Raw genomic sequence first — 91700 nt, 5'->3', positions numbered from 1 at the left:
GGCCGGCGGCGGGTTCGTGTCGCGCCACATCGCAACCTGGGCAGCAGCCGGCTTGATCTGCGCTGCAGGCACGGTCGGCTGAGCAGCAAACAACATCGGAATGAGTGCAGCGAAGAACATGGCGTATTTCCAGTATTTACGTTACGAATAACGAAGAATTAGTCTGGCGCTTAGTCCGACCTGAAGTCAGTGGCGCCGTGTTGAAAGGAACATACGGCCTTCAGCTCTATTAAGTCAAGTTTTTGTAGTATTCGCCGAATTTGTTATTTTGTATTTATTGTCAATAGCTTAAAATTGACGATCTTATTATGTTCTCGGCGGGCCCAAAAAAAAATTCGCGGGCCGTCGTCATGCAGGGAAAGCGTCTCAACGAAACGCCTGCTCGCCAGCGCCGTTGATCAAGGTCACTTGACGCCGCGTTCGCGGTTGTCCGGCGCCAACACGACGCATCTCGGCCCACTGGCGGCCGTCACAGGGAGTTCGCATGCGCGCAATCGAGATGATGCATCTCCGCACACGGTTTACACAGTTCGCAATCGGCTTGATGGCGGCCGGCGCATTGCTGTCGAGCAGTCCAGGCGCCCATGCGCAGCAGGTCGCCCCGAACAGCCATGAGGCCCTCGAGGCCAAGGCCGCCGCCGGAGCCGGTGGAAATGGCGCGGCGCTGCCGTTCGGCTGGCATGCTTCGGCACCGATGGTCTCATCCCAGCTGGATGCGCTGCGTCACGAACTCTCGACCCTGTACGGGACGCTGAGCCAGCCGGACACGATCCTCAGCGCAGATGCGGCGGCACGCCTGTCCCGGCGCGCGGCAACGGACGAGACGACCGCCCAGAACCTCGTGGCGCAGCTCCAGTCCTACCAGAACGTCTACGAAGGATTTGCATCCGTCCTCGGGAAGACTGCCACGCCCGGCGAAGACGCCAGCATCACGAAACAGCGCGCCACCATCACGCAGGGCCTCAACGACATCAATTCGGACCTGACGCAGGCGAAGCTCGCACAGCTTCAGGCGCACCAGCTCGGCCTCGGCATCTCGCGCCAGACGGCAACGCAGCATCAGGCATTGATCTCGCAGCGGGCGCCATCCCCGCTGTCCCCCCTGTTCTGGCGACAGCTCGAAGGTGAACTGCCGCAGGACCGCGCGGTTCTGGCCACGTTCCCGGCGCTGACCCGTAACGCGGATGTCGCGGCCGCACGCTGGATCACACCGACCCTGATTGCCGTTCTGCTTGCAGCCCTTCTGGTCGGCACACAGGCAACCGTCGTGCCGATCGAACGCGTGCTGACGCGCTTCGCCCGCAGCCCCAAGGTCGGCGCAACACCGACCAACGCCATTCGCCTGCCTCTGGCCCTGTTGAATGGCGTGGCCGGCTGCGTCATGGGCTGGCTCATGGCGCTCGCCGCGACCGGCATATTCGGGATCGATCAGGACTCGCCGTTCTGGCCCGCAGTGCAGGCCCTGACGCCCCTTATCCCGACCTGTGGGCTTGCAGCCGGCATCGGCGCCGCACTCTCGCGTCGTATCCGGGGGCATGATGCGCCCGGGCCATGGCCACGCGGTCTTGCCATATGGTTCTGCCTTGCGGTGCTGTCACAGGGAGTCCTTCGCTTCCTCGATCAGCAGAGTCCGGTCGGTCTTCTGACGCTCGAGCTTCTGGAAGGCGTGTTCTCTCTCGTCGTGGTCTGGACCGGCCAGCAGGCGGCGATGCGCCTGCGTGTTCAGGCTCCGCCTCGTGAGGAGGAAGCCGGCACACATCCTACCCCTGATGCGGATGTGCCCGGCGGTGCGGCTGAAAGTCACGCCGTGACCGAAGCCCGGTTCCTGCCACCCCTTCGCGCCGTGTGCTCGCTGTGGGCGATCGTGGTCACCGGCAGCGTGATCCTGGGCTATTTCTCGTTCGCCTACGTGCTGGCGACCTGGGTGCTCTCCGTTTCGACCGGACTTGCGATCGCATTGTTGCTGGCGACCTGCCTGCGTATGGCCTGCGACGTGATTCTGGCGCCGCAGGGCGGCATCGCATCGCACATGCGGCGTCTGGGCATTCAGCCGCGCCATCTCCAGCAGGCAAGCGTCCTGATCTCGGGGGCCGGCAATGTCTTCCTGCTTGCGCTACTTGTCTCGATCGGGCTGACACAGGGTGAGCTCGACCCGAGCCTCGTGATGAACAACCTGCACGGCCTGTTCATCGGACGCATGGTCGGCGGCGTACCGGTCTCGCTCGATACCGTCATCAAGTGCGCGCTCGTCCTGATCTTCGGACGCACCGCGATCGGGCTGCTGGCCAACTGGTTCAAGGAGCGGCTGTTTCCGACGACCCGTCTGGACATGGGCGCACAGACGTCGGCCCTGAGCATCTTCACCTATGCCGCCTGGATCATGCTTCTGCTGACGGTGCTGTCGCTTGCCGGGCTGACGGTCCAGAACCTGGCCTGGATCATGAGCGCGCTTTCGGTCGGTATCGGCTTCGGCCTGCAGTCCATCGTCCAGAACTTCGTCTCCGGCATTATCCTGCTCGCCGAACGCCCGGTCCGGATCGGCGATCAGGTGTCGATTGCCGGCAGCACGGGCGACATCAAGCGCATCAGCGTGCGCTCGACCGAGCTGCGGCTGTCGGACGGTTCCATCCTGATCGTGCCGAACTCGCAGTTCATCACGTCCGCCGTCCGCAATGCGACGCTGGGCAATGCCCAGGCGCAGATCACCATCCTGTTCTCCGTGCCGCCGGATGCGGACATCGAACGCGTGCGTGGCCTGTTAATGCAGGTTCTGTCCAAGCGATCGGATGTCCTGCAGACGGCGGCCCCCTCCATTACGGTCACGGCTCTCAGCGCAAGCACCCTGACGCTTTCGCTGTCCGTGCAGATCGCATCGTCCCGCCTCGCAGGTGGTGCGCGAAGCGGCATAGTCCTGGACGCCCACAATGCATTCGCAGCGGCAGGCATCGCACTGTCCACTGCGGACGGATGACCCGATATGCGTTGACGACGCGGCTTTGTCTCGACGCGAAAGGTCCGCTGTGGTAGACATTTCGCCGCAATTCGGGGATTTCCGGGCGGTCGTCCGCCCCACAGGGAGGTCCGATGCAACGCCCCCATGATCCGATCGATGGTCTGTCCGAGGATGGCCTGCCCAGGGCAGGTGCGACGCTGATCCATCTGCCTGTTCGGGCGCGCACGCTGAAAGCGCCCGATGCGGCTCGCTATCTATCCATTTCTTACGGCCGCCTGCGCCTTCTGCGCCTGTTCGGCACCGGGCCGGCACGCGCCGACGCCGATACCTATCGGGTCGAAGATCTCGATACCTATATGGCCGGGCTTTACGAGCGCGCTGGCATCAGTTCGCTGGAACAGGCACGGCACCGGGCCGAAGCCCGCAAGCCGGCCGACGGCAGCGGCCCGCCTCTGACCGGGGCCGGCATGCGGGCCTTGCGGCACCATGCAGAACGGTCACCGATCCCGAGCGCCGCCGCCTTCATGCAACTGGCCACGAGCCGCGAACTGTTCGGCCATGGGATCTTCTTCCTTCTGAAGGCCATGGCGCTGTTCGGCTTCATCATGCTGTGCCTGTCGTCGACACCGCTGCTGAAGACCCATTTCGGCTAGGTGATCTGCCTGTCGTGCGTGGCCGGCATTCTTACCGGCCGCGACGAAGATAGGGGCGCGTCTTGTCCCACATGTCGATCCCGCGCAGCGCCAGATCGGCCACGGCGGGAAGCAGTGTCGGCTGCATCAGGTCGGGATCGAAAGCGCTCATCCGGCGCGCGTTCTCGCGATAGCAGTCCTCGACGAAGCCACGGAACGAGAAGCCCTCGAGAAACAGGTTGGTCTGCGTGACCGCAAAATCCCGGCCATCGTTCGAATCCTGCCCCCGTCGCACCATGCCGAGCAGACGCCCTGCCGCGCGGCTGTAGAACCGGGCCGTCTTCATCAGGCGGCGTGCGCGACCAAGTCCGCGCTGGCGCTCGCGCCAGGCCATGTAGTTGATGAAGAAAACGATATGCCGCGTTTCCTCGAACATCAGCACGTCGAAGATCTCGAACATGGATTCAGGCAGAAACTGCGACTGACGCGCGCTTTTGAACGCACCAAAACCCAGGAACGCGTCCAGGCATTCGCCAAAGCCGAAATCGATGAAGGCGACTTCAAGATTGGGGGGAAACTGCTCGATCGGCTGGGGATGCGCATCCAGGCCATAACGCTCGATCATGACGCGGATCAGGTCGGCATGGCGGGCTTCCTCGAAACCCTGAAGCCGGACCGCCTCGCGTACCAGGGGATCGGCAACGTGAGGCGTGAAGGCATCGACGATCGCGCCCGCGCGTCGCTCCGTATGGTAGACTTCCTGCCAGAACGGCACCGCACGCAGCTTGGCGAGATCGTCTTCGGAAAGCTCGGGCCACGGCAGGGTGTCCGGGTCAAAGACCTGATGGGTTTCGATGAACTGGCGACAGAAAAAGTCCCGATGTGAATCGGAGCCGGCGACGATCTGGTTCATGCAGGAACCTGTCTTCCCTTGAGGCGGCGCACGGCGCGTATGACTTTCAGGCCAGTCCGCACGAGATTGGGCATGGTCGTGGGACGCAGCAGGCGCAGATCGTACCCCGCGAAACGGCGGTCGTTTTCCTCGAGGCAGAGCTCCATCAGCTCGACCGGATCGACATCCGTATTGGCGACATCCTTGGCGCCCGAGACGGTGAAATTATTGTCCTGGGTGTGTTCCTTCCCGTCCGCGTCGATCGATCGGGCCAGTCCCATGCGCTCGTAGGCCAGAAAGACCCACACGGCGAAGACACGCGCCTCGAACCAGGGGCGACGCCAGAGCGGCATCGTCGCGCGGTGCCAGGCGAGCCAGTTGGCGAACAGCAGGATGTGCCGGCATTCCTCCTGCATCACAGGCTCGAACGTCTCGATCAGTTCAGGCGGAAACAGCCCGGCACGGTCGGCCAGTGCGAACAGACCGAATGCGAAGAAGCTGTCGACGCACTCCGAGAACCCGGTGACCAGATAGGCCCATTCCGTGTCCTTCGGCTCGATATAGGGCGGCTCGGGCGCCATCGGGATGCCATAGGCCTCGACCAGCTTGGAGAGCACTTCCTTGTGCCGGTTTTCTTCCCATGCGTTGCGGGACAGCGCGTCCTTCATGTCCGGATCGTCGATGATCGCAGCATAGGCGGCCATGCGCAGGCGGGCCTTGCCTTCGGTCTGTACCGCAATGTCCCAGATCGGCAGCGACGTGATCCGGTGCAGCGTCTCGGGGTCCAGCTTCGGCCAGTCGATCACCGATGGCTTGTAGGGATTGAACGTATCGCGGAACATCTGCGCCACCGCGCGCTTGTGCTCCTCCGTGCCGGGCTTGAGCGGTCCCGGGACGTCGGCGCTCCAGTGCCGTGCGACGTAGTCCGCACGCTCCAGCGTGGTCTCGGACGGCTGATCGGGAAGATGGCTGTAGATATCGGCCAGGGATTTGGAAGACATCGCTCGGCGCTCGCTCAATATGACCGCACGGTTCGGTCAGACCATGCGGGCAGAGGTATGCAATAAACTGTTACGCAGGGAAAGGCGTGCCATGGCAGCCCTCCCCTGCGCCTGACGCACTCGTCAGTGAATGTCGGACGCGGCCGTCACGACGCGGGAGACGAGCCCGTAGGCGATCGCTTCCTCGGCGGACATCCAGTAGTTACGGTCCGTGTCCTTGGCGACCTTCTCGTAAGGCTGGCCGGTCTCGCGCGAGAACAGGCGGTTCAGACGCTCGCGCATCTTGATGATCTCGCGCGCCTCGATGTCGATATCGGTCGCGGGACCGCGCACGCCGCCCATCGGCTGATGCAGCAGGAAGCGGGTGTTCGGCAGGCACACGCGCCGCTCGGGACGACCGGCGGCGAAGATCAGGGCGCCGGCCGATGCGACCCAGCCCGTGCCGATCATGTTGACGGGCGCCACGGCATCTACGAACCGGATCATGTCGTGGATGGTGTCGCCGCTTTCGACATGGCCGCCGGGCGAATTGACGTAGATGTCGATCGGCTTGCTCGATTCGCCTGCCAGCGCGAGCAGACGACCCGTGACTTCACGCGCAACCTTGTCGTTGATCCCGCCGAAGATCAGCACCTTGCGCTGGTCGAACAGACGGTTTTCCACCTCGTTGGGCGCCGGACCCGCGGGCTTCTCCTCGTCGGGGGCCTTGGGCTCCGTCTCGGGCGCGTCGGGATCCTCGTCGTCGAGCCGGGAAGGCCAGAACGGGGTGGCGGGCCGGGTCAGGCTCATGGTCGTCTCCAAAATCTCGGGCACTTGGCCCGTCTCGTCGGCTGGACTCCCTGTCGGGAGTATCCCGGACGCGACATGGGGTGTCGTCGCCCATATTCAAAGTTCATATCACGCGGACCATCCTGCGCCGAGGCGGGAGCGAAGCCAAGCCCGCCCTCGCCAATTCGCCCTATCCACGATATTGAGGCGATGACAGACGACAAGGTCGCGCACACCGTGCGACCGGACCGGAACCGGCGACCGAAGGTCAACAGATAGGGCGCGGATGACGACGAAGACCATGCGCGCGGCCGCATTCGGCTCTCTTTTCGCACTTGGCGCGTGTGCGCATCGCGATGCCGTGGGCACGGTGGACAACTGGTATCATCAGTTCCAGGGTGGCGTGATCGCGCAGCAGCGTCCCCCGCCGCCGGGCGTTCATGCAACCTATCCGCATGTCGGCCTGACCCCGACGGCACCTGCAAACGTGCCGTCCGCGCCGGTGCGTGACAGCATCACGGAATCGCTGATCGAGCAGCGCAACCTCGCGCAGCGCCTCGTCGCCGCCAACGGAGCCTTGCCGACGGCGCCGCCTACCGGACAAAAGACGTCCGGTCGGAGCGCTGCATCCGGGACGCCGGGCAGTCCGGCGGCACCCGCGGCCGGGTCCCCGACGCACGTTTCGCCTGCCCAGGGGGCCACTCAGGGGACGACAGCCCCGCGATCCTCGTCGCCGCAGGACACGACGCCCAGCGCCATCATGCCGACCGGGCCGGACCCCTCGGAAACCGGCTCGAACATGACCTTCGATGCCCCCGCCCAATCCGCCCCCGCGCGGCCGACGCCTGTTCCGAAACCGGCGGCCCACACGGCAACGTCGACAAGGCCACAGCCCGGCGACGCGCCTGATCTCGCGATGCCGGCCGTCACGGTGCGGCCGGATACGGCAGACGCGGCCACGCCGTTGCCCACCATGCCGGCAGTTCCTCCCGTTCCGCCGCAGTTCCCGGGCTTTCCCGTACCGACGGACTTCCACCTGCCCGACGCGCCGCGCCCGGCGTTCAGGCTGGCCGATCCGACGGGCACGCTGATCCGCTTCTCTCCGGGGTCGGACGCCATGGCCGGAGCGCAGACGTCCGAACTCGGCGAGATCGTCGGGCATCGCAAAGGCGGCCTTCTCTACGTGCACGGCTTCGGCGAGGCGCAATCCCTGTCCGGCGAGGATCAGGCCCGCGCGATCGGCCTTGGACTTGCACGCGCGCTGGTGGTCGCACAGGCACTTGAGACCCGAGGTGTACCGGCATCGGCGATCATTCTGGTTGCCGATGCGGTCGGCGACGGCGTGCGGGCGGGGCCGCAGCCCTGAGCTGAGATGCGGGGGCCATGCGTGGGCGGGCCTGTCATACTGCCTTGCGGTCTAGGCTTCACCGATCCGCAGGGTCGCCGCCAGAACGGCATCGATGTCGACGCTGATCAGGCAGCGATCCAGAACGAGCATGGCCAGACCGTGCACCAGCCCCCATAGCCCGATCGCGGTCGCCTGAACCTGATCCGGGGCCACGACCGTGGCCACGCGGGCGCGCAGCACGCCGAATGCGTTGTCGTCCGTCGTGTTCGCAATCCACGCATCGTCATCCATGGGGGCAGGTTCGCGCGAGGGATCGGGCTGATAGGCCGAGAACATGAGCCGAAACAGCCCTGGGCGAGCCGTCGCGAAGTCGATGTAGGCCCGTCCCTGCGCCTGCAGCGCCGCAGCGCCGGCCAGCCCATGGTCCGCCTCGGAAAGACACGCACGAAGCTCCGCGAAACCGCGCTCGGAGATGGCAGCCAGCAACGCCGTCTTGTCCGCATAATGCCGGTACGGGGCCATCGCCGACACACCGACGCGACGCGCCACGGCGCGCAGGGACAGCGTCTCGACCCCGTGTTCGTTGATCTCGTCATATCCCGCAGACAGGAGCGCCTCGCGCAGGTCTCCATGATGATACGCGGACGCAGGTGGTTTCGGCGAAGATGATGTTGGCACTGTAATCCTGAAGGACAAATGTGTATGGTGTAAACGGCAGCAAACCGCAGGCCGGAGGTGCTTTCGTCATGGATACTCTCGTCGCCTATCCCATTCCAACGGTCTCCGCGTCCCGGCGACCAGGCCGCCGAGCCGCATGGGTTGTCCTTGCGCTCGGGTCCGCTCTGGTCGGCGCGGTGTCACTTCGATACGCGCTGCCGCATGTTCCGTTCGCACCGCCCCTGCCAAACCTGACGCAGCGCCGGATCGCGCTCAGCCTGCACGCGATCAGTGCCGCGACAGCGTTGATCGTCGGTCCGTGGCAGTTCCTCGACGGTGTGCGCATGCGCAGGCCGAACCTGCATCGGATACTGGGCTGGATCTACCTGACAGGCGTGGCCGTTGGCGGCCTCTCCGCGCTGCGTCTGGCACCGAACGCGGCGGGCGGCCTCGTCTCCGCCTGGGGGTTCGGCATGCTGTCGGTCCTGTGGATCGGATCGGCCGCCATGGCGCTGAGGCGGATCATCCAGCGGCGCATCGCTGATCATCGGCTCTGGATGATCCGATGTTTTGCCCTGACGGCGGGCGCCATCACATTGCGGATCCAGCTGCCGCTCAGCCAGATGATGGGCATCCCCTTCTCTATCGCCTATCCGGCCATCTCATGGCTCGCCTGGGTTCCCAATCTGCTGGCCATCGAAATCTGGCGGGTCCGACGCGCGAGGCGGTGATCGTACCCATGGTTCCGCAATGCGACAAAGCGGGTTATCGTCGGCAAACGACCGGTGCCGCTTCGCGCACCGGCGCAACGATTTGCCAGAAGGGCGCCCCGCGCGCACGATATGACCGACGAGTTCCACCGCATCCGCCGCCTGCCGCCCTACGTGTTCGCCGAAGTGAACAAGGCCAAGGCCGCGGCCCGAGCGCGGGGCGAGGACATCATCGATCTCGGCATGGGCAATCCCGATAGCCCGACGCCGCCGCATATCGTGCGCAAGCTGGTCGAGACCGTCGCCGATCCGCGCAGCCATCGCTATTCCGTCAGCCGGGGCATTCCCGGTCTACGGCGCGCGCTCGCCGGCTACTACGAGCGGCGTTTCAATGTCGGCCTCGATCCCGAGACCGAAGTGATCGCAACGCTCGGCTCGAAAGAGGGGCTGGCCAATCTGTCGGCGGCCATCACCAGCCCGGGCGACACGATCCTGGTGCCGAACCCGTCCTATCCGATCCATCAGTTCGGCTTCATCATCGCAGGCGCGTCCGTGCGCTCGATCCCCGCGACGCCGGACGAGGACATGCTGCGCGCGCTCGATCGGGCCGTGCGCCATTCGGTGCCGAAGCCGACGGCGCTGATCGTCAACTTCCCGTCGAACCCGACCGCGTTCGTCGCCAATCTCGATTTCTATCGTGAGCTGGTGGCTTTTGCCCGGCGCGAGCAGATCTGGATCATGTCCGATCTGGCTTATGCCGAGATCTATTTCGGCGACGAACCGCCGCCGTCTATCCTCGCGGTCGAAGGCGCCAAGGATATCGCGGTCGAGTTCACCTCGATGTCCAAGACCTATTCCATGGCGGGATGGCGCATGGGCTTTGCCGCGGGCAATCCGCGGCTGATCCAGGCACTGACGCGTATCAAGTCCTATCTCGACTATGGCGCGTTCACGCCGATCCAGGTGGCGTCGGTCGCAGCACTGAACGGTCCGCAGGATTGCGTGGCCGAGGTGCGCGCGTTGTATCGCGACCGTCGCGACGTGCTCATCAAGGGCCTTCACGCCGCAGGCTGGGACGTACCCGCGCCGCAGGGGTCCATGTTCGCATGGGCGCCGATTCCGGAACCGTTCCAGCATCTGGGCAGTGTCGGTTTCTCCAAGCTGCTGCTGGAGCAGGCAGGCGTGGCCGTGGCGCCGGGTCTGGGCTTCGGCGAATACGGCGAAGGGTTCGTGCGGATCGGCCTCGTCGAGAATACCCAGCGGCTTCGTCAGGCGATCCGCGCGATCAAGGGCTTCCTGTCCTCCCATGGAATCTCGGGCACGAGCGATGCGGAACAGCGTCCGATGGCCGCGGAAGTCGCGCATTCATGAGGGACGTTCTGCCGCCGCTTCGGATCGGGATTGCAGGTCTTGGCACCGTGGGTGCGGGCGTCATTCGTCTGCTGCGCGAGAACCGCGAGGGAATTTCGGCACGCGCGGGACGCACGATCGAGGTCGTGGCTGTCTGCGCCCGCGATCGCACGCGTGATCGCGGTATCGACCTGTCCGGCATACGCTGGCACGACGATGCCGCCTCGCTTGCAGCCGATCCCGATCTCGATGTCGTGGTCGAACTGATCGGCGGGGCGGAAGGGGCCGCACGGGAAGCTGTCGAGGGTGCCCTCTCCCGTGGCACGCCTGTCGTCAGCGCGAACAAGGCGCTGCTGGCACTCCATGGCGCGTCTCTTTCCGCGCTCTCGGCCCGGCATGAAGCACCGCTTCTGTTCGAGGCGGCCGTGGCGGGTGGCGTTCCCGCCATCAAGCTGGTGCGCGAGGGGCTTGCGGGCGATCGGCTGCTGCGGGTCGGCGGCATCCTGAACGGCACCTGCAACTACATCCTCACGACCATGCGCGAGACGGGACGCGCCTTTGGCGACGTGCTCGCCGATGCGCAGGCGCTCGGTTATGCGGAAGCCGATCCTTCGACCGACGTCGATGGCTGGGACGCCGCGCACAAGCTTGCGATCCTCGCGGCCCTTTCGTTCGGCCGCCCTGTGGCGTTCGAGACGTTGCATGTGGAAGGTATTCGCGACATTCAGCCCGCCGATCTGCATTTCGCGGATGAGCTCGGTTTCCGGATCAAGCTGCTCGGGCTCGCGCGCGAGGGCGAGGCCGGTCTCGAGGCATGGATGCGGCCGTGTCTCGTGCCGAAGGCCGCGCCGATCGCGGGCGTCGAAGGGGTGTTCAACGCCCTGCTGGTCGAAGGCGAGTTTGCCGGCTCGCAGATGATCGAGGGGCGCGGCGCGGGCGCGGGACCGACGGCCGTGGCCGTCGTGGCTGATCTGATCGATCTCGCACGTGGTGCGCGTCTGCCGGTATGGGGTGTCGCGCAGACGTGTACGCCCGCGCGATGCGTCGAGCGCGGACAGCTCTCGGGCGCGTATTACCTGCGCCTGGACGTGCAGGACCGCCCGGGCGTCATCGCTGAAATTGCGACAATCCTGAGTGGCTACGGCGTTTCTTTGCGAGGCATGGTCCAGCATGGAGAGGCGGATGATGCCCGGGATACGGACAGTGTCGCGATTGCGCTTCTGACGCATCGCACGAGCGAGCAGGCCATGCTCGACACCATTTCGCGCATCGAAGTGTTGCCATCCATTCTGGGGCGGCCCTTGATGCTGCGGATCGAGGCCGGCTGACGCTGGCCCGTCATGACAATGCCGCACGGAAGAATGCGGCTGTCGGCCAAAAATGGCCACGAGGAGGAAGACGAAAGATGCCGGACATGGAGCATGAACCCAAAAGCGCCGCCTATCGGGTGACGGATCGCAATCTCGCCCTGGAGCTGGTGCGCGTCACCGAGGCCGCGGCGATCGCATCCGCCCACTGGACCGGGCGCGGCAAGAAGAACGAGGCCGATGGCGCCGCCGTGCAGGCGATGCGTCATGCCTTCGATACGGTTGCAATCGACGGCACGGTCGTGATCGGCGAAGGCGAGATGGACGAGGCGCCGATGCTCTACATCGGCGAGCATGTCGGCGCCGGTGGCCCCGCGATGGATATTGCCGTCGATCCGCTGGAGGGCACGAACCTGTGCGCCAAGGCGCTGCCCAATGCGATGACCGTGGTGGCCCTGGCCGAGCGTGGCAATTTCCTGCACGCACCGGACATCTACATGGAAAAGCTCGTGGTCGGGCCGGGCCTTCCGAAGGATCTGATCGACATCGACGCGCCGATCGCGACGAACCTGCGCGAGCTCGCCCGCGCCAAGGGCAAGGCGGTCTCCGATCTCATCCTGATGGCGCTCGACCGTGACCGTCATGAAGAGCTGATTGCCAAGACGCGTGAAGCCGGGGCGCGCGTGACGCTGTTGTCCGACGGCGACGTCGCAGCGGCGATCGCAGCCTGCATCGAGGACAGCTCGGTTGATATCTACGCAGGCTCCGGCGGGGCGCCCGAGGGCGTGCTGGCAGCGGCTGCCGTCCGCTGCGTCGGCGGTCAGATGCAGGGTCGTCTGCTGTTCGAGGATGAAACGCAGATTGCCCGCGCCCGCGAAATGGCGCCGGGTCTGGATCCGAGCCGCAAGCTCTCGCTCGACGACATGGCGCGTGGTGATGTCCTGTTCTCGGCGACGGGCGTGACCGCGGGCCCGCTGCTTCGCGGTGTCGAGCGGATTTCGGCGACGCGCGCGCGCACCCATTCGATCGTGATGCGTTCGAAGTCGGGCACGGTGCGGTTCGTCGAAGGTCGCCACGACTTTTCGACCAAGACCTGGGCACCGCTCTGACCTGATGAGAGGCCCTGTTTGAGCGAAGCGCTCCAGCTTACCGACGCCGCGGACCATCTGGTCCTCGGCGTCGACCGTAGCGCCAGTCTCAGACGCTGGGTCTGGCGTGACGGCCACGCCGGCGACGGCCCTGCACGCGATGCGCTGGCCATGTCCCAGCGCGCCGGGATCTCCGACATGCTGGCGCGCATCCTGTGCGCGCGCGGCGTCGATCTCGGCACATTGGGGTTGTTCCTCGATCCGCGCCTGCGGGCCGCCTTGCCCGATCCGTCCTGTCTGAAAGGCCTCGATCAGGCAGCGGAACGGCTGGCACGTGCCGTCCGGGCTGGAGAGACCGTCGGTATCTTCGGTGACTACGACGTCGATGGCGCCTGCAGCACGGCGCTTCTGACCGAGACGTTGCGGGCACTCAACCTGCGGGTCCTGACACACATTCCCGATCGCCTCGCGGAAGGCTATGGCCCCAATGCGCCGGCGCTGACTCGCATGGTCGAGGCTGGTGCCTCTCTGCTGATCTGCGCCGACTGCGGAACGGCGGCGAGGGACGTGCTCGACCCGCTGCGGGCGCAGGCGGACATCGTGGTGCTCGACCATCACAAGCCCGACGGCGGGCTTCTGCCGAATGCGATCGTCGTCAATCCGAACCGGCTCGACTGCGATTCGGGCCTGTCGGCGATCTGTGCGACGGCGGTCGCTTTCCTCACCATGGTCGGCATGGTGCGCGATCTGCGCCGGGAGGGCTGGTTTGCCGAGGGAACGGCGCCCGATCTGATGGCGTCTCTCGATCTCGTGGCGCTGGCAACGATCTGCGACGTCATGCCGCTGACGGGCCTGAACCGGGCGCTCGTCTCGCAAGGGCTGCGCGTCATGGCCCGTGGCGCGCGGCTGGGGCTTTCGACGCTCGCATCGGTCGTCGGCGTGCAGGATGCGCCGACCGCCATGACCTGCGGATTTGCATTCGGCCCGCGAATCAATGCCGGGGGGCGGATCGCCCAGGCGGATCTCGGACTGCGTCTGCTGCTAAGCGAGGACGCTGTTGAAGCCCGCGCGCTGGCGGAGCGTCTGGACGAGGTCAACCGAACCCGTCAGGGCGTCGAATCGGACATCCTGCGTGCTGCACTCGATGCGGCGGAGGCGCAATGTGCCGAAGGGCGTGCAGCGCTGTTTCTTCACGGTCCGTCATGGCATCCCGGCGTGGTCGGGATTGTGGCCGGACGCGTGCGCGAGCGGTGCAATCGCCCGGCATTCGTGGGCGCCTTGCAGGACGGGATCATCAAGGGGTCCGCCCGATCCGTGCCGGGCCTCGATCTCGGGGCGGCCGTCATTGCGGCGCGCCAGTCCGGCCTCCTGCTGACGGGCGGCGGCCATGCCATGGCAGCCGGTTTCTCGCTCCGTGTGGAAGATGCCGAAGCCTTCCATACGTTCATGGATACGCGCCTCGCCGCAGCCAATACGCTGCCGCCGCAGGCCGATCTCGTGCTGGACGGTATCGTCAGCCTGCGCGGGGCCGACCTCGGACTGGCGCAGGAACTGGGGCGGATGGCACCGTTCGGTGCGGGTAACGAGGAGCCGCTGCTCGCGCTCGCGCATGTCCGCAGCGTCCACGCGCAGCGAATCGGTCGTGACAGCAATACGCTGAGGGTGTCGCTTCAGGACGAGAACGGCGGGATGCGGCTACGCGGGCTTGCTTTTCGCGCTGCCGACAAGCGGTTCGCAGCCCTCCTCGAGGATCCGAGCCGCCCGCTTCTTCATGTGGCCGGCTGGCTGCGTGCCGAGCAATGGCAGGGACGCGACACCCTGAGTCTCATTATTGTGGACGTTGCCATCGCGTAGCGCCGATTGCGGGGTTGACCCCATTCGCCCGGTGCGATACGCCCTGCCCCACGCCTTTAGTCCCGTTCGTCTAGAGGCCTAGGACACCGCCCTTTCACGGCGGCGACACGGGTTCGACTCCCGTACGGGACGCCATTGATAACGCTAGGTTTCCTAGGTTATCCACAAGGCAGATTGTGGTCCCAATGGACCACCGCAGCTCAAAAATCCTCAGCGCCAGTTTGCAAGTGAGACAGGTCGAACTTGCGACGGTTCTAGCGAAGACAAGAAAGTTGGCTGCCTTCGTCAATCAGCACCAACGGTCGATGCTAAGCCACGATGTAAGTGAGGCGATGCGGTATCGAACGCCACGTCACTGTTTCGACTGCAGGCGAGGTCTGCAAGCGTTTCATTTGGACAGCCAACTGCATCAGGGGCCGTCCCTCCGCCGCGACTTGCCGGTACGGCTTAAAATGGAAATCCGATGCACAACGCCCGATTATCGCGTGTTTTGCTGCGGTGCGGGCTGGACTGGCTGTGTCGTCTGCGTCGTTGTCGTCGTTTGATTGCCGCCGAACAGTTGCAGGGCCTGCATCGGGTTGACGTGGAATACGAGTGCCAGAATCACGACGATAACGATTCCGACGATCCCCAGCCTGGCCTTTGCGTTCCGCAAGGTCTGCATTCCGCCGCCCGATTGCGGATAACCGCTCTGGGTATTGTTTGACCGGGACACATTGTTGGGCTCGTCGACCATGAGGCTTCTCCTTTGTTGTGACTCTGCTGCATCCGCAGGCGTTGCGCGACGCAGGGCATGCGACAACGGCACAACGTCGCACCCCTGAACGGACCATCGAACGGTTCGGTTGCGTTCCGCATCCTTGCGGACGTGCCCCGTGCGTTCCCTGCCGGCCTGTACGGGCAGCAGCCAGCTCATCCGCATGATCGGTCGGGACGCGTGAGATGCCCGTGATCTCTGCCGTCCACATTTTCCTCCAAGTGCTCCCTGGAACATCCGGATATGCGCTCGCAGACACCTGAACGCAGAGAGCCTGAGCCGGCCGATCAGGATCGGATTGCCCCGCTGCACAAAGGCTGCCGTATCAACGTGGAGGCTGGATTTCGGACGGCGGAAAATTTCGTGGTCGGGCCGCTACGCGCATGGCACGTTTTTCCACCCGTAAAGAATCCTGCATGACGGCAGACGAAAGTTGGGGCAATTATTCCCCTTGCCTGTTCGCTAACCCGTCAGCGGTTACAGCGCGTCCTGTTCGTGCGCATCCATGCCCAGTTTCCATGGAGCACCACCGCCGGAACGCGGACACGGTTCACCTTTTCGAAACGGCCGCAAAACGCAGGGCCCCCGGCGCCCACATTCGTGGTCCAGGGTCGATCGTGGACGATCCGGAACAAATCGCCTTATAAACATCCGCTCCTTCAATAGCCTGGATCCGGTTTCAGGCCACATCCAGCGGATTGCGATCGATGTCGTCTTTTTCCGGAGCAGCGCCCGCGTCCGGCAGCCTGTCCTTGTCCCAGTTCCGCACTTTCGCCTTGGCCTCGCTCGGCGGGGCGCTGGAATTCTATGATTTCGTCATCTTCGCATTCCTTGCGAAGCTGATCGCGGCCCATTTCTTTCCGGCCAGTCAGGCGGAGTGGCTGCGTCAGGCCGAGGCGTTCGGCCTGTTCGGCGCGGGCTATCTGGCGCGCCCGCTCGGCGGTCTGGTCATGGCGCATTTCGGCGACGTCTCGGGGCGCAAGAAAGTCTTCACGTTCAGCGTGCTGCTCATGGCCGTGCCGACCCTGCTGATGGGCCTGCTTCCCGGCTACGAGATGCTCGGCGTGGGTGCGCCGCTGATCCTGCTGGCGCTGCGGATCATGCAGGGGGCGGCCATCGGCGGCGAGGCGCCGGGCGGCTGGGTGTTCGTCTCCGAACACGTGCCGCCGGGCCGCGCGGGTCTGGCAACGGGCCTGCTGACGGGGGGCCTGACGGGCGGCATCCTGCTCGGCTCGGTCGTAATTCTGGCCTTGCATGCGGCCTTGCCCCCGGATGTCGTGGCTGCCTGGGGCTGGCGCGTTCCGTTCATCCTCGGCGGCGTATTCGGGCTGGGCGCCATGGTGCTGCGGCGCTGGCTCGACGAGACGCCCGTCTTCCGGGAGATGCACGTCCGCGCCGAGACGGCGTCGTCCCTGCCCGCGAAAATCCTGCTGCGCGACCATCGCCGCGCCGTCCTGTGCTCTATGATGACGACTTGGACGCTGACGGCCGCCATCGTCGTCCTCGTCCTGATGATGCCGCCGCTGATGCAGACGCTGCATCATGTGTCTCCCTCGGAGACCATGCTTGCGAGCTTGGCGGCGACACTGTGCCTGACGCTTTCGGTCGTGGTCATCGGCGGGCTGACCGACCATCTGCCGCTGCGTCTGCTCGGTGTCCTCTGCGGGTTGGCTCTCGCCGTCGGCGCCTTCGGGCTTTATGGCCTGTCGCCGCTGTTTCCTCATACGCTGGTCTGGTGGGCCGCTCTCAGCGGGGTGTGCTGCGGGTTCGTGGCCCTGGTCCCGGCCGGAATGCTCCGCGCGTTTCCGGCGATGGTGCGGTTCTCGGGATTGTCACTGTCCTACAATGTCTCGTACGCGATTTTCGGCGGCCTGACGCCTGCGATCATTTCCGCGCTCACGCCGCAGACGCCGCTGGCGCCCGCCATCTATGTCACGGCGACCGCCCTGATCGGCGGCATCGCGCTCTGGTTCTCGCCCGCGCGGGATTGAGGACAGAACGACCGCGCCACGGAAAGCCGGGAGACACGGACGCGAAACACGAGCGCCAAAACACGGACACGACGACACCGACTGCCGACGCATAGAGGGCAGACCATTCGGCGCGGCCGTCCTCCGATGGCCGTCCCGGATCGCATCGTGATGGCACCCGTCGGAAAAGCCGTCCGGAACCGACACCGCATCGGCGAGACATGCACATCACACGACAGGCTCGTCCTGACGACCTGTCCTGAACGTTGCGGCATGGTCTGGGCAGTGGTGACGGCAAACGGGTTCGGGCGAAATGCTAGCGCGCGCTGTCGGATACGCGGTCAGCACACTAATCGGGGATCGAAAACGGAATTCCTGAAACCGGCTCTCAGGGTGCCTGATCCAGACCGATCGCATAGTGGTCGAGTGGCGGCAGGTCGTGCACGACCCCGGCATCCTGCAGGAATTTTTCAAAATTCCTGTAGCGGGCTTCGTCCAGGCGGGCTGGATGGCGCGCGAGGGCTGGCAGCGTCAGCGCATAGGCGCGACGGTTCAGGGTGTCGTCCAGATCGGGGTGATGCCGCAGCAGAAGCTGCCAGCTTTCGTCGGGATGGGCGGAGACATAGGCGGCCCCTTCCGACAGGGCCGCGACGAAGCGGCGGGTCAGATCCGTGCGCTCGCGGCCGCGACGGGTGACCACGATCAGATTGTCAAAGGGTGGCACACCGTAATCCTCGATGTTGAACCCGCGGGGTTGGACATGCTGCGCCTCGAGCGAAGGCGTCTCGAAATTGCGCAGCATGAGCTGCGCGTCGTCCTCGTTCGTGAGCAGAGCGGTTTCCAGCATCGCGCCGACATCCGTCAGCCGGACGTCGGTCAGAGACAGCCCGGCTGTCGAGAGCATGCGCTGCAGGATCGCCTTCATCTCGTCGGACGAGCGGACCTGCAGGCCGATGCGTCGGCCGCGCAGGTCGGCGATGGATGCGATGTCATGGCCGTGTCCGGTCAGGGTTTCCAGTGTCATGACCGGACCATCGATCAGGCTTGCGACACGAACTATGGGCAGACCGCGCTCGACCTGATGATAGAGCGAGATCTGATAGCCGATCGCGAAATCCGCGTCCCCCGCGGCCACGATCCGCACAGGCGTGTCGGGATCGGCGGGAGCGATCAGGTCGAGGTCGATGCCGCGTTTCCTGAACGCACCGATCTCGTCGGCCACGATCAGCGCGGCGTGGTCCGGATTGACGAACCAGTCCAGCACCACCGTGACATGATCCTGCGCACGGGCCGGCAGGGCCAGACATGCGATCAGAAGGCCTGCCAGCAGGCCCGTCGACCGAACTGGAAGGCGTCCCTTCACGAAAAGGCCGCCGCGCGCGCGTCCGCGTCTTCGGGCACGTGACCGGCATCGAGGACATGAGCCTGCATCGCCCGATAGGCGAGATCCGCCTGGCGGCGTTCGATCGCCCGCAGGATCGTCGCATGTTCCTGAAAAGACACCGCCATCGGCTGCGGCGATGCCATGCGCTGCGCCTGTGTATAGGGCAGCATGCGCCGACGCATCTGGCTGATCGTCTCGGCGAGGATCGTGTTGGCCGAGCCCGCGTGGATCAGGTTGTGGAATGTGGAATTGATGATGTCGAAGCCCGCGCGATTGCGGCGTGCGATGACATGCGCCATTTCCTCGTGCGTCTCGCGCAGCGTCCTGTGCGCATCGGCTGACATCCTCACTGCCGCGAGACGGGCGCTGGATGCCTCGAGATCGGCCAGGACCTCGAGCGTCTGCTCCATCGTTTCAGGCGCGAGCGACGCAACCAGCACGCCCTGACGCGCGCGGATCTCGACAGTGCCTGTGTGACTGAGCTGGCGCAGCGCCTCGCGGACCGGCGTTCTGGATACGCTGTAGCGGCCGGCGAGATCTTCCTCCTCGAGCCGCGCGCCCGGCGGGAAGACACCTTTGGCGATGTCGGCGAGCAGCCGGTCGCGGACCTGGGTGGCAAGTGTCGGGCGGGGGCTGCGTCGGCGCGGGGTCGCGGCTTCGGTGGTGTCAGTCATAGTTTCGCGACGATACCCTTCATCTCCGTATAATGCTCGAGGGCTGCGTGGCCCGCGGCCCTTCCCCAGCCGGACTGCTTGTAGCCGCCCATCGGAAAGGCCGGGTCGAAGAAATTGTGCGTGTTGATGCACACATTGCCCGCCTTGATCCGGCGCGCCATCAGATGCGCCGTCGACAGGTCGCGTGTCCAGACGCTGGCGTGCAGCCCGTAGGGCGTGTCGTTCGCAAGCCGCACCGCCATGTCCGCGTCCGAAAAACGCTGCACGCACAGGACCGGCCCGAAGATCTCCTCGCGCAGGAGGCGCGCGTGGGGTGCGACATCCGTCGCAATGGTCGGCGCGACGAAACAGCCGCCGGTACCAAGACGATGCCCCCCGGTGACATAGGCCGCGCCCTCCCGCGCGCCATCGTCGAGATGGGACAGGACGCGTCCGAGCTGGACGTCACTGACCAATGGGCCGAGCCTTGTTTCGGGATCGAGACCATGGCCGACCTTCAGTCCTTCCGCGATGCGGCGGATGCCATCCACCATGCGATCGTGAATTGCGTCATGGACGATCAGGCGCGAGCCCGCCGTGCAGATCTGGCCGCTGCTGAAGAAGATTGCACCGGCGACGCCCGCGATCGCCTGATCGAGATCGGCATCCGGCATGACGACCATCGGCGACTTGCCGCCGAGCTCGAGAAACACGCGTTTGAGATTGCCCGTCGCCGCCTGCACGATCGCCCGCCCGGTGACGGTCGAGCCCGTGAAGGACACCGCATCCACGCCATCGTGACCCGCCAGCGCCGCGCCGGCCGTTGCGCCGTATCCGGTCACGATGTTGACGACGCCGGGCGGGAAGCCCGCGCGCTCGATCAACGCGCCGAGACGCAGGGCCGTCAGCGACGTCTGCTCGGCAGGCTTGAGAACCACGGTGCATCCCGCGGCTAGTGCCGGCGCGATGCGCCAGATCGCGAGTTCCAGCGGGTAGTTCCATGGCACGATGACGCCGACCACGCCGACGGGCTCGCGCTCGGTATAGGCATGGAACGTGCCCGGCGGCAGAGAGACGGGGATCGTCTCGCCCTCGATCTTCGAGGCCCATCCGCTCATGTAATCGAGCATCGCAATCGAGCCCGGCAGGTCCACGATCTGGCATTCGAAAACGGGCCGCCCGGTGTCGAGCGCTTCGAGCTGCGCGAGCGGTCCGGCCTCGGCCTCGATCAGCTCCGCAAGACGCCGCAGAAGCCTGCCGCGCGCATGGCCGGGCATGGCGGGCCATGCGCCGGTCTCGAGTGCTGTGCGTGCCGCCGCGACCGCGTGGTCGATGTCGGGCGCGCCGGATGCCGGGATGGACGCGATGACCTGCCCGGTCGCGGGATCGACGACGGGAATGCGTTCGTCCGTCTCCGGCGCGCGCCAGACGCCGCCGATCAGGTTGGCATGCGTGCGCGCCAGATGTTCGCGCGCGGTCTCGTGCAGAACGGAGGACAGATCGATGGAGACTTGGTCAAACGTCACGATGGGGCTCCGGTCGGTCAGGCGGCGAGCGTGATGGCGAAATCGGCGAGCGGCCGGGACTGGCTGATGATGCCGTGCTTCAGGCAGAAATCCTGGAACGCGAGATAGCGCGCGCCATCCAGGGCTGCGGGATCGGCGGCGAGGCTTGCCAACGTGGTGTCCCAGGAGCGGGGCAAGGCTGGATTGTCCTGATCCGGATGAGCGGCACGCCATGTTGTCAGCACGCCCTGCGGGTCGGCGTGCAGGGCCGCCGTTGCCTCGCGCAGCGCCGCCAGAAAGGCCGGCAGGCGGGGATCGGCGGCGTTTCGCTTCGCCGCGATCAGGATCAGTTCGTCATAGGCCGGGACGCCGTGATCCTCGGGTGCGAACAGCAGCGGCGGCTTTCCCATGGTGTCGAGCTGCAGTGCCTCGACATTGCGGAATATCCCGATCGCCGCATCGACGCGTCCGCTGAGCAGTGCCTGCTGGGCCTGATAGTTGAGCTTGATGGCCTGGCAATCCGACAGCTGCACGCCTGCGGACGCCAGCATCGCGCGCATCAGATCTTCCTCGATCCCGGCTGACGGGAAGCCCACGATGCGACCCTTGAGATCGGCGAGGGTATGGATCGCGTCGCGATTGGTGACGTCGATCGTATTCATCGGCCGATCGATCAGCGATCCGATGCGCACCACCGGCAGTCCCTTTTCCACCAGCAGATTGATGTGCGTGCCGAGCGTCACGCCGAGATCGGCCTGCCCCGCGGCCACGAGGGCCGGCGGCGTCGACGGGTCGGCCGGCGCGATCAGCGTCACGTCCAGTCCGTGACGCGCAAATGCCCCGCTCTCCCGTGCGGCGAACAGGGCCGCGTGATTCACATTCTCGAGCCAGTCCAGCACCACGGTCAGCTTTTGCGCACGCGTTGCGGCCCGCACGGCCAGCGCCCCCAGCGCCGACGCACCGATCAACGCACAAGCGCCGGTCAGGACGGCCCGCCTGCCGATCACCGGCCATTCTCCGCCGCTGTCAGGGGGCGACCGTGCTCGACGCGCTCGGAGCGCGGCAGTCCGAGATGATCGCGCAATGTCTTTCCTTCATAACGTGTGCGGAACAGGCCACGCCGTTGCAGCTCGGGGATCACGAGATCCACGAAATCGCGCAGTCCGTCGGGATAGGTCGCCGGCATGAGATTGAAGCCATCCGCGGCACCGGCCTCGAAACGTCCCTGCAACTGATCGGCAATGGAACAGGCGTCGCCGCGGATGGCCCAATGGCCGTAACCGCCGGTCGCGACTTCGGTCGCAAGCTGCCGCAAGGTGAGATTCCGCGCCTTGGCGATCCCGATCATGGTGCGCAGATGGGTCGTGCCGCCTTCGGTCGTCAGATCGTCCGGCACGGGACCGTCAGGGTCGTATGATGAAAGATCGTGTCCGCCCATGCAGAATGTCAGCATCGACAGCGCCACGACCGGATCGGTCGCCTCGCTCAGCGCGCCGTGCTTGTCCTCGGCTTCCTGCATCGTGCGCCCGACGATCGTATAGACGCCGGGCATGATCTTGAGATGATCGGGGTTGCGGCCGAAAGCCGCCATCCTGCCCTTCACGTCGCGGTAAAAGGCCTGACCGCCCGCAAGATCGGGCTGTACGGCGTAGATCATCTCGGCGGTTTCGGCGGCCAGGGCGCGGCCGGGCTCCGATCCACCCGCCTGGATGAGCACGGGCCGCCCCTGCGGCGAGCGCGGAACGCATAATGGCCCACGCACATCGAAATGCGCGCCGTGATGATCGAGCACGCGCACCGTGTGAGGATCGAGAAACTGACCTGACGCGCGGTCCATGACGAAGCTGTCGTCGCTCCAGCCGTCCCAGAGAGCCTGCACCACATGGGCGAATTCGCGCGCACGTTCATAGCGTTGCGCATGAGGAACGACGGCATTGCCGAAATTCATGGCTTCGAGCGGATTGACGCCCGTCACCATGTTCCACCCGGCCCGCCCCCCGCTGAGCTGATCCAGCGAGAGAAAACGCCGGGCGACATAATAGGGCTGGTCGTATGTGGTGTTGCCCGTCGCCACCAGGCCGATCCGGTCGGTCGCCATGGCAATTGCCGGCATCAGCACCATCGGATCGAGGAACGTCGCACGATCGATGCGCGCCATGGCATCGGGCTTCATGTTCGGCAGGGCGGCGCCATCATAAAGAAACACCGCATCCATCAGGCCGCGTTCGGCAATGCGCGCGCAATCGATCCAGTAGGATACGTCGGTACCGTCATGCAGTGGCGCGCCGGGCAGCCGCCAGCTTGCGACATGATGACCGGTGCCGAACAGGAAGGCGCAGAGATGCATCTGCCGCGTGCGGGAAGACATGAACGCATCACCTCATGATCCGGACGTCGTGTATACGACCCCAATCGCAACCCGGGGAACCCGGTTCTGCATGGTGGCGTAAATGAGCGGAGTTTTCCAAGATAAAAATGTAAGCATCCGAAACGTTCTGACCTCAGAAAATGCTTGCGTGTCCGCATCGAGCGCGTAACGTGTATACATGGATCAAGCACTGGCTCCGGACCTGTCACGCATGGACGTCGCCTCTCCGGGGCTGGCGATCGACGGCCTCGGCCTGCGCCACGGCGCACGGGTCATTTTCCGGGACCTGTCGATGAGCATCGATGGCGGGACGTTCGTCGTGCTCCTCGGCGCGAGCGGCGTCGGCAAGAGCAGCCTGCTCAAGATCGTCGCCGGCCTGAGCCGCCCGAGCCAGGGCACCGTGCGGGCAACCGACGGAAAGCCGCTGGCCGGACGGATCGCCTACATGGGCCAGCAGGACCTGCTGTATCCATGGCTGAACGTGATCGAGAATGTCATGCTGGGTGCACGGTTGCGCGGCCAGCGCCGCGACCGCGATCGCGCATCGTACCTTCTGGGCCGCGTGGGGCTGGCGGAACGCGCACAGGCCCTGCCCTCGGAACTGTCGGGCGGCATGCGCCAACGCGCTGCGATCGCGCGCACGCTTTATGAAGACCGCCCGTTCGTCCTGATGGACGAGCCGTTTTCGGCACTCGACACGTTCACGCGCGCACAGGTCCAGGATCTGGCGGCGGAACTGCTGGTCGGGAAAACAGCCCTGCTCATCACGCATGATCCGCTCGAAGCCTGCCGGCTCGGCCATCACCTCGTCCTGCTGTCGGGCGCACCGGCAACACTCAGTGCACCGATCACGGTGCGCGGGACCACGCCGCGACCGGCGGACGATCCCGACCTGCTGCACACACAGGGGCATCTGATGCGCCTGCTGACCGAGGCGCATGAATCATGAGGGGCGCATCCGCCATCCTGCGTCCGCTGATCACGATCGCTGTGCTTGTCGGCATATGGGCGGCTGTTGCGCGCTATGCCGCGATCCCGGCCTATCTCCTGCCCTCGCCGGAGTCGGTCGCCACGGCCCTGTGGCACAACCGCCTGGTGCTGTTGCAGAACGCCGGCACGACGCTGGCGGAAACGCTGTCGGGGCTTGGGATCGGCACCGTGCTCGGCGCGCTCATCGCGCTCCTGATCGTGTTCTCTCCTGTTGCGGAACGCTGGCTGATGCCGCTCATCCTGTTAAGCCAGGCGGTTCCGGTCTTCGCGCTCGCCCCGCTGCTTGTGCTGTGGTTCGGCTTCGGCATGGCCTCGAAAGTCGTCATGTCGGTGCTCATCATCTTCTTCCCGATCACGGCGGCCTTTTCCGGCGGGTTGCGCCGGGTCGATCGCGGCTGGCTCGATCTTGCGCGCACGATGGGTGCGAGCCCGCTGTCGATGCTGCGGCATGTGCGGCTGATGGGTGCGTTGCCGGCTTTCGGCTCCGGGCTTCTGGTCGCTACCGCAATCGCGCCGATCGGGGCCGTGGTGGGCGAATGGGTCGGCGCATCGGCGGGACTGGGCTATGTCATGCTCAACGCCAACGCGCGGATCGAGACCGATCTCATGTTCGCGGCCCTGATCGTGCTCGCCGCCATGACGATGCTGCTATGGGCCCTTGTCGACTGGGTCCTGCATCGCATCCTGTTCTGGGCTCCCGACACGACGCGGTCGGCATGAGCACGTTCGAGACATTGTCGCTTGAGATCAACGGTCTTCAGGCCATAAGCCATGTCCGGCCCGGATCCGGCACGCCTCTCGTGCTGGTGCATGGCATCGGCCCCGGAACGGACGGGTTCGCCAATTTCGGCCCGATCCTCGACCGTCTGGCACCCGGACATCCCCTCTTCGTGCTCGATCTGATCGGGTTCGGCGCCTCATGGAACAATGCCGTTCCGGCACGGTTCGATGCCGACCTTTGGACGCGCCAGATCGAAGCGGTGCTCGACCGGATCAGACAGCCGGCGATCCTCCTCGGCAATTCCGTCGGCGGCGCATTGTCGATGCGGGTTGCGTGCCGCGCACGCACCCTGCATGGCGTCGTGGCGCTCGGCGCCCCGCTGGCAGGCGACGCACCGACAGCCGAGCTTGCCGCGTTCTGGCGCGCGCCGGCTGACAAAGCAGCCATGGCCGCGTGCATGGCGCCGATGGCGGCCACTATCTCGACGCCGGACCCGGCTATCGTGGCCCAGCGCTGGGCGGCTTTCGATCGCCCGGGCTATCCGGCCTGGTTCGCGGAAGCTCTGGCCGATCCCTCACGTGCCCTGCGCAGCGTGCGCCTGTCGCCGGCCGATGCGGCAAGCCTGTCACATCCGGCGCATGTCCTGCATGGCCGCGAGGACCGCGCCTGCCCGGCCAAACCGATCGCCCGACTTGCGGTCGATCATATGCCGAACGCGACACTCTGCGTGTTCGCCGGGTGCGGACACCACGTCATCATGACGCATGCCAACGAGACGCTGATGGCGGTGGACCGCCTCCTGAAAGGAATATCGGCATGAAGACCTTCATACGGTGCGGTCGCCTTTACGACAGCGCCACGGATGCCGTCCTGACCGACCAGACCTTGGTGCTCGAGGGCGAGCGGATCGTCCATGCCGGTCCCGCATCCGAAGGACCACAGCCCGAGCCCGGCGAGACGGTCGTGGATTATGGCCGTTATCTCGTGATGCCCGGCCTGAGCGACATGCATACGCACCTGTCCTACGGGCAGGCCCGCTCGGAAGAGGAAGTAGACCTTTACGGCTCGCTCGAATACCGGGCGATCCGCGCGGTCTCGGCAGGCCATCGGATGCTGCGGGCCGGCTACACTGCCCTGATGGACCCGGCCTGCGCGGGCCTGACGATCCCCGCCCTGCGCGATGCCGTGTTCACCGGCCTGATGGAAGGCCCCCGCATCACGGCAGCAGGACGCGCGATCACTTCGCGGCAGGGGCTCTACGACTATTTCCCGAGCTGGGTCGGCTGCCCACCGGTCTCCACCGGCGAACTCGTGACCTCCCTGCCGGAGGCGATCGAAACCATTCGCCGGCAGACGAAAGACGGCGTCGACGTCATCAAGCTTGCGATGGATGGCATCCAGGGCGGCAATTCCGGCGGTCTGTATGCCGCCTTCACCCAGGACGAGACGACCGCCATGGTGCGCGAGGCCAAGCGCATTGGCCGCCGCGTCGTCGTGCATGCGCGCGGGGCGGAAGGCGCGCTCTATGCCGCCCGGGCCGGCGTGGACATCATCTATCACGCGTCGCGGATCAGCGACGAGGCGATCCGGGCCGCCGCCGGCGAAGGATGCTCGATCTGCCCGTCGCTGCTGCTGCTGACGAACAACATCCAGTATGCCCGCCCCGATGATCCGTCCTACGACTGGTGGCCGAACGTCCAGCGCCGGGAGCTGACGGACGCGTCCGATGCCCTGCGAAGGGCCTATGATGCGAAGGTGCCGTTTCTCGTCGGCTCCGAGACCGGATTTGCCATAACACCCTATGGCGAGTGGTCCACGCGCGAACTCGTCCTGATGGCGCGTTTCCTCGACATCCCGGCGGAGAAGGTCATGCGCATGACGCTGCACGACAATCGCCGCCTCCTGCGCGGCGGGCGGGAGTTCGACGCCCTGTCCGCAGGCAAGTTCGCCGATTTCGTGGTGTTCGACGGCGATCCCTTCGCGCGGATCGAGGACATCGAGGACAAGCATCGCTTCATCGATGTCTGGAAAGGCGGCCGCAAGGTCACGCTGCCGCATCTCCCACCGGAAATGCCGCGCCATCCGAATGAGGATTCGCAAGGATACTGGAACCGCCTCTACAGCCGCGAGACCGTGGCCGGCGCGCCGTCCCTCAGCGCCGAGACCCTGCTCGAAGGCCTTCCGAAACGTAACCCCACCACGCGAGGTGCCGCATGAGCGCTACATTGAACGCCGAAGCGATCGACCGCTATCGTTTCCCAGCCGCCGACTGCAGCCGCATTCCCTACGGCATGTATCGCGACCCCGATATCTATGCCCTGGAGCAGGAACGGATCTTTCGCGGCCCCATCTGGAATTTCCTCGCGCTGGAAGACGAGATTCCGAACCCCGGAGACTTCCGACTGGTCGAGGTCGGCGATACGCCCGTCATCGTGGATCGTGCGCGCGACGGCAGCCTGCATGCCATGGTCAACCGGTGCAGCCATCGCGGCTCGATCGTGCAGCGCGCCACCCACGGCAATGCGAAGACGCATGTCTGCTGCTACCATCAATGGTCGTTCGACCTGACCGGCAATCTGGTCGGCGTGCCGTTCCAGAAGGGCGTCAAGGGTGTAGGCGGCCTGCCCGCAGATTTCGACAAATCGTGCCATGCCTTGCGCAAGCTCAGGGTCGAATCCCTCAACGGCGCGATTTTCGGCACGTTTTCCGACGACACCCCACCGTTGCGGGAGTATCTCGGCCCGGTCTTCACCCATCAGGTCGAGCGCCTGTTCAATCGGAAGCTGCGCATCCTCGGCTACCAGCGCCAGCGTATCTTCGGGAACTGGAAGCTCTATACGGACAATCTGCGCGACCCCAATCATGGCGGCCTGCTGCATATGTTCCAGATCACATTCGGCATCGCCCGGCTGAACGCAACCGGGGGCGCGAAACTCGATGCGGACGGGAAGCACAATCTGTCCTGGGCCGCGCAGGGCGGTCGCGCCGGAAATGCCGAAGATCCGGGCAAAGACTACGGCGATACCGGGCGCGGCGACATGAACATCAAGCTGCGCGATCCTTCCCTGCTGCGATACCACAAGGAATTTCCGGACGATCTGACACTCGCCGTGACCTCCCTGTTTGCCAACGCAGCCCTGCAGCAGATCGGCAACACGCTCGCCGTGCGTCAGATCCGCACGCGTTCCGCGGACGAATTCGAGATCGTCTCGACGTTTTTCGGTTACGAGGACGACGACGAGGCGATGCAGCGCCACCGTCTGCGCAAGGCCAATCTCGCAGGTCCCGCAGGCCTCGTCTCCATGGAGGACGGTGAGGCCGTCGAACTGGTGCACCGCGCGATCGTCCGGGATGGCCAGGATCATTCCGTCGTGGAATTCGGCGGTCGCGGCCCGGTGCGCGATCAGGAGAACCTTATCAGCGACGTGCCGATGCGGGGGTTCTGGATGTATTATTGCAAGCTGATGGGTATTCCCACGGGGGAGACAGCGTCGTGAGCACCATCACTCCGGAACTCTACGTCCGCGTTCAGTCTTTTTTCGAGGAATATGGACGCCTGCTCGACGAGGACAGGCTCGAGACATGGGTCGAGCTGTTCACCGAGGATGCTCGATATGAGATCGTCAGCCGCGAGAACCACGAGCAGGGCCTGCCGCTGTCCCTGATGCTGTGCGACAGCCGCGACATGTTGCATGATCGCATCTATTCCCTGCGCGAAGCCAATATCTACAACATCCATACTGACTGCCACGTCATCGGCACCGCGCGCATCCTGCACGAGAACGGCGTATTGTCGGCTGTCGCGCCCTATTCGCTGTTCCAGTCGACGCAGGAAGGCGAGACGCGGTTATTCAGCGTTGGACGATACCACCTCACATTCGCCGAAACGGGCGGCAGGCTTTCGATTTCGCGCCTGCGCGTCGTTACCGATACGGGCGCGATCCTCACATTGCTGGCGACACCGATCTGATGCCGGGTCCGTCCATGCTGATGGTGCCGGGTCTGGCGCCACCTGTTTCGCATTATGCCCATGCCGTGACAGGCGCGGGCCAGATCTTCGTCTCAGGACTTCTGGCGCTGGACGAACAGGGTGCGCTGGTCGGACGCGATGACGCGGGTGCACAGGCCGCCTTCATCTTCGCGACGTTGGCGAAAATCCTCGAACAGGCCGGCGCGCGTCTCGAAGACGTCGTGAAGCTGTCCCTGTTCGTGACCGACCTTGCGGATCGCGGGGCGATCGATGCCGCGCGCCGACAGGCGTTCGGCACATGGAAACCGGCAAGCACGCTGGTTGCGGTCGCAGGACTGATCGGCGACGGAACGCTCGTCGAGATTGACGCCATCGCCTGCCTGCCCGCGCAGACCGATACGAGACAGGAGCCCAAATCATGACCAGCATTCAATATCCTCTGGCCGTGGGCCCGTTTCAGACACGCGTGATCGAGGCCGGCAGCGGGCCGGTCGTCGTGTTCCTCCATGGTCTGGGCGCGCGCGCCGATCGCTGGCGCGCGACTGTCGAGCGGATCGCGAGCCAGGGACGGCGCGCGATCGCATTCGACCTTCCGGGTCATGGCCTGGCAAGCCGGAACGCGGACAATCCGGCAACCGTGCCGGAGATCGCGCAGTTCGTCCTCCAGACGCTGGACACGCTCGGCGTGACGCGCGCGGTTCTGGTCGGAACGTCTCTGGGTGCGCACATCGCCGCGTTCGCCGCGACACTGGCGCCCGAGCGCGTGCCCGGTCTGTGCCTCGTCGGTGCCTTGGGCATCGTGCCGATCGAACAGATTGTCGCCGAGACGATTGCACGCAATGTGTGCGCCCAGGACCGCGCCCTGTTCGCCGGCAAGCTCCGCTTCGTACTGCACGATCCGGACAGTGTCACGGAGGCCATGATCGAGGAGGAGTGGCGCTGCAACACCCTGCCCGGCACGGTCGAGGGATTTGCCCGGATCGGGGATTATCTGGTCAACGGGATTGCCGCCGATTACGTCGCCGAGCGGATCCGCGCACAGTTCAGCCCGGCCGACCTTCTCGTCATCTGGGGAGCGGAAGACAAGGCTGTTCCGCTGTCCGTCGGGCACGCCTGTGAGGCGGCACTGGGCAATCCCGAATTCGTTGTCATCGAAAATTCCAACCACGTGCCGTATGGCGAGCAGCCGGGCGCATTTGATGCCGCTCTCCTGCCATTCCTGGCGCGGCTCGAATGAACCGCGCCGCCGATTGCGCCTTACGGCAGCAGGGCAACGCGGCCATGCACATGTCCGCGCTCCGTCAGCGCAAGCCCCTCTTCGAAGGCATCGAGCGGCAGGCGCTGTGCGATCGGCGAGCGCAGCAGGCCGCGCGCATACAGCGCCACTGCGTCGTGAAGATCCTGCAGGGTCGAACCGACGGAGCCCATGACGGCGATTTCCCGCACGATCAGCGCAACCGGATGCACGACATAGTCGTCGCCGGTATAGCCGATCAGGACCAGACGCCCGCGTCGCCGCAACACCTCGGTTGCGATCCGCATCGTCGCCTCCCGCCCGACCAGCTCGAAGGCCGCATCGACACCCTCCCCCGTGATTTCCGTCACACGGGCAAGGACATTTTCAGACGCGGCGTCGATGACCGCCTCGGCACCCAGTTCGGTTGCAAGTGCCAGGCTCTGCGCCCCGAGGCCGACGGCAATGACGCGGGCGCCCGCCGCGCGCGCCACCTGAACGATCGCAAGTCCGACCCCGCCGGCGCCATTGACCAGAACCCAGTCACCGGTCCTGATCCGGGCCAGACCGCAGGCATGAACCGCCGTCGATCCGGCACATCCCAGAGGGGCCGCCTCGGCCAGATCGGCGGCAGCGGGAAGCGTCACCGCATTGGCGGCCGGCACAACGATGTATTCGGCATAACCGCCATCTGCCGAAAAACCCGGCTGTGCTACGGGCGTCGGGCAGAGCTGCGTCTCCCCGCTCCGGCAATATCGGCAATGACCGCATCCCTGATAATAATAAACGACGGCTTTTTCCCCGAGCCGATCCTGCGAAACGCCCTCTCCTGCCTGGTCCACGATGCCCGCGATTTCGTGTCCGACGGTGAAATCGCGCGCGCCCAGATCGAGGCCGCCGTCACGCAGGTGCAGTTCGGTTCGACAGATGCCACACGCGCCGATCCGGATCCGCACTTCGCCAGGTCCGGCCTGCGGAATGGAGACGGCCTTCAGGACGAACGGCGCTCGCGGCTCCAGAAGGCGGACGGCGCGCATGGTGCCGGCGTTGGTCATCATGGTTTTCTCCAACAGCGAACCAGCGACATGCCGGCGCATACCGCGCAATCATGTCAGGATCGAACCGTTCTGGGAATTCGTCTTATCCAGTCAGGAGGTTGAACGTGAACAGGAAAATGCATCTTGGTCTCTTCGTGCTCAACACGGGGCATCATGTCTCCGCCTGGCGCGATCCCGATACCGCCGTCGAACCAGCTACGACGCTCCGGTCACTGACGCACACCGCACGCGTTGCGGAGCGTGGTCTTTTCGACACGGTGTTTTTTGCGGAGTCTGCCGGTCTTCCGGATCTCGACTTCGAGACGATGTCGAAAAGCGGGCGCGGCGTCTTCATTGAGGAGCCTCTGACATCGGCTGCAGCGGTCGCGGCCGTGACGAGCCGGATCGGCATCGTGGTCACACAGAACACGACCTACGATCATCCCTATCACGTCGCACGACGCGTGCTCTCCCTCGACCATCTTTCCGGCGGACGCGTCGGCTGTAATCTCGTGACGGGCGTCTCCGACGTGGAAGCACGCAATTTCGGTTTTGATGGCATCCCCGATCACGCCTGGCGCTATCGCAAGGCGGAGGAATTCTGCGACGTGGTCATGCGTCTGTGGCGCAGCTGGCCAGAAGGATCGGTGCGACCCGACAAGGCAACGGGACGCCTCTTCGATCCCGATAAGGCATGCGCGCTCGATCATCGGGGCGAATTCTTCAAGGTCATGGGGCCAATGAACCTGCCGCCGTCGCCACAGGGTGCACCGGTTCTGGTGCAGGCCGGCGGATCGCCCGCAGGCCGCGCTCTCGCGGCGCGCTATGCGGAAATGATCTATACGGTTCAGAACGACCTCGATGCGGCCTGTGCATTTTACCGAGACGTAAAGGCGCGGGTCACGGGCTTCGGACGTGACCCGGCATCTCTCAAGGTCATGCCGGGTCTGTCCCCGGTCATCGGACGCACGCGCGCCGAGGCGCAGGAGCGCGACGTGCAACTGAAAGCGCTGACCGACCCGGCCCTGGGGCTCGGCTTCCTGCAGAACTGGATCGGCAACGACGTCGATCTTGCCTCCTTCGATCTCGATCAGCCCCTGCCGCAGACGCTGCAGACCCGCTTCGGGACCGCATCGCTCCAGGTGCTTCTGGAAGCGAGCCGCACCATGACCTTGCGTGAACTGGCGCAATATGCGGCAGGCGGAAGAGGCCATCTGAGAGTCGTCGGAACCGCGGTCGACGTGGCCGACGAAATGGAAGCCCGGTTCCGCGCAGGAGCCGCAGACGGGTTCAACATCATGCCCGCCACGATCCCCGGCGGGATCGAGGATTTCGTGGATCAGGTCGTGCCGCTTCTGCAGGCGCGCGGGCTGTTTCGCACGGCTTATGAAGGATCGACCCTGCGCGGCCATCTTGTCGACTGACGGGAGCATGTTCAAGGGAGCGATGTGTCTGCCGGTTGCCCAGGCCTGCGGGTTCCGCCAGCTTTATATGGGAAGCCGTGCTGACGCAGCACGGGGGCAGATGGCTGCATTCCCGCAAGCCTCAAATTATTTCCGTTGATTATCAGACACAGGCGATGGGCACTGCGTTTGAAATGAAGCAGTGCCTGCCCGATCTTCGTGTGTGGAAGCTGCAGCTTCCATACAGGCATGTTGCACTCGTCGTCACGAAAGTATGAAACGCGCCGCAAGCCCTTCTCCGGATACCGATCGAATTCCCGTATGGACACTACGGATCTGGAGGAATGCCAATATAACTTTGCCACACGACCCTGACTGCCTTTGTGACATGTCAGGCTTTCTGACTATTCCTTCTCAGTACTTTATGATCTGCCTTTAGGCGATCTTTCCGGGTCCTCTTATGGCAAGGTCGAATACAATCTTCCGACCAGAAGCCCGATTCCTCCTGCAACAGCGACATCACTCGGTGGCTGAGGTCGCTGGGCAGTCCAGAACTGCCCAGTCTGGCGTCTCGTTACGCTGCCATGTGCCACTGCATCATGGACGGCAGGTTCGGCACGATCAGCTCGGCCTGGGGCGAGACATGCTGCGTATGGTCTTCCGCGGGCGTCGTCGATGACTGACGGCCGGAGAACAGGTACGCAATAAGCAGCATCGCGACCGCAAGGATCGTAACCCCTGCGATCATATGTCCTCTACGCATGGTGAACTCCCACCGCTCAGTCGGCTACGGGCCCTTCGTCATCATCGTCCGGCTCCGGCGGCTCAACCGGCTCGTCGACATCCGGATAATCCAGCGGATCGACCTCCTCGCCATCCGGCTCCATCACTGGCGGCGGCACTTCAATCGGCGCTGGAGGCGGTGGCGGCTCGGTCGGCGGATCGGGGGGGGCAGGCGGATGTCCGGGCAGGTCAGGCTCATGATCATCTGCCGAAGCGCGATGCTGTGTGAAGCGGGCGTCTTCCATGGTTCGCCTCCATTTCCTGACCCGAGATAATGCGCGGTGACGAACCAGGTTCCTCATCCGCGGCACCTCGTTTGGACAAATCAAAACGTGTCAGCGGGTGAGAATTTGATCGTCCTGTCCGACATCAGCAGGCACACCGTGACCGCCGAGCAGAACATGGTCGGACACGCGTTCGTGTGCGGCTTTCCGTAACCCGGCCCGGGAGATTACAGGAGGGCCATTTCCGCATTGTGCCGATCAAACGCGCTCCTGAACGGATCGTGAGCCCGATGGCCCGTCCCGATGGTCGGCATCTGGAATTCGGCGCGCCCTGTCTGGACGGCTGAAAGCAGGGATCCGGCCCGGAGCGGACATCGTCCCTCTCGATCGCATGACGATCCGCATCCGCCACAAGACGACAGAAGCCGCCAAACACAAGGCGGAGGACGCCGTCAGAACCGCGAAATGTCTGACCGGACGCTAGTACACATGCGCGTTATTCGTGTCCTTGTCCTAGCGAGTGGTGTCAGCGGCCGTTAGGGTCGAACGATGTCGGACAGCATTCCATCAACACGCCATTCCGGGCCGGCTTTTGGCCGGCGACGCCTCATGCAGGGCTCCGCCCTCGCCGCGGCCGTCGCGCAGACAGGCCTCGTGCAGGCGGCACCCCCTGATCCTGACGCCGCGCGGGACGCCCTGACGGGCAGTTTTTCCATCGTTATCAACAGTGCCCCACACCAGATGACGGTTGATACGCGTGTGACGCTGCTGGACCTGCTCCGGGAGCGCCTGATGCTCACAGGCACCAAGAAGGGGTGTGACCATGGCCAATGCGGAGCCTGCACCGTGCTGGTCAACGGGCGTCGCGTGCTGTCCTGTCTCAGCCTTGCGGTCATGCACGACGGCGATCACGTCACGACAGTCGAAGGGCTGGCCGAGGGCCACGGGCCGGACGCCAAGTTGCATCCGATGCAGGCAGCCTTTCTGGAACACGATGGCTTCCAATGCGGATACTGCACGCCGGGACAGATCTGCTCGGCGGTCGGGATGCTGGACGAGTGGCGAAACGGCGCACCGAGCCTCGTGACAGACGATCTGTCGGCCCATCCGGAACTGTCCCCGGCCGAGCTTCATGAACGGATGTCAGGCAACATCTGCAGGTGCAGTGCCTATCCGAACATTGCCGAAGCGATCCTGGCCGTATCGCGGGAGGGGGCATGAAGTCCTTTTCCTACATGCGGGCGCGGGACGTCACCGAGGCGACGCGTGCGGCGCAGCGCCCGGGCTCCAAGGTGATCGCCGGGGGCACGAACCTGCTCGACCTTGCGAAACTTTCGATCGAAAGGCCCTCCGCCCTGATCGACGTCAATCGCATTCCGGGCCTGAAAGAGATCCGCAGGCTGCCTGATGGCGGTGTCCGGATCGGGGCGCTCGTCACCAATGCCGACCTCGCGGCGCATCCGCTGATCCGGGAGCATTATCCGTTGCTGTCCCGCGCGATTCTGGCTGGGGCATCCGGCCAGATCCGCAACATGGCGACGACGGGCGGAAATCTCCTGCAGCGGACACGATGCGTCCAGTTCTACGATACGTCCGATCGCTGCAACAAGCGCGCGCCCGGGAGCGGGTGTGGTGCGCTTGATGGTGCGAACCGGATGAACGCCATCGTCGGCGGCAGCGCGTCCTGCATTGCCGTGCATCCGTCGGACATGGCGGTCGCAATGCGGATCCTCGATGCGGTCGTCGAGACCACAGACGCACACGGTGCGCATCGCCGCATACCGATCGACGATTTCTACGTGCTGCCCGATGCGGCGCCGCAACATGAAACCGTACTGACGCCGGGGGAGATGATCACCGGCGTTTCGCTGCCCGCGCCGCCACAGGGCATGCAGAGCTATCGCAAGGTGCGCGATCGGGCGAGCTATGCGTTCGCGCTCGTATCGGTCGGCGCGATCGCGGCTGTCGAGGAAGGACATTTCACACGCGTGCGCTTTGCGTTCGGGGGGATTGCGCCCAAGCCGTGGCGCATCGAGGCCGCCGAGGCAGCGCTGCGTGGAAAGCCGCGCAATGCGCAAGCAATCTCGACCGCGTGCGATATCGCTCTCGCCGGCGCCGCGGGGCATGGCGACAACGATTTCAAGATCGCGCTCGCCCATCGCACCCTGATCGCCGTTCTGGGAGCCTGACCGCCATGCCGCAAGCACCAGACGCGCTCCTGCCCGCACCGGAACTCAGCGCGCCGATCGGGCCCGGCAACGTCCGTCGTGAAGGCCATTCGAAGGTCACGGGGAATGCCCTCTATTCCGTCGAATATCAGCCTGACCAGATCGGTGCGACCGAACCGATCCTGTATGGGGCTGCCGTTCTGTCGACCATCGCGCGCGGCCGCATCGCCGCCATCGATACGAAGAACGCGCAGGCCATGCCCGGCGTCCGGCTCGTCCTGACGGCTGACAACGTTCCAAGACAGTCGCCTTGGGGGCCATTGAACGCGCCTGTCCGTTTCGCGCGCAGCCAGCCGGTCTTTTTTGACCGCACCGTGCGTTACTTCGGCGAACCCGTGGCATTTGTCGTGGCGGATACATTCGAAAACGCCACGGCGGCAGCGGATCTTGTCTCGGTACGCTATGAGCCTCTCGATGCCAGTATCGTCCTGAAAGAGAGCGGCGGCATCAATCCCGCTCCATTGCATGGCGGCAAATCGGCTGACAGCCGGACCGGCAATTTCGATGAGGCCTTCGCGCAGTCGCCGCATCAGATCGACGTCCGTTACGATACGCCGTATCAGAATCACGCGGCGATGGAGCTTCAGGGCAGCCTTGCGCATTGGAAGGACGGCAAGCTCACCGTCTATGCACCGGCCCAGATCCCTGATGCGATGCAGGAGGGTCTCGCGGCGACTTTCGGCCTGCCGAAAGACCGGGTCCGCGTGGTCGCCCGCCTGATCGGCGGCGGATTTGGCGGGAAGCTGCCTTACTTTTCGGATTCGGTCGCGTGTGCGATCGCCAGCCGGATCCTGAAGCAGCCGGTCAAGTTCTCGTTCACGCGGCAGCAGATGTTCACCGCGACCACCCATCGTCCCGCCGTTCTGCATCATGTGCGCATCGGGGTCGGCGCAGATGGGCATATCCATGCCCTGGCGCATGACGTCGTGTCGCAGACGGCATCGTTCGACAATTATCTCGATGGGGACACGATGGGTGCGAAGGGCCTTTATCGTGCGGATGCCATCCAAACCACGCAGCGCATTGCACGCCTCGACCTGCCGCGGTCTGATTCCATGCGTTCGCCGGGGGACGCGTCGGGCACGCTTGCCCTGGAAAGTGGGATCGATGAAGCCGCGCGGCTCTGCGGGCTTGATCCAGTCGAGTTTCGTCTGAGGAACGATACTCAGATCAATCCGAGCACGGGTCAGCCCTTCAGCAGCCGCCATCTTGCGGAATGTCTGCGGCAGGGCGCAGAGAAGTTCGGCTGGTCGACCCGCAGGAAGCGGCGTGAAGGCGAGTGGCTGATCGGATACGGGGTTGCCGCTGCGATGCGCGACAACATGCTGCGGCCATCGAGCGCGGAGGTCACACTGGCTCCTGACGGCGTCCTCGTGGCGCGGCTGGCGATGACCGATCCCGGCACCGGCAGCATTACGGTCCTGTCGCAGATCGCATCCGAGGCGATGGGGATTCCACTCGATCGCGTCACGGTCTTGATCGGTGATACCGATTTTCCACCGACTGCCGGTTCGGGTGGGTCATTCGGTGCGGAAAGCGCCGGTTCAGCCCTTTATGAAGCGTGCGTAGCACTTCGGGGGGCGTTGCAGTCCAAAGCCGAGGTTGCGGCCGGAACGCATTTGCACTTTGCCGATGGCGCGCTGATCGCAGGTGATCGCCGTTATCCGCTTGGCCGCCTCGTGGGCGCAGCGGGGCTGACGGTACAGGGCCATACGGCGCCCGGCATGGAAGCCAAGCGCTATGCCGAAGCGACGTTCGGCGCCCATTTCGTCGAAGTCGCGGTCAATGCCGTAACGGGAGAGATGCGTTGTCGCAGGATGCTGGGCGCGTTTGCCGCCGGGCGCATCCTGAACGCGCGCACGGCACGATCACAGGCGTTGGGTGGCATGATCTGGGGCCTGTCTTCGGCCCTGATCGAGGGCAATGTCGTCGATCCACGCGGTCAGTTCGTCATGCGTGATCTTGCAAATTATCATGTACCGATCATGGCCGATGTCGGCGCAATCGACGTCATGCTGCTGCCGGAAATCGAACCTGTCGCCAATCCGATCGGCATCAAGGGGATCGGGGAAGTCGGGATCAACGGCGCCGGCGCAGCCATCGCGAATGCGATTTTCGACGCTTGCGGCGTGCGGGTGCGCAGCTTTCCGATAACACTGGACAAGTTGTTGCCAGGATTGCCAACTCTCACATGAGAGCTGCCGGGAGATTCCCATGACGAAGATAACCCGTATCGCATCTGCCATCGCGCTCCTGATGCTCGCCGCGTGCAGCGCCCCCGCCGACAGGACGATCGCCGATCATGGCACGCGCGAGCCCAATCCGAACGGCCCGACGCCACCCCCTGCCGTGCGGGTGCCGTAAGGCCGGTCAGTCTCCAAAATTCAACGCTCCCGACCGCAGCATGGCATTGCAGAGATCGTTGGCCGCGAATACTTCCGGCCTGACAAAAGCGCTCCCGGGACGATCCTGCGCCGGACTAACGGGTTACTTTTGTCACCGGTGGAAGATTGAATTGGCACAGGCCTAGACAAGACAGGCGACCCTCAGGACAAGGGGCACCAGCCTTGCGGATATGAAGGGCATGGAGGCCTCCGGCCACATGAGAAGCCACGCGGGTGCAAACGCGTAAGGGCGCCTTCGATTTCAGCTCGAACAGGCAGGTACTGCAGGACGGTTCATATCGAGATGAAGCGCCGGCCTGAGCTGTCAGCGCGGGACTTCGCTCAGACTTTCATAACGTGTCGGCAAGAGTCTCGAACAGGCTTTCCGCCAGAGCCGCACCATTGCAACATGCCGACTCGTGTCGTTCGGCCGATATGACATGCATGGCCTCCAACGACGCGATGACTTCCGACATATTATCAGGAATAAAAGGAAAAGACAGCGTCATCCTTTTGTCTGCTGTCATCTGAGAGGATTTCGGAAAAGGTGTCTGCTCGGGTTCCGGCGAGCGCCTCGACGGCATGCGGTGTCAGCTGTCGCTATCATTGCCCCCGATACGAAGACGCAATCGGGAAAAGGCCTTTTGTCAGACCCATATGGCCGTGAACGCGACGATGCTCTCCGGCATGACACATCAAAGTTTCTCTTCCCGGAACGATCTGCTTGCAAGGCCGGAATAATGCAATGATATTGAGCAGATGTTGCGCCGCTCACGTTCCAGCATGATCACTCCGGTCATAGACCGGCGCACCACCCTGACTGGACTTGCAGCAGCGTCGCTTGCAGGATGCAAACCAAGGAGCCAAGGCCGACTTCATAGGCTCCGCCTTCAGTTCGGCTGGGTGCCGAATGTGGAGTATGCAGGCGAATGGGTCGCGTTCGATCAGCACCTTTTCGAACGGCAGGGCGTTTTGGTCGAATGGTTCCCAGGGGGGCCGAACGCGCTTGCCACGTCGATCATGCTGGCCGCGGGCGAGGCGGAACTGGGGTATGTCAGCTGGCTGCCGTTTCTCGAAGCCGTGGCGCGCGGCAATGATCAGATGCTCATAGCCGCTGTGTTTCCACGCAATGCGCTCGGCATCATTTCGCTTGCGCGACATCCCGTCACCCGGGCATCGGATCTTCTCGATGCGCGCATCCTGACACCCGGGCCGCCCGAGGCGATCGCCGTCAATGCCACCCTCGCGATGGCAGGCCTGCCTCAACGCTGGACGCAGCTTGCGGCCGGGTTTTCGCCCCAGCCTCTGCTGGACGGCGATGGTGATGCCTATATCGGCTTCGATACGAACCAGACTCTCATCCTCGAACGGCAGGGCCTGGTCAAGAACCGGGATTTCTTCTTCTCGGCGTTCGACGATATCGGTTTCCGTAGCTACGCCGCGCTGCTGGCGACCACCCGGGAGATGCTCGTCCACAGGCGCCAGGATCTGATCGCATACCTGCGCGGTCTCATGACCGGCTGGGCCCTGAACGCACGCCAACCGACGCTCGCGCCGCGTCTGGCTGTGGAACGATACGGTGCCGATCTCGGCCTCGACCCGGCCCAGCAGCTCGGCCAGAATCTCATGCAGATTCCACTCACGCGCTATCCCGACCACCCGGGTCGCCCGCGGCTGGCGCTTGACCGGGCACTGATGGAAGGGCCGATGTATGCAGGCGCGCGCGCTGCAGGCCACAAGGCCCTTCCTCCGGTTGACCGACTTGCCGATTTCTCGATCGTTTATGAGGCCGCCGCCGGGCTGCCACGGGAGTATCTCTGATCATGGCAGAAATGTTCGATCTTCTGGTGACGGGTGGCGACATCGTGACGATGGACGATGCCGGCCGGGTCATTCGGGATGGCGCAGTCGGCATCAGCGGCAATCGGATTGCCTGGATCGGCACCGCCGAAGACGCGACAATGCATCCGGCCACCCGGCGCGTGGACGGACGCGGCAAGATCATTCTACCGGGTCTCATCGATGCCCATGTGCATACGGCACAGCAGCTTCTTCGCGGAACGCTGTCCGAGCTGAGCCGGATCGGGCCGCTGCGCAACCCGCCGTGGAAGAACTACTACGTTCCGTTTGAAAGTCTTCTCGAACCGGAGGACGTCTATCTCAGCGGCCTTGTGGCTTATGCCAACATGATCCTGTGCGGGACTACGTGCTTTGCCGAAGCAGGCGGTCCGCATCCGGACGAGATGGCCCGCGCCGCGGTTGACACCGGCATCCGCGGATTCGTTTCGCTCTCAACCGTCGATCGCGACACGTCCTTTGCCGGCCGCTGCGTGCCCGGCACAATGGTCATGGATACGGACGAGGCCGTCGCCCGCAATGTGGCGCTGGTGGAACGCTGGCGGGATCATCCCAGGGTGAAGGCATGGATGTCCCTTCGGCAGATCATCGTGTGCACGCCCGAACTGATCGGCAGGATCGCTGATGAGGCGCGCGCGCACCGGACACGGGTCCATACCCATCTGGCGGAAGGCACATACGAAGTCGACTACGCGCTCGAACATCACGGCGTGCGGCCGACGGAATATCTCCGACATCTCGGAGCACTTGGGCCACATCTGCATTGTGCCCACTCGGTAATTCTCTCGCCCGAGGAAGTCGACCTCTACGTTGAGCACAACCTGTCAGCCTGCCACTGCGCTCAGGGCAATTACGGCATCGGCATTCCACGCCTGCAGGAAATGTGGCGCCGTGGCGTGGCGATCGGCCTGGGCACAGACGGTGCCGCCTCGGCCGCATCGATGGACCTGTTTCAGGTCGCCCATGCGGCCCGGATCGGACAGGCCGCGTCCATCGGGCATCCGTACCACCAGCGCGTGCCGATGGGTGCCGAGGATCTGCTGCGCGTGGCCACACGGGGCGGGGCGCGTGCCGTCGGCATGGGCGACACGCTGGGGCGCCTCGAAGCCGGATGTCGGGCCGATCTGGTTCTGGTCGATCGGACCGATGCCGACCAGATGGGGACCGATGACGCCTTGTTCCTCGCGGCAAGCTGCATCGTGGGCCGGGACGTGCGCGACGTGATCATCGAGGGCGAACTCGTGCTGCAGGACCGACGTCTCCTGACCATCGACCTCGAGGATATCCGCAAGCGTCTGGCCGACCGCCGCCCGCAGATCATGAAGCGCTTTCATGATCTGATCGCAGCCTCGTGACCGACGCATCCGCTGTCGCGTCGCCGCCGCTCCGGCTGGACCGCGTTACCCGTCGTTTCCGGCTCCGGCGCGGCGCGCAGACCACGGCCCTCGATGCGTTTTCCCTCGACATGGCTGCCGGTGCTTTCGTTGCGATACTCGGGCCTTCCGGTTGCGGCAAGAGCACGGTGCTCCGGCTCGTGGCCGGCCTCGAAACGCCGGACGAGGGCACGGTCTCGATCGGACAGGACACGCCGGCCACGCTGGCCCGCGCACATCGCCTCGGCGTTGCCTTTCAGGATCATGCCCTGCTTCCCTGGGCCACGATCGCGGCGAACGTCGCCCTACCCTATCGTGTTGCCGGACGCGCCGTCGATCATCACCGGATTTCCGAACTGCTGGCATTGGTCGGGCTGAAGGGCTTCGAACATGCCAGACCGCGGCAGCTGTCGGGCGGCATGCGACAGCGCGCGGCCATCGCCCGCGCACTCGTGCTGCGCCCTGACGTGCTCCTTCTCGACGAACCTTTCGGCGCGCTCGACTTCATCACCCGCCAGCAGATGAACATCGAGCTTCAGGACATCTGGCTGAGGCAGCGCACGACGACTCTGCTCGTGACGCATGACGTGCCCGAGGCGCTGTTCCTCGCCGATCGCGTTGTCGTCATGAGCGGTCGGCCAGGCCGTATCATCCATGACCTGACGGTCCCGTTTTCGCGACCGCGCACGCCGCCCCTGCTGCGCAGCCATGACTTTCATCACCTCGTCGACGATCTGACCGAAATGCTGGCCCAGGCCCATCATGGTGTCGATGTACCATCGACCGGCGCGAGCAGGACGGCCGGCGCGTGACGGGCCCCGTCCGGCGTGCCATGCCAAGGGTGCTTGGCTTCGCGGTAATCGTCACGCTGTGGCAAATCGCGGCCGAGTACGGGGCAGATGCCCGGAGCCTGCCCGCACCTTCGGCAATTCTTGCCATGCTGGCTTCAGTGAACCATCGGTCTCTTTTCGGGCGCGCGATGGCCGCCACGCTGTCGTCGATGCTGCCGGGCTACGGGCTCGGCGCAGCACTCGGAATCGGAAGCGCCGTCCTCGTCCTGTTTCTGCCGCGACTGCATCGCCCGTTCGATCGTATGGCGGCCTTTCTCTATGCCCTTCCGTCCGTGGCTACGGCCCCGATCCTGATTCTGACCTTTGGCCGCGAGGCGACGCCCGTGGCTCTCGCGGCCAACAGCACGTTTTTCGTCATCCACGTTTCCCTGTGCAAGGCTTTCGGGACGGCACCACGGGCCTGGGGCGATCTGATGAGCGTCATGGGAAGTGGGCGGATCCGCCGGCTGGTATCCGTCGATCTTCCGGCAGCCCTGCCCGCGCTGGTCAACGGACTGCGCGTCGCCGTGCCGGCGGCATTGTTGAGCACGCTTGTGGGTGAATGGTTCGGCCTGCCGCGCGGGATAGGTGTCCTGGTGATCAATGCCATGCAGAATGCGCAGATTACGCTTCTGTGGAGCGCGGTTACGTTGTCGGTTGCAGTTTCACTGACGCTTTACGGGGGATGGACGCTCGTCCTGCGGGGAATTTCGGAGCGTTATCGATGAGGAAACGACTGCTGGCCGCGCTGCGCGGCGGAAGTGCCACTATTCTGCCGTTACTTGCGATCATCGGGCTGTGGCAGGCCTATGTCGTGATCACGGACGTCAATGCGATCGTGTTGCCGCATCCTGCCGCCGTTTTGCAGGAGGTGGTGGATCATCCGGCGTTTTACTGGAAGAGAAGTGTCGAGACGCTGTGGCTGGCCGGGGGCGGTCTGGCCATCGGGGCAGCCTGTGGCACGGGCGCTGCCGTGGCCGGATGGTATTCCGGCCTCCTCGGCGCCATGCTCACGCCGTTCGGTCTGATCTTCAACTCGGTTCCGATCGTGGCACTCATTCCGGTTGCGGTCCGTCTGTTCGGCTACGGCACGGGAGCTTCTCTGTCGATCGTGGCACTCGGCAGTTTCTTTCCGATCTATGTATTCACGAGTGCAGGCTTCATGGCCGTGCCGCCCGGCAGCAATGACCTCATGCAGGTTCTGGGTGCAGGCCGTCTGCGCCGCCTCCGTGAACTGGCGATCCCGTCCGCGCTGGCCGACTGGGCAGCCGGGCTCCGTGTTGCCGCCGCGACCGCGCTCATGACTGCGTTGGTCAGCGAATATCTCACGAATACGGGGGGCTTGGGTTACGCGTTCGCGGCCGCGCGCAACGACCTTGCAATGGCGCGGGCCATTGCCGCGAGTTTTCTTGCAACCGGTTTTTCCGTCACCGTCTATCAGGCCCTGGGATATCTGGAGGAGTGTTTCCGTGCGCGGCAAAGCACCTAGCAATACCCGGGGGAGATCCGATCTGCTGCCGTCAGGTCTGACGCGGGTGCTGCAGAACCTGCCGGCATTGCGCTATTTCAATGCTGTCGCCCGCACCGGCTCGTTTCGTTCCGCGGGCGAGGAACTGAATATCGCGCCGTCCGCGGTCAACCGTCATGTGCGGCAGCTGGAGGCCGCCATCGGGCTGCCCCTGTTCGAACGCGGGCGTCGGGCCCTGAAGCTGACCGATGCCGGCGAAACGCTTTTGCGCAGGGTTACGCGGATCCTCGACGAAATCGCCGTGACGGGGGAAGAGCTGGCCGACCTGCGTCGCCTTCCACTTGGACATGTCCGGATCGGTGCTCACGACGCGCTGGCGCGGGAATTGCTTCCACATCTGATCCTGTCTTTCACGGCGCATGAGCCCCATGTGCGTTTCACCGTCAGGACCGGGCGTGCACCCGAACTACTGGCGCTTCTCGACGATGGCCGTCTCGACATCGTGTTCGTCTATGATGTGCCTGCGGACATGAATATTCAGGTGCTGCGGGAATATGCACTCGAGACGTGTGCCGTGATGCGTCATGACCACCCGTTGGCCTCCCGGGAGTCCGTAACCCTTCGCGAATGCGGGGCATACCCGCTGGCGCTGCCGGATGACGCAGCCTATCTGAGCGCTTTTCAGAAAAGGCTTGCCATGCGGGAGCCGCCCGGATGCCTGCCGTTCCTCACGACGAATTCCTTTCAGCTCATGCGGGATTTCGCAACCCGAAGCGATCTCGTATCGCTCCAGACGCCGCTACCGGAGAAGCTGTCTCCACGCAGTTTGACATTATCTTACGTACCGATCGAGGAACCCTTGGCGCGATACAGCCTGATGGGATGCTGTGTCGTGACGGATGCCACTCTTCCAGCCGCTTGTCAGAATTTTCTCGAACATGGGCTCAATGTGCTCGATGACGCGCTTCTGCCGGTCGCGAACCGCAGAAGTGGACGCGCGCGAAAAAGATCGTCAGGCGCGGCCGGCCGTCAACGCGCGGCCAACGGCGAGTTCGATCCAGCCGATCAGCCCGTAAAGAACCATCGAAACGGTAGTCGTCACGGCAACACGCGCCCATAGTCCGTCATAATCCGACATCGACACGGCATTGAGCAGCATGTAGCCCGTGCCTCGCCCGGTTGCGAGCCATTCGGCGATCAGCGCGCCCGTCATTGATAGAGGCACCGTGATTCGCAAGGCTGCAAACAGGGACGGCAGGGCCGCCGGCACCTGAACCTTGCGCAGCGCGGCCAGGCGGCCGCCGCCGTTGGCCGCGATCAGATCGAGCGCCGAGCGAGGCGTCAACGCAAAGGACTGGGACACGCTGACGAAAATCGGAAAGAACGTGACGATAGCTCCTACGATGACGACGATGGCTTCGCCTCGCCCGAACAGCAGGATGAGGAGCGGTGTCGTCGCCACGAGCGGCATGGCCTGCATGATGAACACAGGCCCCGCGAGCAGCCGGTGAAGCGGAGGCCAGATCTGGGAGAGCACGGCGAGGCCGAGCCCTGCCCCGATCCCGCCGGTCAGGCCCGCTGCCATGTCCAGCAGCGTCGTGCCCAGCTCGCGGACAATCTCGCCGATGCGGGCCGCTCCGTCGGTACGGTCTGTGAGATAGTGCAGCACGTCGAGCGGCGACCGCCCGACGTAAGGCGTCACGCCTGAGAGACGCAGAGCCAGCCACCATGCGCCGAGTGCAACCATCACTGCCGCGATCACACGGCCGGCGGCAAGCAGCGCCGCCTCTGTGCGCTGGGCAGTGTTCGCCCAACCGACGCGCAAGGCTTCGCTCTCCCGCGCCAGATTCAGCGGCATGTCGCGGGCCCAGCGCGTGCACATATGGCCTGCGATCCCGACAACGCCATACAGCACGCCTGCAAAGGCCGCCGACGTCAGGGTCACGGTCAGGGTCCGCGACAGATCGAGGCTTTGCTGGGCATTGATCAGCAGCACGCCGAGACCATGTTCCGCACCCAGGAATTCTCCGATCATCGCCCCCAGCAGGGAAGCGGGCGCCGAGATCCGCAGGGCCGCGAACCATGACGGGACCGCGGCGCGCAGGCGGACCTTGAAGAGGGCCTGCCATGACGTTCCGCCGAATGCCGTGACCAGCATCGTCTGGAACGGCGGACATGCGCGCAGCCCGGTCATCGTGCCCACGAGCATCGTGAAGAACGACGCAAGTGCCGCAAGCACGATGCGCGGCCCGTCTCCATCGAGCACGATCATCAGAACGGGCCCGATGGCGAGCGACGGCAGACAGTAGGACATGACGCCGAGCTGAAAGATCCCGGGCGCCAGGACCGGCCAAACCGTGGCCACCATGGCGCATACAGCCGCCACTGCGGAGGCGCCGACCCACCCCGGCAATGCACATCGCAACGTGGAAAGCCCGGCATTCCAGTATAGTTCCGGCCCGTCGACCTTGAGACGATGCACGACGGCGATCGGCCCCGGCAGCCCCGTGGCGAAGCCGACACATTGCCACAAGAGCAGGATCGCCACGAAATTGACGGCCCATAGCAGCTCCGCACGGCCGCCTTGCCGGAGGCTGCTCACTCCTGCACTCCAGTTGATGCGGCCATGCCGGAGGCATGTGAAAACAGGACTTCGCTGCAGAGATCGCAAAGTTCGTGGAAACGCGCGCTGCGGAGCGTGGCAGGCGTGCGCGGATAGGGCAGATCGACAGCGATCGTCCGAACGGCCCGCCCCGGGCGGGATGCCATGACCACTACCTGATCCGACAGGAACACGGCCTCAGAAACAGTATGTGTCACCAGCAGCGTCGTGACAGGGCGTGCCGCGCGAATGCGCTGCAGTTCAAGGTGCAGATGCAGCCGCACGACTTCATCGAGCGCGCCGAACGGCTCATCCAGCAGAAGGACGGACGGGGTCGCGACCAGTGCGCGGGCGATTGCCACGCGCTGGCGCATTCCGCCCGACAGCTGTGCCGGCAGTGCGTTTTCGAAGCCGGACAGGCCTACCATGTCGATCAGGCCCTGAATGTCCGCCCGTTCAGCCGTCCGCCCTGCCAGTTCAAGAGGCAGACAGATATTGGACCAGACCGAGCGCCAGGGCAGAAGCGACGAATCCTGGAATGCGACGCCGATCCGATGACTGGCGCGCAGTTCATTCGGATCGCCCCCGTCGATCAGGATGGAGCCGCCATCAGGTTTGTCCAGCCCCGCGAAAAGCCGCAGCAGCGTCGATTTGCCGCAGCCGGACGGCCCGAGGAGAGAGACCAGCGTTCCCGCCGGGATCTCGAGGTTCACCGCTTCGAGTGCCACGACCGAACGTGCGCCGAGCGTGAATGTCCGTGTCACGCCGCGAACGGCGATCGCGGCGCCCAAAGAGTGCCGCTGCTCCGCGTTCAGCTTTTCTCTCCATCGTCACTCCCGGCATACAGTTTCCGAAGATACGCGTCGTATTTGGTCGGCGTGTCGTTGATCTGGTTGTCCAGTCGCGCGCCGTTGCGCCACCAGTGTTCCGGCCCGTTGCCCCGTTCGACGCCGCGCCGTGTGTGCATGTCGAGATGATAGTCTTCGATCTCGATGCGGCGCTCGCCCCGATCGAGACTTTCGCGTGCCCAGCAGGCGAGTTCCATGCTGAGCCGGTCCTTCGGGGCGGTTGCCAGCAGCCGGATGGCATGAGCCCCGTACATCCAGCGATCGCCCGGATCGACCATCCGCTTCGCCTGCCGGTAGAGGGCCTCGATCACCGCCGGGCCGTTCGGAAGCCCGAGACCGACGTCTTCCGTCGTGATGATTTCGAGACGGCGCCAGAGCATCTCTTCGGTTTCCGGGCTGCTGAAGAACAGTTCACAGCCCGCGAGAATGGCTTCCTCCAGCATTCCGCGGCGGATCGATTTCTGAAGGACCGAACGCAGTTCGTCGGCCGCATAGCCTTTTCTGGTCGTCGTGCGGCTCCAGAGATCCTGACTTTGGTAGTTTTCGGCCATGGGGCGTCCCTCTTCGGAAGTTCAATGTGTCCCGGCGCCTGCCCGCGCCTCCACGAGGATTTCATTGGTAAACAGGTCCGGGCTGGCGGACAGGCCTCCAAGGCGCAGAATGCGTATCGCATCGGCCACAGCGGCATCGCTCATCCAGAACAGGCCTTTGCTGTTCGTATCCGCGTCGACCATCAGCGCGTTGCTTGCGCGGCAGGACTGTTCCTCGGCCTTTGGGTCCAGACCGTTGCCTTTTCCGAAATCGTTCACCGTGAGGTCTGCGCCCAGGGCCGGATCGGCTATCGCGGCCTGCCACCCGCGCATGTCCGCGCGCATGAACGACACCAGCGTGGCGCGCCGGACCGGGTCCTGAAGACTGTCTGCCCGGACCGCGAGCGTCGCGCCCATCAACGTGTATCCGAACTGCGCGAAGGGTACGACCGCCGTTCGATGCCCCGCGGCCTCGAGATGGACGACATTGTCATTCAGATAGCCAAAAAAACCATCGACATCGCCGGCGATGAGGGGCGCCATGTCGAACTGGACCGGCACCACCGTGATAGAGGCCGGGTCGATATGGTTGAGGCGGAGGAACGTCCTCCAGACAACAAGATTGACGCTCTGAACGCCGATTTTACGGCCGACCATGTCCTGAGGCGTGTGCATTGGATGACCGGAAAGCAGGGACGCGATGCAGAATGGGCTTTTCTGGTATCCTGCACCGATGATTTTCAGCGTCGCGCCGTGCATGTTCGCCATGACGGTATTATCGGGCATTGTCTGGGCCAGCAGCGCCTTGCCGGACATGACGGCCGGCTCGTGCGGCATGGTCGGTCCGCCTGCAAGGAGCGTCACATCCAGTCCTTCGTCCCGAAAGAACCCTTTTTCCGACGCGATATATTCGCCTGCCCCCTGGAAGTTCTTGATCCAGCTGAGCTGATACGCACAGGTCCGCAGAGGGGTATCGGAAAAGGCGCGTCTGCCGCCAACAAGCGATCCCGCCATACAGGATGAGATGAAGCCGCGGCGGTTCATGGCGCGATTTTCTCCGCTCTCAGTAATTGTAGGATTCCGAGGCACCAAAGCAATATTCGCGCACGACATCGCTGAGCCAATGGCTGAGAGACTCATAGAGAACCTCGCCGATTTCCGCAGTTCCGAGAGAAGGACAGCCGAGAATGCCCTGAAATTCCTGATCGCGGATCGTCGTCGCACGTGGTGCATAGACGCCGCCGCCGGCCGTCACGGGATGGGCGAACGGTGTTTCCGATCGCGTTGCCGCGACATGATAGTCGCGCGCGAGATCGGATCGGACGAGTTTGGGATGCTGGGCCAACATGCGTGCAGTCTCGCCCGCGCCGCCATGACCGTCCCGCCCACCGGGCGGCAATCCCGGAAATGTCTTAGGCAGCAGCGACACGACGTAGGGAAGCCAGTTCGCGACGATGACACGCAGCCTGTCTTCGGTTTCCTCTGCCAGTTCGCGCGCCGCGACCATCAGCGCGCCCAGCGAAAGATCATGCCCCATGGCAAGTACGATGGTGTTCACGCCGTCCCGATGAAGGTTCAGGCAGACTTCCTTCGTCAGGAGTGCCAGAGTCGAGGGCCGGATATGGATGCAGCCCGGGAACCGGACATTGGCCAGCGGCCCGAACGGAATTGTCGGACCGAAAATGACATTCCGGTTTTCGCCGGCAAGCTGAATGACGCTCCGGCGAACGATCTCGCTGATCTGGAAATTGTCCTGCCCTAGCGGCAGGTGTCCGGCATGCTGTTCCACCGCGCCGACCGGCACGATGGCACAATCTGTCTCGGCAAGCTGCCCGGCCAGCTCCGCCGAAGTCATGCACTCCCACGATTTCGGGCCACGGACCTCGAAGAGAACGTCATCGGCAGGCGGAAGAGACATCTTGGCATTCCCTCAGGAAGGGTGGCACTGGGATTGCGACCACGATAGCGGACCGAAACGTGTATCAAAGCATCAATTTGATGTCGTTCTGGCCTCAAATTGATGTTTGCCAGGCATGCTGATGGCGCGCTCAATGGCCGGATGCCGACAGCAACAGATCTGCATGGAGCCTCGAAGACGCGATGAAAACCGGCGAGATCAGCACACTGGATATCAACGCTGCCATCATGGCACTTCCGCCGGTCGCGCGACATGAAAACGGATCGTTCGATGTAGAGGAAAACCGGCGTCTGAATGCGTGGCTGCGAAACGGCGGCATCAGGACGTTCATGTATGGTGGTGTCGCCAATCTCTTCAACGAGCCGCTCAGCAGCTATGGAGCATTGCTCGATCTGATCGAGGACATGGCCCAACCGGACGAGTGGATCATACCGTCGATCGGCGCCGATTTCGGCAAGGCATGGGATCAGGTGGAGGTCCTGCGAAGCCGGAATTTTCCGACGGCAATCCTTCTGCCCTTCGCGCCGGTCAACGGAAGCGGCGTGGCAAGCGGGCTTCGTCGCCTGACGGACAGACTCGGAAAGCCTCTGATGGTCTTTTTCAAGGACCCGTCATATCTTTCTGTCAGTGACGCCGTTTCCCTTATCAGGGACGGCGTGCTGTGTACAATCGAATATGGGATATCGGCCAATGCCGATGGGAAGCATCCCTACCTTGCACGGCTTGTGGACGAGTTAAGCAACGCGGACCGTGTCATCGACGGTGCCGGAGAGAAAAGCATCGTTTCCACCGCTGAATATGGCCTCAGGAACTATACCTCCGGCTCCGGAGTAATCGCACCACGACTGTCCACGCAACTCCATGCAGCCATCCGGAGCGGCAACCTGGAGGAGGCACGACGTTTGTCTGTGCTTTTTGGGCCGTTCGAAGCACTGCGCGCGGAAATATCTCCAATTCCCGTCCTTCATGACGGTGTACGCCTGGCTGGCATTGCCGATACGGGCTTCATGGGCCCTTTCTTTGCAAGCCTCGCTGGTGCGAATGCCCAAAAAGTTGAGGAACTTGCCAAAAGCCTTCTCCGACAGGAGGAAGAAACCTCGAGCGCTACCGAACTCTCTTAGCTGAGATTCCTCGTCCGTATCTGCTGCAGGACAACGACGCGCTGCCGGCGCGTCTGACTAACGCATTAATTTGCCTGATCACCTGGATGGGCATCAAGCTGAAGAGCGCTGCGCCCCCGCCATGGCTTGAGCCAGCCGAGCCCTTCCGATGTTGATGCGCGCGGCCGATATTCACACCCGATCCACCCGCGATAACCGAGCCTGTCGAGCAGATCGAATAAATACGGGAAATTGACTTCTCCGCTATCGGGCTCGTTCCGGTGCGGGATGCTTGCAGCCTGTATATGGGCAATCCAGTCGAAAAGAGTTTCGATCCTGATTGACAGATCGCCCTGCATGATTTGGGCATGGTAAAGATCGAACTGGATGCGAACATTGTCGGCGTTGACCAGGTCGCAGACCGACTTGGCATCCTCCTGGAAGTTCAGGAAGTAGTTAGGCATGTCACGTGTGTTGATCGCCTCGAGCACGATAGTGATATTGGCCGACCGTGCCTGCGCCGCAGCATACTCGATGTTGCGCACATATATGTCCATCTGGTGCTGAAGCGCTGTTTCGGGAAGCCGCAGACCCGCCATGACATGCAGAAGACGGTTTTTCAAAACCGCGCTGTATTCCAGAGCCGTATCAATAGACTGACGGAATTCGTCCTCCCGGCCGGGTTGCGCAGCCAGGCCGCGTTCTCCACTTTCCCAGTCACCCGGCGGCGCGTTGAACAGAGCGACATGCAGATCATTTCCGGAGACACGCGCTTCGACGTCTTCCTTTGGAAAGGCATACGGAAACAGGAACTCGACCCCCTTGAAGCCGTCGCGGGCGGCGGCGTCGAAGCGATCGATAAACCCGAGTTCCGGATAATTCATTGTCAGGTTCGCGGCAAAGGCAGGCACGATGCAATACTCCGCTGATCGGTTTACGAGAAGAATGGCCACAAGACAGATGTCACAAGAAAGCCCAGAACACCCAGAGTAGTCGTCAGTACAGTCCAGGTCTTTAAACTGTCAGCCACCTCGATCCCGGTCAGTTTGGTAAAGATCCAGAAACCGGCGTCGTTGACGTGCGATGCCGAAAGACCGCCGCCGCCCATCGCCAGTGTGAGAAGCGCGAGCCTGTTGCGCCCGAAATGCATCTCCGATACCAATGGTCCAAGAATGCCTGCCGTCGTAACAAGTGCGACCGTCGTCGACCCTTGGACCGCTCTCAATACCAGGCTCAGGATGAAGGCCAGAGCCAGGATCGGTAGCCCGGTTCCACGCAGCGTATCGGAAATAACGTGACCGATGCCGCTCTCCACCAGAATGTTGCCAAAAACGCCGCCGCATCCGGCAATCAGGATGACCATGGCCACGCCCGGCACTGCGGATCCGATAACGCTCGATACCTGATCGAAGCTCCAACCGCGCCGAAGGCCGAGGCAATAGCCCGCAAGCAATGTGTCGCTCAAAAGGGCGATGACAGGCGAGCCGAGGAATTGTGTCAGCCCGTGATAGGGCGAGCTTGTCGGCAGGATCGTGGACAAAGTCGTACCGCACATGATCAGCGCAATCGGAAACAGGATCAGCCCGACGATGAGCCAGAACGCCGGCGCCTGGGCGTCGGGCAGGGCGTGCCCAGATATCTCCGACGTTTCGGAGGCCTTACCATCCTGCAATCCTCTGATGAGGGCCTGGATATTTGCGGAATAGGTAAAGTCTCGTCGCGTCATGCGTTTCGAGATGAAGTAACCCGCCAGACAGACGAACAATGTGACAGGCACACCGAATGTCAGGATACGTCCCATATCCGCGCCGATCTGTGCGGCGGCCGCCGTCGGGCCCGGGTGTGGCGGCAAGAAGGAATGCACGGTCAGCATGGCGACACACATCGGCAATGCAAACACCATCAGCGATCGCTTCGTGACATTGGAAACGCCATAAAGCAATGGCATGACCATGATGACGCCGACTTCAAAAAAGACCGGAACGCCGATCAGGAATCCGGCGAGCGTCAGCGCCAAGGGTATTCGCCTGTCCCCGAAGCGCGCGATCAGGTCGCGGGCAAGGATCTCGGCCCCGCCGGAAATCTCGACGATCTTGCCGATCATGGCGCCAAGCGCAATGATGATGGCAATGTGCCCCATCGTCTTGCCCATCCCGGCTTCGATAGCAGGGACGATCTTCGCCGCAGGCATCCCGGCGAGCAGCGCGACGACGATGCTGACGATCAACAAGGTCAGAATTGGCTGAAGTTTGAACCGTATGATCAGCACAAGCATCAGGACGATTCCCGATACCGCGCTGGCCATCAGAAGCACGGGGCTCATTATTGATCTTCTTGTTATTGGTTTGGTCAGTTCCAGCGGATGCCGAAAGTTTCCGCGATATCCGACAGCGCTTCCTCGTCGAGCGGTGCAGGGCGGGGATTCGTCATCAGCCAGAGCCGGGCTGTCTCCTCGAGCTCCGCCAGAGCATCGCTCGCTTTCGTCACGGTCTCTCCCCAGACGACCGGGCCCAGGCGTTCGAGCATGACCCCTTGCACCGAAGTCGCCAGCTCGGCCACGCGTGCGGCGGCTTTGGGAGAACCGGGTCGTTCGTAGGCGATCAGTGGCACGCGCCCTATCTTCATCACCTGATAAGGCGTGATGGGCGGCAAAATCGCCTCATGCGAATAGGCGCCGCCGAGAGTCAGCGCGACAAGGTGCGTCGAGTGCGTATGGATTATTCCGTTGCAGTCGGGCCGTTGCTCATAAATCTTCCGATGGAGAACGACGGTCTTGGAAGGCTTCGGACCGGACACCCAGTTGCCGTCGAGATCGACCTTGGCGATCCCATCCGGTGTCAGTCGACCGAGGCAGACGTCAGTTGGTGTGATCAGCCAACCATCCGACAGGCGGGCGCTGATATTCCCGGCACTTCCCGCCGTGTGTCCGCGCACGTAGAGGTCCTGTCCTACAGAAACAATTTCGGCGCGGCAGGCGCTTTCCTTATCCATGTCCGCCTCCGGCGAGTGCGATCAAAGCCTTGTCGAAAAAGTCGGCATCACCGAAATTTCCCGATTTCAGGGCCAGTGCCAGCGGCACCTGACCTGTCGCAACAGTTGCGGGCACGCCCGGTGCGATCGGCGCACCGATATGCAGTCCCTTCACGCCGAGCGCCTGAACCACCGCGCCGGAGGTTTCACCGCCTGCGACAACGAAACGTCTGACGCCGCTCGCATACAGACGGCCTGCAATGTCACCCAGAGCCCGCTCGACCAGTTCTCCGGCAGCCTGCGCACCAAGCGCCGCCTGCACGATTTTCAGATCTTCGGCGGAGCTGGTCGCGTAGATCAGGACTGGCTCTTCGGGATGAGCTTCAAAAAACACAACGGCGTCATCGATGACGGCGTCGTTTGCCGCCAGCCTCATGGGGTCGATACGATACGCCGGGCGCGACGCGTCAATCCATGTGGCGACCTGGCGGTTCGTCATCAGCGACCCGCTTCCCGCCAGAACGACGCTTTTGCCGTCGACGTGAGGCAATGAAGCGGCATCAGACCCGGCCAAGGTAACAGTCGTCCGGAAATTGTCGGGCAGGCCGCGCGCTACACCTGAAGCGCCTGTCACCAGTAGTTGATCTCGACAGGCACGGCCGATGGTCCGCAAATCCGCGTCGGAGATGGCGTCCACGATCAGCAGATTGATACCCGCCGTTGCGGCTTCGGCGAAACGCGCCCTGATGCGCGCCTCCCCTGCCCGAACATCTGCCAGATCGAGCAGCCCGACCTTGCCTTTCGACTGGGCCTGAAGCACGCGAACGAGATTGGCATCCGTCATGGGCGTCAGCGGATGATTCTGCATGCCACTCTCGTTGAGCAGCGCGTGTCCGACAAACAGGTGCCCACTGTAAACCGTGCGACCAGTTGCGGGAAACGAGGGCGCCGCAATCGTCACCGCCTGTCCCAAGGCCGCTGCGAGTGCTTCGGCAACGGGTCCGATATTCCCCCTGGCAGTCGAATCGAACGTGGAGCAGTATTTGAAAACAAACTGCCGACATCCCAGATCCTGCAGGGATTTCAAAGCTCCCAGCGATTGTTCGATGGCCTCATGGGCCGCGATCGTTCTGGACTTCAACGCCACGACGATCGCATCGGCTTCCGCAATGAGCGGGTCGTCAGGATCGGGGATGCCGATTGTCTGGATGGTTTTCATCCCCTGACTGACCAGGGTGCTGGCAATATCGGTGGCACCGGTAAAATCGTCCGCGATGCAGCCGAGGAGCGGTCCATTGTCACTCATGGGGCGTCCCTGCACTCGATGCAGGCAGCGTGATGCCAGGGAAGGTCTTGATCACGGCCGAGTCATCCTCCCGCCCGTAACCGGCCGCCGAGGCATTGAGAAACATCTGATGGGCTGTCGCTGCCAGAGGCAGAGGAAATTTGGTCCTTCTCGCGGTATCGAGTGCGAGCCCGAGATCCTTCACAAATATGTCGACCGCGGAGAGCGGCGTGTAGTCTCCGGCCAGAATATGCGGGATCCGGTTTTCAAACATCCAGGAATTGCCGGCGCTGTGCGTGATGACATCGAACAGCGTCGCCGGGTCTGCGCCCTCTCGGATTCCCAACGCCATCGCTTCGGCAGCAGCGGCGATATGGATGCCGGCCAGATGTTGATTGACGATCTTGACGCGCGTGCCAACGCCGACCTTTTCGCCCAGGCGGTAAATTTTCCCAGCTATTGCCGGCAAGACCTTCTCGGCGCGAGCGTAGGCTTCTGCCGGCCCCGATGTCATCAATGTCATGTCGCCGGAGGCGGCCTTGGCGGCCCCACCCGACATCGGCGCGTCCAGCAGCCAGATCTCCTGCTGACGCAGCTTCTCTTCCAGGCCCTCGATGAATGCGGGTGCGACCGTTGCGCACGAAATGACCAGCGAACCGGGTTTCAGCGCGGTCACCGCACCTTCTGACCCGAACAGGACCAGTTCGGTCTGTTCCGCGTTGACGACCTGAATGATCAGCACGTCGCATAGTGACGCAAGATCTTGCGGAGACGCACATGCCTTGCCGCCCAGCGCCTCGAACTTCGTGAGCGCTTCGGCCCGCACATCGAAAGCACAGACATCGAAACCCGCGCGCAGCAGCGACTTCGCAACGCCGAAACCCATGGCTCCGAGACCGATCACCCCGACGGTGCCAGCCTGCCGTTCTCCTTGCATCCCGTATCCTCGCCTGTCTTCTGCGCCGACACCTCGTCTTCGATATCAACGTTGATCGAGGGATATCAGTCGTGTTGGAGCAAGTAATTCACAGATGCCGACACGCGTCTAATGCACGAACTGTTATGCCTCATACCACCCGTGTTATGATGGGCCGATGAAACAAGCCCCTTCTCTGTCGCCGTCCTGGTTCGTCGATATTCGGCTGAAGTTTCGGCATCTGCAATTATTGAAGGCTCTGTCACAGCAAAGCACGCTTCAGGACGCCGCGGACAGCCTTGGACTGGCTCAACCTGCGGCCTCGCGCCTGCTGGGCGATCTCGAAGACGTGATTGGGGCGCCGCTATTCAGGCGCGATGGGCGTCGCCTGGTGCTCACTGCGTATGGCGAAATACTGACGCGACACGCCAAGAATCTTCTGGACGAGCTGGACCGCACCCGGGACGAATTCAACACCTTATTGCAAGGTGGTGTCGGCAGCGTATCCATCGGTGCGATCGACGGCCCCGTGGTCGATCTGATCACGCAGGCCGTCCTGAACATTCAACGCGATAATCCGGGCATCGAGTTGGAAATCAGCACCGGCTCCAGCATTGCGCTCTTCAGAGATCTGCTGAACGGTAACATCGATATCATGATTGGACGACCGCCTGAGGACAATATCGGGAACGTATACCATTATGTCCCGATCGGCGAGGAACCGATGGTCATATCCGCGCGGTTCGACCACCCGCTTTTGCGCAGTGGAAGGAAGGTAGGTCTGGAAGAGATGGCCTTGTATCCGTGGATTCTGCAACGCAAGGGTGGCAAGTCGCGCGGCAAGCTCGAGCAGGCCTTTGCCGAGCGGAATATCGCGCTGCCGGCGAATATCATTGGCAGTGACTCCCTGGTCATGACACTGGCATATCTGGAAAAGACCGATGCGTTGACAATCCTGTCGGCGGCTGTAGCGCATCAGCAGGCAAAATATTCGCAAGTCCGGATCATACCGTCGGGTGTGGATATCGCCATCAGCTCCTACGGTATCCTGACGCTGAAATCACGAAACCATTCGGCAGCAGCGATAACGGTATTGGGCGAGTTGAAGAGCGTGCTGGCACCCACTCCTGCAGCACTTTAAGCATGCCGACATCGGCAAGGAGCACCTCACGGTTCAGCAGAAAAGATCTGCTTCATAAAATACTTGAGCGTGAGGCATTACAGCTACGCCTGTTGCGATTGCGATTGCGGCCTTACCGATTCATGCCGCTGTGAACGAACATGCCGTAATCGCAGCGGGACTTGCGACAGGCGATCCAGATCAGGCGGAACAGGCAATGCGTGTGCACATGGAAAGTGCGGAAGCTCGGTTCGCTGACGTTTACCTAGGTGCATATTCCGGCAACGGTTGAAATCCCCGGATATCACAGGGACGGCAGGTCTGTTTCTGGAGAGCGGGGGACTTCTTCTCTGGAACTCAACAAATTCCGGTTTCTGCTGTCGTCTAAAGCAAATTTCGTTCCGAAGCTGCCGCCCGGCGTATATGATCATCGCCCACGTCATAAAGCGGGCCGGCGAGTAGATGGAACGTACCCAAGCTCTCCGGACCGGAAATTCAGCTATGTCTTGCGCTACCCCGCATGCCTCGCCTTGAATCCTGCCGGCAGCAGGAAAATTGCATCCGGCCATGCGACGACTTGCACCGTAGGAATTTGCGGAGTTCAGCAGGAGAATAGGTAGATGGCGCGACAGGAACGCGAAGGACATTCGCGCACGCCAGGACCAGGTGTCTGGATGTTCTCCGGATACTGTGCTTCGATACCTGCTGCGCTGATTTATTTATGGGATTGGAATTGCAATGACTTCAGGTCGCACGTCAGTCTGCATCGTATTGCTGGCAGCAATGACAGCGCACGGTTCGGCATATGCTGCTACCCGCGCGGAACAGACGGCAGCTTGTCGCGGCGACGCAGTCCGTCTCTGCACCTTGTATATTCCCAACGAGACAAAAATTACCGCCTGCATGAAAAAGAAAATCGACAAGCTTTCTCCAAAATGTCGTGCGATGTTTGAACCATCCCGACACTCGGGCGAAAAAAACAAGTCCAAGGCAAAATAAGGCACCACAGTTAATCGCGATACGAGCTGGCGGCGATTTCTCCAGCGTCCTCAAGCCGCCCTACGACTATGGACAGGACGACCGTAGCGCGATGCGGCGAACAGCATCGGCCGATATCACCAACATCGGTTCTGTCGGCACACTTCGCGTGGAAACGGGATGGACAGAAGAATAGCTGGATGACTTGGCCTACAATGCCGACATGGCGAATCTCGACGTGGTCGGGTCATGCTGAGAAAGGCACGCATATCGGGCTGGGTTCCGCGGAAAATCCTGCATGCCTGAGAAGGTCGGCGCGGACCGCCAGCCGCCCCAATATGCCTGCCCTACTTCGTCCTGACGGGACAGGACTTCATGGCTGATCCGACCGACGGAAAGGCCATCAGCTTGTTGTCACCATGACTTGGGATTTGGGACCAGAGCGATACGCGTTTTCAGGAGAGATCTAACCTTACCTGAAGCAAACTGGCCGTTGTCAGGTGGTATGGGTTTCACCGCCCAAGGTGGTACCAACTTCGGCTGCTTGTCGTAGCACATGCTCAACGGCGGTCGGCCGAACGGCTTCTGCGGTTCAGCAATCTTGAACTTCGTCGATAACGTCTCAACTTCATGCTGTGGGCTGCACGAAGATTTGCCAGCCCTCTGTCGCGTCAGTTACCGACTGGCGGTGATGGAAATCCCCCGCGCCGGAGCATCATGTTTCAGCATTCTGGCGTAGACGCGCAGCACCGTCGGCGACCGCCCTCCACGCGGCGTTCGCCAGCGCCTTGCGGCTTGGAAAATCTTCGGGCGCCAATGGCGGATGAAGCATGATGGTCGCGCGTATCGTGCGCCGTTTCAGCAATTGCCAGACATGCGGCCCCAGATCCATGTCGCCATACCATGCGAAAACAGGCCGGGTCGTGCGGTTGACAGGCAGTCCCTCAAGCCGGTCGTAAACGACCGAGACGGGCTGGATCAACGGCGTCAGGCCTTTCGGATAACGCGGCATATCTTCGGCAGGCACGCTGTTTTTAGGAAGGCGCGGCAGCTTGGCGATGGCAAAGAACGTCGACATGAATGGAAGCACGCGCGATCCGTCGGATGACGTGCCTTCCGGGAACAGGATCAGATTGTCTCCCGTTGCCAGTCGCGTAATCATTTCATCGCGCTCGTGGCCGGTCGTCGCGCGATTGCGGCTGACGAAGATCGTGCGGCCGATCTTGGAGACGAGACCCATGATGGGCCATTTCTCGATATCGCCCTTGGCAACGAACACGGAATAAATTTTCGTGCCCAGAACCGGGATGTCGAGCCACGAAGAATGGTTCGAGACATAGATCACCGGTCGTTCGCCTCGCGCGCGCCCATGCACGCCGCCGACGGTCCCGACGGGCTTCCCGAGCACACGAATGCGGACCGACAGGATGAGGCACAACCCGCCCCACACGACGCGCGTCCAGCGGATCTTGGAGACCCCGGGCACGGGAAGCAGCAGTGCTTCGAAACCGACCGACAGCGGCACCCAGACAACGACACCCGCGAGACGCACGGCGGCCAGAACATTCCGGCCGCTGCGCGTCAACAACCCAGGCGTTTCGGGGTCGTCGGATCCGGGGAGCCCGAGTGCTTCGCGGGTGGTGTGATCCCAAACGGGGCGAGAACGACATGGTGCGGAAGGCCAGCCGATCCGCGGCCGACGGAAAAACTCTGCAATCATCCGTGATCCATAACGCCCGAACACGCCTGTCACAATGGTGCATCCATGACGTGTCGTTCAGGAAAGGGCGCGGGGATGCCCGCCAAAGCGCGGTCGGCGGAAGCCTCGCCGAGAACAAGCGGCATTCACAGCCTGACGGCGGCAAGCGTGCGGAGAAGGCAGAACAGGGATCTCCCGGCTCCAGCATGCCCATCGGCGATGCACAGGAAATGCCTGATTCCGCTGGATATCCTCTCGATACGATTGCGGTCATGGCGCTGCAACAGCTGCAGGGCGTGTTCCATGGTTGGTTCGAGTACGTCGAGGTCATAAGCAGAACGCGACGCGAACACGGCTTTCCTTCGTTGCCATCCTGCCTGCAGGACAACCCTGTCCGCATCGTGGGCACGGTGGGTCGCCGGTTCCATTGTTCGGGGACGACAGCAGCTGGCCGCCAGGCGGCGCGCTCGATCCTGCACCTTCAAACGACGTGCGGCGGGTGGCCAACAACCCGCCTGATCTGAGCCCACAACAGGTCATCTGGCATGGAGGCCCAACACGGCCGAGTGATACCGAGGTGCAAAACCGCGGGAGATGGTGTTGACGGTCCGGCGTCATCGGTCGGGACGACCGCATATCTGCGGCAGCATTGGCCCGACCGCTCCCGTTTGTCATTCCGTCAGGTCACTGGAAACACGCAGCGCCCTCTCCGGTTATGCCACGCATCGGGGGGCGAGAGCCTCACGCAGGAGTTACGGGAGAGTGGACCTGCGCACCGGTGCGTTGTCCCCGGCGCGAATTTGAGTTCTTTCTCCCGGGGTAGCGCCTGCTTTCCGGCATACAACCAACACATCGCAACATCTGGTCCGTCGCTTCGCGAACCCTCGGCGGAGCATGGCATCGCGCAGGCTGCGTGAGCGAGCGGCAGAGGACGATCCACGCTCCTCCCGTACTATGTGCGCCTTCGTATCGTATGATGGACGGCCCTGTTCCCGACGCGTCTTCGGGTCCTACGCCAGGGCAGTGCACATTGCGCCCACGACGGCGCCCATCAGTATGGTGGCGGTCCAGCCCAACCAACGCAGCGGTCCATGGATGGCAAAGTCTCCCATGACATCGTGACGGGCGGCCACCATCATCATCACGATCATGACCGGAACGGCCGTCATGCCGTTCAGGACCGCGCTCCAGAACAATGCCTTGATCGGGTCCACGGGCGCGAAATTCATGATCATGCCGATCAGTGTCGCCATAACGATCGTTGCATAGAACGCCTGCGCTTCCTTTGGCCGGCGTTCCAGCCCGGTCGGCCAGCGCCGTGCTTCCCCGACGGCGTAGGCCGCGGAACCGGCCAGGACCGGCACCGCAAGCAGACCTGTCCCGACGATTCCGAGCGTGAAGATCAATGAGGCAAAACGGCCGGCGACAGGCCTGAGCGCCTGCGCCGCCTGAGCGGAGGTCTGGATGTCCGTTATGCCATGAACGTTCAACGTGGCGGCCGTCGTCACGAGAATCGCAAGTGCCACCAGATTTGAGAATGCCATGCCGACATGCGTGTCGATCGCGATACGCCGGAGCGCCCCTTTCCCCTGCGATGGCTCATCCACGAGATCGACGCGGCGCGGATAGGCATGCATGTCTTCCACCTCTTCAGACGCCTGCCAGAAAAAGAGGTAGGGGCTGATGGTTGTTCCAAAAATGGCGACGAGCGCCGTGAGATAGGCGGGCGTCAGTTCGTGCACCGGCCAGACCAGGTGGCGCGCCAGATTGCCCCAGTCCACATGCACACAGGCCAGGGTGCCGAAATAGGCCAGCAACGCGAGCGCCAGCCATTTGAGTGCTGCGACATAGCGCGTGTATTGCAGGAAGAGCTGCATCGAGATCGATATCGCAGCAAACAGAAGGACATAGAGCGTGCGCGGCGCAGGCAGCAGAAGGCAGAGCGCGTCCGCCATCGCCCCGATATCCGCGCCGAGATTGATGATGTTGGCGCCAAGCAGCATCAGCACGATGCCGCTGAGCAGCCAGTGCGGGTAATAGAGCCGTAGGACGCCCGCCAGCCCGTGTCCCGTCGTGCGCCCGATCCGTGCGCTGATCATCTGCACCGCCACCATCAACGGGTAGGTGACGACGAGCGTCCATGACAGGCCATAGGCGAACTGGGCCCCGACCTGGGAATAGGTCGCGATCCCGCTCGGATCGTCGTCGGATGCCCCCGTGATGAATCCGGGGCCGAGAACACGAAACAGGCGCGGCCGGCTCGGCCCGACGACGGACTCGGGAGTTCGGGATCGTCGTGCGGCTTGCCGCTTTGCGCAGCGTGCTCGCCGGCTGCCGTGCGGGTTATCGGCCGCCCCTGACGATCCGTAATCTGCCGCTCCGCCATGATGACACCCGGTTCCGCTCGACTGGATCAAGCCGAACACACATGACAACCATGTCCTGGAGCGGCAGCAGCCTCATCGTAGCACGGACAGCGATGTTTTGCTGTCTGCTGGCAGATGTTACCTGAGGCACTTGATGCAGATGCCCGGTCAGCTCAACGGGACTACCGCGCTCGACGCAAACGATCCCTCCAGGCACGGCGGCCTTCGAAAATCGCCCCTCGCGTTTGCCGATTACGAGAAGCGGAAGATCATCCGGTGATCGTAGACTTCGGCAGGATCGAGACGGATCGAGCCGAATTCGGGCTGATTGGGTGCGTCGGGGAACATCTGCGGCTCCAGCGCAATGCCGTCGCCCTGGCGGTATAAAAGATCCCGCTTGCCCCCGAGCGTCCCATCCAGGAAATTGCCTGAATAGAACTGGACACCGGGCTCGGTCGACAGAACCTCCAGCACACGTCCCGATACCGTATCCTCCAGTCTCGCCAGCAGGCGGGGCTTCTCGGCACGTCGATGATCGACAGCCCAGTTGTGATCATATCCCTGCTGGAGCCGCAGCTGTGCGTCTTCCGCATTGCGCAGACGTGCACCGATAGGCGATGGCGTCCGGAAGTCGAAAGCAGTGCCCTCAACCGCGCGGAACTCGCCGGTCGGGATCGCGACCTGATCGACGGGCAGATAGATATCGGCCGGGATCAGCAGGTTTTGCTGCAAGGCCCGTTCTGGCGCCGCGATACCTCCGAGATTCCAGTAGGTATGATTGGTGATATTCACAAGCGTCGGCTTGTCCGTCGTCGCACGGTACCGGATGGATAAGGTGGTCTGGTCCAGACGGTAGGTCGCCGACACGTTCAGCGTTCCGGGAAAACCCTGATCACCATCGGGACTCTCAAGCGTCAGCGTAACTTCCCTGTCCGCATCGTCGCTGTTGTCGGAGATTTTCCAGTTCCGGCGATCGAACCCATCCTGGCCGCCATGCAACGCATTGGGCCCGTTGTTGGGCGTCACGCGATATGGTGTTCCGTCGAGCCAGAAACGTCCCTCTGCAATCCTGTTGGCGACGCGCCCGATCGTGGCGCCGAAATAGTGCGGCCTCGAGAGATAGGGTGCGATGTCGTCATGGCCGAGGACGACGTCCTCGATCGCGCCGTTCCGACCCGGCACGAGAACGGACTGCAGGGTTGCGCCCAGCGTGATGATCGTGACGCTGAGGCCGGAATCGTTGCTCAGGGTCACACTTTCGACCAGGCTTCCGTCGGGCAGGCGTGCAAAGGGTCGGCGAACATGGGAATGCGACACGGGAAAGGATCTCCTGTCAGGACGAACGTTGCCGGGTGAGACCCGACTGCACCAGGACGGCCACGAGCAGGAACACGCCGCTGGCCAGCCCCTGAAAAGCGGCACTCAGCGAGCCGATCTGGTTGATGATGTTTTCGATCATGCCGAGCAGCAGGACGCCGGACAGCGCCCCGAGCAGGGTGCCCACGCCCCCGGTCAACAGGACGCCGCCGATGACGGCCGCAGCGATCGACTGCAGTTCGTAGCCGTTCCCGGCGGAGGAAATGCCCGAGGACAGGTGGGCTGCCAGCAGCGCGCCGCTCAGCCCGGCCATCGTGCCCGACAGCATGTAGGTCAGGAGCTTCGTCCGATCGACCGCGACACCGAGCATCCGCGCCGCGTCTTCGTTGCCGCCCGTCGCGAACACCGCGCTGCCGTAGGCGGTGCGGTTCAATACGAGGGCCGCGACGGCGTAAGCCGCCAGCAGAATGATCGTCAGGTTTCCCACACCGAAAAGCGCCCCGTTCGCGCTGCGCCCGAACAGCCCCGGATCCGCGATGATGAGGCTCTCGCCGGCGAGGACGATCGCAAGCCCCTTGAGCGCGAGCAGGGCGGCCAGCGTTACGATGAACGGCGCCATCCTTGCCTTGACGATCAGCAGCCCGTTCACGAGCCCGACCAGCGCTCCGGCCGCGAGTGGTGCGCCAAACGCCGCCAAGACCCCATACGGCGCTGCATAGGCGGCAAGCACCGTGCCCAGGCCGATCATCGATCCAACGGACAGGTCGAAGCCGCCCATGATGATCACGAATGTCTGCCCGAGCGTCACGAGCCCCAGAAAGCTGGCGGCGGTCGTCAGGTCCTCGATGTTCTCCGGCTTCAGGAACGCAGGGAAGATGAGGCCTGCAACGAGGGCGGCCACGATCAGGACCACGGTCGCACCGCGTGCCTGGATCACCGCGAACAGGCGCTGTCGCCGTTCTGCCCCGCGATGCGCGGCAGGCGGCGGGCGGGGCATACGCGGCGATGCCGGCAGCGTCGCGCTCATGCCCGCCCCCGCTGCATGTACAGGGCGCCGACGATGAAAGCTGCTTTGAGGATCTGCGCGAAATTGGCGTTGACGTTGTTCATGATGAACGTCGCGTCCAGGATGGTCAGCAGCAGGACGCCCGCGACCGTGCCCGCAACCGCGATTCTGCCGCCGGACAGCGGCGTTCCACCGATCACCGCGGCCGCCACCGCATCGAGTTCGAACTGCACGCCGATATAGTTGGCGTCGGCCGCGCCGAGCCGCGCGGAGGCGAACACGCCTGCGATGCCCGCAAGCAGCCCCGACAGGCCATAGACGAAGATCAGTGTTGCGCGCACGGGATGTCCGGCCAGCACGGACGCTTCCCGGCTGGCACCCACGAAAATGGCGTACTGCCCGGGCAACGTCCGCCGCACGAGAAAGGCGAATGCCGCGGCGACTGCCAGGGCGACGATCGCGACCACCGGCACGCCCATGATCGTGATCTGTCCGAGGGCCGAAAGCGGGCCGTCCATCGGAAGATCGACACGCGCACCACTCAGCAGCGCCTGTGCCAGGCCGCGTGCGGCAACCAGCAGCGCAAGCGAGGAAATCAGGGGCGCAATGCGGAAGATCGCAATGAAGATGCCATTCAGGAGTCCGCAGGCAAGCCCGCCGAAAATGGCTCCTGCGATCCCGACATTCTGTCCGAACCCCAGAGAAATGCCGATTATCGCGCTGGACAGCGCCATGATGGAGCCCACGGACAGGTCGATGCCGCGCGTACCGATTGCAAGCGATTGCCCGAGTGCGATCAGGACGACCGGTGCCGCCTCGAACAATAATGAGCGCACGACGAACGGATTGCGAAATCCCGGCGTGAGGACAAGGTCGAAGATGATCAGCAGGACGAGTGCCAGATAGACGCTCAGGTCACGCAGATTCGGGACGCGGGACGGCTTGCCGCCCGGTGGCGTCGTGCCGATGGAGATCCGGCGCATCTGGCGGCCGCCGGGCCAGGCGAACAGGGTGCTCGAGAAGGACTTCATGGGGCACCTGCCTCGGCGGCCGGCGCACTGGACGGTGCGGTCTGCATACCGGCGATCACCGCCAGAACGTCGTCGGCGTGATGCCCTGCGGTCGCCAGTGTGTCCACCACCCTCCCCTCGTCCAGAACGACGAGCCTGTCGGTGGTGTCGACCAGTTCCTCCAGTTCGGACGATGTGACGAGAACGCCCATTCCGTGCGATGCAAGATCGGCGATGGTCCGGTGGATTTCCGCCTTGGCGCCGACGTCGATACCGCGCGTCGGATCGTCGAGCATGACGACAGACGGATCGGTGCTCAATGCGCGCCCGATCAGGACCTTCTGCTGGTTGCCGCCGGACAGCGAGGAAATCGGCGCATCACTGCCACCGGTCTTGACGCCCAGACGGGACACATACTCCGATACCAGCGCATCGCGACGCTGACGCGAGATGATGCCCCAGCGCGCAATGCGCCGAAGCATGGATGCCGAGAGATTCTCGGCAACCGTGAGATGAGAAAATATCCCTTCCGACCGCCGGTCTTCCGAAAGAAACGCCAGACCATCCTGCAGACTGCGCGCAGGCGTGGCACGGTGCCTTCTGTGCTGCATGATCGTGACGGTACCGCTGTCCGGCGTGACAGCGCCATAGATCGCCTTCATGGTTTCCGTGCGCCCGGAGCCCAGCAGACCGGCAAGGCCCACGACCTCGCCCTTGCGGACATCCAGCCCGACATCCACGACCTGGCGACGCCAATTCAGGTGCTCGACGTGCAGCACATTGTCGGAAGAACCCGCTGCCGCCCCGTCGTTCGCAACCACCTGCGCGGACCGGGACCGTTCGACCAATTCCCGGCCAAGCATCGCGGCGATGAGCCTGGCGCGCGGCAGCCGTGCCGTCGCTTCGGTCAATGCGACCACGCCATCACGCAGGACTGTCATCCGGTCACACAGCGCGTAGCATTCCGACAAACGGTGACTGACATAGATGACGCCCACTCTTTCCTCGCGCAGCGTCCGGACGATACCGAACAGAAGCTCGACCTCGTGGGCCGACAATGCCGAGGTCGGCTCGTCCAGGATGACGACCCGCGCGCCGAGAGAAACAGTCCGGATGATGGACACGAGCTGCTGGGTGCCGAGGCCCAGCGTCCGAAGCGTGCGGGCCGGATCCACGTCCAGACCATACCGGGAAAGCAGGGCGCGCGCGTCGCTGATCATCTGCCTGCGATTGATGAACAGCCCAGCCACGCGCGGTGCACGATTGATAAACAAATTGTCGGCGACGCTGCGTTCCGGGATCAGGTTGATTTCCTGATACACGGCGGCGATTCCGGCATCCTGCGCCTGTCGCGGACTGGAAAAAGCAACGCTCCGCCCATCGAGCAGGATGTCGCCGGCGTCATGACGCTCGAGACCCGTCAGGATCTTGATCAGCGTCGATTTTCCGGCGCCATTCTCCCCCAGCAGGCCGACGATCTCGCCTGCCGCAACCTCCAGGGACACATCGCGCAAGGCCGCGACATGTCCGAACGATTTCGCAATATGACGCGCCTCGAGAAGCACCATCAGAAGATTGCCTCAGTATGCCGCACCGCTGGCAATGGACGTTGCTGCGTTGGCCCGGGTGTAGAGCGCATCGTTCGTGATAATGGTCTGCGGAACGGGCGTGCCGTTGAACCAGGATTTCAGTGCATCGAATGCCGCAGGCCCAAGGCGCGGGTTCGTTTCGATGGCAGCCTGCACCTGGTCGGACGCGATCATCTGAACGATCGCACGTGTCCCGTCGATGGACACGATCCGGATATCATGTCCGGGACGACGGCCACTCTGCGTGATGGCCCGAATGGCGCCAAGCGTCATGACATCGGCATGCGTATACAGGGCATTGATGTCGGGATGGGCGAGAAGCAGCTGCTCCATGACGTGCTGGGCGTCGGTCGCCGACCAGTTCCCGCTCTGGGACGCCAGAAGCTTGAGGCCGGGATGGCCCTTCAGACCGGCCGCAAACCCTTCCGACCGCTGCGCCTCGACGACATTTCCATAAGCACCCTGGATTTCGACAATGTTCGCGGTGCCGTTCGTCGCATCAACCATGGCCTGGGCCGCCCGCTCGCCCTGCTTGCGGAAATCAGACCCCATGAACGTGATGAAATCGCGACAAGGCGTTCCTGCGGTCGCGCGGTCGATGGTCACGACGGGAACATGCGCCTGCGCCGCCTGCTCGAGCGCAGGTTGAAGACCCGTCGCATTGAGCGGTGCGACGATGATGGCCTTCGCCCCCTGCGAGATCATGTTCTCGATGTCGGCGACCTGCTTGGCCTGATTGCTATTGGCGTTGGTATAAAGAAGGCGCCTGACGCCCACCGATTTCGCTGTCGAACGTACCGATTCGGTTTCTGCGGCGCGAAAAGGGTTCTGCTCATTTTCCGACTGTGAAAACCCGATCACCATGCCGGACAGATTTTCGTGTCCTGGCCTGGGATTAACGCATGTCGCGCCGGAACTGACGCCAACGCCTGCGGATGATGACTGCGCCTGCGCCCCGCTGACGGACACCCCGGCGAATGCCAGCATGACAGCGCCGCCGGCCAGTGCCGCACGCACGCCCCGATGGCGCGCGGGTCTGTAGTGAAACATCGTCTTCTCGCCTCATCGCTCTTCGGAGGATGCGTGGCGCGTCAGGGCAATCTCTTGCGTCACGCCGTTGGCCGCCAGTGGCGGAGGCGAACGTGGCTCAAGCCGCTCGGCCCGCGACGGGTCCGTTCTCCGGCGTCGCATTGGTATCTAAAAGTTAACCTCGCGGCAATGATATGTTCATCACATCTTTATGTTCTATTTCGAATAGTCCTCTCATCTGCCTCGCTGGCGTGCACGCGACCATCACGTCCGGATGATCCGAAGCGGGTCGGCCTTGCGTGGTGCATTCGCAGCCGCCGCCGATGGCAACTGGCCCAGCAACATGTCCGCGCTGACGTCTCCGGGTGTGGCCACGCCAAGCAAGGCCAGATCGATGCCGATTTCACGCGCCAGCAAGGCAATCGCCCGGGCCACACCCTGCTCGCCCGCGAGCGTCGCGGCATAGAGGAACGGACGACCGATCAGAATCGCGTCAGCACCCAACGCCATTCCCTTGAGGACGTCGGTGCCCCGACGGAAGCCACTGTCCGCCAGGACCGTCATGGTGCCGGATTCGGCCTTGATCGCTGCCAGCACTTCGATCGGGGATACAGCGCTGTCGAGTTGTCGGCCGCCATGATTGGAGACGACGATGCCGTCCGCGCCGATTTCGCGTGCAATACGCGCGTCCTCGGGAGACAGCAGCCCCTTGATGACGAATGGCCCCTTCCAGTTGCGCCGCACGACTTCGGCCTGACGCCACGAGAAGGATGCATGTCCCGTTACGCCACCAAGCGTTTTGGAAAAGATCGTGGGGCGCGACGTGGGATCGAAATTGCTGATCCGCGGAATGCCGCGATGGCGAATTGTGCGCAACAGCGTGCCGATCAGCCAGCGCGGATGCAGGGCCGCATCAACGCTCAGTCGGACCGACGGCCGCAGGGGCATCGTATATCCCGCGCGGACGTTGTTTTCCCGGTTCGATGCAACGGGCACGTCGGCCGTCAGCATGTAGACGGACAGCCCGGCACCCGATACGCGATGGCACATGTCCACGATGTTGCGCTCATCGGGATGCTGATAGGCCGCGAACCACGCCTCCGGATACGTCCGGGCCATTTCCTCGATCGGCGTGATCGAATTGGCACTGAGCACAAAAGGAATGTTCGCACGACGCGCGGCACGCGCCATCGCGTTGTCGGCGTTGAAACCAACCACCGCGGATGCCCCCATGGGCGCGACGATATACGGCGCCGCATACGTCCGACCGAACAGGGTTGTCTGCAGGTTGCATTGCGAGACATCGCGCAGGACGCGCGGGACCATCCGCAGCGACCGGAAAACGTCCCGGTTATGCCGACACGCCTCACCATCGTCCGCACCGCCTTCGACATAGCCGAACACGGCGCGCGGCAGGCGTGATCGCGTGACGCGCTCGAAATCCTCGAGGTTCAGGATCGAACGCAGGATGCGCTTCGAGCGCGGGGATGTGCGGGACGACATGGGCTGACCTTCAGGCATGATGAACGGTGGATGCGGATGACAGGGCGATGGCCGAACCCGCCGCCGCACCATGCAACGCGAGAGGTTCGATACGGCCGACGACGAGCAGGTATGACGCAGCGCCGAGAATGCTGAAGCCGCCGGTGACGCAGAGCGGCACGATAAAAGAGCCATGCGTCAGGCCGACCATGATGCCGGTAAAGCCCGACGTCACGATGCCGGCGATATTGGCAGCACTGTTCTGGATACCGCTCAATGCCGCGACCTGCCCCGGGTCCGGCGCCACGTCACTCGGCAGCGACCAGATATTGGCCCCGGTAAAGGCAATGGACGCGAAGGAGACGCTCAGCAGGGCAACGCAGATCGTCGTGCTCTGCACGAAGGCGCTGAGCGCGATGCAGGACGATACGAGCAGACCACCCACAAGGCAGACCTTGCGTGCAGCTGTCAGACTCCAGCCCGCGCGTTGCAGGCGATCGGACGTCCAGCCGCCGAGCCATGCCGCCGGTATGGAAGCGAGACCCGGGATCATGCCGATCACCCCGAGATCCCGAAGCGAGAATCCATGGGCCTGCACCAGATAGGTCGGGAACCAGGTCGCGTAGAAATAGAAAACGAAATTGGCGCAGAAGAAGCCGAGCATCATGCCCCAGACCGTCCGATGGCGCAGCATGGCACGCCAGGAGCCCCGGGAATGCGGTTCTGTCGGCTGGGCCGCACGCAGCGTTGCGAGTTGACGCGGCGAAACGCCCCGATGGACGGCGGGATCGCGATAGGCAAGGCACCAGATCACGGTCCAGACGAGGCCCATGGCACCGGCGGCGACGAATGCCAGGCGCCAGCCGAATTCGGCGATCAGAAAGGCCACGACCGGCAACGATATGGTGGCACCCGCGCGGGATCCGCTGTCGAAGATCCCGGCGGCGATGCCCCGCTCGGTCTTGGGAAACCACAAGGCCGCAACCTTCGAATTGGCAGGGTAGCTTCCCGCCTCACCGATGCCGAGTGCCAGCCGCAGGATGAACAGGACGGCCGGGCCGCCGACCAGCGCGGTCAGCGCAGTGCAGGCCGACCACCACAGAACGGCTATGGCGTAGCTCACGCGTACGCCGATCCGGTCGATCAGCAGCCCGAACGGAAGCTGCATGATTGCATAGGTCCAGAAGAATCCGCCTAGCAAAAAGCCGAGCGTCGCGGGGCTGATATGAAGCGCCCGCGCCATGAAAGGGGCCGCGACGGCGATGGTCGCACGGTCGATGTAATTGATCGTGGTCGCGAAAAAGCACAACACGATCATCAGCCAGCGCAGACGCGGCATGATGCAGTCTCCGGTTCGGAGGGGCGTTTCCGCCCGTCCGTCACTTCGGCAGAATACGACGCAGATATTCGCGGTTGGTCGCGCTGACGCTGAGGCCGTCGCCGCCGTAATGCTCGACCAGGAACGCGCTCTTGAAGCCATGCTCCAGTGCCATGCGGATCGCCGCCCGATAGCTGATGACGCCGAATTCGAGCGGAGCCGGCGCCGTGACCACCAGCCCGGTGGTTTCATCCTCGGTGCGGAAGTAGTTCTTGACGTGCCAGTAGCGCGTATAGGGCGCGACCTTGCGCATCATCGTTGCCCAATGCTCCACCGGGCGATGCAGACGCACGAGATTGCCCAGATCCGCGTTGATGCCCACGGACGGATGATCGACGTCCTCCACGAAGCGGACGCTGCTGTCGGCAGAGCCGAGGTAAGTGTCTTCATACATTTCGAGCGAAATGCCGACACCGACTTCCTGCGCGTGGCGACCGAGTTCGCGGATACGCTCGACGGCCAGGCGCCATACGGCCGGATCGTCGGGGCTCGTCGTTCCCTGTGCGGTCCAGAACCACAGCGCGCGCTTCTGGGCGTCGGTCAGCGGATAGAAAAGGCCGAACGATACTTCCTTTGCGCCGATCTTCGCGGCCGTATCGATCACCTTGTGGTTATACGCCAGGAATTCCTCGCCGCGCTCGGGATCAATGACCGAGCGCCGCGCCGTCGAGATCGCGGGGATCGTCAGCCCGGCATCGCGAACCAGCCCCATGAACGTCTCGAGACGAGCGGGCGACAGGTCCGCAAGACGAATCCAGGAATCCGTCGGGTCGAGCTCGGTAAATCCGGCATCGGTGACGTCGGCAAGTGTTGCGGCCCAGCCTTCCGGTGCCTGGTCCTGCACGGAGGAACCGTCGGGCAGGATGTTCTGGTACTGGATCATGGCCGCCGCGATTGGCCAGTTGGTACGATTGAAGGGCGGATTTTGACCGGACATGGATATGCCTCCTTCGATGACAGGAAATCAGATGGCGGGCTGCGTTACCGTCTGCCCGCGACCGGGCAGGAAAATCGCGATACCCAGAGCCAGCAGTCCAGCGGCGGCCACGGCGTAAAGCCCGGCTTCCGGTGTCTGCCACAGACGATCGGCGAGCGAACGGATGTTCGGGGCTGCGAAACCGCCCAGATTGCCGACCGAATTGATGAGCGCGATCGCCCCGGCGGCTTCGAGGCCGGAGAAATGCGCGAGCGGAAAGTTCCAGAAAATCGCCTGCACCGTGACAACGGCCGAAGCCGCGACACAGAGCCCCATCAGTGCCGGGACAGCCATGCTGGAACCCGAGACCGCCAGCGCCACGGCAGATGCTATGAGGCAGACGATCAGGCCGGCCCGCGGGGCGTTCAATTTCTGCACCAGACGCGGAACGAGAATGGTCGATGCAACCGAACAGGCCCAAGGGACGGCCGTGACCGTGCTGACCCAGAAGCCGATTTTCTGGTGCAGGATGTTCGATACCTGCTCCGGCAGATAAAAGACCACGCCATAGCTTCCAACCTGCATCAGTGCGTAGAGTGCTACGAACTGCAGAAGCTTGGGAGAGCGGATCAGCGCGCCGAGATTTCCATGACCGGCGCCCGTCTTGGCGGCATCCTCGGCGGCCAGAACGCGCGAGAGTGTTTCCTTCTCTTCCGCATCCAGCCACGTGACGTCAGCAGGACGATCCGGAAGTGCGAAAAGGGTCGCAAACCCGACGAGGACGGCAAGACCACCTTCGATCAGGAACATCCACTGCCAGCCATGTAGTCCCGCAAAGCCGTCAAGGGCAAACAACCCACCGGACAGAGGACCGCCCAAGGTCATCGCCAGCGGATAGCCGAAATAATACAGGCCCAGGATGCGCATGCGCTCTTTCTGGGGGAACCAGAACGTCATGTAGAGCATGACGCCGGGGAAGAACCCGGCTTCGGCCAGGCCTAGCAGGCAGCGCAGGGCAATGAAGGAATGGTCGCCACGGACGAACATCGTGGATGCGGACACAAGGCCCCACGTCACCATGATCCGCGCCATCCACCGTCGCGCGCCAACCCGGTAGAGAATCAGGTTGCTCGGCACTTCAAAGAGCGCGTACCCCACGAAGAACACGCCGGCCCCGAATGCGAACACCGCATCCGAGATGCCAAGATCGGCATGGAGCGCCTGTTTCGCGAGCCCCACGTTGGAGCGATCGAGAAACGCGATCATGTACATCAGGATCAGGAACGGCAGCAGATGCTTCGCCGCCTTGGCCGTGGCCCGGATCCGCACAGGATCGTCCGGTGCGGGAAGCGTCTGGTCAGTCATTTGCATGGTGATGTCTCCGACGACGGGATTCTGGCCCGGCGTCTCAGGCGATCCGGCCGTCGAGTTCGTCTTCGATATGCGCGCGGATGATGTCCTCGAAACGCGTCTCGGTCGTGAAACCGAGCGACAATGCCCGCCTGGCCTCGAACGCACGCGCCCAGCCATCGACGATGCGGGCGATCGTCGGATCCGGGTCGCGCCGGATATGCGCGACGGCCCAATCGCCTGCCACCTTGCGCAATGCCTCGATCTGTTCGCCGACAGTCACCGACAGGGCCGGCATGGTGAGGTTCGGACGATCCCCCACCAGCGCCAGATCGAGCGTTGCCGCGTGGCGAAGGAACTGGATGGCGGAGCGCGGGCTGGTCATCCAGTGTCTCACAGTATCCGCGACCGGCAGCAGGGCATCGAGCCCGACGAGCGGCTCGCGGATGATACCCGAGAAGAATCCCGAGGCCGCCCTGTTCGGCTTGCCCGGCCGCACGCAGATGGTCGGCAGACGCAGACCGATGCCCTGGAAGATGCCCCGGCGGGAATAATCTGCCAGCAGCAATTCGCCGATCGCCTTCTGCGTCCCGTAGCTGGTCTGGGGCGTCAGGATGTAGTCGTCGGGAATGACGTCCGGAAAATCTCCGCCGTAGACTGCATTGGATGAGGCATAGACAACGCGCGGGCACCATCCTTCTTCGGTATTGGCCGCCCGGATCGCCTCGAACAGATTGCGGGTTCCATCCAGATTGATGCGATAGCCTTTTTCGAAGTCGGCTTCGGCCTCACCGGACACGATCGCCGCGAGGTGATAGACAATGTCGGGGCGGCTGGAGAGCAGCTTTTCCGCGGCCTGCCCTTCCGACAGATCGGCCGTAAGGCAGGTGACGTCACCATGGAAGCCCGCCGGCTCCTGCGGCGGCACGACGTCAGCCAGCGTCAGACGCGTGACTGTGTTCTGGCCAAGCACAGGATTGGCTGCCAGACTCTCGGCGAACTTGCGGCCGATCATGCCAGCGCCGCCGATAACAAGAAGATGCATGGAACGTGCTCCCGGGCAATTGACAATAACACGTGAGCGGTACGTCCGTCTCATGTGCTCGTTATGGGCGCACGTTTCCAGAGGTTGCGAAGTTTGGCTAGCCGCAGGTTGGAAGCAGGCGATCGGAATTTCCGATCGCCTGTTCCAGGATCGCCGTGCGCACATGCGCGGCGGCCGCCGTCAACGGTCGATCATTCGGCGTAATCAGCGAGAACGGTCCCAGAAGATCAGGTATCTCGACCGATAACCTTTTGACGACACCTACATTTTCATAATGCTCGGCCACCTGGCAGGGCATGACGGCGAGAAGCGGTGCACATCGTAGCAGATCAGCCGTCGCGAACATGGATGCGGCCTCGATCGGGTGGGGAGGCGCCGGCAGTAATGCCATCGTGAACGCCGCTTCTATGGCACGTCGCATGGGACTCGGTGCTGTCTGAAAAATCCAGCGCCAGCTTGAAAGATCTGCGAGCGTCAGGTTCCCGGGATCGGGCGGCGCGTGCTCCCGGCCGGAGACGACACAGAGTGGCTCGCTTCCCAGCTCGACGCTGGTCGATGCCAGATTGTGATCGAGCCCCAATGTGCGCCCGATAATGAAATCGAAGCGCCCCGAGCGCAGGCCGACCATCAATGCGTCGCTCGTATCCACCTGCAGGGTCATGGCGACGTCTGGTGCGAGCGCTGCAACCTTTGCCATGGCGGGCGAGACGATCTGCGGCAGGCCCGCCACGATGGCGCCCAGCTGTACACTGCCCGACACGCCGCTTTGCAGATCGACGATATCGCGCTGCATCCGGCTCAGATCGTTCAGCATCAGACGGGCATATCGCGCTGCAAGAACGCCGCTTGCAGTCGGAAAGACACCATGTGACGTGCGGCTGAAAAGCTGGGTTTCGAGCGCGTATTCCACATCCTGCAGCATCTTCGATGTGGAGGGCTGTGACAGGTTCATGCGCTCCGCAGCCTTGTGCAGGTTGTTCGAGTTTTCCAGCTCGATCAGCAGCGTCAGATGACGGAGCTTCAGACGGTTCAGCAGCTTGTGAGGATCGAGCATGGCCATGTGTTCTGATGACTATCGTAACGAGATCGTGTGCCGCCGGGTGGCGTCACGGAGCACGGCGATGACTGTTGCGGCGGCCGGGCTCGGGGGCCTGTCCTGCGGGAGGAGAAACCCGTAAGGATCGAGCCGCAGATCAAGACCATTGGGAATTTCGGCGATCTGGCCCGCATGCATCTGCTGGCAGGCAACCGGCCCCGACAAGACCGTGAGCGCGTCGGACTGGGTCAGATAAGCCAGTGTCACCACCAGCGAGTCGCTGCCGACGATACGAGCGGGCAAGGGTGTCGCCATGTCGCGAAAGATGGCTTCAAGGCGCTGGCGTGAACGGCTGCCCCGACTTTGCAGGATCCAAGGATAGCGGGACAGTTCATTGAGCGATGCACTGCCGGGCACCGCAAGCGGATGGCCGGATCGCCCCATGAGCATCAACGGTTCATATCCAATTTCCTCATAATGCAGGTGACGTTCGGATACGTCGCCGCCGGGTCGGCCGACCATGATCTCGATATGACCTCGGCTGAGGTCGTGATGCAGACTGGCGCTCGATCCGGTGCGGATGTCGAGATCGATCTGCGGATAGTCGGCCTGCAGGACCTGAATCGCGCGCGTCAGGATCTCGATGGCCGGCCCGTCGATCGCACCGATGCAGACACGCCCGGCGCGGCCATCGAGCAGGGCATTGAGTTCCTCGCGCGTGCGATCGAGTTCGTCCAGAATCGTGATGGCACGACGGGTCAGAACCTCGCCGAAATAATTCGGGACAAGTCGGCGCCCTTCGTGACGGAAAAGGGCAATGCCGATCAGCGCTTCCAGGTCATTCAGGAGCTTCGAGGCCGCCGGCTGGGACATGCCCAAATGGTCGGCGGCATCATGCAGTGTGGCACTGCGCGAGAACGCCGCCAGCAACTGAAGATGACGCAGCTTCAGGCGCGCGCCCACGAACCACGATGTCGAGAGATGCGACGGCGGCGTCATCTGTAAAGCATAACGAAATCCATAACGATCATGCTCATAACGCGATTGGACGCAGACGGGATCGCGAAACTAGCCTGCCTTGAGACAAGGTTGCGTGACCGGACTTCAGGGGAAGACGTGTTCGTCGCTTACCGCGGAGGTATTGTCGTCGTGATCAGGACAATTGAAACTGTAGCTGTCGTCGGTGCGGGATACATGGGAGGCGGCATTGCTCAAAGCCTCGCCGATGCCGGTATTCGTGTAACACTCGTCGATGTGTCGCACGAGGCGACCATTGCCTCTCATGCGCGCTTGCTGCGCGAGGCCGCCGCGTTCGAAAAGCAGGGCCTCTTCCGGCCGGGCGCTGCCGACCGTATCGAGGCCCACCTCGTCATCGGTGAGACAATCGAGGAAGCGGTCCGCGACGTGGACTTCATCGAGGAAGCAGTGCCGGAAATCCCGGACCTCAAGCGCGAACTTCTGACCCGGATCAGTCGCGTTGCCCGCGCGGATGCTATCATCGGAACCAATACGTCGACCCTGCCCGTGCATACGCTTGCACCGGCAGTCTCCGGCCCGGAGCGCTTCCTGACGGTGCATTTCAGCAACCCCGCACCGTTTGTCCCGGGCGTCGAGCTGGTCTGCGGCGAGAAGACCGATCCGGCGATCCTGCCGGTCGTGAAGGACATGATACGCCGCGCGGGGCATCAGTCCGCCGAGGTCGCCGACACGCCAGGCTTTGTCCTCAACCGGCTGCAATATGTGCTGTTCAAGGAAGCCTGTGCCATCGTCGAGGAAGGGATCGCCACCACCGAGGGTGTCGATACGATTGTCCGCTCGACGTTCGGCTTCCGGCTGCCCTTTTTCGGCCCGTTCGCCATTGCCGACATGGCTGGTCTGGACGTCTACCAGAACTGCTTCAAGACATTCGAGCAGGCCTTTGGCGAACGCCTTGCGGCGCCGAAGATCCTCAAGGATCTGGTCGCGGCCGGCAAGCTCGGGACGAAGAGCGGGGAAGGCTTCGTTGGCCAGCTGACACCCGAGCAGGCACAGGCCTTGGTGGCCTATCGCAACAACGCATACGGTCACATGGCCAGGCTTCTGAGCGATCTTGGCCCGGCGCCGCTGCCAGGTGCTTCAACACAGAAAGACTAAGGATCTCCAGCACCGCTGTTCCGGCCACGCTGCGCGCCCGGCGGACCGGAACAGCCCGGCGTCTCGGTTGACAAGCACCCCGTTCGGCTCGGCAGGCCTTAACTGCCTGAACTTTCGCTTCAGGCAGGAGATATTTCAGTTAGAGCGTAGCGCTGGTCCTGCTTTCCTGCCTGGTTTGACCGGTTTCTGCGTTCGACAGGATATGAGATGGGGAACCCTGCGGCCAACGCTCGAAGAGTGCGGACATCGACGCCCCTGCTCGGAATCAAGGGCGTCATCAGCCAGTCAATCGGACAACGTAAAGGGCGCCGTGTAGTGGCTGACGTTGTCGCGGTCGATGATGACGCAGTCGTAGAGCTGTTTCTCTGCGCTGGCTCCGGTCTTTCCGTTCTTCAGGAAGGCATCGGCCTGATCGACGGCTTTTTTGGAGAAAATCGCAACAGGTTGCAGCACGGTATACTGCAGTTCCCCTGCCTTGATGGCGGACACGGCGTCCGGTGACCCGTCGAAGCCGCCGACCTTGATGCTTGCAAGCTTCCCGGTCTCCTTGAGCGCCGCAATCGCCCCCAACGCCATTTCGTCATTACCGCTTATCAGACCGACGATGTTCGGATGCGCCTGCAACATGCTCTGCATCTTGTCATGGCCCTGTGTACGATCCCAGTTGGCGACCTGCGAGGCGACCTTGTGCAGGTCCGGATACTGGGTCAGCACCGTTTCATATCCGTTGGAGCGGGTTGCTGCGTTGTTGTCGGACGGCGAGCCCAGCAGTTCCGCGTAATTCCCCTTTTCGCCTACGCGCTTGATCCATTCTTGCGCCCCCAGGGCCGCACCTTGCGCGTTGTTGGATACGAGCTGGGCCTTGGCGAGTCCTGACTGGTTGATCTCGGCGTTTACGAGAAAGACCGGAATGTGAGCCGAAACGGCCTTGCGCACGGCGCCGATCGATCCGCTGGCGTTCGCCGGATCTAGGATGATCGCGACCGAATGATTGGTGATGGCGGTGTCGATGAGGTTGCTCTCGACATTGGTGTCGCCCTTGTGGGCGCCCACGTTCGCCGTATAGCCAAGCTTCTTGGCTTCTGACGCCGCAATATTGCCTTCCGCCATCCAGTAAGGATTGGCCGGATCGTTGACGATGATCGAAATCAGGCCGGCAGCATGAGCCGCAGGGGCGCCTACGGCCATCGGCATGGCCGTCGCCGCCGACAGGACAAGCGCCATTTTCGCAAACTTGGACATTGTGCTTTGCCTTTTTGGACGATGCGGCCGGACCTTGCCGGCCGTTCCGGTCCCGCGTCTCATGCAGGGCGGGTGGGAAGGGTCTGACCCGCACGGGCCAGCGAAGATGTCGGGCCGCCCGGGAGGGCCTGCGGGCGCCGACCGCGTTTGTGGTATTGCAATGCGTTCAGCAACACGGCGAGCACGATGACCGCCCCCGTGAAAACCGTTTGCCAGTAAGCCGAGATTCCGATGATGACGAGCCCGTCCGACAGAAAGCCGATGACGAACGCACCCAGCAGCGTTCCGCGTACGTTACCCCGGCCACCGGTCAGCGCCGCACCGCCCACGACCACAGCCGCAATCGCCGTCAGTTCGTAGCTCGTGCCTGCGGTAGGGCCTGCGGACGTGAGCTGAGACGACAGGATCAGTCCGCCGATTGCGGCACAGACGCCGGAAAACACATAGACGCTGACCTGAACTATGCGAACGGGAACGCCCGAGAGTTCCGCGGCCCGCGCATTGCCGCCCGAGGCATAAAGCCACCGACCGAATGCGGCCCGGCTCAGAAGGACGCTCGTGACGACGGCAATGACTGCGAAGACCACGACGCCGATGGGCACGCCTGCAAGACGGTTGAAGCCCAGCCAGTCAAATCCGGTATTTCCATGCGCCGTCTGACCGCCGAGATCGTTGTATGTCAGCCCATTGGTCATGAGCAGTGCCAGTCCGCGCACCATGTACATCACGCCAAGTGTTGCCACGAATGCAGGAACCTTGAAGCGCGCGATCAGCACGCCGTTTACGAGCCCTACAAGGCCGCCCACCAGACAGCACAAGATGGCCGTAACCCAGACTGGCGGATAAGCCGTGACGCCGAAATAAGACAACGTCACGCCCTGCATCAGAAACCCTGCGACCATGCCTGACAGCCCGAGCGTCGATCCCACCGACAGATCGATGCCGCCGTTGAGCACCACGAGGAGCATACCAATCGCAAGCATGCCGAAAATTGCCACATGCGATGACATCGTCATCATATTGGCAACTGTCAGGTAATACGGCGAAAGGCTCGAAAAAACCGCAACAATAACAATCAGGGCAAGGAATGCCCGTCCTTCGAGCAAAAGACGCCCGATGTCGAATCGGGCTTTCATCGGGGTGCCCGGGCGCGTCCCGAGCGATGAGGTCAAACCCGCCATGATCCTGGATCCTATCCCCTCACGCTGCGACCACGGCTTCGCCGGATGCAGCCATGATATCTTCCTTGGTCGCATCGGCGCCGAATTCGGCCGCGATGCGGCCCCGGCGCATGACAATGATGCGGTGCGCGATACTCAGACATTCCGAGACCTCCGACGTCGTGAAGACGACGGCGAGCCCTGCCTCCGCCCGTTTCGCCAGAATACGAAACACTTCAGCCTTGGCGCCGACGTCGATCCCCCGGCTTGGCTCGTCAAGCAAAATGGCCTTGGGGTGGGTTGCGAGCATTTTGCCGATCACCACTTTCTGCTGATTGCCGCCCGACAGGGATCCGATCGGGGCCCATCCGCCTGCCGTCTTGATGTGCACGTCGCTGATCGACTCATCCACAAGGCTTTCCTCGCGCGATGACGACAGCACAAGATGTCTGACGAATGACGTGATACTGGCCAATGACAGATTGCGGCCGACGGTCATGGTCTGCACAAGGCCATCGCGCTGCCGATCCTCCGGAACCAGGGCCAACCCTTTTTCAATTCGTGCGGCAATCGAGAGACGGGCCACGTTCTGGCCGCACAGCAGAACCGATCCGCTTTCCGGCACATCCCGTCCTGCGATGCATTCCAGCATTTCGGTGCGGCCGGCACCCATCAGCCCATAGATGCACACGATCTCGCCGGCACGGACGTCGAGCGACATGCGATCCACCACCGGCGGGCCAGCGCGCACGGGCCCTGCAACAATTAGGTCCCGAATTGACAGGACGACGTCACCGAAGTCCCGCTGCTCCGGCGGCGTGCCGAGATTGAAGTTCTCGCCCGCCATATGACGGACAATCCACTCGAGATCGATATCCTCGACGTCCGCCCGCGCCGTAACCACGCCGTCTCGCAGAACAACGGCATGATTGGTTATGTGCAGAGCTTCTTCGAGATGATGCGAAATATAGACGATGGCAACGCCTCGGGCTGTCAGATCATGCACAACGCGAAACAGAAGCTCGACTTCATGCGCACTGAGCGCCGACGTCGGTTCGTCCATGATGAGTATGCGGGCGTTGATCGAAAGTGCGCGAGCGATCTCGACAATCTGCTGTTGCCCGAGCCGAAGCCGTTCGACCGGCGTCAACGGGTCGATCTCCTGGTTCAGTCCTTTCATCAGGACGCGGACCTGACGCTCCTCTTCGGCGAAATCGACGCCCTTGGCGGAGCGGATTTCGCGCCCCATGAAAATATTGTCCCGCACATTCAGATTGGGTGCGAGCGAAAGTTCCTGATGGATGATGGAGACGCCGTAACTGCGCGCATCGGTCGACGACGAGAACGAAATCGGCCGGCCGTCGAGTGTAAGCTCTCCCGATGTCGGGCGCTCCACGCCCGACAGGATCTTCATCAACGTCGACTTTCCCGCGCCGTTTTCTCCGAACAGCGTGGTGACCTTACCTCGCCGCACGTCGAAATCGACGTTCCGCAAGGCCTGGGTGCTGCCATAGGTTTTCACCACATTCCGTGCCGACAGAACCACGTCGTCCGACACGTCCGCGATCTGTACGGCGGCGCTCATGGCACTGTCATCTCCACGGGGGTCACGAGCCAGTTCTTCGGATTGATGAGCTGGAAAACACCTACGACATTGATCGTCTTGCCCGAGAGTTTTGTCGTATCAAGCTTCGATAATACGCGACTCTTCATTTCCCGGTTCAGGGCAGCTCCCGCATTCTGGTAGTCGATCTGATTGGTGAATTGCCCGAACGAGACGGTTCCGGTCGCATCCCGTATGTCCGTGCCGTTAATGGCGGGTCCTGTCTGCACCCGGATATGGACGTCGTCAGGAACACCCTGAACCGCCACCGGATAGATCCCGGATTCTCCAGTCTCGGCGACGCCAGAGAACTTGATCGAAATTTCCGGACCTATACTTCCCGGGACGCCATATTGCCGACCAGCCTGATCCTTGTCGGCAAGCACCGCTTTGGCAAACACCGTGGCATCCACCGCTTTGCTGGCGACTGCCGCCTGTATTTTCGGAAATTGAGAAGTTCCGAACGTATCAGGCGAAAAGGCGGCGGTAGACTCACTCGACGAGCTACCGATTTTAACGAACCGCGTGTCGGCAAGCATTGTTGCAAGGAGCACGATAGCCGGAACGGCGATCAGCAATCCGCGTCGGCTCGGGAGCCGTGAGCTTCTGACCGAATAGGGCGACTGCGCCGTCGTTACAGGAATGTCCATCGCACCCTCGTCATTTGCTCGCGGAGATTACGTGACGGTCGAGCGTCCTGGATACGCGCGTGACGATATCCAGATAGCCCGCGACATTCCAAGCGGAACGCCCGATGAACAGGCCGTCGACATGCTCACATGTCACGAAGTCGGTGCAGTTTTGCGGATTGACCGAACCACCATAAAGACACGGGACACGATGCCCCAGTATGTCTTCTGCGACGGCAATGATGTTCTTCTGCCGTGCATCTGCATATTCCGCACTTGCCGGCGTTCCCGACTCTCCGATCGCCCACACCGGCTCATAAGCGAAGAGTACGGGAATCTCTGTATGGCGGTATCCCGACAGGGCACCGAGTGCGCCCTGCACCTCTCGCGTCAGCACGGCATCAGCTCGGCCGGATTCCTTGTCTGATAACGTTTCACCAACGCAGATCAGTGGAATCAGGCCGTGTTTCAGAGCAGACGCAACCTTCAGACCCACGGTCTCGTCTGTCTCGCTGAAATGCTCCCGCCGTTCCGAATGACCGAGCTCGACCATGCTCAGACCGCAGTCCTTCAGCATCGGAGCGGAAATTTCTCCGGTCCAGGGACCCTGTTCTGCCCAGTGCATGTTCTGCGCGCCGACATGCACGTCCGCGTCACGCAACAGGCGCTTGACCTCACGACACACGGTAAACGGTGGAATGACAAACTGCTGTATCCGCTCGTCGGACACCGCGGATGCCAGGAGGCCATCGGCGAATTCCCGCGCCTCTGCCAGCGTCTTGTTCATCTTCCAGCTCGTCCCGACCCAGAAACGTACCGGGTCTGCAGAAGAATGTGGCGATTGACGAATGGCCTGCTGTTCCATGAGAATTTATATCACCTTGTTCGTTATCTGTAGCACTGATTTAGTTATTTATAACACACCAGAAAAAGCCACAGAAACAAAAGGCCGCCGGGCCACCATCAAGAAGTCGTGCTGTTTATCGGAGATCAGCTCTCCCGGTATCGATATGCGCTGCCCAGAACGCGACAGACTCCGCCAGATGCGGCACGACCTGACGATCCGTCGGTTCGCGTTCCCGAAAGGAAAGTTCAAGGCAGATTTCGTTGTCGGTTGCTCCGCCGTCCTGCAGCGCCGCGATCAGTCGCTCGGGCTCAATTCGTCCGCGAGCATTGAATTCGGCGGTAAAGGGTCGATGACCGCCCTTTTCCATCAGGGATTGCTTGATGTGGATGATGGGCGAATACCTCGGTGCCATGCGTGCCCAGGCATAGGGATCGTAGTCGTCCGGATTGGCGCTTTCGACATCACCATGATCGATGTCGACCATCATCTTCAGCGGGATCGAAAACCCTGCCGCGTCGATCAACTCCTGCAAGGCAAGCGTCGCATCGATCGTCTCGCCGAACTCCCGCCCCACGGACATGGGCTCCCACATCAGGTATTGAAGACCGGAAGACTTGGCAGCATCGGCGACTTCGGCCCAGCAGTCGACCGTCTGCTGCAGCATGGTCTTGCGTTGGTCCGGCGCGTCATAGTCGTGATACGTGAAGATTGCGAACTGGGTTCCGACAGACGCGCCTCCGAGATCGGCTATGGTATCGGAGAATCTCTTGAACCATCCTACATAATACCGGCGGACATCCACGTCGGGAGCGCCAAAGTGATTGAGCCGTCCCGACGGGCCCGTCATGCCCGACGTGACACGAACTCCGGTATGCGCCTGTGCTTGCTGCATCTGGCGCGTAATTTTCCGGATCGTCTCCGCGGGCCATGCGGGATTGATGAATTCATGTGTCAGTTGCACGTCGCGCACACGGATGTCGCGCGAAATCGTCGTCATGAGATCGTGCGGGTCGGCGAAACGATTGACGAGCGGATTGGTGTTGATCGACAGCGTCAGAGTCATCGTACGGTCCTGAAAAATGCAGCCGTGGTCAGGCCGCGTGCTGCACCTGATGCTCGAACCATTGGGCAAGAACCGCTTTTTCGGCGGCGGACATGTCGAGTCCCTGTTTGGTGCGTCGACTGAGCACGTCATCCATGCTCTCGACCCATTCGTGCGCGATCAGATAACGGACTTCGGCCTCATACAGCAGCGCCCCGAAGTGATAGCCAAGGCCTGCAAGGCTGTTGGCAACGTCAATCAGACGCCGCGTGCGCGTGCCATAGGTCCGTGCATAGTGAGCGGCCAAATCCCGCGTAAGCCACGGAAACTCCTGCAACAGACCGTCGGTGAACGCGGAAACGTCTCCGTTCGCGATATCGCCGCCCGGCAGGATTCCTCGCCCGGTCCAGTCCGGCCCCATCCCCGGAAATGTTGGCCTCAATTTCTGGACCGCATGCTCCGCCAGCTTCCTGAACGTCGTGATTTTCCCGCCGAACACGTTGATCAGAGGCAGTCCGCCAACCGTCTCAAGGTCGAGCACGTAATCCCGCGTCACGGCGGAAGGATTGCCTTTTCCGTCGTCATAGAGAGGACGAACGCCCGAAAAGGTATGCTGCACGTCGGATCTGTGCAGCTTGCGTTTGAAATACCGGTTTACCGCATCGATCAGATATCTGATCTCGGCTTCATCGACCTCGACGTCCTCCGGCCGACCTTGATAGGGGGTATCGGTCGTTCCAATCAGAGCGCGGCCTCCCTCATAGGGATTGATAAAGATCACCCGCTTGTCATGGTTCTGCACAAGATATGCCTGCGGCCCATCCCAGAATTTCGGCGTGATGATATGGCTACCCTTGACTAGGCGCACATTGCGCGGCGACGTACCACCCTCGACGCGGCCTATGATGTCGCGCACCCACGGGCCACCCGCATTCACCAGGGCGCGCGCCATGACCGTGCGCCGGACGCCGTTGCGCAAATCGGCAATTTCGATTTCCCACAGATCGCCGCGGCGTCGTGCGGCTGTCATCTGCGTGTGGGTCAGCACCTCCGCACCGCGCTCCGCCGCGTCCAGTGCGTTGAGCACGACGAGCCGAGCATCATCGACCCAGCAATCGGAATATTCAAATCCTCTCGAAAAGCGATGTTCGATCGGCTCGCCTTCCGGATCATGGGCGAGATCGAGCGTTCGCGTGCCGGGCAGGCGCTTGCGTCCACCAAGGTGATCATACAGAAAAAGCCCCAGGCGAATGAGCCATGCCGGTCGGTCCTCCGGGCTGTGCGGCAGGACGAAGCGCATGGGCCAGATGATGTGCGGTGCATTTGCCAGAAGAACTTCGCGTTCGATCAGCGCCTCGCGTACCAGACGAAACTCGTAATATTCGAGATAACGCAGGCCGCCATGCACAAGCTTTCCCGACCGCGAGGACGTTCCTTGCGCAAGATCGTCTTTCTCACACAGCATGACCGAGAGCCCGCGACCCGCCGCATCCCGTGCGATTCCGCAACCGTTCACGCCACCGCCGACGACGAAGACATCAATCACGTCGCTCATGCCAGCCTCTTCTCGTTTTCGGGAAAAACATGACTGGAACTCAGTCCCGCGGGCGCCATCATGTCCCAGATCGGCTCGAGCCCGTGTCGTGCACCCTGATAGGCGTGAAATCCGCGCGCATAGAGCGTCGACATGGCGGCATCGGGCAATTCGACCGCGCCGAGGCGCGGCATAACCCAGTCGTCCAGACAGTCATCCATGGACGCATATGCGCCGATTGCGACGGCAGCGACCATTGCAGCACCTGCGGCGCCGGCTTCCTCACGATCGGATACGCGCACCGGTGCGCCAAGCGTCGCCGACAGAATGGATCTGAGCGCCCGTGAACGCACGGCGCCCCCGGTCAATCGGATTTCACGCGGAACGGGCCCCATCGCCTCGTAGCAGTCACGTGCCGCCATCCCCAGGCCTTCAACCACGGCGCGCACGATATCCGCGAAGCGATGTTCGTCGGACAGGCCGATGATAGAAGCGCGTGCCGCAGGATTGACGAACGGGCCGCGTTCGCCTGCTTTCGAGATATAGGGATGATAGATCAGCTGGCCGGGTTTGCCGGCCAGCAGCCACTCATTGATATGCGGGACCAGATCGGCCTTGGTCACATCCGGATCGAGGTAGGAAACCAGATCGCTCGCGAAATGCAGAAGCCAGTCGATGTTCAGGGTCGCGGCCATGTTGGACTGGATTCGCGCCACCATCCCGGGCACGGGTAACGGGATGACATAGCCGGTCCGATCCTGGTCCAGATGGACCGCATCGGCCGGCATGGCGCGCATGTGCATGCCGGTCGATCCGATGATCGAACAGGCGGCATGAACTCCTCTCGTATAAATCCCGGCACCGAGAGCGGTCGAGACGATATCGACGAAGCCGAGCGAAACGGGCGTCCCGGCCAGCAATCCCGTCGCGGCTGCGGCGGACGCAGACAGAGGATCGGTCGTTCGTGTGCCGTCGACGATCTCCGGCAGAAGATGCCGCCAGGCCGTCAGCCCAAGGGCATCGATGACGTCTCCACGATAGGCACGCGTGCGAAAATCTCCGAACGTAAAACTCGCTTCGGACGGGTCCGTGCGACGCAGGTCGGTGAGATTGAGATAAAGCCAGTCCTTGCAGTGCAGGGCGACTTCGGCCTTATGCAGGGCTTCCGGCGCGGTTGCGGCCATGTGCGCGAGTTGCGCGCCCTGCTGGCACGCTGCAAGCCCGGTCCCTGTGGCTTCGAACCGGGCGCGATCGCTGCCGTGTGCGCGCAGCTGCTGGACGGTGGACGCGGCCCGGGCGTCCAGCCACAGCCATGCAGGCCCCACCGGGGCATTCCCGGCTCCGACCAGCCACGTGCCGTCGCCCTGTCCGGTCACCGCTACGGCGGCACAACGTCTGGCCAGGTTTTCGACTTTTTCGCCCAGCAGACGCAATGTTCCGGCGCAGTCCTCCCAGGTGCGCGAAAGTGACTGGATCGCCATGCCCTCCGGCCCCGTTTCGTAGCGGTTCGGTATCGCGGCACAGGCAATCTGCTGCCCTGTGAATGTATAGGCGATGGCCTTGATGACGGATGTTCCCGCATCAATTCCGATCAGGAGATCAGGACCCGCAGCACTCATCTGCCGAGTTCCTTACCGGAAGACTGCGTGTGATCCAGATGTAGTCCGGCCATTTTACGCCCTCCCCTCAGGACGCCCTCCATCAGGGCGTCAGGGTTTCCCGATCAGTAATTCCGCTGTTTTTTCGTCGATGATCAGCCCGGCAAGAAGGCCGCTCCGCAAAACTGCCTGAACGGCCTCAACCTTGTCGGATCCGCCCGCTATGGCGACAATGCGTCGCCCCCTCAGGGCATTCAGGGGAAGGGACAGAACCCGGCCCGTGAGCGAAGTCTCCACCGGCTTGCCGCGGGCATCGAAAAAATGGCCGAGCATCTCTCCGACCCCGCCCCGCGCCACGACTTCTTCCATGTCCTCGGGCGATACGATCCGTGATGTGACGAGGTGGGCGCCCTCGTAGACCGCGCCGATGCCGACGATCATCAGATCTGCATTTTCCGCAAGCGCGCGCACCTCCTGAACACCCGGCTGGGCGAGGATGACCGCGCGGTCCTCCGGCTTGTTCGCAAAGAACGGTGCCGGCATCGCATAGGACTCAGCCTCGGTTTTTTCGGCGAGCCGGTGCATGACGTCGAATGGATTGGCGGCGTAGTTCCGCGTGAGACCGCCGAGCAGAGACACGAACCGCACGCCACTTCCGGCCAGGGGTGCCATGCCCGAGACCGATGCAGCCAGCGTGCGGCCGTTTCCGATCCCGATGACCCCACGCGACGAAAGCTCGATTTCACGCTCCAGAAACGCAGCGCCCGCTGCGCCGAGGGCCATCAACGGCACGTCCAGTTCGTGGAGGTCCGGCACGACTTCGCAGGAAGCCAGGTCGAAGCGCGCGCATAATGCATTCTCGAGCGCTGCGCATTCGACGACGTCACCTACGATCGTGACCTTGACCGCGCCATTCTGCGCAGCGCGTGCGATCATGCGATGCGCCTTGACGTTTGGCACGCCAAGGCGGACGGCCACTTCCGCCTGCGTCAGGCCGGCGATGTAGTGAAGCCATGCGGCCCGGATTGCCGCACTGTCTTCGCTGCCGCGAGAGGAAACTGCAGGAGCCATGAACCGCCGGCACGCCTTCTGTATGTAATTTCACTGGGCGTAATTTATTTCACGGGCAGACATGTGGTCAACAGAACATGAAAGACACCATGTTCTCATTTGCGTGTTATGTTTGTCATTATATGTCGATATATCGGGCGATCAGGACGCAACGGTCTCGGGCGACGGCTGGAGCGTTCCTGCTACGCCGTGATGATGGTTCGCGTCATGCCAGGTGTTGCGCACCTGCCGTGCACTCTCGATCGGATCCCAGCCGAGCGACGGGCCGATAATGTGTGCGATCTCTCGTGTCACGTCAGGGCTCAGGCGTCCTTCAAGTGCTACGGTGGTGCGACGGAAGAGAACATCCGACAGGCAGCGGACATGCTCATGTCGGGCGATAAAATCGAGTTCCCGCCGCGTATAATCCTGAAGCGAGGACAAGGCGGTATCCGGTGCCGCGCTGCAGAATGCGGCCACTGCCTCGGCCTGCGTTCCATATCGATCCAGAAGCGAGGCGCAGCGCTCTTGTGACAGGCCATGTGTTTCCGCAAGCGATGCGAGATAGGCTGCGCGTGCCTTGGCCTTGGGAAAATTGCGACCGCCGCCGATCGCGAGCGTGCGGGTGGAGACACGTCGCGCGCGTTGCAATTTCGAGAGAACCTGATCTGCCACCTCTTCCGCCAGGCCACGAAAGGTCGTCCATTTGCCGCCGACAAGAGACAACACGGTGGTATGACCCAGGTGGTCTTCATGGATCAGATGGTCCCGGCTGATGGCGCCCGGATCCCCTGCACTGCTCGCCGGCAACGGCCGCACCCCGGCGTAGCGGTAGATGACATCCTGCGGGCCGAACGCGAACGCCGGAAACAAATCGCCTAACATGCGCAGCATATAGGCTTCTTCCTCATCGGTGCAGATCGCCGCGTCCGGGTCGTCGATCCTGATATCGGTCGATCCCACCAGCACGTGGCCAAGAAACGGGTACGCAAGACAGATGCGGCCATCCGGCGTGCCGAAATACACCATCTCGCCATTCAGTTCGCGCAGGAGCACAGGATGGTCGAGCACCAGATGCGAACCCTTCGTGCCGCCGATATAATGCGTCGCAAGGCCCAGTGTCGCGTTGATCCGGTCGATCCACGCGCCGCCTGCATTCACAATCACCGGGGCCGCAATCACGCGCTCGCTGCCCGTGAACCGATCCCGGACCACGAGACGGCCGCCCGAAAAACCCTGAAGGTCGACGTAGGTCCAGGCCTCGCATGTATCATTTGCCGCCAGACCGTCCTGCACACATTCGAAACCCAGTCGCTCGGGCCGGGCAATAGCCGCATCGTAATATCGGCCTGTCGCGATTACATTGCGTGCCATGTGCGGCCAGCGTCGTCGGACCCTGCGTCCCCATGTCAGGGTGTGACGCGGCATGACGCGCGCGCGACGACCAAGAATGTCGTAAATCAGCAGACCGAGTTCGATCACTATCACGCCACGATCGGCCATCTTGCCGCCGAGCCGCAGAAAACGCCGAAGCGACGGCACAATGCCGCCGGTCCACGAGCGGATCGGCAATGTCGTCGGAAGCGGGGTTACCGTATGCGGCGCATTGCGCAGCAGGAGATTGCGCTCGAGCGTCGACTGCGCGACCAGGCGAAACTCCCCGGTCTCGAGATATTTTATGCCGCCGTGAATCAGCCGCGACGGCGCACAGGACGCACCGGCACAGAAATCTTCCCGTTCGATCAGCAAAACGCGAATGCCCTGGAGCGCCAATTCGCGAAACAACCCGCATCCGTTGATGCCGGCACCGATAATGACAACGTCGAACGCTTCGATCTGCCCGGGCTTCATGACGCCGCAGTTCCTGTCGCCGAAGAAGCCGTATCCATGACAATGCCCGCAGACAACCCGCCGCCTGGCCCGGCTGCTGTATTTTCTCCATACAGGCCGGACCAGAACGGGCGCATCGCGGACACAAGCGCATCATAGCGACCATAGGCTGTGTCGTAGGCCGCAACATAATCCGGGCGCGGATGGTATGCCTGTCGCACAACTACCTGGGCGTCCACCGCTTTTTCGAGATCTGGAAAAAGCCCGATCGATACTGCGCCCGTCAATGCCGCGCCCAGTGCGCCCGCCTCCCGCACCGACGAGACCTCGACGTCAGCACCCAGGACATCGGCGAAAAGCTGGGCAATGGCGGGTTCTCCCGTGCCACCGCCGGATATGCCGATACGCGCGACGGGGCCGCTGCGCCGCAGTGCCTCGACATGCGCGCGATGATTGAAGGCCGCTCCTTCCAGCACCGCGCGCACGAGATCGGCGCGCCCATGCCAGGATTCCACTCCGAAGAACGAAGCGCTCGCGGGCTCCGCATGCGGCGATCCAAACAGATAAGGGTGAAAAAGCGGCGCATGGCGACTGCCCGGCGCGCTGTCGAACAGGTCACGGGCCTCGCGGGTCAGGATCATCGCCGCGTTGTCGTGATCCGGCAGAAGGATTTTTGCCAGCCACTCCAGATTGCTGCTCGACGCAGGCGAGATCGACATGCAGTTCCACAGGCCCCGATGCATGCCCGCGCGACAGGCCCAGCCCTCTCCCGTCACAGGTGCCGCGCGAAAGACCTCGTTGATCGAGAACGTCCCGGCCGTGATGGACATGTCTCCTGGTCGGGTATAACCGAGCCCGACGGCCGCTGCCGTGACATCATGCAGCCCGGCTGACACCGGCGTTCCGGCGAGCAGACCTGTCGCAGCGGCCGCGGCCGCCGTGACCAGCCCTGCACGATCGCAGGACAACACGATTTCCGGCAGGGCGCTGCCGATGGCGGCCAGTCCGAGCCGCTTCAGGATCTGAGGGCTGTAGGTCTGGGTGTGGAGATCCGTGAAGGCCGTGCTGGCCTCCGTCAGGTCCGTGGCAATGGCGCCCGTCAGACACAGACGTATCCAGTCCTTTGCGAAAAACACGGTGCCGATCGCATGATATCGATCCGGCTCGTTTTCGCGCATCCATGCGAGCAGCGTGCTGGCGGAATAGACATAGGGCGGCTGTCCGGCGATCGGCACGAGTTGGTCGAGCACGCCATCTGCGGCCCATCCGGCATGCAATGCGTGCGCGCGACTGTCGAGAGACATGATGCCGCGCCCAAGCGGGTGCCCTGTGCGATCCAGCACGAAGACGCCGTCGCCATGCGCTGTCACCCCGACCGATGCAATCGCGGTTCCATCCAGCCCTGCCTGTTCAAGCGCCGTACGGATCGTGCCTGCGACGGCGCGCCACATCTCGATCGGATCGCGCTCGACATGGTGCGGACGGTCCATATGCTGCGTGATCTTTGCGCGACCAATGCCGAGGATGCGCCCGTCGAGCGAAAAAACGGCCGCCTTCGTTGTACTGGACCCGCAATCGATGCCGAGGATGCTGTCCCGCGCCATGGCCCACGACCTTCCACATATCAGGTTTCAGAACCTGTTTCCGATCTGACTCTAACATACAATAACGATGGTATTGATACTTGTGTCACATTAACATGAGACATTCCGGTCACCAAGGCCGGTATCAGCGCATGACAGGACGATGCAGGGCATGGTTGCCAGAACAGACGATCCCGCAGCGACGCCCCGCGCGCTGGAGACCAGAGGGCATGATGACAGGGCTGGGAGCATGAGCGAGG

Annotated in this window: 81 protein-coding genes and 1 tRNA gene; 34 read left to right on the top strand and 48 right to left on the bottom strand. The window is 63.0% G+C overall.

Annotated features, from left to right (window positions below; all coding sequences use genetic code 11):
* Positions 1–484 precede the first annotated feature (484 nt).
* Together B8446_RS09080 and B8446_RS09075 are read left to right on the top strand one after the other, a co-directional pair.
* Positions 485–2971: a DUF3772 domain-containing protein gene (locus tag B8446_RS09080; protein ID WP_048849033.1), complete on the top strand. Its 2487-nt coding sequence runs from the start codon at positions 485–487 to the stop codon at positions 2969–2971.
* 113 nt (positions 2972–3084) lie between these two features.
* On the top strand, positions 3085–3606 hold the full coding sequence (locus B8446_RS09075) for a hypothetical protein (protein ID WP_048849032.1): 522 nt from the start codon (positions 3085–3087) through the stop codon (positions 3604–3606).
* 31 nt (positions 3607–3637) lie between these two features.
* On the opposite strand, the gene B8446_RS09070 is transcribed toward B8446_RS09075, so the two are convergent.
* The 3 genes from B8446_RS09070 to B8446_RS09060 form a co-directional block, all read right to left on the bottom strand.
* A complete protein-coding gene (locus B8446_RS09070) occupies positions 3638–4498 on the bottom strand; it encodes a hypothetical protein (protein WP_048849031.1) in 861 nt (286 codons plus the stop codon).
* Positions 4495–5478, bottom strand: a complete 984-nt coding sequence (locus tag B8446_RS09065; RefSeq protein WP_048849030.1) for a ferritin-like domain-containing protein — start codon at positions 5476–5478, stop codon at positions 4495–4497. The genes B8446_RS09070 and B8446_RS09065 overlap by 4 nt, the downstream gene beginning before the upstream one ends.
* Before the next feature lie 123 nt (positions 5479–5601).
* Positions 5602–6267 carry an ATP-dependent Clp protease proteolytic subunit gene (locus B8446_RS09060; RefSeq protein ID WP_048849029.1) on the bottom strand — a complete coding sequence of 222 codons (666 nt, stop codon included), beginning with the start codon at positions 6265–6267 and terminating at the stop codon, positions 5602–5604.
* A gap of 265 nt (positions 6268–6532) precedes the next feature.
* Between B8446_RS09060 and B8446_RS09055 the strand changes: the two genes are divergently transcribed.
* The gene (locus tag B8446_RS09055; RefSeq protein ID WP_048849028.1) at positions 6533–7612 is read left to right on the top strand and encodes a hypothetical protein; all 1080 of its coding nucleotides are present in this window, start codon (positions 6533–6535) and stop codon (positions 7610–7612) included.
* A 51-nt stretch (positions 7613–7663) separates the two neighbouring features.
* On the opposite strand, the gene B8446_RS09050 is transcribed toward B8446_RS09055, so the two are convergent.
* Positions 7664–8272: a TetR/AcrR family transcriptional regulator gene (locus tag B8446_RS09050; protein WP_048849027.1), complete on the bottom strand. Its 609-nt coding sequence runs from the start codon at positions 8270–8272 to the stop codon at positions 7664–7666.
* A 68-nt stretch (positions 8273–8340) separates the two neighbouring features.
* Between B8446_RS09050 and B8446_RS09045 the strand changes: the two genes are divergently transcribed.
* The 6 genes from B8446_RS09045 (at position 8341) to B8446_RS09020 (ending at position 14695) form a co-directional block, all read left to right on the top strand.
* Positions 8341–8982: a DUF2306 domain-containing protein gene (locus B8446_RS09045; RefSeq protein WP_048849048.1), complete on the top strand. Its 642-nt coding sequence runs from the start codon at positions 8341–8343 to the stop codon at positions 8980–8982.
* Between the two features lie 111 nt (positions 8983–9093).
* Entirely contained in the window at positions 9094–10332 is a 1239-nt protein-coding gene (locus tag B8446_RS09040; protein ID WP_048849026.1) for an LL-diaminopimelate aminotransferase, read from the top strand.
* The gene (locus tag B8446_RS09035; RefSeq protein ID WP_048849025.1) at positions 10329–11639 is read left to right on the top strand and encodes a homoserine dehydrogenase; all 1311 of its coding nucleotides are present in this window, start codon (positions 10329–10331) and stop codon (positions 11637–11639) included. Before B8446_RS09040 ends, B8446_RS09035 begins: the two co-directional genes overlap by 4 nt.
* An 86-nt stretch (positions 11640–11725) precedes the next feature.
* A complete protein-coding gene (gene glpX / locus B8446_RS09030; RefSeq protein WP_048849047.1) occupies positions 11726–12727 on the top strand; it encodes a class II fructose-bisphosphatase in 1002 nt (333 codons plus the stop codon).
* 150 nt (positions 12728–12877) lie between these two features.
* Positions 12878–14560 (top strand): single-stranded-DNA-specific exonuclease RecJ, encoded by a 1683-nt coding sequence (gene recJ, locus B8446_RS09025; protein ID WP_241767720.1) that lies wholly within the window; start codon positions 12878–12880, stop codon positions 14558–14560.
* A gap of 59 nt (positions 14561–14619) precedes the next feature.
* Positions 14620–14695 (top strand) — tRNA-Glu (locus B8446_RS09020).
* 343 nt (positions 14696–15038) lie between these two features.
* Here B8446_RS09020 and B8446_RS16470 read toward each other — a convergent pair.
* Positions 15039–15476, bottom strand: a complete 438-nt coding sequence (locus B8446_RS16470) for a hypothetical protein (protein ID WP_206742555.1) — start codon at positions 15474–15476, stop codon at positions 15039–15041.
* A 548-nt stretch (positions 15477–16024) separates the two neighbouring features.
* Between B8446_RS16470 and B8446_RS09010 the strand changes: the two genes are divergently transcribed.
* Positions 16025–17308 (top strand): MFS transporter, encoded by a 1284-nt coding sequence (locus B8446_RS09010; RefSeq protein ID WP_048849022.1) that lies wholly within the window; start codon positions 16025–16027, stop codon positions 17306–17308.
* Between the two features lie 367 nt (positions 17309–17675).
* Here the strand turns inward: B8446_RS09010 and B8446_RS09005 are convergent, their stop codons facing one another.
* The 5 genes from B8446_RS09005 to B8446_RS08985 are packed head-to-tail and all read right to left on the bottom strand — an operon-like array spanning position 17676 to position 23197.
* Positions 17676–18650, bottom strand: coding sequence for an ABC transporter substrate-binding protein (locus B8446_RS09005; RefSeq protein ID WP_048849021.1), 975 nt, complete (start codon positions 18648–18650; stop codon positions 17676–17678).
* Complete coding sequence (locus B8446_RS09000) at positions 18647–19345, bottom strand: GntR family transcriptional regulator (protein ID WP_048849020.1); 699 nt, start codon at positions 19343–19345, stop codon at positions 18647–18649. The genes B8446_RS09005 and B8446_RS09000 overlap by 4 nt, the downstream gene beginning before the upstream one ends.
* Positions 19342–20850 carry an aldehyde dehydrogenase family protein gene (locus B8446_RS08995; RefSeq protein ID WP_053053787.1) on the bottom strand — a complete coding sequence of 503 codons (1509 nt, stop codon included), beginning with the start codon at positions 20848–20850 and terminating at the stop codon, positions 19342–19344. The genes B8446_RS09000 and B8446_RS08995 overlap by 4 nt, the downstream gene beginning before the upstream one ends.
* 17 nt (positions 20851–20867) lie before the next feature.
* Complete coding sequence (locus B8446_RS16600) at positions 20868–21836, bottom strand: ABC transporter substrate-binding protein (protein ID WP_053053785.1); 969 nt, start codon at positions 21834–21836, stop codon at positions 20868–20870.
* Complete coding sequence (locus tag B8446_RS08985) at positions 21833–23197, bottom strand: LLM class flavin-dependent oxidoreductase (protein WP_048849019.1); 1365 nt, start codon at positions 23195–23197, stop codon at positions 21833–21835. Before B8446_RS08985 ends, B8446_RS16600 begins: the two co-directional genes overlap by 4 nt.
* A 211-nt stretch (positions 23198–23408) precedes the next feature.
* On the opposite strand from B8446_RS08985, the gene B8446_RS08980 reads away from it, so the two are divergent.
* Genes B8446_RS08980 through B8446_RS08945 form a run of 8 tightly spaced genes read left to right on the top strand, consistent with a single transcriptional unit; the run spans position 23409 to position 30115 of the window.
* Positions 23409–24146, top strand: a complete 738-nt coding sequence (locus B8446_RS08980) for an ABC transporter ATP-binding protein (protein ID WP_048849044.1) — start codon at positions 23409–23411, stop codon at positions 24144–24146.
* The gene (locus B8446_RS08975; RefSeq protein ID WP_048849018.1) at positions 24143–24907 is read left to right on the top strand and encodes an ABC transporter permease; all 765 of its coding nucleotides are present in this window, start codon (positions 24143–24145) and stop codon (positions 24905–24907) included. Before B8446_RS08980 ends, B8446_RS08975 begins: the two co-directional genes overlap by 4 nt.
* Positions 24904–25728 carry an alpha/beta fold hydrolase gene (locus tag B8446_RS08970; protein ID WP_048849017.1) on the top strand — a complete coding sequence of 275 codons (825 nt, stop codon included), beginning with the start codon at positions 24904–24906 and terminating at the stop codon, positions 25726–25728. The genes B8446_RS08975 and B8446_RS08970 overlap by 4 nt, the downstream gene beginning before the upstream one ends.
* Positions 25725–27125 carry a metal-dependent hydrolase family protein gene (locus B8446_RS08965; RefSeq protein ID WP_084712217.1) on the top strand — a complete coding sequence of 467 codons (1401 nt, stop codon included), beginning with the start codon at positions 25725–25727 and terminating at the stop codon, positions 27123–27125. Before B8446_RS08970 ends, B8446_RS08965 begins: the two co-directional genes overlap by 4 nt.
* Entirely contained in the window at positions 27122–28405 is a 1284-nt protein-coding gene (locus B8446_RS08960; RefSeq protein WP_048849016.1) for a Rieske 2Fe-2S domain-containing protein, read from the top strand. Before B8446_RS08965 ends, B8446_RS08960 begins: the two co-directional genes overlap by 4 nt.
* The gene (locus tag B8446_RS08955) at positions 28402–28878 is read left to right on the top strand and encodes an aromatic-ring-hydroxylating dioxygenase subunit beta (RefSeq protein WP_048849015.1); all 477 of its coding nucleotides are present in this window, start codon (positions 28402–28404) and stop codon (positions 28876–28878) included. Before B8446_RS08960 ends, B8446_RS08955 begins: the two co-directional genes overlap by 4 nt.
* Positions 28878–29300, top strand: coding sequence for a RidA family protein (locus tag B8446_RS08950; RefSeq protein WP_241767717.1), 423 nt, complete (start codon positions 28878–28880; stop codon positions 29298–29300). Before B8446_RS08955 ends, B8446_RS08950 begins: the two co-directional genes overlap by 1 nt.
* On the top strand, positions 29297–30115 hold the full coding sequence (locus B8446_RS08945) for an alpha/beta fold hydrolase (protein ID WP_048849014.1): 819 nt from the start codon (positions 29297–29299) through the stop codon (positions 30113–30115). The genes B8446_RS08950 and B8446_RS08945 overlap by 4 nt, the downstream gene beginning before the upstream one ends.
* Positions 30116–30135: 20 nt before the next feature.
* On the opposite strand, the gene B8446_RS08940 is transcribed toward B8446_RS08945, so the two are convergent.
* Positions 30136–31170, bottom strand: a complete 1035-nt coding sequence (locus B8446_RS08940; protein WP_048849041.1) for an alcohol dehydrogenase catalytic domain-containing protein — start codon at positions 31168–31170, stop codon at positions 30136–30138.
* Between the two features lie 104 nt (positions 31171–31274).
* On the opposite strand from B8446_RS08940, the gene B8446_RS08935 reads away from it, so the two are divergent.
* Complete coding sequence (locus B8446_RS08935) at positions 31275–32573, top strand: LLM class flavin-dependent oxidoreductase (RefSeq protein ID WP_158507552.1); 1299 nt, start codon at positions 31275–31277, stop codon at positions 32571–32573.
* Positions 32574–33126: 553 nt separating this feature from the next.
* Here the strand turns inward: B8446_RS08935 and B8446_RS16055 are convergent.
* Entirely contained in the window at positions 33127–33315 is a 189-nt protein-coding gene (locus B8446_RS16055) for a hypothetical protein (RefSeq protein ID WP_148505925.1), read from the bottom strand.
* Positions 33316–33331: 16 nt separating this feature from the next.
* Positions 33332–33580, bottom strand: coding sequence for a hypothetical protein (locus B8446_RS08930; protein ID WP_048849012.1), 249 nt, complete (start codon positions 33578–33580; stop codon positions 33332–33334).
* A gap of 588 nt (positions 33581–34168) precedes the next feature.
* Between B8446_RS08930 and B8446_RS08925 the strand changes: the two genes are divergently transcribed.
* The 10 genes from B8446_RS08925 to B8446_RS08885 all read left to right on the top strand — a co-directional run bounded on the left by B8446_RS08925 (position 34169) and on the right by B8446_RS08885 (position 44819).
* Entirely contained in the window at positions 34169–34780 is a 612-nt protein-coding gene (locus B8446_RS08925; protein WP_241767716.1) for a 2Fe-2S iron-sulfur cluster-binding protein, read from the top strand.
* The gene (locus B8446_RS08920; RefSeq protein WP_048849010.1) at positions 34777–35748 is read left to right on the top strand and encodes an FAD binding domain-containing protein; all 972 of its coding nucleotides are present in this window, start codon (positions 34777–34779) and stop codon (positions 35746–35748) included. The genes B8446_RS08925 and B8446_RS08920 overlap by 4 nt, the downstream gene beginning before the upstream one ends.
* A gap of 5 nt (positions 35749–35753) precedes the next feature.
* A complete protein-coding gene (locus B8446_RS08915) occupies positions 35754–37982 on the top strand; it encodes a xanthine dehydrogenase family protein molybdopterin-binding subunit (protein WP_048849009.1) in 2229 nt (742 codons plus the stop codon).
* A 19-nt stretch (positions 37983–38001) separates the two neighbouring features.
* Positions 38002–38151 (top strand): hypothetical protein, encoded by a 150-nt coding sequence (locus B8446_RS16240; protein ID WP_158507550.1) that lies wholly within the window; start codon positions 38002–38004, stop codon positions 38149–38151.
* Between the two features lie 932 nt (positions 38152–39083).
* Positions 39084–39992 carry an ABC transporter substrate-binding protein gene (locus B8446_RS08910; RefSeq protein ID WP_158507548.1) on the top strand — a complete coding sequence of 303 codons (909 nt, stop codon included), beginning with the start codon at positions 39084–39086 and terminating at the stop codon, positions 39990–39992.
* A gap of 2 nt (positions 39993–39994) precedes the next feature.
* Positions 39995–41383, top strand: a complete 1389-nt coding sequence (locus tag B8446_RS08905; protein WP_048849008.1) for an amidohydrolase family protein — start codon at positions 39995–39997, stop codon at positions 41381–41383.
* The gene (locus B8446_RS08900; protein ID WP_048849007.1) at positions 41380–42213 is read left to right on the top strand and encodes an ABC transporter ATP-binding protein; all 834 of its coding nucleotides are present in this window, start codon (positions 41380–41382) and stop codon (positions 42211–42213) included. The genes B8446_RS08905 and B8446_RS08900 overlap by 4 nt, the downstream gene beginning before the upstream one ends.
* Positions 42210–42959, top strand: a complete 750-nt coding sequence (locus tag B8446_RS08895; RefSeq protein WP_148505924.1) for an ABC transporter permease — start codon at positions 42210–42212, stop codon at positions 42957–42959. Before B8446_RS08900 ends, B8446_RS08895 begins: the two co-directional genes overlap by 4 nt.
* Entirely contained in the window at positions 42956–43720 is a 765-nt protein-coding gene (locus B8446_RS08890; RefSeq protein ID WP_048849006.1) for an ABC transporter permease, read from the top strand. The genes B8446_RS08895 and B8446_RS08890 overlap by 4 nt, the downstream gene beginning before the upstream one ends.
* Complete coding sequence (locus B8446_RS08885) at positions 43701–44819, top strand: LysR family transcriptional regulator (RefSeq protein ID WP_148505922.1); 1119 nt, start codon at positions 43701–43703, stop codon at positions 44817–44819. The genes B8446_RS08890 and B8446_RS08885 overlap by 20 nt, the downstream gene beginning before the upstream one ends.
* Here the strand turns inward: B8446_RS08885 and B8446_RS08880 are convergent.
* The 5 genes from B8446_RS08880 to B8446_RS08860 are packed head-to-tail and all read right to left on the bottom strand — an operon-like array spanning position 44712 to position 49597.
* On the bottom strand, positions 44712–46301 hold the full coding sequence (locus B8446_RS08880) for an ABC transporter permease (RefSeq protein ID WP_048849004.1): 1590 nt from the start codon (positions 46299–46301) through the stop codon (positions 44712–44714). The two genes, B8446_RS08885 and B8446_RS08880, sit on opposite strands and share 108 nt — an antisense overlap.
* Complete coding sequence (locus B8446_RS08875) at positions 46298–47065, bottom strand: ABC transporter ATP-binding protein (RefSeq protein ID WP_241767715.1); 768 nt, start codon at positions 47063–47065, stop codon at positions 46298–46300. Before B8446_RS08875 ends, B8446_RS08880 begins: the two co-directional genes overlap by 4 nt.
* A gap of 47 nt (positions 47066–47112) precedes the next feature.
* On the bottom strand, positions 47113–47700 hold the full coding sequence (locus B8446_RS08870; RefSeq protein WP_048849002.1) for an ATPase AAA: 588 nt from the start codon (positions 47698–47700) through the stop codon (positions 47113–47115).
* A 21-nt stretch (positions 47701–47721) separates the two neighbouring features.
* Positions 47722–48723, bottom strand: coding sequence for an ABC transporter substrate-binding protein (locus B8446_RS08865; RefSeq protein ID WP_048849001.1), 1002 nt, complete (start codon positions 48721–48723; stop codon positions 47722–47724).
* 19 nt (positions 48724–48742) lie between these two features.
* Positions 48743–49597 (bottom strand): creatininase family protein, encoded by an 855-nt coding sequence (locus B8446_RS08860; protein WP_084712211.1) that lies wholly within the window; start codon positions 49595–49597, stop codon positions 48743–48745.
* 182 nt (positions 49598–49779) lie between these two features.
* Here B8446_RS08860 and B8446_RS08855 point away from each other — a divergent pair, with 182 nt between their 5' ends.
* The gene (locus B8446_RS08855; protein WP_048848999.1) at positions 49780–50718 is read left to right on the top strand and encodes a beta/alpha barrel domain-containing protein; all 939 of its coding nucleotides are present in this window, start codon (positions 49780–49782) and stop codon (positions 50716–50718) included.
* A 65-nt stretch (positions 50719–50783) separates the two neighbouring features.
* Here the strand turns inward: B8446_RS08855 and otnI are convergent, their stop codons facing one another.
* Genes otnI through ltnD form a run of 5 tightly spaced genes read right to left on the bottom strand, consistent with a single transcriptional unit; the run spans position 50784 to position 55889 of the window.
* Positions 50784–51608: a 2-oxo-tetronate isomerase gene (gene otnI, locus B8446_RS08850; protein ID WP_048848998.1), complete on the bottom strand. Its 825-nt coding sequence runs from the start codon at positions 51606–51608 to the stop codon at positions 50784–50786.
* A 23-nt stretch (positions 51609–51631) separates the two neighbouring features.
* Positions 51632–53020, bottom strand: coding sequence for a GntT/GntP/DsdX family permease (locus tag B8446_RS08845; protein WP_048848997.1), 1389 nt, complete (start codon positions 53018–53020; stop codon positions 51632–51634).
* Positions 53021–53046: 26 nt separating this feature from the next.
* The gene (gene otnC / locus B8446_RS08840; protein ID WP_048848996.1) at positions 53047–53688 is read right to left on the bottom strand and encodes a 3-oxo-tetronate 4-phosphate decarboxylase; all 642 of its coding nucleotides are present in this window, start codon (positions 53686–53688) and stop codon (positions 53047–53049) included.
* The gene (gene otnK, locus B8446_RS08835; RefSeq protein WP_048848995.1) at positions 53681–54973 is read right to left on the bottom strand and encodes a 3-oxo-tetronate kinase; all 1293 of its coding nucleotides are present in this window, start codon (positions 54971–54973) and stop codon (positions 53681–53683) included. The genes otnC and otnK overlap by 8 nt, the downstream gene beginning before the upstream one ends.
* Positions 54966–55889 (bottom strand): L-threonate dehydrogenase, encoded by a 924-nt coding sequence (ltnD, locus tag B8446_RS08830; RefSeq protein ID WP_048848994.1) that lies wholly within the window; start codon positions 55887–55889, stop codon positions 54966–54968. Before ltnD ends, otnK begins: the two co-directional genes overlap by 8 nt.
* A 157-nt stretch (positions 55890–56046) precedes the next feature.
* On the opposite strand from ltnD, the gene B8446_RS08825 reads away from it, so the two are divergent.
* Positions 56047–57009 (top strand): LysR family transcriptional regulator, encoded by a 963-nt coding sequence (locus B8446_RS08825; protein WP_048848993.1) that lies wholly within the window; start codon positions 56047–56049, stop codon positions 57007–57009.
* A 762-nt stretch (positions 57010–57771) separates the two neighbouring features.
* Positions 57772–57987 carry a hypothetical protein gene (locus B8446_RS16595; protein ID WP_241767718.1) on the top strand — a complete coding sequence of 72 codons (216 nt, stop codon included), beginning with the start codon at positions 57772–57774 and terminating at the stop codon, positions 57985–57987.
* Between the two features lie 694 nt (positions 57988–58681).
* On the opposite strand, the gene B8446_RS08815 is transcribed toward B8446_RS16595, so the two are convergent.
* A complete protein-coding gene (locus B8446_RS08815) occupies positions 58682–59554 on the bottom strand; it encodes a lysophospholipid acyltransferase family protein (protein ID WP_048848992.1) in 873 nt (290 codons plus the stop codon).
* 80 nt (positions 59555–59634) lie between these two features.
* Here B8446_RS08815 and B8446_RS08810 point away from each other — a divergent pair, with 80 nt between their 5' ends.
* Positions 59635–60189 (top strand): hypothetical protein, encoded by a 555-nt coding sequence (locus B8446_RS08810; RefSeq protein ID WP_048848991.1) that lies wholly within the window; start codon positions 59635–59637, stop codon positions 60187–60189.
* A 486-nt stretch (positions 60190–60675) separates the two neighbouring features.
* Here the strand turns inward: B8446_RS08810 and B8446_RS08805 are convergent, their stop codons facing one another.
* The 13 genes from B8446_RS08805 to B8446_RS08745 form a co-directional block, all read right to left on the bottom strand.
* The gene (locus tag B8446_RS08805; RefSeq protein WP_241767714.1) at positions 60676–62091 is read right to left on the bottom strand and encodes an NRAMP family divalent metal transporter; all 1416 of its coding nucleotides are present in this window, start codon (positions 62089–62091) and stop codon (positions 60676–60678) included.
* 192 nt (positions 62092–62283) lie between these two features.
* Positions 62284–63348: an aldose epimerase family protein gene (locus B8446_RS08800; protein ID WP_048848990.1), complete on the bottom strand. Its 1065-nt coding sequence runs from the start codon at positions 63346–63348 to the stop codon at positions 62284–62286.
* Positions 63349–63364: 16 nt separating this feature from the next.
* Complete coding sequence (locus tag B8446_RS08795; RefSeq protein ID WP_084712207.1) at positions 63365–64375, bottom strand: ABC transporter permease; 1011 nt, start codon at positions 64373–64375, stop codon at positions 63365–63367.
* Positions 64372–65385: an ABC transporter permease gene (locus B8446_RS08790; protein WP_241767713.1), complete on the bottom strand. Its 1014-nt coding sequence runs from the start codon at positions 65383–65385 to the stop codon at positions 64372–64374. Before B8446_RS08790 ends, B8446_RS08795 begins: the two co-directional genes overlap by 4 nt.
* Positions 65382–66932, bottom strand: a complete 1551-nt coding sequence (locus B8446_RS08785) for a sugar ABC transporter ATP-binding protein (RefSeq protein ID WP_048848989.1) — start codon at positions 66930–66932, stop codon at positions 65382–65384. Before B8446_RS08785 ends, B8446_RS08790 begins: the two co-directional genes overlap by 4 nt.
* 12 nt (positions 66933–66944) lie before the next feature.
* The gene (locus B8446_RS08780) at positions 66945–68003 is read right to left on the bottom strand and encodes an ABC transporter substrate-binding protein (RefSeq protein ID WP_048848988.1); all 1059 of its coding nucleotides are present in this window, start codon (positions 68001–68003) and stop codon (positions 66945–66947) included.
* Positions 68004–68246: 243 nt separating this feature from the next.
* Positions 68247–69485, bottom strand: a complete 1239-nt coding sequence (locus tag B8446_RS08775; RefSeq protein WP_053053782.1) for an alpha-hydroxy acid oxidase — start codon at positions 69483–69485, stop codon at positions 68247–68249.
* A gap of 10 nt (positions 69486–69495) precedes the next feature.
* On the bottom strand, positions 69496–70803 hold the full coding sequence (locus tag B8446_RS08770; protein ID WP_048848987.1) for an MFS transporter: 1308 nt from the start codon (positions 70801–70803) through the stop codon (positions 69496–69498).
* 40 nt (positions 70804–70843) lie between these two features.
* Positions 70844–71779, bottom strand: a complete 936-nt coding sequence (locus B8446_RS08765) for a sugar phosphate isomerase/epimerase family protein (protein WP_048848986.1) — start codon at positions 71777–71779, stop codon at positions 70844–70846.
* A 27-nt stretch (positions 71780–71806) separates the two neighbouring features.
* A complete protein-coding gene (locus B8446_RS08760; protein ID WP_048848985.1) occupies positions 71807–73123 on the bottom strand; it encodes an MFS transporter in 1317 nt (438 codons plus the stop codon).
* A gap of 43 nt (positions 73124–73166) precedes the next feature.
* Complete coding sequence (gene denD / locus B8446_RS08755; protein WP_048848984.1) at positions 73167–74153, bottom strand: D-erythronate dehydrogenase; 987 nt, start codon at positions 74151–74153, stop codon at positions 73167–73169.
* A 97-nt stretch (positions 74154–74250) separates the two neighbouring features.
* Complete coding sequence (locus B8446_RS08750; protein WP_048848983.1) at positions 74251–75213, bottom strand: LysR family transcriptional regulator; 963 nt, start codon at positions 75211–75213, stop codon at positions 74251–74253.
* A 12-nt stretch (positions 75214–75225) separates the two neighbouring features.
* Entirely contained in the window at positions 75226–76188 is a 963-nt protein-coding gene (locus tag B8446_RS08745) for a LysR substrate-binding domain-containing protein (protein ID WP_048848982.1), read from the bottom strand.
* Between the two features lie 150 nt (positions 76189–76338).
* Here B8446_RS08745 and B8446_RS08740 point away from each other — a divergent pair, with 150 nt between their 5' ends.
* On the top strand, positions 76339–77322 hold the full coding sequence (locus tag B8446_RS08740) for a 3-hydroxyacyl-CoA dehydrogenase NAD-binding domain-containing protein (RefSeq protein ID WP_199484077.1): 984 nt from the start codon (positions 76339–76341) through the stop codon (positions 77320–77322).
* A gap of 285 nt (positions 77323–77607) precedes the next feature.
* Here the strand turns inward: B8446_RS08740 and B8446_RS08735 are convergent, their stop codons facing one another.
* From B8446_RS08735 to B8446_RS08685, 11 genes are all read right to left on the bottom strand, one after another.
* A complete protein-coding gene (locus B8446_RS08735; protein ID WP_048848981.1) occupies positions 77608–78564 on the bottom strand; it encodes a D-ribose ABC transporter substrate-binding protein in 957 nt (318 codons plus the stop codon).
* 59 nt (positions 78565–78623) lie between these two features.
* On the bottom strand, positions 78624–79745 hold the full coding sequence (locus tag B8446_RS08730; RefSeq protein WP_048848980.1) for an ABC transporter permease: 1122 nt from the start codon (positions 79743–79745) through the stop codon (positions 78624–78626).
* Positions 79746–79764: 19 nt separating this feature from the next.
* A complete protein-coding gene (locus tag B8446_RS08725) occupies positions 79765–81309 on the bottom strand; it encodes a sugar ABC transporter ATP-binding protein (RefSeq protein ID WP_048848979.1) in 1545 nt (514 codons plus the stop codon).
* Positions 81306–81977: a DUF2291 family protein gene (locus B8446_RS08720; protein ID WP_048848978.1), complete on the bottom strand. Its 672-nt coding sequence runs from the start codon at positions 81975–81977 to the stop codon at positions 81306–81308. Before B8446_RS08720 ends, B8446_RS08725 begins: the two co-directional genes overlap by 4 nt.
* 10 nt (positions 81978–81987) lie before the next feature.
* Positions 81988–82821, bottom strand: a complete 834-nt coding sequence (locus tag B8446_RS08715; RefSeq protein WP_048848977.1) for a triose-phosphate isomerase — start codon at positions 82819–82821, stop codon at positions 81988–81990.
* A 115-nt stretch (positions 82822–82936) separates the two neighbouring features.
* Entirely contained in the window at positions 82937–83866 is a 930-nt protein-coding gene (locus B8446_RS08710) for a sugar phosphate isomerase/epimerase family protein (RefSeq protein WP_048848976.1), read from the bottom strand.
* Positions 83867–83894: 28 nt separating this feature from the next.
* The gene (locus tag B8446_RS08705; protein WP_048848975.1) at positions 83895–85400 is read right to left on the bottom strand and encodes a glycerol-3-phosphate dehydrogenase; all 1506 of its coding nucleotides are present in this window, start codon (positions 85398–85400) and stop codon (positions 83895–83897) included.
* Positions 85397–86998 carry an FGGY-family carbohydrate kinase gene (locus tag B8446_RS08700; RefSeq protein WP_048848974.1) on the bottom strand — a complete coding sequence of 534 codons (1602 nt, stop codon included), beginning with the start codon at positions 86996–86998 and terminating at the stop codon, positions 85397–85399. Before B8446_RS08700 ends, B8446_RS08705 begins: the two co-directional genes overlap by 4 nt.
* Before the next feature lie 90 nt (positions 86999–87088).
* The gene (locus B8446_RS08695) at positions 87089–88048 is read right to left on the bottom strand and encodes a sugar-binding transcriptional regulator (protein WP_048848973.1); all 960 of its coding nucleotides are present in this window, start codon (positions 88046–88048) and stop codon (positions 87089–87091) included.
* A gap of 141 nt (positions 88049–88189) precedes the next feature.
* The gene (locus B8446_RS08690; protein ID WP_048848972.1) at positions 88190–89878 is read right to left on the bottom strand and encodes a glycerol-3-phosphate dehydrogenase/oxidase; all 1689 of its coding nucleotides are present in this window, start codon (positions 89876–89878) and stop codon (positions 88190–88192) included.
* Positions 89875–91461: an FGGY-family carbohydrate kinase gene (locus B8446_RS08685; RefSeq protein WP_053053780.1), complete on the bottom strand. Its 1587-nt coding sequence runs from the start codon at positions 91459–91461 to the stop codon at positions 89875–89877. The genes B8446_RS08690 and B8446_RS08685 overlap by 4 nt, the downstream gene beginning before the upstream one ends.
* Positions 91462–91700 lie beyond the last annotated feature (239 nt).

The organism is Tanticharoenia sakaeratensis NBRC 103193 (assembly GCF_000963885.1).
GTDB lineage: Bacteria > Pseudomonadota > Alphaproteobacteria > Acetobacterales > Acetobacteraceae > Tanticharoenia > Tanticharoenia sakaeratensis.
This window is presented reverse-complemented; position numbering and strand designations above follow the sequence as displayed.

Coding starts and splice junctions, on each gene's coding strand:
- B8446_RS09080 (WP_048849033.1), top strand. CDS start 485: ATGCGCGCAATCGAGATGATGCATCTCCGCACACGGTTTACACAGTTC.
- B8446_RS09075 (WP_048849032.1), top strand. CDS start 3,085: ATGCAACGCCCCCATGATCCGATCGATGGTCTGTCCGAGGATGGCCTG.
- B8446_RS09070 (WP_048849031.1), bottom strand. CDS start 4,498: ATGAACCAGATCGTCGCCGGCTCCGATTCACATCGGGACTTTTTCTGT.
- B8446_RS09065 (WP_048849030.1), bottom strand. CDS start 5,478: ATGTCTTCCAAATCCCTGGCCGATATCTACAGCCATCTTCCCGATCAG.
- B8446_RS09060 (WP_048849029.1), bottom strand. CDS start 6,267: ATGAGCCTGACCCGGCCCGCCACCCCGTTCTGGCCTTCCCGGCTCGAC.
- B8446_RS09055 (WP_048849028.1), top strand. CDS start 6,533: ATGACGACGAAGACCATGCGCGCGGCCGCATTCGGCTCTCTTTTCGCA.
- B8446_RS09045 (WP_048849048.1), top strand. CDS start 8,341: ATGGATACTCTCGTCGCCTATCCCATTCCAACGGTCTCCGCGTCCCGG.
- B8446_RS09040 (WP_048849026.1), top strand. CDS start 9,094: ATGACCGACGAGTTCCACCGCATCCGCCGCCTGCCGCCCTACGTGTTC.
- B8446_RS09035 (WP_048849025.1), top strand. CDS start 10,329: ATGAGGGACGTTCTGCCGCCGCTTCGGATCGGGATTGCAGGTCTTGGC.
- glpX (WP_048849047.1), top strand. CDS start 11,726: ATGGAGCATGAACCCAAAAGCGCCGCCTATCGGGTGACGGATCGCAAT.
- recJ (WP_241767720.1), top strand. CDS start 12,878: ATGTCCCAGCGCGCCGGGATCTCCGACATGCTGGCGCGCATCCTGTGC.
- B8446_RS16470 (WP_206742555.1), bottom strand. CDS start 15,476: ATGAGCTGGCTGCTGCCCGTACAGGCCGGCAGGGAACGCACGGGGCAC.
- B8446_RS09010 (WP_048849022.1), top strand. CDS start 16,025: ATGTCGTCTTTTTCCGGAGCAGCGCCCGCGTCCGGCAGCCTGTCCTTG.
- B8446_RS09000 (WP_048849020.1), bottom strand. CDS start 19,345: ATGACTGACACCACCGAAGCCGCGACCCCGCGCCGACGCAGCCCCCGC.
- B8446_RS08985 (WP_048849019.1), bottom strand. CDS start 23,197: ATGTCTTCCCGCACGCGGCAGATGCATCTCTGCGCCTTCCTGTTCGGC.
- B8446_RS08980 (WP_048849044.1), top strand. CDS start 23,409: ATGGACGTCGCCTCTCCGGGGCTGGCGATCGACGGCCTCGGCCTGCGC.
- B8446_RS08975 (WP_048849018.1), top strand. CDS start 24,143: ATGAGGGGCGCATCCGCCATCCTGCGTCCGCTGATCACGATCGCTGTG.
- B8446_RS08970 (WP_048849017.1), top strand. CDS start 24,904: ATGAGCACGTTCGAGACATTGTCGCTTGAGATCAACGGTCTTCAGGCC.
- B8446_RS08965 (WP_084712217.1), top strand. CDS start 25,725: ATGAAGACCTTCATACGGTGCGGTCGCCTTTACGACAGCGCCACGGAT.
- B8446_RS08960 (WP_048849016.1), top strand. CDS start 27,122: ATGAGCGCTACATTGAACGCCGAAGCGATCGACCGCTATCGTTTCCCA.
- B8446_RS08950 (WP_241767717.1), top strand. CDS start 28,878: ATGCCGGGTCCGTCCATGCTGATGGTGCCGGGTCTGGCGCCACCTGTT.
- B8446_RS08945 (WP_048849014.1), top strand. CDS start 29,297: ATGACCAGCATTCAATATCCTCTGGCCGTGGGCCCGTTTCAGACACGC.
- B8446_RS08940 (WP_048849041.1), bottom strand. CDS start 31,170: ATGATGACCAACGCCGGCACCATGCGCGCCGTCCGCCTTCTGGAGCCG.
- B8446_RS16055 (WP_148505925.1), bottom strand. CDS start 33,315: ATGCGTAGAGGACATATGATCGCAGGGGTTACGATCCTTGCGGTCGCG.
- B8446_RS08930 (WP_048849012.1), bottom strand. CDS start 33,580: ATGGAAGACGCCCGCTTCACACAGCATCGCGCTTCGGCAGATGATCAT.
- B8446_RS08925 (WP_241767716.1), top strand. CDS start 34,169: ATGCAGGGCTCCGCCCTCGCCGCGGCCGTCGCGCAGACAGGCCTCGTG.
- B8446_RS08920 (WP_048849010.1), top strand. CDS start 34,777: ATGAAGTCCTTTTCCTACATGCGGGCGCGGGACGTCACCGAGGCGACG.
- B8446_RS08915 (WP_048849009.1), top strand. CDS start 35,754: ATGCCGCAAGCACCAGACGCGCTCCTGCCCGCACCGGAACTCAGCGCG.
- B8446_RS16240 (WP_158507550.1), top strand. CDS start 38,002: ATGACGAAGATAACCCGTATCGCATCTGCCATCGCGCTCCTGATGCTC.
- B8446_RS08905 (WP_048849008.1), top strand. CDS start 39,995: ATGGCAGAAATGTTCGATCTTCTGGTGACGGGTGGCGACATCGTGACG.
- B8446_RS08890 (WP_048849006.1), top strand. CDS start 42,956: ATGAGGAAACGACTGCTGGCCGCGCTGCGCGGCGGAAGTGCCACTATT.
- B8446_RS08870 (WP_048849002.1), bottom strand. CDS start 47,700: ATGGCCGAAAACTACCAAAGTCAGGATCTCTGGAGCCGCACGACGACC.
- B8446_RS08865 (WP_048849001.1), bottom strand. CDS start 48,723: ATGAACCGCCGCGGCTTCATCTCATCCTGTATGGCGGGATCGCTTGTT.
- B8446_RS08860 (WP_084712211.1), bottom strand. CDS start 49,597: ATGTCTCTTCCGCCTGCCGATGACGTTCTCTTCGAGGTCCGTGGCCCG.
- B8446_RS08855 (WP_048848999.1), top strand. CDS start 49,780: ATGAAAACCGGCGAGATCAGCACACTGGATATCAACGCTGCCATCATG.
- B8446_RS08845 (WP_048848997.1), bottom strand. CDS start 53,020: ATGAGCCCCGTGCTTCTGATGGCCAGCGCGGTATCGGGAATCGTCCTG.
- otnC (WP_048848996.1), bottom strand. CDS start 53,688: ATGGATAAGGAAAGCGCCTGCCGCGCCGAAATTGTTTCTGTAGGACAG.
- otnK (WP_048848995.1), bottom strand. CDS start 54,973: ATGAGTGACAATGGACCGCTCCTCGGCTGCATCGCGGACGATTTTACC.
- ltnD (WP_048848994.1), bottom strand. CDS start 55,889: ATGCAAGGAGAACGGCAGGCTGGCACCGTCGGGGTGATCGGTCTCGGA.
- B8446_RS08825 (WP_048848993.1), top strand. CDS start 56,047: ATGAAACAAGCCCCTTCTCTGTCGCCGTCCTGGTTCGTCGATATTCGG.
- B8446_RS16595 (WP_241767718.1), top strand. CDS start 57,772: ATGACAGCGCACGGTTCGGCATATGCTGCTACCCGCGCGGAACAGACG.
- B8446_RS08810 (WP_048848991.1), top strand. CDS start 59,635: ATGGTGCGGAAGGCCAGCCGATCCGCGGCCGACGGAAAAACTCTGCAA.
- B8446_RS08795 (WP_084712207.1), bottom strand. CDS start 64,375: ATGAGCGCGACGCTGCCGGCATCGCCGCGTATGCCCCGCCCGCCGCCT.
- B8446_RS08790 (WP_241767713.1), bottom strand. CDS start 65,385: ATGAAGTCCTTCTCGAGCACCCTGTTCGCCTGGCCCGGCGGCCGCCAG.
- B8446_RS08785 (WP_048848989.1), bottom strand. CDS start 66,932: ATGGTGCTTCTCGAGGCGCGTCATATTGCGAAATCGTTCGGACATGTC.
- B8446_RS08780 (WP_048848988.1), bottom strand. CDS start 68,003: ATGTTTCACTACAGACCCGCGCGCCATCGGGGCGTGCGTGCGGCACTG.
- B8446_RS08775 (WP_053053782.1), bottom strand. CDS start 69,485: ATGTCGTCCCGCACATCCCCGCGCTCGAAGCGCATCCTGCGTTCGATC.
- B8446_RS08770 (WP_048848987.1), bottom strand. CDS start 70,803: ATGCCGCGTCTGCGCTGGCTGATGATCGTGTTGTGCTTTTTCGCGACC.
- B8446_RS08765 (WP_048848986.1), bottom strand. CDS start 71,779: ATGTCCGGTCAAAATCCGCCCTTCAATCGTACCAACTGGCCAATCGCG.
- B8446_RS08760 (WP_048848985.1), bottom strand. CDS start 73,123: ATGACTGACCAGACGCTTCCCGCACCGGACGATCCTGTGCGGATCCGG.
- denD (WP_048848984.1), bottom strand. CDS start 74,153: ATGCATCTTCTTGTTATCGGCGGCGCTGGCATGATCGGCCGCAAGTTC.
- B8446_RS08750 (WP_048848983.1), bottom strand. CDS start 75,213: ATGGCCATGCTCGATCCTCACAAGCTGCTGAACCGTCTGAAGCTCCGT.
- B8446_RS08745 (WP_048848982.1), bottom strand. CDS start 76,188: ATGACGCCGCCGTCGCATCTCTCGACATCGTGGTTCGTGGGCGCGCGC.
- B8446_RS08735 (WP_048848981.1), bottom strand. CDS start 78,564: ATGTCCAAGTTTGCGAAAATGGCGCTTGTCCTGTCGGCGGCGACGGCC.
- B8446_RS08730 (WP_048848980.1), bottom strand. CDS start 79,745: ATGGCGGGTTTGACCTCATCGCTCGGGACGCGCCCGGGCACCCCGATG.
- B8446_RS08725 (WP_048848979.1), bottom strand. CDS start 81,309: ATGAGCGCCGCCGTACAGATCGCGGACGTGTCGGACGACGTGGTTCTG.
- B8446_RS08720 (WP_048848978.1), bottom strand. CDS start 81,977: ATGGACATTCCTGTAACGACGGCGCAGTCGCCCTATTCGGTCAGAAGC.
- B8446_RS08715 (WP_048848977.1), bottom strand. CDS start 82,821: ATGGAACAGCAGGCCATTCGTCAATCGCCACATTCTTCTGCAGACCCG.
- B8446_RS08710 (WP_048848976.1), bottom strand. CDS start 83,866: ATGACTCTGACGCTGTCGATCAACACCAATCCGCTCGTCAATCGTTTC.
- B8446_RS08705 (WP_048848975.1), bottom strand. CDS start 85,400: ATGAGCGACGTGATTGATGTCTTCGTCGTCGGCGGTGGCGTGAACGGT.
- B8446_RS08700 (WP_048848974.1), bottom strand. CDS start 86,998: ATGAGTGCTGCGGGTCCTGATCTCCTGATCGGAATTGATGCGGGAACA.
- B8446_RS08695 (WP_048848973.1), bottom strand. CDS start 88,048: ATGGCTCCTGCAGTTTCCTCTCGCGGCAGCGAAGACAGTGCGGCAATC.
- B8446_RS08690 (WP_048848972.1), bottom strand. CDS start 89,878: ATGAAGCCCGGGCAGATCGAAGCGTTCGACGTTGTCATTATCGGTGCC.
- B8446_RS08685 (WP_053053780.1), bottom strand. CDS start 91,461: ATGGCGCGGGACAGCATCCTCGGCATCGATTGCGGGTCCAGTACAACG.